This window comes from Paenibacillus contaminans, assembly GCF_003285015.1.
GTDB classification, from domain to species: Bacteria; Bacillota; Bacilli; order Paenibacillales; family NBRC-103111; genus Paenibacillus_V; species Paenibacillus_V contaminans.
Genome location: NZ_QMFB01000010.1, coordinates 57,672 through 173,014, shown reverse-complemented (window position 1 = coordinate 173,014; position 115,343 = coordinate 57,672). Strand labels below are relative to the sequence as shown.

Here is a 115,343-nt window from a genome sequence, read left to right as displayed (position 1 = left end):
GCAGGTGCTTCGTCCGGACAAGGCTTTCCGCTTCATGCTTCGCTACGGCGCGAACTTCGTCAGTCGTCGATTTGCCGTAAACATGACCGGGGTGCGTCATCAAACCGACGACCTTCACGCCGGGCAGCGCGTTGATTTCCTTAACGAGCTCTACGGTTGCTTCTCCGGGCTCGCGGCCGCAGCGGTTCAACCCGGTATTCACGTCGACATAAAGCCGAATTTGCGTCCCCATCGACTCGGCCAGCTCGGACAAGCCTTTGGCTACCGCAACGTCATCGACGCTCAGCGTAACGCGAGCCTTCGACATCAAGGCGCGCAGCCGTTCCAGTTTGTGGCGGCCTACGATCGGATATGCCAGCAAAATGTCGGTAATGCCGGCATCCGCCATCACTTCCGCTTCGCCAAGCTTTGCCGCCGTAATGCCGCATGCGCCGTATTTCATCTGCTCGCCGGCGATCCATGTGCTTTTGTGCGTTTTAATATGAGGCCTCAGCTTGACGCCGGCCGCTTTGGCCAATTCCGCCGTTTTGCGCAGATTGGCGTCAAGCACATCGAGGTCGACCAGAACGGCCGGCGTATCCAACTCGCTGTACAATTGTGCGCTCATGTCCGCATTCCTCCTGTTTCTGTAAAAAAACTCATTGGTTTCATTGAATAAAACCATAGTTTTATTTTTATGATACGCTTGCGCCGAGTTTTTGTAAAGACCGAAATTACGCGAAACGTCTGCCTTTCGATTGATGCGCGCCAAGCTCAGCTCCCGGCAAGATTTGCGAAGTTGAATCCACAGCGCGAGGAATTCCTTAAGGAGCCGCAAACTGCGTCATACAGCAAAAAAAGCAACCGAACGACACGTAAACGTATCTTCGCTTGCTTTATTTGCCGCGCTTCAATCGGCGCGCTTTACATAACCGAGCTTTCTCGATGCGTTCGCCGCCGCCTGCTTCACTTCGCTTGATATGCCGGCAATCTTCTCGTCCGGAAAGCGATGAAGAGCGCCCGAAATGCTTAGCGCGCCCGCAACATGACCGAACATATCGAAGATAGGGGCCGCGATGCACCGCGCTCCCTCCACGATTTCCTGATCGTCCAGCGCATAGCCCTTCGCCCTCACTTCTTCGATTCGCTTCATCAGCTTCTCTTTGTTCCCCGCGGTATGCTCCGTAAAGGAAGGGTACGAAATCGTCTCAAGCAGACGCTCGCACTTATCGGGCTTCATAAACGCAAGCAGCGTCTTCCCGATCGCCGTTGCGTTAAGAGGCGCCTTTGAGCCCACCCTGTCGGTCATCCTCAGCGCATGCGTACCCTCGATGATTTCCACATATAACGCGCTCTCGTCTGACAAAACGCCCAGATTGACCGTATCCCCGAACATTTCGACAAGCTTGTTCATTTCCGGAATGGCCGCTGCGCGCAAAGAGTTTTTCTCGAGCAGATTTTTGGTGATGACAAGCTGTTTGAAGCCGAGACAATATTTTCCGTCCTGATCGCTGCGTGCGATAAACCCTCTATTTTCCAACGTTAAAATGATCCGGTACAAAGACGACTTCGGCTGACCCAGCCTTTCGGCCAATTCGATCAGGCTCGCGGACTCTAGCTCCGCCAGCTGCTCGATCACGTCCAGCGCTTTGTCAACGGATTGAATGGCATATCGGTCTTGCTTGGCCGATTCCTCCGCCATGTCGTTCACCTGCCTGCAGCTTTTATTTTAGGTTTCACTAAGTAAAACTTTAGTTTCATTATTCTCAATCATACCTTCGACCACCCGGTTTGTAAAGACGCCCCGGCTTTCGTTTGACATTCGCTCACGACAAAATTACGATAAGTAGGAAACCATTTCACACGGAGGTATTCCATGCAACCGATCGGCACCATTACGCCGGCCGAATTGAAGGCCAGGCTGCAAAAAGGCGAGACGCCTACCATGATCGACGTACGTGAGGACGAAGAAGTAGCGGCAGGAATGATTCCCGGTGCCAAGCATATTCCGCTAGGCCAGCTGCCGCTTCGCCATAGCGAAATTCCGCAAACTGAGGAAATCATCATGATCTGCCGCAGCGGAAACCGCAGCGGCAAAGCATGCGACTTTCTTCAGCAGCAGGGATACGGCGGCTTGAAAAACATGGTAGGCGGCATGCTGGACTGGGAGTAACCGGAAACCGGCATCCAGCCAAGCAAGATTTACGAATACGCAGCCTTAAAGCTTTTGATTGTAACGCTTCGGAAGCAGGACGGCGCATGTACCGAAAATTCGAACGCCGAGACAGTAAAAAACCGGCAGAAAGCCTAATTACGGCTTCTGCCGGTTTTTGCTTGTATGATGGAATTGTGCTTCCGTGTAGCGAAATGAAGCCCTATTTATCGCTGGAACGTTTTCATTTGCTGAACGATCAACCCGGCGATCTCCTGCGCCGTCAGCAAATCCGTATCGATCTCCACGTCGGCGAAATCGTACGCCCCTTTGCGTTTCTCGAGCAAGATCGGGACGAATTCAGCCGGATTCCCTTGAAGCAGCGGCCGGTTCGTATCGCCGCTTACCCTAGCAACGATCGTTTCCGCGGACGCTTTAAGCGCAACGACCAAGCCGTTCCGGCTCATGGACTCGCGGTTGCGTTCCGCAAGCACCGCTCCGCCGCCCGTTGCGACGATTTGTTCCGAACGCGCCATAATCGTTTCAAGCACCTCGCTTTCGATCGCCCGAAACGCCGCTTCACCTCGCGTGCTGAAAATATCGGGAATACTCAAACCTTCCCGTTCCACGATCGCTTGATCGACATCGATCAGCTTCCACTTAAGCGCCTCTTCCAAGGTGAGACCGACCGTCGATTTCCCCGTCCCCATAAAACCTACCAAAACAATATTTTGCCAAGACATGCTATCACCTGCTCTACTAGTTTCAAAGCTCTTGAACACCAGCCTCTATCATAGCACAGCCGACGGATTCGCAACATTGGACCTCGCCAAAAAATCGGTAATAACAAGTGCTTTGTGACTAACTCCCCGTTCCCCGGCAAGTCCGAAAAAAGAAAAACCGCAGTACCGCTTGGAGCATAAACGCTCGGCGGCTGCGGCAATAAGGTCTTCATGCAAGCAGTTGTTACTCTTTGGCCGGAAGCTGAAGAATGTAGCTGTCCGACATATGAAGCAGCTTCAGCGCCCTTTCGTACTCCTCTTCCGTCGCCTCCGCTCCGTCTCCGATATTTCCGGCGACCGGATAATTGGTTCCGTCCTCGAAGCCTCTCCCCGGCAGGAAGAGCGCTTTGTCGCTCATAAACGACCCCGTCGGCAAATAATACCGCTGAGGCAAAAGATTATACGTCTGATTCAGTAAATCTTGACCGAAGTGCAGCTGGTTATTCATCGATACGCCCAGCAAATTCGCAACCGTCGGCAAAATATCAACCTGGCCGCCGATCTGATCGAACGTTTGCGGTTGGGTTAAACCAGGCGATACCATGATCAACGGAATATTGATCATATCCGAGTATCCGTATTCCCGTCCGTAAATTTCTTCCATCAAGTCCTTATCGTCGCGGTCCAGCGAATAGATCGGAAGACCGAGATGGTCGCCGTACAGCACGATCAGGCTGTTATCCCAAATTCCTTTTTGCTTGAGGCTGTCGATAAACTGGCCTAACGCGTAATCCGCGTAATTTTGCGCCCGAATATAGTCCCCGACAAACGTGCCTTCGTAACGCTTAGGAAGCGTCATATGGTACTTTTTATCAGGTATCGTGAACGGATGATGGGCGGTCATGGAAATAATTTGCGTATAAAACGGCTGACCGGACTTGCTCATTTTCTCGATTTCATCCGCCGTTTTGGCATACAGCATTTCATCGGATGGTCCGAAAAATACGGTGTCCTCCTGGCCGAAAAACGACTGATCGTAATAATGATCGAAGCCTAACGCCTTGTAAAGCTCTCCCCGGTTCCAAAATTCCACGACGTTCGTATGGAAAGTGGCCGAGTTATATCCGTTCTGCTTCAGAAGCTTCGGCATGCTGACAAGCGATCTGTCCGCGTACGTTTGCGTTGCGGCGCCGATCGGCGGAATATAAAAGGACGTGTTCACGACGAACTCGGCGTCCGACGTATTACCTTGCCCGACCTGCTGATAAAAATTCGGGAAATAAAAGTTTTCCTTGGCAAGCCGGTTCATATTCGGCGTAATTTCTTGTCCGTCGATCTTCAGCCCGATCAAGAAATTTTGGAACGACTCAAGCTGAATGACGATAATATTTTTCCCTTCGGCAGCTTTCCAATACGAAGGATCCGTCTGTTTCCGGATTCCCTTCAGCTCGTCGACCGACTCTTGGGTGATTTCTTTCGAATCTACCAATTCCTGTTTCTTGCTAGAAAAAATCGTGTACGCCTCATAATTCAAAATGCCCATTTCCCCGGCCTTTACGATCTCGTTCATGCTCGCCCGGTTAGGCAGAACATTCATGAGACAAAGGACGAGGGAAACGACGAACATCGCGCTGACCAAGCCTTTTTTTTGCGTTCTTGTCGCGACGGTGCTTTTCCAGGTTGTCGCTTTCTTCTTGCGCAGCAGCACATAGCCGAAAACGAGAATATCGATAAAAATGAACAAAAAGTAAGGATCCATCAGCGAAAATACGCTGTTGCTTACCGCCGTTACCTGATTGACCTGCTGTAATGCATGGTAGGTTACGATGACGCCGTAATATTTATAGTACATGATGACTGCGAAAAACACGGCTGTCAGCAGCAAATTAACGGATAAATAATAGCCAAGCTTCCGTTTGGACGCAAACCATTCGATGAGGCTGAATAGCAGCCAAGCGAACGGAATTTCCGTCAACAGCGGCATGAACGACACTTTGCTGTCGAATACCACGAGCCATGCCAAATAGCTTTTAAGCAGCAAAATGAGCGAGAACAAAACGAAAGGCTTTTTGCCGAACGTTCGAAGCTTTTCTATCAAATTCATAGTGATCGCCTTCCTTCCTTACAAAAACATATTCAATATATATATTGTAAATATTGTCAGTGCCGCTTACAATACTTTAACATTCTTCATTATGCAGCGGCAAATGCAAGATGTCAAAGGTAACTGCTGCTTTGGCTGAAGGTCCAATTTTTCGTAAAATCCTTGACGAATCTGACGAGCATCGCTTATAATCACCTTAGTTGAATAACCTCCAAAGGGGAGTAGCTGTACAGTAATGTCGTCAGTTCGGGATCGCATTCGCGTCCCCGGCATTATTGGCAACGTAAACGTTGTTAGCAAGACCTTTGCCAAGAGCGGTGAAGGTTTGCTATTTTTCGGAAGACCTTCACCGATTTCGGTGAGGGTCTTTTTGTTCATACTAACATCACATTATTATGGAGGAGTGGTTCGAATGGAATGGTTTTCAGCGGAATTTTGGGTCGCGCTGCTAAGTATCATCATGATCGACCTGGTGCTGGCCGGCGACAACGCGATCGTAATCGGCATGGCCGCACGGAATGTGCCGAAGGAACAGCAAAAGAAAGTTATTATATGGGGGACCGTCGGCGCTATCGTTATAAGGGTAGTCGCAACGTTAGCAGTCGCTTGGCTGCTCAAGATCCCCGGCCTTTTGCTCGTCGGCGGTTTCCTTCTGCTTTGGATCGCTTACAAGCTGCTGGTCGACAAGAAGGACCACGAGCTTGAAGCCAAACCGAGCTTCGGCGCCGCAATCCGTACGATTATTATCGCCGATGCGGCAATGGGTATGGACAACGTGCTGGCAGTCGCCGGCGCAGCGAAGGACAGCTTCGCGCTCGTCATTATCGGTCTTCTTATCAGCATGCCGATCGTCGTTTGGGGAAGCACGCTGTTCGTCAAGCTAGTCACCCGCTTCACATGGATCATCTATGCCGGGTCCGGCGTACTTGCCTTCACAGCTTCTAAAATGATTTTGGACGAACCGTTCCTGAAGCCTTTCGTCGAATCGCTCTCGTTCGGCAAATGGATCGTCGTCGCCGTAGTCGTCATTGCTATACTTGTCATCGGCAAACGCAAAAACAGCGTCGCCAATCAGCCGGCTACTTCCTAATCGAAGCCGGCTCACAAATAATCAACACGAAATTAACAAAAAACGCGAATATTTGGAACAGTTTTCAGTAAGGATGATAGTAGCATGTTTATAAAGCTCTTCGGACTTTATCAAACAGGCCGCACGACGAGGCAATCATATCTTGTAACCGCAAAGGAGAGAACCGTTATGCAGCCATCTGCCGCATCGACGAATCCGCTGCACAACAAGCTCGCGAAGATCATCCAACCCGGCCACCCGCTCTGCAAGGAGGATGTCATCTGGGTGCTGGACTATATCAAGAAGCAGGTAGCCGAGGAAGACCCGCAGCTTATGCATTTGCCTCAAGCCAGACTGCTGAAAAACTTTCACGCGTTTACCGAAGTAGCCATGCTGCTCATCCACCGCCGCCCGTCCGGCGATCATGAAATCGACCGGCTGAAGCGGTGGCTGGCTGAAGCGGCTCACGGACTCGACAAAGAAGGCAAGCATCCTTGAACAAGGTGCTTGCCTTCTTTCGTTATCCGTATGCAAAAGGGATTATCCCATCCAGTTATGGTGGAACGTGCCTTCTTTATCCGTACGCTGGAACGTATGCGCACCGAAATAGTCGCGCTGCGCCTGAAGCAGATTAGCAGGCAGGCGCTCCGTCCGGTAGCTGTCGTAGTATGCAAGCGCGGAGGAGAAGCATGGCACCGGAATGCCGTTGCTGACGGCTACGGATACCACTTTGCGCCAGGCGTCCTGATACTTGTCGACGACACCTTGGAAATACTCGTCAAGCAGCAGGTTTTTGAGCCCCGGATCGCGATCGTAAGCATCCTTGATGTTCTGCAGGAAGCGGGCGCGGATAATGCAGCCGCCGCGGAAAATCATCGCAATGCTGCCGTATTTCAAATCCCAGTTATACTCCTCGGAAGCGGCGCGCATTTGCGCAAAGCCCTGTGCGTAGGAGCAAATTTTGCTTGCATACAGCGCTTGTCGCACCGCTTCGATAAATTCCGCGCGATCGCCGTCGAATGGCTTGGCAGCAGGTCCGCTCAGCACTTTGCTGGCCGCAATGCGCTCTTCTTTGATCGCGGAAATAAATCTTGCGAACACCGATTCCGTAATAATCGACAGCGGTACGCCTAGATCGAGCGCGCTTTGGCTCGTCCATTTGCCCGTTCCCTTCTGTCCTGCGGCATCCAGAATGACGTCGACCATCGGTTTGCCCGTTTCCGGATCGTACTTCGAGAAGATGTCCGTCGTAATCTCGATCAGGTAGCTGTCGAGCTCGCCTTTGTTCCAATCGGCGAAAATCTCGTGAAGCTCCGAAGTCGATACGCCGAGAACGTCTTTCAGAAGCTGGTACGCTTCGCAAATCAGCTGCATGTCGCCGTATTCGATGCCGTTATGCACCATTTTGACATAGTGTCCTGCGCCGCCGGGTCCTATATACGTACAGCAAGGATCGCCGCCGACCTTTGCGGAAATCGCGGTTAAAATCGGCTCAACCAGCTTATACGCGCTTTCTTGCCCGCCTGGCATGATGGCCGGTCCTTTAAGCGCTCCTTCCTCGCCGCCGGATACGCCTGTGCCGATAAACCGGAAGCCCTTAGCTTCAAGCTCCTTGCTGCGGCGCTGCGTGTCGGGGAAGAAGGCGTTGCCGCCGTCGATCAAGATATCGCCTTCGCTTAAGTAAGGGACAAGCGAATCGATTGTAGCGTCCGTAGCGTCGCCCGCTTTGACCATAATCAAAATTTTGCGCGGAACCTCCAGCGAATTGACGAACTCTTCAACGCTAAACGTGCCGATCAAATTTTTGCCCGGGTTTTCCTGAAGAATCTCGTTCGTTTTCTCGCTCGAACGGTTGAATACGGAAACCGCGAACCCTCTGCTTTCAATGTTGAGGGCAAGATTTTTGCCCATGACGGCGAGGCCGACGACCCCGATTTGTCCTTTTGCCATTGGTGGAACAGTCCTTTCCTTGCTGAAATGTTAAATCGTCATCGAACCGAAGCCGCCGTCTACGCGGATCAGCGCGCCGGTTACAAAGCTGGACGCCTTGTCCGAGGCAAGGAACACGGCTGCCCCTTGAAGCTCGTCCGCTTCCCCGAAACGGTTCATCGGCGTGTGGCGCATGATCGACTCGATGCGTTCAGGAGACAATATTTTGCGGTTTTGCTCGGCCGGGAAAAAGCCTGGAATAATCGCGTTGACGCGAACGCGCGCAGGCGCAAATTCGCGTGCGAGGAACATCGTAACGTTGTTTACAGCAGCTTTGGAAGCGGAATATGTAAACACGCGCGAAAGCGGCGGATCCGACGATACGGACGAAATGTTGATGATGCTTCCGCCTTCCCCTTTGTCCACCATATGTTTCCCGAAAATCTGACAAGCAAGCACGACGCCCTTCAAATTTACTTCCATGATCGAATCCCATTCTTCCATGGTAAGCTCGAAAAACGGCGTCGGGCTGTTTTTGCCCGGACAATTCATGAGCACGTCCACGCGGCCGGTCCATGCCAGCACTTCGTCGAGCACTCTCCGCAGATCGTCCTCACTGGTTGCGTCGGCAGCAAAACTTTTCGCTTTGCCCCCCGCTTCTTCGATTCGTTTGCACACTTCTTCGCACTTTTCCTGATTGCGACCGACGATCGCCACATCGGCGCCATGGCCCCCGAGCGCAACGGCCATCGTTCCGCCCAATGTGCTGTTGCCCCCGATAATTACCGCCGTTTTGCCTGTCAGATCAAACAAATTCATGTCGTTAACCTCCAAGTATATAAGGTATGAATAAGACGGCTTCCGCTACCCGCGTTCCTTAAAGCACGTAATCTGCGTACAGAGGTTCCTGCAATATGGGCCGAAACATCCCGGCATAACGCGTAAAATAGGGAGTTTGAATCCTTCTCCACATTACTTTTCTTTGTGAAGCTTGCTCTGAAATGCGGCGATCGCGTCGAACTCGTGCTTTAACTGATGATACACGCGCGAATAAATAGGTGTCAATTCCCGATATGTCGCATAGTTCGCCCGATCCGTTATATGACGGTGCGACGAGCGCACCCATTCGTGAATACCGGAGAAATCTTTGGCCTCTCCCATCGCAACCAGACCGATCTGGGCCGCGCCTAGTCCCGAGCTTTCGATCGAGTCGGGAACCGTTACGTCCGTTCCGAGCACGTCCGCCATCATCTGCCGCCAGAACGGCGACCGTGCGAAGCCCCCCGAAGCGCGGATCTCCTTCGTCGGACCGCCTAGCTCCTCCAGCGCCGTACCGACGGAATGAATCCGGTAGATGACGCCTTCCAGAACGGCGCGGATCATATGCTTCTTCTGGTGATAAAGCGACAATCCGAAAAAAACGCCGCGCGCATTCGCGTTCCAATGCGGCGCCCGTTCCCCTGCCAGCAGCGGCAAAAACAACAGGCCGTCTGAGCCCGCAGCCACTTCTGCGGCAAGCTCGGTCAAGTAATCGTACGGATCCATGCCGCGCCTGCGCCCCTCTTCCGCTTCCAGGGTTGCAAGCTCGTCGCGCACCCAGCGGAACATAATTCCGCCATTGTTGATCGGCCCGCCGACCACCCACAAGTCGTCATGAAGCGAATAACAGAACAACCGGCCCTTCGGATCGGTAAGCGGCTTGCGGACGATGCCGCGCACTGCCCCGCTCGTCCCGATCGTTACCGCATACACGCCTTCTTCGAAAGCGCCGACTCCGAGATTGGCGAGCACGCCGTCGGAGGCTCCGGCAATGAACGGCGTCCCTGCTTCGAGTCCCATCTCAGCCGCATAACCGGCATCCATGCCCTCAAGCCGGTAAGTCGCCGGCACCGGCTCGGACAGCCGGTCCGCCGTAATCCCCGCGGTCGCTAGGGAGTATTCGTCCCATGCCAAATCGGCCAGATTGAACAGTCCTGTCGCGCTCGCCAGCGAATAATCGATCACATACCGTCCGAACAGCTTCGCAAAAACAAATTCCTTGATTCCGATAAACTTATAAGCCTTCTCGAAAATATCCGGCGTTTGCTCCCGCATCCACATCAGCTTGCTGAGCGGCGACATCGGGTGGATCGGTGTGCCGGTAGCCAAGTATATCCGCTGACCCTCAGGCGTGCCGCGCAGCTTGTCCGCATAACCGACGCTGCGGTTATCCGCCCAAGTGATGCACGCCGTCAGCGGCTCGTTGCTGCGGTCTACGGCAATCAGGCTGTGCATCGCGGAGCTGAACGAGACGCACAACACCTCGCGTGCGGCAATACCCGATTTGGCGATCACATCGCGGATGCCCCGAACGACCGCTTGAAACAGCTCGAGCGGGTTTTGCTCCGCAAAATCCGGTCTCGGTGTATGCAGCGGGTATTCGATCGAGTTCGAGGCGATAACGGCGCCTCCGCGGTCGATGACGAGCGTTTTCGTGCTTGTCGTGCCGATATCGGCGGCTATGATATATGGTTTAGTCGCGGCGCTGCTGCTCAAAACAAGTTCCCCTCGCTGTCGAAAATCAAATCATACGGCTCCGTCAATATTTCAATATCCGGATGCTGCCGAGCTTCTTCAAGCAAATTAACCGAAATTTCGATCTCGCCGAGATGCAGCGTATCTTGGATGCGCACCATCTTGCAGGTCGTATAATCCAAAATATTGCACGTTTTCACCGCGGCTTTGATCGCATACTGCTGATTTTCCAGCGTCGTGGCGATTTTGGTCGGCGCGCACACCGTAGACGTCAAGCCGTTAGCGTATGTCGCGTCGAGATTCGTTTGATCCACCAGCCGCTGCGTCGTAAAATCGGCCGTTCCGACGCCGTTGGCATTGCCTTTCGTTTCCGGCGTCAGGTCGAGCACGACCATCTTGGACACATCGGGACCGCCATGCGCATACGGCGTAGGGTAACGTCCGGTTACGTTCGGATCCATCCCGTCCCCGCTAATGTTTTTGCCGATGTAGTCGATGACGAGCACATCGATCTGGTCGAACAAAATTTTCGGCAGGCGGGATTTCGCCTCCTCCAGCAGCGCCGGCTCGCGTTCCTCGATCTCGCCCGCGGGCAGCACCTCGACGCGGCATGTTTCATCGTACGCGTTCTCGACGAGAGCGACGCCGAATTTGATCGGAAGCTTATCGATCATCAGCTTCGCCATGGCCGGCACATTTTCCGCCATATACTTGAAGCCGAGCTGATGGCACGCTTCCGCGCCTTTCTGCTTGCCGAGACCGATGGCAATCATCTTCATGATGCCGCTCTCGATCGTGCCGCGGAAGGCCGTATGCGGCTTCACGCGATTGATGACGACGATCGCGTCGGCTTCAGAAGCGATCCGGTCGACGTAAACAGGAAGGCCGTTCGGAAGCTGATCGATCTGAACGACATCCATCGAGGAACGGATCGGGCACCCCATCGTCTCTTCGCTGACTCCAAGATGATGAAGCACCTCCGTCTGCCCTTCCGCCGTCGCGCCGCCGTGGCTGCCCATGCACGGAACGATGAACGGATGCGCGCCCGCCTCCTTGACGGCATCGATCAGCGCTTTCGTCAGCGCGGCGATATTCGCTACGCCGCGGCTGCCGACGGCGACCGCAACCTGCTGGCCCGGCTTAAGCGAATCGACGGCGCCCGGCTTGCGAAGCTCCGCCTCCAGCACGGCGACCGGATCCTCGATAACGGTCGCGTCGAATTTTTGGCGGATCCGGATCATTTGCGGTATCGGAATATCATCAAGCAGCTTGCGAAGAATACTCATGGTTTATCCCCTTCCTGTTCCTCTGTTCGAATGTTGGCAGCGCTGTCCGCTATGCGGAGGCGTTACCTCGGCCGGTCTACCGATTCGCGGAGAACGAGCTCCGTATGCAAATAAATCGTTTCCGGGTTTAGTGTTTCCTTTTTTTCGATCATCTCAAGCAGCGTTTCCGCCCCTTTGCGGCTGATTTGCTCGATCGGCCGCTTGACCGTAGTCAGCGCGGGCGAAACGAAGCCCGAAAACATGTTATCGTCGAAGCCGACGATCGAGATGTCCTGCGGAACGCGTAACCCCCGCTCCGCGATCGCTTTCATCGCGCCGACCGCCATGTCGTCGTTGAAGCAAAATACGGCCGTAGGCAGCTCCCGGTTGCCGAGCAGCTTGCGCATCGCGGCGTAACCGCTCTCCACGTCGTAGCTTCCCTGCTCCCTCAGCTGCGGCAGCAGCTCCACGCCGTGCTTCCCGAGCGCCCGCAGGCAGCCTTCCATCCGCTGCTGCGTGGATTTGAACCCTTCTCTGCCCTCGATCGTCGCGATCCGCTTGTGGCCTTGTGCGACCAAATACTCGACCAGCCTGTACGCGCCTTGCTGGTCGTCCGACAAAATATTCATGACGGCGGCGTTCCCGGTATGCCTGTTCAACACGACGTGCGGAATGCGCTTGTCGAGCAAATAAGCGATGAACGCATCGTCCCGTTCGCTTTGGCTCATGACGATAATGCCGTCGAATCTTTTATTCGTGATCCTGTCGTACCGCTCGTAATCGTCGATCCCGCGGACGATCAAGTTGTATTTATCCTTGATCGTATTGTTGACGCCGCGAACCGTTTCGTAGAAAAAGTTCGGCGATGTCCCCTTGTCCAAGGTCGAGAAGAAGAGACCCAAATTGTAGGAACGGTCGAGCACCAGGCTTTTGGCGCTGAAGTTCGGCGTGTAATTCATTTGATCGGCAATCTCTTTAATGCGCTCTTTCGTCTCCGGGTTGATTAACGGACTGTCGTTGAGCGCCCTGGAAACGGTCGTATGCGATACGCCGGCTTTTTTGGCGATATCTTTGATCGTTACGTTCATAAAAGGCCACCTCTGGCCTTTATCATACCTTATTTCGCACACGTTAACAATATGGATGATAGCTTCTTTTTCCCCATAGAACGAGTCGCGTTTCCGGGAAACGGAGCGAACGGCGAATGTACGCCGGGGACGCAAAAGAGCCCCGTCCGCTTGCCTGCGAAGGAGCTCTAACCTATCCCCATTTTCATCTTGCGCCTTATACCTCCATGGTGAGCATTTCTTGGCGAAGCTCGGAAAGCTTGTTTTTGCAGCGCTCGATTTGATCGCGATCGCCGTTCTGAATCGCATCGTACAGCGAGGCGAGTTCATAATCAAGCTCCAAACGCAGCACAGGAATTCGCTCTTCGATTCGCTTCGATTTCATCGCCTGGATCATTTCCTCTGTGGTCACCACCGGTTCCCTTTGGAATATGATTTTGTGTTCGACCCCTGATATTTCGACCAGCCTCGTGATTTCCCCGAACATGATGTTCTCGATGACGATTTGCCTGTCGCGAAAACGTTTGACGACTGCGTGGCCCCTTGTGTCATTGATCATTTTCTCCATCAATTCCGTGAGCTTTTCGTCTCTGAATGAATAGTTTCCGACGATTTTGTAACGGTCGCCGATCCGCTGAAAACGGAGCTTCACAAGCTTCCGACCCGTCCGAACGGAGATGATGAAATGCTGCTCGCTTTCATTCCAGTAGAGCGAAAAGCCTTCTTGAATAAGTGTTTTGATAAATTGACGGATAAGCCGACGATCGAACCGTAACTCCAAGTTGCAATATTCCACCTCATGGCTTTTGCTCACGGCCATCCCCTCCTTACTGTTGCTAGACACTCCGGCTTTTGACTGAATGTTCAGACAACTTAGCGGCTTACTAATATCTTATTATGATTTATATGTTTTAGCAACTTGGATTATTGACTATTTAGAGGGTAAGGACTGACTCATTTTTTTGTCGGCAAGTTTTGACAAGCCGTCTCGCCCGCTATTTCGCGCTAAGCGCCTTTACGGGCTGCGAAACGAAAGAACCGAATGCCAGCATCACGGCCCCGAATAAGACAAGAATCGTCAGATTCGGCATTACGTCGCTTAGCTGCGCTCCCGCATACAGCTGCTTGACCGCGTCAATCGCCCATTTTTGCGGAACGAAGTTAGCGAGCTTCTGCATCCATTCCGGCATGAACGCAACCGGCCAAAAACAGCCGCCCAGCATGCAGGTCGGGATAATGGCCAGCGCATTGATTCCCTGCCTGGTACCAGTATCGCCAAAAGCGGCGGCAAGCACACCCGAAAATCCGATCGATGCCAGCAAAAAACATTCGAATACGAGCAGCAGCTGCAAAAAGCCCGTGTCAAAAGCGAAACCCGGCAGCATGTAGGAAACGGCCAGCAAAACGATCAGCAAAATCGATCCGTACATCAAACTGCCGAGGAATTGTCCGGCGATGATTTCACGGGATTTTACGGGAGCGGCAAAAATACGTTCGAACGTCCCGTTTCTGCGGTCCTCCGTCATAATCGAAATCGGCCCGTTATTCATCATCATCAGAAACATGATCAAAAAGCCTGCCGTCATCTCGATTTTAAAGTGCGGCTGCATCCCGGAGCCGTTCACCTTAACATAGTTGGAGGCCTGTACGGAACGAAGCGCCTCGTCCGCTTTCGCCGAAAGCTGCGTTTCGTCCGCCCCGCCTTGTCGCGCCGCCTCCAAAGCCATTCGCATTTTTTCCAGCGTTTGCTCGGTTTTGTAACGAAATGCATTCGTATAACCGCTCTCGTTCGCCGTAAAAAAAACAAGCCCCGCTTGGCCGCCGCTTACTAACGACTCGCTGAAACGCTCCGGTACAATCATTCCGGCGGTATAGTCCCCGCGAAGCACAGATGCTTCAAGCGACTGCCGGTCTGCCGCCACTTCGAAGGAATAAACCGGCTGATCGTTCAGCTCGGCAAGCAGCCGTTCGCCCAGCTCTCCGCCGTCCGCATTGACGATGCCGATGACCGCCCGCTGCTCGATTGAATCGGTGAAGGAAATGACCCCTGACATGACGAGCAGAGGCAGCACCAGGGAATAAAGCCAAGCCCGCCTTCTGCCGATCGTCCTTTTCAACAAATTTTGCGCAATCAAGAGGCTATTCATAGAAACCCGCCTTCCGGTATATCGTAAACGCCGACAGACCGAGCGTAATCGCAATCGCGCCAAGCACTGTCATATGCTCAGCCATCAAATACAGCTCTCCGTCCGACATCATGTGCAAAATGGGCTGGAACGCCCAATAGTTCAGCGTCCACGGTCCGATCTTCTCGCCCAGCGCACCCATTATCGGACTATAACCGCCGCTTACGAACATCATCGTAACGATCAGCGCTTGAAAAAAAACGATGACGTGCGACGTTTTTTTGGCCAGAAGCCCTACGACCACGCCCAAGCTGATGGAGCTGACAATCGTTAACGCACAAATGATCGTCAGAACGAGCGGACTATCCCCCCAGTCGACGCCGTACAACAAGCTCGTGCCGGTGATAAGAAAAACCGCTTGTATGACGGCTGTCAGCGTATTCCCGATAAAATAGCCTAAGACGATCCGGCTGTTCGGAATCGGCATCGAAACGAGCCTGGAAAGAAGCCGGCTTTGCCTGCTTTTCACCATGCCGATCGAGGTGGACATGCCGGTGTAAAGAAGCGTCATAATAAGCATCGAAGCGGAATAGTATTCCAGCGCGGAATAGGAGCTGCCTTTGTCAAGTTTAACCGTCTCGATTTGTTCCGCTTCGCGTACAGGGGCGGAGCGGGCTCCCTCGCCCAGCTTCATCGCACCCAATTGAGCCGCGAATCCGCGAATCCAAGACTCGACCGCCGCGTTCGAATCCAAGCTGCGCCCGGGCACGATTTCCCACAGGATTTCCTTCGCCTCGCCTCGGTCTGATGCGATCAGCCCTACTGCATCTGCATCGCTCTTCACATTCTGAAACAATTCCTCCCGCGAATGAACGCTTTCCAGCCGGATCCCCGTTTGCCGCTCGATTTCGTTCGAAAAAGGCGGATTCCGTTCCGCTCTTTCGTCGAGAACGAAGGTTTTTATCGCTTTAAGTTCCGCATTACCGCCGGAAACGAATGCGCTCGACAGCGCGTTTCCGAGAATCAGAATAAACACCATCGGCATGAGAAACATGATCACAATAAAATAGCGCAGCCTGAAGCTATTGATAATTTCATAATAAGCAATGACGAAAGCTTGCATCGCTACTCCTCCAAAATCGAACCGGTGGTGTACCCGGCGCCGGTTTACCGGCAGCGCTGCCGGATGGCGACCGGCCCCATGCACTCGTTAAATAGGTCTCTATAAAACCTTGCGGGCGCAAAGCGCAATCGTGCGCCGCAGAGCCTCCCGCTAGTCGTCCCTCAGCTTACGACCCGTCAGCGACAGAAACAGCGTTTCCAAATCCGGCTCGACCCGGGTTAACGCTTGTATCGCGATTTCGTGCTTGGCGAAGACGAATAATATATCCTGCAAAGCCGCTTTGCCGGATTGGGTGACGATGCCGATGCGCCTGCCGTCGACTTCGACGGAATCGATATACGGATGAAGCTTGAGCTCTTCGACGGCCGCCTGCCGTACGTCGGATGCCGCCTGGATGTCCAGCTTCTCCTCCCCGCTTACCTGGTTACGCAGCTCGCTTTTAGTCCCGCAGGCGATCAGCCGCCCTTGGTCGAGAATGCCGACCCGCGTACCGATTGCCTCGACCTCCTCCATGTAGTGCGTCGAATAAATCACGGTCGACCCCATTTGATTCAAAAACTTTACCGATTGCAAAATATGATTCCGCGACTGCGGATCGATGCCTACCGTCGGCTCGTCCATGATAATCAGCTTCGGCCTGTGCGCGATTGCGCATGCGATGTTCAGCCTGCGCTTCATCCCGCCTGACAAAGCTTCCGGCCGGTCCCGCTCATGCCCGCTCAATCCGACGAAAGCAAGCGCTTCTGCAATGCGTTCGTCCAGCAGCCTGCCGCGCAGACCGTACAGCCTTGCGAAAAACGCCACGTTTTCGCGCGCGGTCAGCCCTTCGAACAACGCCAGCTCCTGCGGGATGAGTCCGATTCTTTTTTTGACCTCGAGCGGATTGTCGACGACGGAAATGCCGTCGACGATAATATCGCCTTGATCGACTGCTAGAAGGCCGGCGATCATGCCGATTGTCGTGCTTTTGCCTGCACCGTTCGGACCGAGCAGACCGAATATTTCCCCTTGATCGATCGACAAGCTTAGATGGTCGACCGTCAGTTTCACGCCATATCGTTTAACCGCATGCTTGATTTGTACGAATGCCACCGTTCATCTCTCCGATCCGCTTTCCTCTGCTTTTATTGTACACAAATCCGCCGATTGCCACGATAAGAAATAGTCATGCATGACAGGTGACGAAAGTCATATTCCCGTCCGGCCCGCATCTGGCCAATCTATGCTATAATCGACTGAAACGGCTGTTTCTCAAGCTTAAACTTCATTTGCCGTAAGCCGCGATCGATAAAGGACTGAACCGAAGTGTTGCATACACTCGCTTGGATACGGTATGCGCTCGTTGTATTTGCAGGCATAGCGACGATGTACGTGGCGACGATCGACCCGATCGCGCCCTATACGATCGGCTTGCTCGCTTTTCTATTGCTTGTTCGCGTTCGCGAACGGCTGGCGGACGGCCGCATTGCCCGGCTTCTCCTGCTGCCGGAAGCGGTCATGTGCTTTGCGCTGAGTCATTCATACGGAGGCGTGCTCTTTCTTTTGTCCGCCTCGCTGCTTGTCCCGATATCGCAATGGAGCGGCCGTACCGCCCGCACAACGGGTTTGATCGCCGTCCTGGTTGGCATGAACGCCGCAATGCCCGGCCAAGAGCCTGTTTTGTACTTGTTTGCCAATACGGTATATGCGGCCTTCGCTTTCCTGCTTCTTCATTTCCGCCACATGACCGTTCACCGGAGCGAGCTTCAGCATTTGTACGACGAGCTTAGACGCAAGCATTACGAACTGGAGGAAGCGCGCAAAAGAATCGTCGAATACGCGCAGAAAGTCGAAAACAGCGCGCAGATCGAAGAACGCAACCGGATCTCGCGCGAGCTGCACGACGATCTCGGCCATAAGCTGATCCGTTTGAAGATGATGCTGGAGGCGGGTATTCAAATTTTCCCTACTCAGCCGGATAAAGCGATGCAGATGATCAATTTGGTCCGCGACCAGATGACGGACAGCATGGAGACGCTTCGCGCCACGGTTCGCAATATGAAGCCTGCGGATGCGGACAGCCGCACCTATTCGCTCGACAAGCTGATCGACGATCTCGGGCAGGACAGCGGCATCCGCGTGCGGTACACGTATGATGGCATGCCCTTCGCGCTATATCCGAGCTGCGAGGTGACTTTATACCGCAACGCCCAGGAAGCGATAACGAACGCGGTGCGGCACGGCGGAGCGACCGAGGTGACGATCCACGTGCGCTTCGAGCCCAAGCGGATTACGATGTCCGTTACGAATAACGGCACCGTTCCGCAATCGATCGGCGAAATCGGCCTCGGCGTGAGCGGGATGCAGGAAAGGGCTCGTTTGCTGGGCGGAGAACTCAAGCTGCAGTTGGGCGACCGCTTTACGGCAACGACGGTCATCCCGATCGTCGAACAGCGATAATCGTTTAAGATGCCGTCATCATTGGGGGGACGCCACGTGATTCATGTTTTGATCGTCGACGACGATCCGTTTATAAGGGAAAGCCTCAAGCTGATACTCGATCTTGACGCTTCCCTGTCGGTTGTAGGGACTTGCACGAACGGGGACGAAGCGTTCCGTTTCGTAGAGCGGGGCGAGGATGTGAACGTCGTCCTGATGGACATTCGGATGCCGGAATGCGACGGCGTCGAAGGGACTAGGCGAATCAAGCAGTATAATCCGGATATCGCCATTTTGATACTGACAACATTCGATGATGACGAATATATCGCGCAAGCGCTGCAGTACGGGGCGAACGGCTATTTGCTCAAAAACATCGCGCCCGACCGTATCATCGACGGCATTCGCACCGTTCATCAAGGCAACCTGCTTATTCATCCGAACATCGCGAAAAAGCTTGCCACGATGATCAAACCGGCCGATGCCGAGCCAGACAAGCAAACCAAGACGGATTGGGAGCAATTCGGCTTGACACCGGCTGAAATGCTTGTCGTGCATCAAATCGCAGAAGGAAAATCGAATAAAGAAATTGCCGCAGAGCTTTTTTTGAGCGAAGGAACGGTCAAAAACTACATAACGGAAATACTCAGCAAGCTCGGGCTCCGCGACAGGACGCAAATCGCCATATTTTACTTGAAAAATCACCCTTGAAAGGAACGACACCAAGATGGCTTTTACCGGATTTAACGAATCGGATTTCGCCGCTTTTCAAATCGACGGGCTCGAAGCCCGGATGGAAGCGATTCAAACGAGAATTCAACCGAAGTTCAAGGCGCTCGGCGACTCGCTCTGCGAAGACATCGCCTTGGCGGCGGGAAGCGAAATGCATGTGCATATCGCAAGACATGCGCGCCGCAAAGTCAATCCGCCCAAAGATACGTGGATGGCTTTCTGCCATAATAAGCGCGGCTATAAGCAGCACCCGCATTTTCAAATCGGCCTTTTCGACGATCACGCCTTCATGTGGTTTGCGCTTATTTACGAACTGCCGGAGAAGCGGAAAATCGCCTCGGACTATTTGCGCAAAATCGATACGGTCCGGCGGACGATTCCCAAAGATTACGTCCTCTCGTTCGATCATATGCAGAAAGATGCCGTCCAGGCCGGCAGTCTCACCAAAGCAGCCCTTCAGAAAGAGCTTGAGCGTTTTCGCGACGTCCAGAAGGTCGAACTGCTCGTAGGACGCCATATTCAGGCGGACGATCCTGCGGTAAAGGATGGAGAAACCTTTGTCCGTATGGCCAAAGAAACCTTTACGGCGCTGATGCCGTTATATCGGCTTGCAATAAGCTGATCGTCCGAAACTTTATCCCTTCTCCTACGTATTAACAGGCAAGGATACACGTTTTTGCCGGCAGCCGCGTTTACCGGGAATCGGATAAACGCCTGTCGGCGTCTGTTGACGCCATCCGTTTACATTTTTAAGAAAACGCATCCATACGCGCCGCAAGCGGAATATTTATATTATATTAATCTTACGTTCAGCTTGGGCTTGTATACTGGAAGCGTCACGGCGCAATCGAACAAGGTATGGAATGCGCTGTTCTTACGAGGAGGTTTATACCGACATGCATGTTATTACAACCAAAAACATGATGATCAGCGCACTCGCGCTTACCCTTATTTTAAGCAGCTGTCTGGGCACCGCGCCGAAGCGCGCGTCCGCCGAAGGCAAATCTTCGATTCGTTCGGATTCCAGCCTGGCCATGCAGCGAATTTTCAAGCAAAGAGACAACGTCCAGCAGAGGACGCGAGCAAAGCGATTGCCGATCGTCGGAGAAACGGCCGCCCTGCTTAACTTGGAGGAAGCTCAGCTTAAGCAGCAGCTTGCGCTGGATAAGTCGCTATCCGACATCTCCTTGCAGCAAGGAATGTCCGCAGGAGAGCTTGCGGGCAAGCTGCTCGAGCTGCGTTCCGGCAATATCGAGCGTGCGGTGGAAAGCGGCCGCTTGAACAGCGTTACCGCAGACGCGATTAGAACGCGTATGACTCGCCATATCGACTTTATGCTGAGGCAGAAAGGCAGCTCGCTGCTGGAAGACGAAAAGACGGAAGCTGCCGATCATCCGCTGCAAGCTTTCGATCCGGATAAGATGGCCGCAATAATCGGCACGACGCCCGAGGCGCTCTCCGGCGAACTGCAGGCAGGACGAACGTTAACGGAAATTGCCGAAGCGAACGGCGTGACGAAGCCGCAGCTTCTGCATAAAATCAAAACGGCGCTTGCGACGTCTTAATACGGCGGTTCATGTTCCGTTTACCACAGCGACAAACGACTTGAAAGAAAGCGACTTCGTATGCATAAGCTAAGGACAGACGCGTTTACCGTGATTTAGAGCCACTCTCGCGTTATACTATCCGATAAACGATCAAACGACCACGGCTGTCCTCCCGGACAGCTTCTTTTATTCCCGATTCGGTCGCTTCGCCTAATCCGCCACGGAAAGGAAACGAATGGAATGATGTACCGCATATTGATTATTGAAGACGAGAAGCCGCTCGCCCGCTTTCTTCAGCTGGAGCTTGGACACGAAGGTTATCTCGTAACGCTTGCTCATGACGGCCCGGGAGGGCTCTCCCTTGCGCTTGAGCATGAGTTTGATATGATATTGATCGATTGGATGCTGCCCGGAATGGAAGGCATCGAGGTTTGCAAGAAGCTTCGGGAATCGAAGCAAATCCCCATTTTGATGCTGACCGCTCGCGGAATGATCAGCGAACGGGTAAACGGCCTGGATGCCGGCGCGGACGATTATGTCGTCAAGCCGTTCGCCATCGAAGAGCTGATTGCCCGTATTCGCGCCATTCAGCGCCGGCAAGCGGACAGAAGCAGCGACACGTACAAGCTCCAGGATCTTGTGCTCGATCCGGTCGCCCATCGGGTCGAGCGGGAAGGCCAGCAAATCGATCTCTCCGTCAGAGAGTATGATTTGCTTAAATATTTTTTGGAAAACAAAGGTGTCGTTCAAACGCGCGAAAGCCTGCTTCGCCATGTGTGGGGCTTCTCGTTCGCCGGAGAGACGAATGTCGTAGACGTCTATATCCGCTATCTGCGGGCCAAAATCGACGATTCCTTCGAAACGAAATTGATTCATACGGTACGCGGCGTCGGTTACGTGCTGCGAGGGAGCGAATAAACCGGTGTCATTCAAATGGAAAACAAGCTTGACCATTACCTGCATCATTTTGGTTATTTTGATCATTACCCATTCCTTCGTGTTCGTCACCTTCTCCAAGATGGCGATCGCTTATCAGGAGGATCTTCTTGTAGTGCGCATCGATCAATTGATCGACGACATCCGCAAAAACCCGAAGATGACGATCCAGACGTGGCAAAGCGAGCTCGAACGCAATCAGTACATCCGCATTATCGACCGAAACGGCCGCATCATTTTCGAGAAGGGAGTGCGCTTCCCTAAAGAATGGGTAAAGCCCGAGCTGGCCCAGACGGGGGACGAGCCGCTGTCGTACGGCAAATTCGACTATAAAGTTCCCGGAGCCCATATCATCTTCGCCCGCAAAACGATTCCCGGACAAGTGTTCGGCGAACAAATGCTGACCTTCGAGTTGTACGAAAACGCCGACAGCGTCGATAAATTGATAAGCTTTATCCGCAACTTGCTGCTCATCGGTTCGTTAGGCGGCATCGTCATCGCGGCTTTCGCCTCTTATTTAACGGCAAAAATAACGATTCGTCCGATCGGCGCGATAACCTGGAAGGTAAAGCGGCTCGATGTGGAAAACCTGCATGAGCGCATCGCCCTCCCTCCTTCTAAGGATGAGCTGCGCGAGATGGCGGTTACGCTGAACGGTCTTCTCGAGCGTCTGGAAGCGGGCTTCGATAAGCAAAAGCAATTTATCGCCGACGCTTCGCATGAGCTTCGCACGCCGCTTGCGATCATTGAAGGACATGCCAACTTGCTGCGCCGTTGGGGCAAGCATAAGCCGGATGTTTTGGACGAATCGCTCGATTATATGCTTAAGGAAACGGAACGGCTTCGTCTCTTGACCGACCAGCTCCTCCAAACCATTACGCTTGAAAGCGCCCATGCGGGCTCCGAAAACGGCGAGACCGAGCCGGCGCCGCTTGGAGAAACGCTCGAAGCGATATGCAGCCAGGCGGTATTCCTGAACGAAAGCGTCAAGCTCGACCTTCGGCTGCCTCCTTCCGAATTGTTTGCCGCGATTCCGCAAACCGAGCTCCGGCATGTGCTGCTCAATATTATTTCGAATGCGATGAAATATACGCAGGACGGCGGGAAGGTATCGGTCCAAGCCGTTCAGCAGGGCACGTACGCCGAAATCGTCGTCGAAGATAACGGAATCGGCATCGCGGAAGCCGATATGCCGTACTTGTTCGAACGCTTTTACCGCGCCGATAAATCGCGGAACCGGGAAAGAGGCGGTTCGGGTCTCGGCCTGCCGATCGCCAAGAAGATTATCGACCTCTTCAAAGGCCATATACGAATCGAAAGCAAGCTCGGACACGGAACGCGCGTGACAATTTTGCTGCCGCTCGCACTCCGTTCTTAGACGAACGTTATGCCGGCAAAACGCTATCGCACCGGCCGCCTTGCGCAAACGCGATTAATCGGTGTATGGTGGAGACGAATCCCCTCAAAACTGCGTAGTTCGCATCTTAGGAGCGAGAGGTGTCCGTATGAACGACCCTATTGATAAATGGCTCGCCGACTTCATGAATTTGGACGGCGACAACGTGAAAATGACGGATAAGCAGCTTCGCATCGTGCAAGCGGCCGTCGAGATTTTTTCCGAGAAAGGCTACGCCGCAACATCTACGAGCGAAATCGCGCAAAAAGCGGGCGTGGCGGAAGGAACGATCTTTCGCCATTACAGAACCAAGAAGGAGCTGCTGCTTTCCATTGTCGCCCCGATGATGTCCAAGCTCGTCCTTCCTTTCGTCCTGCGCGATTTCGGAAATGTTTTCGATTTGCCCTACGAGCGTTTCGAGGATTTTCTGCGCGCTATGGTGCGAAACCGGCTGGAGTTCGCCCGTAAGCACTTGCCGGTCATAAAGGTTATGCTGCAGGAAATCCCTTTTCATCCGGAGCTCAAGAAGCAATTTCTCGAACATGTCGGCGCGCGTATCCTGGAGCGATTCCATCGCGTCGTCGAGCATTTTCAAGAGCAGGGCACAATCGTACAGATGCCGACCGGAGCGGTCGTTCGCATGACGGCCTCCGTACTGATCGGTTACATGTTGACACGCTTTTTGCTTCTGCCCGAGCAAGACTGGGACGACGAAGCCGAAATTCAGCTGTCCGTCGATTTCATCATGTACGGCTTGTCGGCGCGCGAACCGAAATCGCCGTAGCTGCCCCACCCGATAATATCTGCTGCTGATCATAGGAAGTTTGGGGAAAACTACCCTACGAAATGAAGCAGCCGGCAAATTGAGCGGTATGCCTTTATGCAGGCAGCTTATCTCGGGACATAACAGGAGGGTTTAGCGATGACGGTTTTGCAAAAGGAACGCAACGATATCCGGCCTTCGGAGCGATTAAAGGATATGGTCGCCGTCGTAACCGGCGCAGGCTCGGGAATCGGCCGTGCGGCAGCGCTTCGGCTGGCCGGGGAAGGCGCCAAAGTTTGCTTGGTCGATTTGAAGGATACGCGGACGAAGCAGGTTAAACAGGAAATCGAAAGCCTCGGAGGACAAGCGGTTACGGCCGACACCGACGTATCGGACCCCCAGCGGGTCGAACAGGCCGTTAAGCTGGCAGTCGGCCAATGGGGCCGGCTAGATATTGTGTTTGCCAATGCCGGCATAAACGGAACGCTGGCGCCGATCGAGGAGATGAGCACGGAGGAATGGGACCATACGCTCTCGACGAACCTCAAAGGAACGTTCCTTGCCGTCAAATACGCCATACCGCATATGAAGGAACGCGGCGGAAGCATCATCGTAACCAGCTCCGTCAACGGGAACCGCGTATTTTCGGGCTTCGGCATGTCCGCTTACAGCACATCCAAAGCCGGGCAGGTCGCCTTCGTCAAAATGGCGGCATTGGAGCTTGCGCGCTACAAAATCCGGGTGAATGCCATATGCCCCGGAGCGATCCAAACCAATATAAGCGAAAGCACGCACCCGACGCCCGGCTTGAAAAGCATCGAAATCCCTGTCAACTATCCGGAGGGGAATATGCCGCTAGAGCACGGACCGGGACAACCGGAGCAGGTCGCCGATCTGGTCCTGTTCCTCGCCTCGCCTCGCCGGACTCGTCCCATATATCGGGTACGGAAATCTTTATCGACGGCGTAGAATCGTTATTGTAGCGTCAACGCCTCATGGCATTCAGGCCGGTTTTCCGCTTGAATGCCTTTTTGCCGTGCCGGCGAAGCCGTATCCTGCCGTTTTGTTAAAGCAAAAAAAGGACAAACAGCACGTATGCCGCTCATCCCTGCTTACCCTATCTGACTTTTCTATTGGATAGCCGCTTCGTTTTTGCTTGCCGCTCCCTTGGGATCGAGCGCTCTGAAGCGCTGCACAAGCACAATGGCGGCGATGCAAAGCACGCCTCCGACGATAAACGGCAGCTGGATCTGCCAGCCGTAAAGCAGCATGGCGAAAAGCGGCCCCGCAATGCGGCCCAAGCTGTCCATGGACGAGTTCAAGCCCGTCGCGACACCTTGTCCGACCGTCGTTTTCTTCGTAATAAGCGAAATGACGCATGGACGGATGAACGCATTCCCCGCTCCGAATATGGACATGTAAATCGCTGCTGTTATAACGTTGCTTGAAAAAAGAATAAGGATAAATCCGACAGCCGACAATACGAGACCGATTAAAATCCATTGCGGCTCCGCCCCGTTTTTTATCCGCTTACGAACGACCCCGCCTTGAATCAACGCACCGACGATGCCGCTAACGAAAAACATGATGCCGACATGAAAGGGCTCCGCCCCGATTTTCTGCATTTGGAACAATTGAAACGTCGTTTCCAGTCCTGCGAGCGTAAAAGAAACGAAAAATGACAATACGTACAAATATTTAAGCGGTCCGGCAAAAGCAGTCCATCTGGACGTCTTCGGTCCGCTCGGAGCCTGCCGGCGCTCGGGCGTGAGCGACTCCGGCACCATGAAAAACACGAACACGAACATGATCAGCGAGAGAATCGACGAAGCGTAAAACGGCGCTCCATTGGAAACGAGGCTTAATAACCCGCCTACCCCCGGCCCTATTACAAAGCCGAGTCCGATCGCCATGCCGACAAGCCCCATGCCCTTCGTTCTCGTTTCTTCCGTCGTAATATCGGCCACATACGCAACAGCGCAGGCTGTAACCGCACCGGAGAACAGTCCGCCGATAATACGCGACGCATACATGAGAGCCAAGCTTCCGTCAGCCATACCGAAAACAAAGAAGCTTATGCAAAAACCGATCAAGCCTATAAGCAAAATGGGACGGCGCCCGTACTTGTCGGATAAGCTGCCCCATATCGGAGACATGAGGAACGAAGCCGCGGAATAAAGCGACAGCATCCATGCGAGATGGAATTCCCCCCTCCCCGTACCGGCCACAATATCCGGCATAACGGGTATAATAATGCCAAATCCGATAAAAACCGTCATCAATACAATCACGATGACTCCTAGCTGCTTCTTCATACTCTCTCTGCTCCTCCCGTCCATGTTGACACTTCCTTATCGTAACAAAACTTTGCGCTCTTGTGAAATCGCTATATGGACTATCCATAACAGGAACAGGACGATTCCGCTGGCGACGAACGGACCGTGCGGCCGAAACATATCCCACAGCTTCCCGGAAACGATCGGACCGATCGTAGTGCCAAGTCCTTCGATGGTCAGAAAAAATCCCCATACGGCGCCGCGCTTGGCCGGCGGTATCGCTGCCGCTATAAGCGCGTTCCATGACGGAATGATTAACGCATAACCGATTCCGAGAAGCGCCACCAATACGAATAAGCTGGAAAGCTCATGCACGTAGGTGAACGCCGTCAGTACGATCGCGCTAAGCAGGAAGCCGACATGCAGGAACCACTTCGTTCCCCATCGGTCAACCAGCTTGCCGACCGGAATGAGAAACAATACGGTTACCGCGCCGCCTGCCAGCAAAAAGAAACGGAACTGGCTGTTTGTCAATTGAAGCTCGTTTAACGCATACAGCGTCAGCACCGGCGTTAGCAATCCGAGCGCAAATGTTTGGGCGAACATGGCGGGAAACATGAGCGGGCTCAGCGTCATCGAGCTGCGCGCTTCCGCCAAATACCGGCGAATTCGCTCCATTCGCGGTAATTGCTTGTGCGATGCTTTGGATGGCTCCTCCTCCTTAGATCGTTCTGCGCCATGGACGCCTTTGCGATGACCGGGCAAAAACAAGCCCACAAGCAGGACCGCAACCATCATCGCGATCAGCAGACGAAACGCCGTGCCGTACGTGCCGCTCATAAAGTATGTAATGACGAACGGACCGAGCCCGACGCCCCCGAGCCAAGCCATGTATACGACGCTCATGATCGTCCCGCGCGATTCTTCGCCGGCGATTTCAGTCGTTCCGGTAATGACGCAGGGCCATAACGGAGCCGTGCCGATGCCGAGCAGCGCGCACGCCGCGATAATCCAATAGTAGTTCGATGTCGAAGCGATGATGCCCACGGATCCGAAGGTCGAAAGAAGACCGGCAAGCATAACGACCCGGTATCCGATTTTGTCGATGAACCAGCCGATCGGCGTGCGCAGCAGGTTGTCTCCGATATACTGCACAGCCAGCGTCCAGCCGATGACCAGACCGGTTGCGCCGAGCACCGTTTCCATATAAACCGGCAGGAACGTGATGATCAACGCCCCTTTTACAAACTCGACAAAAAACATGATGAACAACAGCTGCATGACAAACGGCGACCGCAGCACCTTTTTGTCTATTTTTTTCTTGATGGTCGCTTCCATCCTCCACCGCCTGTACAAGATATTGGCTCGCAATAACGCTCTCTATTCATTATTTGCCCCGTTGCCGCAAAACTAACCGCAAGCTTGGAAAGCGCAGCTTCACAAAACGTTATAAAAATGGACTTGCATCCTCGCCCTGTTCTGATATACTCATTTTGTTTGTTACTTTACTACTTGCGATGCCATTTTAATGATGAAAGGAAGAGAGGTCCGATGGATCATCAGCGTACCCCTTTGTTCTCTGCTTTATGCGAGCATGCAGAACGCAACCCAATCCAGTTTCACATCCCAGGCCATAAAAAAGGTTCCGGCATGGATCCGGAATTCCGCTCGTTTATCGGAGACAACGTGTTGTCCATCGACCTTATAAATATTGCGCCGCTTGACGACCTGCATCAACCGACGGGCGCTATTGAAGAAGCTCAATTATTGGCAGCCGACGCATTCAATGCCGATTATACCTTTTTTTCCGTCCAGGGGACAAGCACCGCGATTATGACGATGATCATGTCCGTATGCGGAGAAGGCGATAAAATCATCGTTCCGCGCAACGTTCACAAATCGATCTTGGCGGCGATCATTTTCTCGGGGGCGAAACCGGTATTCGTGTCGCCTGTCCGGGACGCCAATTTGGGCATCGACCACGGCATCACGACCAAGTCCGTCCGCAAAGCGTTAAACAGACATCCGGACGCCAAAGCGGTTCTCGTCATTAACCCGACATATTACGGCGTGTGCACGAATCTGAAAGAAATCGTAGAGCTGGCTCACAGCTATCATATTCCCGTTCTCGTCGATGAAGCGCACGGCGCCTTGATCCAATTCCATAACGAGCTGCCGGTATCGGCTATGGAGGCCGGCGCGGACATGGCGGCGACAAGCGTGCATAAGCTTGGCGGCTCGATGACGCAAAGCTCGATTCTGAACGTCAAAGGCGGCCGCATCAACCTGAAGCGCGTCCAAACGATCATGAGCATGCTGACGACGACATCAACCTCGTATCCGCTGCTCGCATCGCTTGACACGGCTCGCCGCAATCTCGCGTTGAACGGCCATGACATGGCGGAAAAAGCCATTCGGCTCGCTCATTATGCGAGGGCGCAAATCAATGAAATGCCGGGCTTAGGATGCTTCGGCGAAGAAATATTGGGAACGGAAGCGACATACAGCTACGATCCGACGAAGGTTTGCGTACACGTACGCCATCTCGGCTTGACCGGATACGATGTGGAGAACTGGCTGCGCGACGAGTACAATATCGAAGTCGAGCTAAGCGACATGTACAACATCCTGTGTCTCATTACGCCCGGGGATGAAAAGGAACAGGTCGACATTCTGCTCGATGCGCTGCGCCGTTTGTCCTCCCTGCATCAGAACGCAAGTGAAATCAAAGAGCTTAACATCATCATCCCTGAAATTCCGCATCTCTCTTTATCGCCCCGCGATGCTTTCTACGGCGATACGGAAACGATACCGTTTCAGGAATCGGCAGGCCGCATAATGGCGGAATTTATTTACGTATATCCTCCCGGCATTCCTATTCTGCTTCCCGGAGAGGTTATTTCGCAAGATAATATCGACTACATTACGGAGCACGTCAAAGTAGGACTTCCCGTTAAAGGTCCGGAAGACCGCTCCGTAAAGCAGATCAAAGTTATCGTGGAAACGACGGCGATTTCGGATTGAGGATCAAGGTGGATTGTTGTTTCTTCCGTCCCGTCTATAAGTAACGGCAGAAGGCCGGGTAACCCTTTGCGGGGCTGCCCGGCCTTTCGATTCGGCATCTTATGGGATTGGGAGGCTAATATTGCTCCTGCGTGGAAATCTGCGGCAGCCACTGCTGCAGACAAGCGCGAAACGACTCGGCTTGCTCCCTGCATTTGATCGAGAACGACTTCATCAGCTGTTCAACATGGTCAAGATCATCAGCGGATAATACGGCTGATTTGCCCGTTTGCATACAAATGACGAGCGGCTTCCCGAAGAAATTGTCCGTATACATAATGGCTAGATCGAAGCGCTCTTTCTCAGATGCATAACCGATGAAGTTTACCTGCGCCTGCTCCGTCACATCGTACAATCGTTCCAAGGTCATGTCGTTCAGCCTCCTGTCCCAAGTTTTCAGAATATTTATACTATTTATAGTAGCACAGCTTTTCTGAATGCACCACATTTTTTTGACGCTTATCGACCTGAGCTTGTGCTTTTTTTGTTGCTTGTACCCGATTTTAAACGCATTGCCATTCATTTTGGTAAATGCTATGATGGTCATGAACGAATACATAGGCGGGTGTTTATTGCTATGAGTCAAAGCGCTTACATTCAGTTTGTGGAAGGCTCGTCCGTCGCTTCGCTGACGCTCGACGAGTTGAAGGACTACTTATTGCAATACAAGGAACAACTCGCTTTAACGGGCAAACAGCTGGGCTGGGAATACGAAGATGCCGGTTTTCCGTACTCGATCGAGACAAAGCCCGAAGGCGAAGGTAAATGGTTTTATCTCAAAGGAAACAGCTTGCGTTACAAATATATCGTCATGGGCGTCGGCAGCAAGACCGAGAACGAAACCGCTAAGCATTTTGTTCAAATCGTGCTCCCAGACGATGCTACGCACGGCGACAAGGCCAAGGGCAACGAATTCGGCAAGCACCTCGCCAAGCAGCTGAAAGCGGAGCTGCGGCTCTTCAACGGGCGGACGATGTATTTTAACCCGAGAAAATGAGCAGATTTCCTCCAAGATAAACGTCCGTCGGCGCGATGTATGAGGCTGTTTATAGTGAATCGGAACAATCGTCGTAGTGTTTGCGTGCTCACAAAATGAATAATACCCCCTATCCAGAGCGGCATGCTGCCGACTGGAATAGGGGGTATTTGGCTTAGGCAATTATTGCTGCGCCTCTTCTTCCGCAATCCGGTTGTATATTTCGACGACGCGCTCCCATTCCTGCTCATCTTCGATGTTCGTCAGGTAAGCTTCTCCGTCCTCTTCGTCAACACGGAAAATGACGCCGTCCGCTTCCGGCGCGTTGCGGTCCAGAAGAACCGCATAAGCTTTGCTTTCGCTTTCGAACGTATAAACGATAACCATCTCGCGCTCGACGCCGTCCGCATCCGTCACGAGAAATACGTCATCCTCATGCTCATGATCGTGTCCGCAGCCGCAGTCGTCGTCATGTTTATGTTCGCTCATGTATACCCCTCTTTTCGCTGGTTTCAATAACTTCTGTATCGTATCACGCTGTTAGGCCCAGGTCAATGAAAGACGCTCTGCATGCGTTTCGTACAAAAGGGGCTACGGGCCATGCGTAATGATGAGACTCACGACCTTCTGCAGCCGTATGTATTCCGTCTTTTTCAGATCCGCCCGGAAATAGGCGTACAGATAGGCCGCTTCAATGAAAGAAAGTCCGGGGTAACATACGATTCCGTCGTTCGTAAACGGATTATCCATGACGACCTGCCATTCCCCTTCGCGGTTTACTTGCGGGATCCGGTTCAAGACGTATTCCTTCAGCTCGATTTGGCGTTCGATGCGGCTCCATGCTCCGTCCCAAGCCGGGCTGATCGATTCGGGCCGGGGCACGATGCGCTTGCCCTTCGTTATCCATCGCTTCAATTCTTCCATTTGCGATTCATCGCAAACGGTCAGTTTGCTCTTCAACTCGTTCAGAAGCTCGCTGAACAAAGAGTATCCGCCTTGCTCGAAAACGCTGCGCAGCGCTTCCTCCTCGGCCATCGATTCCGCCTTGATCAGCCGCTCCAAAGCATTCGCATGCCCAAGCTTCATTTCGATTCTCCCTCATGGCGAAAGACGCGCTCTTATTCCGATAAAATATTTTTCTTGGAAACGATCGTCTCGATATTGTCGCCGTCGATTATCGCGAAATTCACGGTATAATTGCCTTTCTCGGCAAATTTCAATTTGTAATGCGCCGTGTACCAGAACGACTCGCTCGAATCCGAGAGCGTATCTTCGACGCTGCCGACCGTTTCCCCGGTAGGGCTTACGATCGTAATTTTCACGCTGCTTACGTTCGTCTTTAAATTGTCGATCTGCGCAAACACGTCGAAGGAGCGCGTTATGCCGTAATCGACGATGCTGAACGGATTTTTCAAGGAATAGTTTTTACCTACTTCCTCGGCAATAAACATATGGACATCGGGCTTATAAAGACTGGCAGTTTTCTTGTCATTGTCCCATTTGACGACGGCGTTGAGAGAATTGGCGACCTGCCTGAGCGGCAGCAGCGTGCTTCCGTTCATGATTATGGCCGGAACGCCGTTTTCCTGAAGCTCCGAGCCATTGACGAACACCTTCGCCTTGTCGTACCCGTTATAGGACCCCCACATGGAATCGGCAACGACGGTAGCGGTGCAAAGCAGCATGAAGACTGCGCATAACATGATTAATCGTTTGGCTTGCATCGTTCACTAACCTCCGGAATGATGGATTTGACGTCCCGCCGCCCTTCTGCACGGACATCCCTGCTCGTATTGCGCACCCCTCGTTCATAGGAGGACGCTGCGCAATGATCTGCAAGTTTATACTCCGGTTATAGCAATTAGTTGCGATGACCGCTTTCATTTTTGCAAAAACGCCACTACTCTCTCTTCATATTCTTTCCCGTAAATTTTATAGGAACCGATGTGCAGCGCGCCTGACGTTTTCCAAAACTCGAACGAAGCTTTATGCTTTTCCCACATCATTTCGCTGTTCGTATACGGAATTTTATTATCGTCCGAGCTGTGAATGAACAAAACGCGTCTCGGCGCGATCGAATCCACTGCCGCCAATGCGTCGACCTCTTCGGGATGGATGCCTGTGACGGGCGGTATCATCGCCATAATAAGCGGCGTAAAAGGAAAATCCGGTAAATGCGACCATACCGGCAGGTTATCCCGCAAATAATTTTTCAGATTGTTAAACGGGCTGTCTGCGATGACATGAGATACGGCGGGTTCTTCGGCCGCAGCCAGAAGCGCCGTCGTAGCCCCCATCGAAAATCCGAGGAGATGAATGTCGCCCGGAGCGTTCGCCTTGACCCAATCGATCGCACCCAGCAGATCGTATTTCTCGTATTCGCCTACGGAGGTCAAATTGCCGCCCGATTCGCCCGAATTCCGAAAATCGAACATGACGACCCGGTAACCGGACAACACGACCGTTTTGGCAAGCGGCAATGCGGGGACGTCTTCCTGCAGACGGTTTTTCGTATAACCGTGGGCGAAAATGACGGTCCCTTTGGACTCGCTCTCCGGGTTCAACACCCAGCCTTTTAAAACGATACCGTCTTTCCTGCTGGGAAACTCGATCGTTTTAAACGGAATCCCCACGCTATCCGGCGTCGCAGTCAGCGCTTTCTTCGCCGGATGCGTCAAACTCCAGCCCACGTAGCCGGAAACGCCCAGCGACACAAGAATAAGGGCCATAAGCGCGATGAGTACCGTTCGTACCGTCCTTTTTCGCATTGGAGAAGCCCGTCTAGTTTCCAGCTTGGTGACAACCATTCGATCACGAACCTTTCCAACGGATAATTTTGACGAATACGATTATATCATACAATATGAACGTACGTTACGCCCGTATACCCGATGCAAACGATCCTTTATTTCGATAAAACCATTCAAGTCCGGTCATTCGATTCATAATACCGGTAGCCGTTTTTGCCCTGCTCCTTAACCGAAAACATCGCCATATCGGCTTTGCTCATGAGCGAATCCGCGTCGGTTCCGTCATCCGGAAACAAGCTGATGCCTATGCTAGCCGATACAGATAATTGATAGCCTTCAACCGAGAACGGCGTCAAAAAGCCGCGCAGGAGCTTATCCGCCACGAAAGCCGCTACATGTCTATCCTTAATTCCGGGAAGAATGACGCTGAATTCGTCGCCGTCGATCCGCGCCACCGTATCGGTTTCGCGCAAGCATTCGGTCAGCCGTTCGGCTACTTGCCGAAGCAGAAGGTCGCCTATCCGGTGACCGCTGGATTCGTTTATTTTTTTGAATCCGTCGAGATCGATCAGCATAAGCCCAAGCATGACGTCTTGCTTCTTCGCCCGGGCTATCGCATCGCCCAGCCTTTCATGAAACAGAAACCGGTTCGGCGCTCCGGTAAGCGCATCGTAGTAGGCGCGGCGCTGGAGATGATCCTCGATCGCTTCCTGCTGCCTCATAATATCGCTGTATGCGTCGGCCATTCGGTTATAAGCGTTCTCGACCTCTTTCAGCTCATCTTCCGTACCAAGCCGGATTCTGCCGCTCATATGACCCGAAGCAACCTCCAAGGACGTTTGCCGCAAAGCGAATACCGCATGGACGACCGAGACGTAAAAACCGACGAACATTAACCCCAGCACGGCAAATCCGGCCCCGGTTACAAGAAGCGCCAAAATCTTTTTCAAGCCCTCATTATGGACTTGCTTGGTAAGCCTCGCTTCAAGCGCCGCGTAAACGGATTCGTAGAGCGAGTTGCCGGAAGCGATCGACAGGCCGCTTCGTTCTTCGATTTCTTCCGCCGACGGCGACGCCGTCTTCATGCCGGATTCCAACAGCCCGATAAATGCATCGGTATCCTTGAAATACCGGTCGGCATCGGCTTGGAACTTGTCCCAAAAGCTATCCGAAGAAGCTTCTGCATCGGCTACCCATTGCCGGAATAATTCCTGGGATGTACGTATCGATTCGACTTGGACGGAAATGATGCCGCGAAGCTCGGAAGCCGAGACGCTTGAGGCCGGATTCGCCGCAAGTCTTGCGCTATCCGCCGCTTCATCGATTTTGCCCTGAATCGGGACGAGACGCTCGGTCAGCAACTGCGCCATCATTCTCGTCGTTCTGCTCATGTCCGATCGGGTACCGGAATGATCCGCAATCGCGAGCATCAGTTTATGGATTTCGATCAGCATTTCATTATGCCGCTCGATCCGTTCTTCCGGAGCCGCATCGGGCCGAATCTGCCGAATTTCCAGCCATTTGCCGGAAAGCGACTCAAACGAGGAGTCCGCAAAGAACGGATTTCCCAGCCTGCCGTTTTCATCGATAAGCGATTGAATCCGTTCATTTATTGCTTCTTGTTCCGCCGTACTCGCAGGATCGGCCTTCCGATCGACACCCGCGGATTTCTCCGGCCGGAAGCTGCGAATATCGGACGCGAGCCGGTTCAGCTCGTAATGAAGCCGCATACCGGCGCGTTCCTTGTTGGCTATATTGATTTTGTCTTCATAGTGACCGGCGATCAAGTACATGCTCAGCACAAACGGAAGCAGCAGCAAGGCGCCGATCAAAGCAAATTTGTAGGGGTACTTTAGGCGATTCATCAATTTGACAAAAGGCGTTATTAGAAAGGCCACGCTCTCTAACCCTCCCCGGAAGATCCGACAGTTTCTACACTTCAGTATCTTAATTCGACTGAAATTGTTGGAATTCCTGCCTAAATCGTTCCGAAAAGCTTTTAATTTCTTTATTTGTAAGCTTTACCCTTGGTCAATACGCAGGGCACGCCGTTCCCGATCGCTCCCGGCATCCGCATCCGTTCCATATAGCGTATTCCTCTGGAGCAGCGCTGCTTGCACGCTTCGCACGTATCCGAAGTTACAATCTTCATATTGAATTTATTACGGTCAATCGACGAAATTTCTTTCTTCTTGCCTGCTTTCGATTTGCTCATGACCATGCTCCGCCTTTCCGCGAATACGTCTTCGTACCAATACGATATGTAAAGAAAGCCCAAAAGGTACGTAACTGCAGAAAGACGATAGGTTTGTCAAGCGCCTATTTTCACAACATTTCCTTTCGTTTTGCGATAGATAATGATAAATTAGTAGAGAGTTGCCAATTTTCCTGTTCATAAATGCGGGAGGAACTACATGGACATATCGCTCGTCATGTTGGGCACAGGCAGCGCCTTTGCCAAAACGTATTATAACAATAACGCCTTAGTGACCTGCAACGGCTTCAATTTGATGCTGGATTGCGGGCATACGGCTCCAAAAGCGCTGCATCAGCTGAATATCGATCTGGAATCGGTCGACGGCATATTCATTTCCCATCTTCATGCAGACCATATCGGCGGACTGGAGGAAATTGCATTCCGTTCGATGTACAATGCCAAGAAGAAGCTGTCGCTCTTTTTGCCCGAATCGCTAATCGATACGATCTGGGAAAACTCGCTGAAGGGAACGCTCGAGAATAAAAACGACAATATTATGGCGTTAAGCGACTATTTTAACGTCGTTCCCGTCTACGAGCGAAGTCCCGTCCAAATTTGCGACGGTTTCGTCCTGGAGCTCGTCCCGACCGTCCATATACCGGGAAAGCCCAGCTACGGCGTATTTATGAACGGGTATCTTTATTACAGCTCCGACAGCATCCTTGACATAGGTACGCTTGAGCGGCTGCGCGACCGCGGATGCCGTCATATTATGCATGAATGCCAGCTGCATCCGCCCGGCTTCGTGCATGCGACCCTGGAAAGCTTGCTGACGCTTCCCGAGGATCTTCAGCGGATGACTTACCTCATGCATTATGACGATGATATGGAATCGTTCATCGGGCGTACAGGCAGCATGACGTTTATCCGGCAGCATGAAACTTACCGGTTTTCAAGGGGATAACCGAATTCTCGTATCGTTTCGGCCCGATCACGTCGAAGAACCCCCGCTTTGCATAGGCGCAAAGACCGGGGGTTCTTTCTGGCGAAGCCTGTTCAGAACGTAGGAAGATTGTCCAAGTTGTTGCTGGGGTCGCCGTCCGCATCGCCGCGGATATACGTTTCCCCGTCTCTGCCTTTGAAGGCATTGACGCCCTGGATGGCGCCTCCCTGCACTTCCTGAAGCGCCTCTTCATAATTGAGGGTGCGTCCCGAAGAGGTCTGGAAGGCGGTGATGTCCCCGTCGCCGTTTTTCTGGACGGCAACGAAGGATTCTCTCGTTTGATTCGGTTCCATCATGATCACGCTCCTTTCGGTTAGCGTATCCATTTCAGGCGAAATCATGCATCCGGCATCGCTAAAGCGGCTTTTTCATCCGGACATGCCAAATCCCCGCATCGAGGAACGGCTTCTCGGACACGGTTTCGTATCCGAGCTTGCGGTAGAAGGCTTCAGCCTGACACTGCGCGTCCAGAACGGCGTACTCCATACCTGCCGCCTTCGCATCGTTTTCGAGGGCATCGATAACCGCTTTGCCGAAACCGCCGCCTCTATAAGCGGACAGCACGGCGATGCGCTGCAGCTTGGCCGCCTTGTCCTCATACTTGCGCCATCTGCCGGTCGCAACCGCCGTTCCGCCGTTTCGTAGTAAGATATGACGGCAAGCGTCATAAGACGCGTCGAAAGAATCGATTTCTTCATCCGCGGGAACATGCTGTTCCCTTACGAATACCTCTAATCGTATTCGGAGGCATTCGTCAAGCTCGCTTGGGTTCGATACGGTAATGATCTCCATGGACTGTCCCTGCCTTTTCGGTTACACTTGCATTTTGCCGTATTCCGTTTCCTTATAAGCCTAGAAGCATCCTTTAACAATATCGCGACAAAGGAGTTCGTGCAACATGAACATCGCTTTTTTCCTGTTTCCGAAGCAAGAGGTCATCTGTTTGACCCCGCAATCCACGCTCCGTCAGGCGCTTGAACGCATGGAATATCACCGTTATACCGCGGTTCCGATCTTGAATCAGGACGGCTCGTATTTCGGGACGGTAACCGAAGGAGACCTCCTTTGGTTTCTCAAAAACAACAATGAAGAAATTGGCTTCGAAAACGCGCATCGCCACAGCCTGGAGGAGATTCCCCTTCGCATGAAAAACAAGCCGGTGAGGATCGACGCCAAAATGGAAGACCTCATCAGCCTGGTTAAAGCGCAAAACTTCGTGCCCGTCATCGACGATTCGAACAATTTTATTGGCATCGTTCGCCGGAGCGATATTATCGAATACTGCGCCGGACAACTGCTGAAGGAAGCTTAACGACCGGCTCAGCCGAATCGTTTGGCAAGCAGTCTCACGAGCAGTATTTTGCCGAAAAGAAACCGGAGCAAAACTACGGCAGCATGGGCGGTTCCCAGCATCAGGAAAGGCAGCATGCCGTATGCGTACCTGTCGACCGGGATGAACAGCAGATGAACGCCGCATACGATCGCGAACGATACGGCAAGAAACGCGTACTCGCGGCTTCGCGTTCCCATAACCGCCAGAAGCGTCAATCCTGTATACACAATGAAAAAATGCAGCTTGTTCAGCACGTAATAGTACCAGTCGGGTACATAAAACGGATATGGACCGACCCAGAGCGTGCGGAAAAAATACGTAAACTTGCCGATTGTCATCCATTTCATCCACAGCAGGGGCTGCTCGATCAGTCCCTGCTTGATTCGGCGCATTCCTTCAGCCAATTGATCGCTTTCGTCGATTTGCGACCAGTCGATCGTCCCCCGAAAGTACGGATCCGTCCCACCCAGGAAAGGATTTCCCGCTTCTCCCTTGGCGATAAATATAAAGCTGTGAAACGTCATCCAATTGCGCACCCACCACGGAAGCAAAACAAACGCGAACATGGCCGCCGCCTGAAGCACGAAAACGAACATTCGCCTTCGATTGCCGGAAAACCACAGAAACAAATAAGGGACTACGGCTAACGGCAGCACATTCGGCCTGATCAGCACCGTTATGCCGAGCAGCAGACCGAACCATAGATGATCCCTCCTCCGGTTGTCCTGAATGATCCTCACCTGCATATAAACAAGCGCCGTCAAACAGCTCAAGAAAGGGACCTCCGTCAAGATGAGCGCCGTCGACCATACATAAGACGGGTATACGGCTGCAAAACATGCGGCCAGCAAGCCGACGGCCGGTTGAAACAGCCTTGCGCCGGTCAAATAAATAAACAGGATCGCCGGCAAGCAAATAAAGCATTGCAGCACCCTGATCACGGTCAGAGCCGGCTCAATCGGATCATAGCCGACGATGCCGTATACAGCTGTCAGCAGCATCGGCAGCCCGGGCGTAACAAGCGTATTCGGCTCCGTATCGCGATAGGCGTATATGCCTTTCTCCAAAAGCTGTATAGCCAATTTCGTATATTCAAGCTGGTCCCAAACAAGCGGTTCGTGATAAGCGTTGAGCACGTAATGAAGCCTTAACAGGCAAGCGAACGCCAAAATGATTCCGATCGCGAAACGATCGTGAAAGGAATGTTTCATTGATTTCCTCCAAAGTCAAGGATAAACCGCCTCGCCGTCCTAAACGCTTTCTAAGAGAGCGACTTCGTAAGTTTAAGCTAAAGAAAGGCGCGTTTCCCTTCCAAAAATAAACGCCTGATAGACGAAGCATTGATATTCTAGTATTTCAAGAATTACGATCGGAACGGCCGTCCCGGTCGTCCCCCAGTGCGGCTTTTAATAGAGCCAGCTCCTGAATAAGCCGGGTTACCTTGCGGTGGAGCCTGGAAATGACCATTGTCACATGCATGATCAGCAGCAGCGCAAATGCTGAACCGATCAAAAAAAGCAGCGAAGGCGCATAAAAAATGCCAAGCAGCTCGGCGACGGTCTGCAGCAGCTTGGGAAACAGACTGAGCAGCACCATAACGAGTCCGAGGCTCAGCCACAGCAGCGCATATCGCTCCGCAATTTTTTGCCGGCGAATGAGCTCTACGGTGATGAAAACGAATGCCAAACAAAATACGATCGATACCGAGTATATATTCATCGTAAATCTCCCGAACCTCGCAGCCTCGTCATGATAACGGCCAGCGACACTTTAAGCATGTAATAGAGCGACTTCCACGGCGTGATGGACGAACGCCCGGCTGTACGGCGATGCATCAGCACGGACATTTCGGCGATAGCCAGCCTTCTGCGCGCCAGCATAACGACCGCTTCGACTTCGGGATAGTCATCCGGATATTCCTCCGCAAAAATGCCGATAACGGTCCGGTTTACCGCCCGGAAGCCGGAGGTCGGATCGGTTACCCTTATTCCGGTCATCCACTGCACCATCCAGGAAAAGAAAAAAATGCCGAAGCGCCTGGATAAGCTGCTCTTGTATGCCGTTTTGCGTAAAAACCGCGAACCGATGCAGCAATCGCATCTGCCGGCCATTACCTCTTGCACGATCTCGTTTAACTCTCCGGGATCATGCTGGCCGTCGCCGTCGATTTGCACCGCGATGTCATAACCGTTACGGTAAGCGTACCTATATCCGGTTTGCATGGCGCCGCCGATGCCGAGATTAATCGGCAGCTCGATAACGGTCGCGAGACCGGTCCGCTTGGCATGCTCGGCTGTCGAATCGGTCGAACCGTCGTTGACGACAACGATATCGATATGAGGATGCGCCGTTTTCACGCCGTAAATGACTTGCTCTATGCTGTTCTGTTCGTTATAGGCGGGGATAATGACAAGCGTTCTCAAGCCAAGCACCTCATTTCACCAGGAGTGATTCAAACTCTTATCTGTATGCCCGTTCCGGCATAGGGATAAACGTCACGGTTTCGACGGCATATTTCGACATATATATCCAACTTTCGCATTACAAGCGCCGGGATGCATGATATTATAGAAGGAAAAATGTACCGAATCGCGCCTATAGGGGGACAGTCATGAACCGCTCCGACATTATGTTCAAACGCAACAAATTGCTTGTCAATATCGTATGGGCATTGCTAGTACTAGGTCTTGTAGTCGACATCATAACCGCCGTTCCGATTGAAGCCATTATCGTGCTTATCGTTGCCGGAACTGCGACTTGCGTGCTTATGACGGTTCTGACGTACCGCAGACTTTTTGAAAACCGTATCATGTATTTGATCTCGCTCTCTTTATCCTTGCTCACCTTCCTTCTCGTCGATTCAAGTCCGGCAATGACGACCTATTTTCTCGTTTATCTCAATATGGCGATCTCGATGCTGTATATGAACTATCGCGCCGTTCTGTTTTCCGGCTTTTCGGCAATCGCGCTGACGAACGTTTTCTTTTTTGTGCCGAAATATTATGACGCCATGTTTGCGCCTCTCGATGAGGTGAGCTTCTTCACTCCGAATTTGTATGTGGTCATGACGATGGCTGCGCTCGTTGCGGCAGGCCGGTTCAGCGAGAAGCTGCAGCTGGAGGTGCTCGAGAAGCAGGAGGCCGCTTGGCTGGCCAAGCAGCGTGCGGAGGAGATGCTCTCGCATGTAAAACATGCTGTCGATCAGCTTAATGATTTCAGCGCCAAGCTGAAGGGCAATGTGACGACGGCAGGCTCCATTTCCCGGGAGGTAACCAAAACGTTCGCAGAAATCGCATCAAGCGTCGAAACCCAGACGCGCAGCATCGGCGAGATCAGCGAATCGATACAAGCCGTCGATCAGGTCGTCGGAACGGTTGTCGGCGGCTCGACGCAAATGAGCGCCGTCGCTGTGGAAACCTCGCTGCACGCGAGCTCAGGCAGCGAACAAGTAGATAAATTATCCGCTCAGGTCGAGCAGCTTCACTCGATCATTTACACATCGGTAGAGCTGGTAGGCGAGCTGAATGACCAAAACCGGCAAATCGGCGAAATCGTGCAAACGATACACGGGATATCCGCGCAAACGAACTTGCTGGCCCTGAATGCCGCTATCGAAGCGGCCCGGGCAGGCGAACACGGCAAAGGCTTTGCCGTCGTTTCCGGAGAAGTCCGCAAGCTTGCCGAAGGCGCGCGTCAGTCCACCGAGCAGATTACCGCGATATTGGAAAGCATTCGGTTGAAAACAACCGAAGTTTCGGAGCAGGTGCTCCTTGGCCGTGACGCCGTAAACCGAAGCCGCGAGGCAGCCGTTCAAGTCGGCTCGATGATTCGGGAGGTTACCGGCAATGCCTCGCTTACCGAACGGCAGTCAGCGCTGCTCCACAGCTCTTCCAAGCAGATGGATCATGCCTATAGAACGATAACCGATGAAATGATGACGATAGCCGGCATTACCGAGGAAAACATGGCCTCCGTACAGGAAATTACAGCAAGCATGGAAACGCAGGACAGCAAAATCAACGACATCGTTGAAAGCTATCTCCAACTCGAGCAGCTGATCAACAGCTTGCAAGCCTTGGCCGATCGTGACAATACAGGCAAGACCGGCGTGCCGCTCTATAATAGCAGCAGATAAGCTTGCCGGCATATAAAAAGACCCCCATACCCTTTTCAGGGCGTCGGAGGTCTTTCTTTTGAATAGCTCATATCGTACGAAAGGGGTGCATCGGCGAAACGGCGACGTCGGATGCCATGTCACGCTTATTGTAAAGCTCGCTTGGAACGCCCCTCTTTCTTCAAAGCGTAAACGTATAATCCTGCGAATAACAAGAGCTGGGCAAGAAATGCCGCTCCGTCCCAAAAAATGACGCTCCCCGCCGGCTCCGTCAAATGGCGAAGTGCATTCGAGGTTGCCGTATAGAGCTGCGGAAGCAAATAAAAGGCGGCAATGATTCCGCTGACGAAGAGACCGGCTACATAAAATAACGCGTACAATCGTACTGCCTTAAGCTCGCCGGGGAATAACTCAGGAGCCTTTTGGGCCTTTATGAACGGAACGAAGCGGGTTAACCAGGCGCGGCTGTTTTCGAGCAAATTATTTTTGCCTGTCAGCTGTTCGGCGACGTAATACAAATCGGTCTTCATGAAAAACAAACCTTGGTAGAGCATGTTTAGTATAAGCGTATAAATGACGATCGCTAGCAAACCCGATGCGGTTCCCGGCAAATCCGGAAAGAGAAGCTTAATGACAAGTGCCGCGAATAGGACGGCATTATCGAAGCATAAGCCGGCGAGCAGCGGCATATATCGTCTCTTTTTGGGCAGACTCCATATTCCCGTCATTTCCGTTTCCATCACGATCAGAATCAATCGGTACCCGATTCCGACTCTCGCATTCAGCCCTTCCGCTCTAACGGCAAGCAAATGGCCGAGCTCATGATGAAGCAGCAGAACTAAGGAAACCGCCATCCAAAGCGCCATATTAGCCGTAACGGACGAGAAAACGAACCAGTCGGTATAATGCGGCACCAGCTTCGGAAAAGCAGCCAGCAGTAAGACGTTACCCAGAAACATAAGGAGAAACAAAATACGCGTCATACGATTAAAAAATAGTTTGGCAAAGGGTACCGGGATCCATGCGAAGCCGCTCCGATCAGCTTGAAGTCCGGTTCGCTTGATTTCGATCCCGTTCATTTCTTTAACCAAGCCGTATTCGAGCAGTTGCTCGAGAAACAGATGCATGTCGACTTCTTCATCGGGGTACCGATTCCGCAAAACCGCTTCTATTTCTTCTTGAGCGACGCCTTCCTCAATCATTCGGATCGCATCGATACAGATGCGCGGCATCTCGAAAAAACTGCCCGTATCGCGGTCTTCCACGATGAAAACATTTCCATCTTCGCGGATTTGCATAGGATAAAGCTTGATGGACGATTGCGCCGCTTGAACCAAGTGATCTCTCCGTTCCGTAACTGATCATTTATGTAAACATAGCGATTATCGTACATAAATAGAAAAAGGATGCCTGAGCCGGCACCCTTCTTCCCATGACTTCTTACTTGCCCCACCAGCACCACCAGCAAGTTGTTTTGATTTGTTGAAGTTTGCGGATTTTCATTCCTATCACCTCCTATATATAGTCAAAACTTGAGAACGAGATTTTGGGCGATGTCGCTTCTTTCAAATTCTTCTATACATTCCAGCCACGTAGGGTAAACCTCTTTAAACACGTTAACCAGATGCGGGTCGAATTGATTGCCGCTCCCATCGCAAATTCTTTGGAATGCTTCTTCGGGAGTCAGCGCTTTCCGATAGGAACGATGCGTCGTCATGGCGTCGAATGCGTCGGCAATCGATGTGATCCGCGCCAAAAGCGGAATTTGGCTTCCTTTCAATTGCTCCGGATATCCGGTACCGTCCCATCTTTCGTGATGGTACATGATAACGTCCGAGCTCCACTGCAGTCCGTCGATTTCCTTGATCGCGTCTGCGCCTACCTTCGGATGCGTCTTGATAATCTCGTATTCGGCTTCCGTCAGTCTTGTAGGCTTGGTCAAAATATGATCGGGAATATTGACCTTCCCGACGTCATGCAGCAGACAGGAATAATGAAAGGCGTTTAATTCGTCTTCGTTGAACAGACCCAGCTTCCTTGCGAGGAGGAGCGAATATCTGCCCACTCTTTCGCTATGACCGCGCGTATAAGGGTCCTTCAGCTCTAGGATGGCGACGATGCCCTTAACGATGCTCTCAAGCTGTTTCTGGTACGAAGTCGTTATCGTGTTGACATACCCCTGAAAAACGTTCAGCAAAATATATGCGGCAAACGAGAAAACGATGATCAGGATAATCGGCACGACGACGTTCGGATACTGAATGATAATTCCGATAAGCGTATATTTAAGAATCGTGCCGCAAGAGACGGTCCAAAAATACTTCTTATTCACAAAAATCGGCGAGAACAACACCAATATGATCTCGACGATATTGCCTCCGTGATAATCATCCGGATGTCCGTAAAAAAGAATGATCTCCGTAGTAATGTTCAACGTCGTATAGACATAGAAGTATAAATATTTGACCGAAGAGGACCGGTCATTCTTCATTAAATAAATGGCGATCGGAAGCAACCCAAGTTGGATTGCATTCATAAAGTAGCCGTTATAGCTGCCTACAATTCCGAGCTTCGGGATAGCGCCTGTCATAAGCGGGATCAATATGTTGTATACGATATCGTAGCCGAAGCTAATTATGTAGAATAAATATAGGAATAATCGCGTGGCTCGCCGCTCTTCTCCGATCAATGCGGTACTTAAGAACCCTTTTTGCATGAAAGCCTCCGGTCGATGTAAGGTAATGGTCATATTGTCTCGGCTTAAGCGGACCTTCTTACCAGAAGAGATTCGACGAAAACGCTACCAATTCCTTCTCGTGCTGTAATTTTGGCTTCTGTAGATATAGACAGCGGCAAGTAATCGATAGTTACACGTCGTCGACAATATTCGTAAAAAAAAATGCCGCGAGTAAAGCGGCTCAGCCATTTTCATTCCGTTTACTCGCGGAAGCTATTGCTCGGCCTGCCCCGACGCCTTGCGCAGCTCATTGGCCAGCCGATGAATTTCATCCTTATCCTGCTGCGATAGAGAGAAAAACCAAAGCGGCGACAAAAACGTATCGATAAGTTTATTGGCATCCTCCGGTTTAAGCATAGGCTCCTCCACTCCCGTCATCAGATCGTAATGCCGCTGTACGATATCGACGACATCCCGCCAAGACGCTCCCCACGAGGATAAATAGGCGATCGGATCGGTATGCGTCGTACCGCCGAGCCACCTCGTAACATCCGCATGCGCCCATAACGTGCCTGATCCGTCGCTTGCTGCAGGAAGTACGGGCAAATTGCGTTTGCTCAGAAAATAGGCAGTTCGCTGGCACCACATATCGAACGACTTGTCAAAATCGCGCTGCGATTTGGCGACGCAAAGCTCAAGGTGAATAAAGCGCTGGTTGGCCGGAGATCCTGCGCCATACCCTAAATAATCGGGATTCGCAACCTGCAGAATCACATTCGGGTCGATAAACTCGTGAACGAACGCGTTCCTATAATTCGTGGCCATATATGCGCGCTCGTTCCAGGCCGTACTGTTCGCATTATCCGTATAATGCATGACGATCCCTTCCCACCTGCCGACGCCCAATCGGTATGCGAGCTCGGGCAAGCCGGGAACCCAAACCGTATTGACTGGATATAGCTCCATCGCGTCCCCTTCCCCTCTGCATAATCAGAGCACCCTTGCGTGCTTGATCATTACAGAATATTCCTTACGGACAGGACTGCGTAGGGCTAATACATTGGTTCCATGGAAATGGGGCTTATGTCCGGATCGGAAGCCACTCCAGCACCCTTTGAATTTTCATATCCCAATAGCCCCATTCGTGCGTTCCGGGCTCTTCTTCGTACGTAATCGGAAGAGACAAGCTTTGCGCATGGTCGCGAAAACGGATGTTTTCCTTATACAGAAAATCCTCCGTACCGCAGCATTGATAAAGAAGCGGGGACGCGGCCACCTCGTTGCTTGCCGCTTTTTCCGCAAGTGCCGCTAAATCGTTCTCGCTGCCGGCAAACCGTTCCTTGGACCCGAAAATAAGCGCCGCTTCCTGAGGCCGCGCATCGAACATCCAGTCCGTTAGGAGCGCCCCGGACAAGCTTGCAGCAGCCGCATAACGTTCCGGAAAGCTAAGCGCCAATTTAAATGCGCCGTATCCGCCCATAGACAAACCGGCAACAAAATTATCCTCGCGCTTGTCCGACAGCGGGAAGAACGATCTTGCCAGCTTCGGCAGCTCCTCGCTTATGAACGTCCAGTACTGCGGTCCGGAAACCATATTCGCGTAATAGCTGCGGTTTACGGCCGGCATAACGACAGCCAAGCCTAGCTTGGATACATAACGTTCGATTGACGTTCTGCGCATCCATATCGAATGGTCGTCCGACAACCCATGAAGCAAATACAATGTCGGGTGCTTGCCTTCCGATGCCGCCCCCTCCATCCCGATCTGCTGCGTGGTGTTTTGCGGTAAAATGACGTTCATCGAAACGGCAAGCCCCAGCGTTTCGGAAGAAAAATCACATTGAATAAAAGCCACGAACTATTGCTCCTTTCGTACGAAAAACCGGTTGATTGTTTTTCTAGCATTATAGCAGAATAAACAAGCTGTCCTCCAGATGATCTGAAAACATATCCTAACAGATGCATTCCTTTCGTTTCCACAATATTCGACATATTCCGCCGTTACACCTGCTAATTTCTTAATCCTGCCGAAAAGAAAATGGACTTGTTTAATCGTTGGAATTTTCCGATAATTCAACCGATTCCACAGGTTTTTATGATATAATAAACTTGTATTTAAAATCTTTCCTGAAGAGGTGACGGCAATGTTATTTTCTAAAATTATTGTCGCCTATGACGGTTCGGCACTTTCCAAAAAAGCATTAAAGAAAGCGCTTCATTTCATGGAAGAAAGCGCGGCCGGCATGAGGCCGGTCAAGCTGGAAATCATCCACGTCCCCTTCGCTCCTTCCTTCATTTTCGGCGAAACGCTGGTTGCCACTACCGGAGCCGCCACCAGAAACATGCTTGATCACGCGCAAACGATACTTGACGAGGCCAGACAGTTCGTTCCTCCGCATGCCAATGTCAAATACGTCCTGCGGCAAGGCCCTCCGGCCAAAACCATTCTGGAGCATGCCGAAGAGTGCGAAGCCGACTTAATCGTCATGGGTTCCAGAGGCCTCGGCGGCATTCGCGAGTTCATTCTCGGAAGCGTCAGCCATAACGTCGTCCAGCAAGCCAAAATACCTGTCCTAATCGTGAAGTAACTCCCCCGCCGCTCCTTCGCTCAAGCGTCGCAGATGCGGCAGAGGAAAGCTGCCTTTAACCGCCGACGTGTGACCAAGCACTACGTGCCGCGACGGCACCGCGCGCCGGGAGCGCGGCGGTGCGGAACGTCGGCGTTTTTGACTCAGGCTTATAAAACGGATTTTAAATCGTTTTTTTCTTTTCCGATAGAACAAACATGCCGTCCGCGTATTCGCGAACGGCATGTTCTTATTTCAATACGTATTATAAATATTGTCGCATTCGCCGGCTCTCGGCTCGTTGAAGCAATGCAGCTTGAATCTTCCGACAAGAGGCTGAAAGAAGTTCTATCATTCCGTCAACCTGCGCTTATCCTTCCAAATATTTTTTGGATACGTAGTTAGCCTTTGCATGCAATTCCTCGTACGGGCTCTTTGCTTTCTGAACGCCGTCGTAGCTCTTGTTCCATCCCAGCGTATAAATCGTGCGTTGAGTTCCTTCTCCCTGATCTTCGCCGTCTTCAAGCCGAATGTCAACCAGCGACCATCCACTGTTCAAATAATCATAAACTCTTTCCGGATTGTTCATTTCTTGATGCACTTTTTTGAAATGATCTAAATTACGCTGATTCAATCTCATGATAATCACTCCCGAAGATATAGTAATTTCATGCACAAATCTTAGCTTCCGACATAGAGACTACCTTGCATATGTGGCTGGTACGGTGACGTTAAGTAATGAATACATCATTGTTGTTTCATCCCTTGCCGCTCCAACATTGTGCACCTGGAAAAAAATAGAGGTCTCAGCCAGCCACATCAAGTCTGCTTGCTACATACGGCCGTCGCTTTATATGGCCTTAAACCGCTTACAAACGACCCTGTCGGCCAATCAACGGAATGAAACGAAGGGGGCGGCTTACGAATCTACGGAGGGCAAGTAGGAGACCTTACTCTATATCATAAAGAAAAACCCCTTATATTTCAAGAGGTTTTAGCGTTTAAATTATGGTGACCTGGGCCGGGTTCGAACCGACGACCCCTACCCTGTCAAGATAGTGCTCTCCCAGCTGAGCTACCAGGTCATGTTTTGCAGCAGCGAAACCAATCTTACCAAGTTCTTCTTCTCTTGTCAACACTTTTTTCATTTTTTATTTCCGGGATGAAAGCAGTGGTGCCGTCGAGAGGACTTGAACCCCCAACCTACTGATTACGATTCAGTTGCTCTACCAAATTGAGCTACGGCGGCAAGAGAACATTTGTTTCATGTCGTACTGGCGTCGACAGTTACTTACTTTATCAGGCTTGCCCTACTTTGTCAACATCATTTTTCAAAAAAAGTGTAATACCTTGCGATTGCATGGTGGAAAGCGATTAATACCCCCGGTCGGCGCGCCCTTTTGAATTGCTCCTCAAGCTAGACTATAGTAGGATATTGCTAGCAACCTACATGGTACCCTCTACTGTATATCCCTCTTTATAAACAAGCATGCAACTCTATTGTCATAACGGAGGATCGATATGGATACGGCGATAAGACGTCATGTCTACTTTCCGACATTGTCGGAGCCAACGCTTTTTTGCTTCCCGGAATCGGTCGGCAGGTACAGCAGCTTTCCCGAACATGAAGTATTCCGTCATCCGGGGGCGCTGAACAGCTTTAGCATTCATGTCGTGGTGGAAGGCTCCGGCTACGTGGAATCTGCAGGAACGGTGCATTCGTTGACGGCAGGCGACGCATTTCTATACTTTCCTGATGACGAACAGCGATATTACAGCAGCAGAGAGGAACCGTGGGATGTGCGATGGATTCATTTCTACGGCTCCAAGCTGCGGGAGCTTCTTATCGAAGGCGGTTTTCACCGCTCCACGATCTGGACGCTCAAAAGACGAGCGGAATGGGAGCAATGGCATCAGACGCTGCTTGAGGAAGCGGAGCTGCATAAGCTTCTGCACGCCACGCGATTGTCTACGATGACATACGGTATTATTGCGGAGTTTATGAGTCAAGCTATCCCGCTGACGGCGAATAAAGGCACGGAGGTGACCGACCGGATCGCCCAGCTGCTCCCGTTTATCCAGCAGCAAGCTCATCTGCCTTTCGACTTGCCGGAATGGGCGTCGAAGTCCGGGGTCAGCGTTTACTATTTTTGCCGGCTGTTCCGAAAGCTGACTCAAATGACGCCGATGGAATTCGTTACGCTGTGCAGACTTCAGAACGCCAAGCAGCTGCTTTTGGAAAAGGTCGATTGGCCTGTCAAAAAAATATCCGCCATGTCCGGCTATACGAATGCCAGCTATTTTAATAAACGTTTTTTCGAGCAGGAAGGCATGACGCCGACCGAATACAGAGCCGCCCGCCTTGGAAAAATAAGCGATAAATAAAGCAACATTCCGAACCGAATCACCGTCATTAAGGACGGAGGTGTTCATACGATGAGCAAATTTCGCAAATTGAACAAGTTATTGTTTCCCCTGCTTTTGATAGCGCTTGTTTTCGCATCGGCGGGCTCCGCCCTCGCCTTTGACGATTTGGCCGGCAATCCCGCAAAGGAGGCCATTGAGCAATTAAAGCAGGAAGGGGTCGTAAGCGGCATCGACGCTCGTTCCTTCAAGCCGAACGACGCTATGACGAACGCCCAGGCCGTACATCTAATCGTTAAAGGAATGAATTTGAATCTTCATGCCATCAAATTTGTTAAGCAGCCGCTGGCAAGCGATTACTTCACGAACGTTCCGAACGACGCTTGGTATGCGGAATCGTTTATCGTAGCGCAGCTTAACAGCTTGCCGTTACCGGAGGATATCGATCCGAACAAGCCGATTTCACGCGAGCTTTTTGCCGGCCTGCTGTACCATGCTCTGCTCAAAACCGGCGATTACGCATTCATCGAATTGTTCGTCAACGTGAAGGACGGCGACGAAGTATCGGAAGGACATATGGAGAGCATCCAGAAGCTGCTTATCGCCAAGATCGCAAAGCTCGATGAGAACGGAATATTTTACCCGCAGAAAGCGATAACACGCGGCGACGCCGCCGCAATGCTGCATGCCGCGATGCTGTTCGTAAACGAGCACTCCGTCAAACAGCCGAATGACGAGACTGTAACGGTAACCGACGAGAAGGTGAACGAAGAGGTTACTAAATACACGCTTTCTTGGGGAATAAAGCCGAATCCCGGATACCGGCTTACGATCGACGGCATCCAGTTTATCGGAGACGAGGCTGTAATCAGCTACAGCCTGCATTTGCCCGAAGAAGGCCACTCGTATATTCAAGTGCTGACAGAGGCGAAAGCGTCGACCTATGTTTCCTCCGCCTATCACGTAACGATCAAGAAATCGAACTAGCTTTATGCATCAAAGCTGCTCTAAGGCGCTCATCCGCTATCGCGATTGCGATATCTCTTGAGCGCCTTCATTCCGTCTTCGGGGACTTTAACCGGGGGGCGAACATCGTGTACATAGTTTTTCTTGTGCAGCAAAAACTGTATATATTGCCTTCGCGAAAGGCCGAAGGGCCTGACACCAAACATACGTTCGTCATCGAGACATTGGAGGAATATATGCACAAGAAACGGCATCTCAGGTTAAAAGGCCGCCTGCCCTACATAAGCGCGCTTATCTTGCTTTCCCTTGCGATCATCTGGCCCCATGCTGCCGCACACGCGCAAACAAACGCCGCAAAATCGTTGAGCGTAATCGTCAAAGCCTCTCCGGCTTCCGAATTCCAGACGCGGCTGGATATTTATTCGCACAAAATACTCAAATCCATCAGCGCGTTGGAACCGATCGACCAAGTCCGGCAAGAGGACAGCGACGTCGAAATTGTCGTGCATGATGCGTCCGGCAGCGATAGAACATACGTTCTCTCCGGCGACGGCAGCCTGATCGAAAAGTCTGCAGGGAAGGTGCTGCTCCCACCTCCCCAGCTACGGGAGCAGTTGAAGCAAACTGCGGACCGTGTACGCGACATTCATTACGGCAAGCTTACTCCATGGGAACAAGCGAAGCAGATCGTCAGCAAAAAAGATATCGTTACCGTCATCGACCTCGAGACCGGTCTTCGATTCCGCGCTCAGCGAAGAGCCGGCAGCAGCCACGCCGACGTTCAACCCGTAACCAAAGAAGATACGCGGATCATGAAGCAAATCTACGGGGGCAAATGGAGCTGGAAGCGCAGAGCCATTCTCGTTATCAAAGGACGGGAGCGTATCGCCGGCTCCATGCATGGAATGCCGCATGGCGGGGATGGAATACCCGACAACGACTTTAAGGGCCATTTTTGTATTCATTTCCAAAACAGCGTGACTCACGGCACAGGCAATCTCGATATGGCTCATCAGCTGATGGTGATGAAAGCAGCCGGCAAGCTGAGAACGTATTTGGCGGAGAGAAATCCTTATGAGCTCGTCGAGCTGTTTATGAGCGCCTTGAATCAGCACGACCGCTACACGGCGTCTCTGATGCTGTCGCAAGAGGCGAAGCGGCAGTTTGCCGAAGAGGGAGAAGACGATCCGTCCGTCGAATCCATTCAGCGTTTGTCGCCGCCGAACCGCGATTCGGATAGCTCCGGGCTTGTCGCTCTGGAAGTGCCGGTCGATACCGTCATTACTATGCAAAACCATCTCAAGGAAAGACGCAAGCTGCATTTCGTCCTGAAACGAGCCTCCGTTAAAGAGCCTTGGAAGATAGAACGGATTGACAATATACCTGATTGATGTACGATGGAAGTAGCCATATCCGGTTTATGGGAATCGCAAAAGAGGAGATCAACCACGAAGGAGGCGGTTCGATTTGGAATTCAACGAAATGCGCTATGCCAACATGCCGTATCGGCAGTGCGGTAAATGGGGCTTGAAGCTGCCCGTCATCTCGCTTGGCGGCTGGCAAACGGTCGGCGGCTACGAAGCGGAAAAAGAAGCCAAACGCTGCTTTTACGCGGCGTTTAACGCAGGGATCACTCATTTTGACTTCGCCAATAATTACGGCACGCCGCCTGGAAACGGGGAAATCATCGGCGGTAAAATTCTAAAGCATTTGCCGCGTGACGAAATCATCATCTCCAGCAAAGCCAGTTATTTAATGTGGCCGGGTCCTTACGGGGAATGGGGCAGCCGCAAATCGATCATCGCTTCCTGCGATCAGAGCCTTAAACGAATGGGTGTCGATTATTTCGATATTTTCTATATCCACCGTTTCGATCCGAATACGCCGCTGGAAGAAACGCACGGCGCCTTGGAAACGCTCATTAAACAAGGGAAGGCGCTGTACGGAGGTGTCTCCAATTATTCCCCCGAAGCTACGGAAGCAAGCATTAAGCTGAGGGATAAGAAAAATTGGTTTCCGCTTACGATTCATCAGCCCGTCTACAATTTGCTTCGCCGCGATATCGAAAACGGGCTCATCAAAAGCGCGTCCAAACACGGCTACGGCCTGATTGCATTTAGTCCTCTTGCGCAAGGTCTCTTAACCGACAAATACTTGGAGGGCATTCCGAAGGAATCCCGTTTCGGCAAGCAAGGCAAGGATCAGATCGACGAGCTCCAGCTGCGTAAAATAAACGCGTTCCACGAGCTGGCGGCACAGCGCGAGCAGTCGCTTGCCCAGATGTCGCTCGCCTGGATTTTGCGCCACAAAGAGGTTACTTCCGTTCTAACAGCGGTATCTAAGCTCAGCCAGCTGGAGGACAGTCTCAAAACGCTCCAAAACTTGAATTTTTCGGAGGACGAGCTGGCCCGTATCGATGAAATCAGCAGCTGGGAGGCTTGATTCCCCCTTCCCTACCGACCTTTCTCCGTCACCCGACGGCGGAAGGTTTTTTTCCTTTCATGAAATTGTCCGGTTAATGGAAACAATCCTGCAAAAATGGTTATCCTAATAGACGAACAATTCATGGAGGTGCAACGATCGATGGCGATGTTGAACTGGGTATACTGGTCCAAGCTGTATGAAAGCAAATTCCAAGCAGGCTGCCTGGCCAAGCGAATGGAAGAAGACTGGTGGATTTACGGTTACGAATGCCCGCAATCGGTTGAAGTTTACAAGTCGCGCAAAGGCCGCTTCGGTGTCAGATATTTGCTATAACGCTTTTCTTCATTTTATTCTTGACTTTCTCTTATTGGATGTTGTATAGTTATTTTTGCCGCTAATAATTGAATAGACGGTAAACAATGACGCGGGGTGGAGCAGCCCGGTAGCTCGTCGGGCTCATAACCCGAAGGCCGCAGGTTCAAATCCTGCCCCCGCAACCAATTTTTACATAAGGGCCCTTAGCTCAGTTGGTTAGAGCGGTCGGCTCATAACCGATTGGTCGGGGGTTCGAGTCCCTCAGGGCCCACCAATAGCGTGGACATGCCTTTACAAGCTAAACGCCTTAATCGCTAGATTGCGAGAAAGGCGTTTTTTGATGTTTCCGGATGACCGAAAAAAGAAAGCGGCTCCTCCCAATGAAGGGCCGCTTTCTTATATTTCACCGATATCAACCTGCGCTTGCTTCATTAGCGGGATCTGCCAGCGCCGCTTCCCTCTCGTCGATATCCCTCTGCTTATGCGCAATCCGGCTGGATGCGGATGCTGCGATGCTGGCGACCAAATCGTCCAAAAACGTATGAACGCCATTGCCGTGCTTCGTATCCAGTTTCTGTATGATACCGATTTTATGCTTATCCAGGTGCCCGAAAGTCGTTACCGCGATGCTGCCGTACCCGAGAACGGAACCTAGCGCAAGCGTCTCGTCGCAGCCGAATAAGCCTTCATCACACTCTACGAGCGATTGCAGCGGCTCCGAGAGCAAGTTTTTCTCAGCCAGCATATCCAGCTCGATACCGACCAGAAGAGCGTGCTGCAGCTCTCTTTTTTCAAGGACGGCGTTAACGCTGTCAATACAAGACTCCAGCTTCAGATGGGGATTGTATGGGGATTGCATTTGATAAACGATTTGGGCAATGTCCTCGATTGCTACCCCGCGTTCGCCCAATTTCTGAAGGACAGCCGTTCGCACTTCTTTGCTGTGCACTTTACGTTTCATCCCAATCTCCCCTTTCAAAGACGTACCACTATCATATCACAATTCCAAACGAATGGAGTCAAAATAGTACTCGAGCGCTTTCTCGAAATCGCCCTTTCTCTCCGCTTCCAAGCCTTCATCGACTAGCGCTTGGTCAAGCGAAGGAGCCAGCTTCATCGCTTGCTTCATATAGGCCATTGCGGCGGGAACATTCGCTTTATGAAGCGTGAACCATCCCAGCTGCTGATACGTTCGGGAGAGCGTCTCCGGTTCCGCACGGTCGTGCTGCTGCTTGCGCAATACTTCCTCTGCGCGATCGATCGCATCTTGAATAAAACCTTGTCCGAAACGGCATTCCGCAATCAGCAGCGAAACGTCCGTCTTCGTGAAATCGGGCCGATCCGCCGCACCTTCATGGCTGCGCGCCTTCCATAACAAGTCTTCCGCTTCGTCATACTTAAGCTGCTCCATCCGCAAATAAGCCAATTCGATCATCGCCCGGAATACGGATTCTTCCTGACCGGGCCGGCAGCCGTCTCCGATAGCTGCGATACTTTCCAGCAGCATTTCCGCTTCCTTCTCTTGCCCGGATTCGAGCAAAGCGGCGGCAATCGCAAGCCGGGCATCCGGCTGGTGCTTAGCCAAGTCAATCAATAAGGCATCCTCCTGGGAAAACCATGGCCTAATCGTATGCAGCAGCTCGACGATCCGAGCGTCAACCGTTTCGTTCATTTTAATCCCCGCTTTCTCTCGATCGCTCCGCCGCCTGTTGACCGGCAACATTGTTCGATTGCATGTTCTTGAGCTATACTACTGATAATAACATAAAATATTCCCACTGAACGTATCAGGACTCGGCAGAAAACGCTAAATCTCGAGGCGGGAGGTTATGATATGAAATTCGGAATCGCTTGTTTTCCATCCAAAGAAGTGCAGGATTTCGCCAACAGCTATAGAAAACGATACGATCCGCATTATTCGTTGATACAGCCTCATCTGACTATACGCGAAGCGGAGGAATGGAGCAGCGGCCGGCTGAAAGAGGCGGTCGCCCATCTGGAGCTTGCCGTAAAGACGCTTTCGCCTTTTACCGTTCGCTTTAACCGTTTTTCGTCCCTGTTGCCCGGCTCCGCCGTTATTTATTTGGCCCTGGAAGATCCGGAGCCGTTCATCCGCTGTCACGAAGCCTTATGCGCCGGTCCGTTAACGGAAGCATCCAAATCGTACCGGTTTCACCCGCATTTGACGATCGGACAACAGCTAGGCCATGATGAAGCGAACGATATTTTGGCCAGTTTGCGCAAAATTCCCGTCAGCCTGTCTGCAACGATTGATCGCATTCACATGCTTTATCAAACCGAAAATGATGCCTGGACGGTTCATCAAACGTTTCTGTTCGGCCGGACGTAAACCCGTTGACAAAACGGCTTCGCCGTCCCAAACGCTTTCGAAGAAAGCGAATTCGAAAGCATATGCTTAGGGACAAGCGCGTTTACCGAGATTTAGAGCCGCTTCCACAGTATACTTATTGATTCATTCAAATAAACGCCTCCGGCTCCGATCTTCAAGATCGAGGCTGGAGGCGTTTATGCTGCGAATAAGCCTTGAATCCCGGACTCGCCGGCATTACCGCCGGATGCCGCAGGAATTTACTTATTCAAATTGTCGTACCAGCCGTAGCTCGTCGAGGCAAGCAGCTTGCGATGCCCGTCGAATTCGGCATAAACGTTGACTTTATAGCTTTGCGATTCGTTCATGCGGATCGCGATATAGTCGGTAGACGTCCCTTCGAATGTCGCCGTATCCGTTCCGAGCTTCCAGGAGGAAGTCTCTCCATCCACGCCCAAATCGTAGGCTTGCTCGTATTTTTGCTTGGAATCGACAACTTCCATAACGAGCTTGTGGCGCTTGTCCGTCAGCTCAGGCAGCAAGCCTTCCGATTTGCCAAGCTTGTAGTTGAACGAAAGCGAGAGCTTTTTGCCGTCAAAATTGTTTAATTTAAAATCGGCCAACGATACCGTATATCCGCCGACATTCAGTCCGTCCAGGTTCGACTTGACTGTCGTGCTCGCCTCATCAGGAAGCTGCATGGCGAATGCGCGAACATAAGCTTCGGTAGTCTCCGTCCCTTTCCCCTCAGCGCCTGTCGAAGCGCCCATAGCCTCACCCAATACAAGGCTCATATCCGCCATCGTATAACCTTTAGGAACCTTGCTCCAAATGGCGACGATCGCTTTGCCGTTCGGCGCTATTTTTTGCGTTACACCGCTGAAGTACGCCGGGTAATACATGTCGTCCTTCGTTTTCCAATAACCTGCCAGCTTGCCGGCGGCTGCCGCGCGCTTCTCGGTATTTTTCACTTCCAGCTCGGCGTAGAACAAATCCGTATTCGAGTTGGAATATGTCAATACCTGATTGATCTTCAGCTCGGCCGATTTACCCGTATCCGCCAGCTTATGGACCTGATCCTTCGCGACTTGCGGAATTCTCAAAAGATCGGAATTGTGTTTGAATTCCGCGACGGTATTCGTCGTTTTGTCGTCGACCTTGTCTTGAACGATCAGCTTAAGATCGGAGAACATGGAGCTATATGGAATTTTTGCGTACAGAATATATTTGACGCCCGAACGCCCCGGTACCGAAATGACGTTGTCGAGCTTGGACAGTTTAGCTTCAACCTTTACGCCGCCGTCAAGCAGAAAATATCCTTGAAGCGCAGGAAGCGCAAGCGAAGAGCTTCCTTTGTTGCCGATCGTAACCTCGGCCGAAATAATGTCCTCATCCTCCCAAGGCAGCCGCTGTACCGAATTCAGCTTCGCTGTATAGGAGCCGTCTTTACCCTCATACGGATATTCGATTCCAAGCGAGACGTCGTTCGTCGTAGCTTTCGGCACCTTATAAGAAGCTATAGGATAATTGGAGCCACCGCTTGCCGATTTAAGATTCAGCTTCAAATCCTCGAGACTTACGGAAGCAGGAACGTTGACAGACAGCTGCACTTCCTTGCTCGCTTTCGGATTGAGCATAAATTCCGGCGTATCGAGTGTCAGCGGATACGTTAAACCGTCCTTCGTAAGCAGCTCGAACTGATAACCTTTGATCGATACGGCCTTGCTTCCGTTATTTTCAAAATTGAAAAATAAGTTCACGAGATAATCCTTATCGTTCTTGCTCAGCGAGACACGGGAAATACCGGTATCCACACTCATTCCGTTCACATCGATCGGCTGTTTCTCGTTAACCGGAGACGTCGTCGGATCGGACGACGTTGAAGCAGGCAGCATAAAATAGGCTAACGGTATGTATCCGACCTTATCGTCGATTTTATTCGTAACGACGAGCTTCCAGCCTTCCGGATCGACGGAGTTAGGGATGGATGCCGTTAACTGAACTTCTTTCTTCACTCGGGGCGCGAGCGTTGCGGATGGAGCGGGTTTATCCGGTCCCTCTGCCGCAGCGCCGGTTTCCGTAAGCTGATATACGAGTCCCTCCGAAGTCATAATCGCATAGGACAAGCCGGGAAGCGTTACGCTCTTCATGCCCGCATTTTCCATGTTGAGCGAGACGCTCGTCAGGAAAGAGTCCTCGTTCTTGCCTATCGTAACTTTCTTCACGTTCGTTTTCAGCGAGGAGCCGGCGATCGATATCAAGCGGCTTTGGCCGATCGGCGTATCGAGCGAATAATCTTCCGGAACGGTAATGGTGCCGAGCGCACGTTCATAATTCGCCGCAGAGAAATCCCATTTGATCATTTTGAAGTTCAAATCGCTCAAATCGGTGGACGCATTAACCTTGGCATAAAAGTTCACTTCCATGGTGCTGTGCGCCGGAATGATGTTTTTTTCTTTGTCCTGCGGAAGCAAGCTAACCGTAAATGCGGTTCCCGACTTATTGTTAAGCCTCACCCAATAATCGATAAAGCGCATCTCGGTGTCGCTGCCGTTCGTGTACGAAACGGTAAATACGACGGTATTGCCGTCGTCCCCCGGCATAACGGCCGCTTGCTTCAATTCGATGTAGCTGCTCGAATTGAGCCAAACGGAGCCGATCGACTGCACCGGCGCTATCGTATCGCTTTGGGACACGGCCGCCCCATTGTCGGCCAATACAGGCAGGACCGTTCCGGTCGATAAAGCGAATGCGAGTGTCGCTACGGCGATACGATTCTTATAATGTCTCTTCATGTTGTCGTTTCCCCTTCCCTGTTATGGTTGGCGCGCTTCTTCTATAAACAGCCGGTACGGCTGAAGGATAAACGCCTGCCGGCGCTTTGACGCCGGCATTACATGCCGCTTCTACGATATACTCGGAAGGAAGCGCGCCGCTGCTTGAATAATGTTGATCAAAAATGTCGGCAGGTTGTTATTAGCCCGCAGGCACCGCGACCGCATTACCGCGGAACATGCCCATGTCGATCGGGCCGTTCGGATTTTCCCTCATTTGCTGAAGCATCATGTCGCCGTTCGTTTGCCACGATTTAAGCGCGTCGCGAACCGACTTCGTTCCTTGAACCGCAGCCTGGAACTCGTTGCGGGCAAGATCCTGAACAGCCCAAATGTTCGGTATCGTGCGATAAAACTTGTTGAACTCGTTCTGTACGACTGACGGCTTCACATTGTAAAACGCTTCGATATGATACTCCATACCGGCTTTCGGCTTAATATGGTCTTTGCGGGAAACCATTTGGCCGGAGCTGTTGGCGCGGAGCTTCGCCCAATCTTCGCCGTTGATGAATTTGATCAGCTTCCAGGCGTCATCCACGTTTCCGGCTTTCGTATTGATCCCAAGCACGCCGCTCATATTGATGTTCGCTACGACGCCCGGCGCATCCGCATGGCTCGGTACGGTGGCGATGTCCCACTCGATCGGCGTAAAGCCCTTGATATTGGTCGCATTTTTGTTGGCATTGTTGATGCGTGTCAAGTCGTAATAGTTGATGATCGTCATCGCTACACGGCCCGAGAGAAAATCGTCATAGGCGAACGGGTTATATTCGTTCGGGTCTTCGCGAAGATTTTGGTTCCTCTGGTCGGGAGGTCCGGGCAATATATTTTGCTTCTGCAGATCGATCAGCCGCGTCCACGCTTGTTCCCACTGATCGTTGTCTACAGCCAGCTTCTCGGCCTTCTCGTCAAACATCTTAAGACCGAGCGGATTCGTATAAATGCTCATTGAATTGAATACGTCTCCGTAAGACTGCGAGCTGAACGAGAAGCCGTATTTACGGTCCGCCCCTTCGCCTTGAGTCAACCGTTGGGCAAGATCGAAAATTTGATCCCAGGTCATATTGTCCGTAGGCACGTCGACTCCGGCGTCCGCGAACATCTTTTTGTTGTATATGAGCGCCGGCGACGAGAACGTCGGCGTCAGCCCGTACAGTTTGCCGTCGGTGCTGAGGCCTTTGATGCCGTCCAGAACGAGCGGCACGATTCCTGTCGTATCGAACTTATCCTTAGTCATAAGCGGGTCCAGCGGAGCAAGCAAATTGCTTTCAATCAGGTCGGGCAGCTGCTCGAAATTCGTAATGACGATATCGGGAGGGTTGTCGCCCTGCATGACTTCCTTAAGCTTTTCCATCGGATCTTCCATCTTTTCGTCCGGTCCCGGCGCTTTGTACATAAAGCGGTCGTCGTTCGTCGCAATAAATTCGATCTTGATATTCGGATTGGCAAATTCGAACAACTCGGTATATTCCCTCCGGATGTATTCATTCTCGTCGCCATAGCCGAAGCTTGTCGCGATGCGCAGCACGCGCTCCTTTTTGTCATCTCCGCTCGATTTGGTGCAAGCGGCGAGCGAAGAAACGCTCAATACCGTTACTAATGCGGCAGCTGTCCATTTTTTAATCACTGCAGATTCCTCCCCTTCTCCTAAAAAACACTATTGATTCACATGTATCTTTGGTGCGCGAATCGTAATTTTCTCGCCGTCGAACTCCATCGTCGCTTTGCCGTCAATCTTCAGCGCCTCCAAATATTCTTTCGGAACTTGAAGGCGTCCCGCGCGATCGAGCACGACGAACGCTTCATGGCCTTCGCCGATCGCCGTTTTTTCATGCTTCTCGCCGTTCTCTTCCTGATCGGCGCTTCTCTTGACGAATTCGGTGCTCGTCATGCCGTCGCGGATGGCGACGACGCGGTCGACCTTGCCGGCCAAAGACAGATCGTGGGTCACGATGACTATCGTGATCCCGAGCTCTTTATTCAGCCTGCGAAAAATATCCATGATCATATCTGATGTTTGCGTGTCGACCGAGCCTGTCGGTTCGTCCGCCAGCAGCAGTCCGGGACGATTGCACAGCGAGATGGCGATCGCCACCCGCTGCTGCTCGCCGCCGGATAATTGATGCAGCTTGTTGTACATCCGCTCCTTGAGTCCGACCCATTCCAATAGCTGCTTGGCGTAAGCGCGGTCGACCTTGCCGCCGAGCATCATCGGCATTTCCACATTTTCCAGCGCCGTCAAATAAGGAAGCAGGTTGCGGGCATTGTTCTGCCATATAAACCCGACCGTCCGACGTTTGTAATCCACCAGCTGGTCGTCCGTTATTTTCAGCAAATCCCATTCGCCCACACGCACCGTTCCGGCCGAAGGGCGATCGAGCCCGCCAAGTATATTCAGCAGGGTCGACTTCCCGCTTCCGCTGTTGCCGATAATCGCCATTATTTCACCAGGCGCGACTGCGATGTTGAGACCGTGGAGGGCGACGACCTCGAGATCGTCGGTTTTGTATATTTTGACAAGTCCTTCGCAAACAATCATCGGGTTTACCGCTCCTCTCCCAGCTTGACGGCTTGATGCACGCGCAGCCTTCTGATATTCATGAACAGAAGCCCGGCGCCCGCCGCCATCATTACTGCAACCACGATGTAAAGCTGAAGCGTATCCTTTGAATCGAAGATGACGCGGAATGGCGGAACCTGCGATTGGACGTCATCCGCGGTTTGCAGGAAGGGCAGGTACAAGCGGCTTGCCAGCTTCCCGATTACGATTCCGAGTCCGATCGAGAGTCCTGCAGTGAACAACTGCTCCATGAGCAGCATGAAGGTCAACTGCCGCTTCTTCAGCCCCATCGCCCGAAGAACCCCGAACTGTACGACCCTGCTCGATAAATTGAAGAACCAATACAGCACGTAGCCGATAAACGAGACAAGGACGGATACGAGGAAGCCGAGACTCAGGATGCCGAAGACGCCGCCTCGCGACGGATGCTTCTTCTGTCTGGCAAGCTCGGTACGCACGTCTTTGACTTCGGCGCTCAGCTCGACCTTCTTCGCTTTCAGCGCCTCGATCAGCGGAGCGACCTTCGCCCCATCCTCCATCTTCAACCAGACCTCGTACGGGATTTTCGGAACCTGGTCGTAGATGTAATCGAGATTCGTAATGAAGAACGGCGACTGATCCGGATACTGGCTAGGCCAGTATGGCAGAACCCCTACGATAACGAACTCGACCGCCTGTTGGGATATCGCAAGCGTAATCAGATTGCCCGGCTGAAGATTGTATTTGTCGGCAAACGATTTCGGAATGATGACGGACTCCGCGTATGAGCTCATTAGACCCAAGTATTGGAAAGGATGCGCCGGGAATAAATCACGGCGGAACCAAGCCACATTGGCGAATTTGTCATTGTCGATCCCCATCACGATTCCGGTACCGACGGAGCGTCCGGCAACGATCACATTACCTTTCGCTTGCAGCACCCTTGCCGCCGCCTTGACACCGTCCAGTTCCTCGAACACTTGGAACGGCGGTTCTACGTAACGGATTCGCGACGGGACGTTTTCTCCGCCGCCATTACCACCGCTACCGCTACCGCTACCGCTACCGCTACCGCCACCGCTACCGCCACCGCCACCGCCAGGTCCGCCGCCGTTGCCGCCGCCCGATCCTGATCCGCCTTGGCCCCCTTGACCGCCCTGACCTCCTGAACCTTGCCCGCCGCCTTGCGGCTGCTGGTTCGTCGGCAAATCGTCGGTAAAGCCTTCCCAGGCAGGCTGCATGATGACATCCGTCCCATATTGATACAGCACGCGTTCCGTCGAGTTCAGATCGATCGTCCGTGCGGCCGAAGCGTTATAAACGCCTAGCCCGAGCGTCATAATCATCAGCAGCATGAGCGGATAATACGACTTGGCGGATCTTGTCAGCTGCATAAGCGTCAGGTAAACCGGAACCGGCATGAATCTGCGCCCGAGCCACCCGAAAAATCGCAGCAGCCACGGAAAAATACGCAGGAAGAAAAGGCCGAGAGCAAATATCGACAACGCCGGAACGAAGAACAGAAGCGGCTGCACTTGCAGCTGATCGCTCGACAAGCCGGTTTGCTGCGATAAAAACTGGCGTTCCTGGAACATATACCAGCCGTAGCCCGACAAGGCCAGCAGCACGACGTCGATGTAGAAACGCATCCAGAACGGTTTTTTGTCCGCCCTCGCAAGCTGCTGCTTGTAGCCTACGATCGACGCCCTCGCATACATGACCGCCGGAATGACGCTGGCCACAATAGCGAGGAGCACGGCGCCGCTGCCGTACAGAAGCGCCTCGGTGCTGAAGCCGACCGGAATCGCCTTGCGGTCGACGAACGTCAGAAATCCGCTGGACGATCCGATGCTTTTGGCCATAAACCATCCGAGCAGCGGTCCGATAATCATCGAGATGACGCCCAGAATGAAACCTTCCAGCACATACATCCAAATAATTTGCGCCGTACTGCCTCCGCGCGATCGGATGACGGCGATGTCGCTGCGTTGTCTGTCAAGCGACTGTCTTGCATTCATTACGATATAGTAGAAAACCATCGCGATCATCGGCGCCGCCAGGGTAAACAGCAGAAGCTGCAGCTGCAGGCTTTGCTGCCGGAATTCGCCCAGCATCGTCAGGAAGGAATAGTCTACCTTCGTGTCCTTCAGCTTCTCGTACAACGTTTGCTCAAGCTTGCCGAGCTTCCGCTCCAGAGGAGACAGCTGGCTAGTTTTAATTTCGCGAAGATCGAATGCATAATACCAGTTCGCCATATTGAGCGGGATCTTCTTGGTGCCGAGAAGCTCGTTGCGAAATGTATTGACGTCCACCATCAGCGTGTTCAGCAAGCCTTCGAAGCCTTGAAACCAATAAGGATCGGTATCCGACTTCGGCTTTACCGCGCCGACGATTTTCACCTTCAGCGGCGAGCCGCTGACGCCTGCAGGCAGCGGATACGTATATACGTCGCCGACGTGCATGTCGTTCCGGAACAATGCTTCCTCCAGCATGACGGCTTCAATGACGCCGTTAGCCGCTTTCTCGGAAAACATGGCGCCGCTTGCCAGCTCCGTATGCTCGGCAAGACCGTACATCGTCATCAGCGTCATTTGGCGACGTTTCCCCGCCGCGGCCTTATTCGGATCGTCCGGCGTTATTTGCCCGCCCCGAATCGATAGAATGCCTGCGAACGCCGCTTGAGGAAAATCGATATCCTTAGGAATTTGTTCGCGTATATAAGTATTGACGTCGTCGAAGGCGGCAAGATCCGGCCGGTTGTTGCCGGTAGCCTGATACCGCATAAGCAGCGAGCCGGCAGGCAATCCGTCGCTTTTCTCCTCGAGCGATTTGGCAACCACCCGCTTCAGTGCGCCGTCCGCATACATCGGAATGCTGGTCGTGAAAGCGACGGCGACTATCAAGCCGATTAGCGAGCTTATCGTCAGCCAGCGGGTGTTCCACATTTTACGGGCTAAAAAACGGAGCATCGGCATCGCCTTATTGACCTACGACTTTCTGGCCAGGCGTCAACCCTTTGATAATCTCCACTTGTGTCGACGTCTTTTGCCCGATTTCGACGTCGACCTCCCGTTTGTTGCCTTTGTCGTCGACGACCTGTACATAGTTGCGTCCCGTTATGGAGCGCAGTGCGGCAAGCGGAATCACGATCGCGTTTTCTTTGCGTTCGGTAATGACCGCTACGCTCAGCTGCGTTCCGCGGGTTACCGCTTCCGGCATTTCATCCAATTGCACGACCAAGTAATTGTCGATGGAGTCCCGCGGCTTCGGTTGCCCGTTGTCGCCCGGATAATAACCGCCGTTATTGTTGTTGTTTTGTTCCTTGGCGCTTGGCAGCTGCTTTACTTTGCCTTTATGCTGGCCCGCCGCATTGATATCGACCGTAACATCCATGCCGACCGCCACTTTCTTCAAATCCTCGGCGGAAACATTGGCCGTGACGACCAGCTCCGACAGATCGGCTATAACCGCGACGGATTCGTATGACTTCGACATGTCACCCTTTTTCATGGAAACGGACACGATCGTACCCGAGAAAGGCACCGATATTTTGCTCTTGGCGATGTCTTCCTCCAGCTTTACGAGCTCCTGTCTTTTCAATTCAAAGTCGAGACGGTCCTGCTCAAGCTCTTCCGCGGTTTTCTCGGTCGAGCCGCGAAGCTTCTCGATCATCGCGATTTCTTCTTTCTGAATCTGCAATCGCTTCTGACGCAGCTCCCGCTCCATGTCCGAGACATCGAGCTCCGCGACAGGCTGACCGATCTCCACCTTGTCTCCGCTCTTCACGAAAATATCTTTAATCCGCTTGCCGTCCTGCGTAAAGAAAATATCTTCTTCGTTAACGGCCATCATCTTGCCGACTCCGCGCACTTTCGTCTCGAGCGTGTCGGTCTTGACGTCATAGGTCGGCTTCTGTGACAGCTTCGGAGGATTAATCGTCGGAAGCGCCTCTTCCTCCGCTTCCTTCGGCAGCAGCGAACAGCCTGTCGATGCGAGCAAAGCCGCGCATACGATGCCGACCAGCATCCGTTTCTTCATAAACTTAGTATTGTTTGAACTTTCCGTCCACCATCTCGAAAACATGGTCGGCAACCTCCAGAATCGTAGGATCATGTGTCGTCATGCAAATCGTAACTTTCTCTTCCTCAATAATGTTCTGAAAAACATTCATAACCTGCGCGCCCATTTGCGAATCGAGCTCGGCCGTCGGTTCGTCCGCCAAAAGCAGCGAAGGACGATGCGCGATCGACTTGGCTATCGCGACGCGCTGCTGCTCGCCGCCGGAAAGCTCGAACGGACGATGGTGCATCCGTTTGCCGAGGCCGACAAGCTCCAAGCAATGCTGTACGCGCGCCTTCCACTCCGCCCGCGGCGTCTGGGCCATTCGAAGCGACAATTCCACATTCTCATATGCAGACAATAGCGGCATCAACGCATAAGATTGAAAAATAAAGCCGATTTCGCTCCGCCGCACCACGGTTCTCTGCTCATCGTTCCACGTATGAAACGGATGTCCCTTGAAGACGATTTCTCCGCTGTTCGGCTGATCGAGACCGCCGATCAGGTTCATTAGCGTCGTCTTGCCGGAGCCCGAACGCCCCCTAAGCATGACGAGCTGCTTCGGATACAGCTCCATGCTTATTCCTTTGAGCACGTGAAGCTTCTGTCCGCCGACCTGAAAAGACCGCTGTACGTCTTTCACAATGAGAAGCGGTTCGTTTAAAGCCGCAAGCTCCTTAGCTCGCTGAGCTTTATCGCGCGAAACGACCGCATTCGGCGCGCCGTTCCCCGCATCGGACTCTTCCGGAAGCATGATTTCGTGCTGCTCCGGTATATCCGGTTTGTCCTGCGGGCGCTGCTGAATCGGTTCTTCCCCTTTGTCCTGCAAGGATTGTTTCTTTCTGGCAAACCAACCCAAAGAGCTCCACCCTCCCGTTATTTCACGTCCATTTTGAAGGGAATTGTCCCAAACGGCATTGTTTCCCATAAGTATAGACGAACGAACGAAGGAAAAAGTTACAAAAAAAGAACATCATTTCTTAAGAAACTATTAATTCAGAACGATAGAGATGATAGCGGGCAAAATTGTATTCGAAAAACTGCTCCGGTATAACGATTCGCGAGCTGCGCGAGGATGAATTCGAATTGTACGGAGAGCTGCACTGCGTGGGAAGAGGTATGTCCGCCGAAGGCAAATCGTACGTGGCAGCCAATAATAAAGTGCTTTACTATTACGACGGCGTATAAGAGAAGCGGCGCTTCATGACTGCGTGCTTATCGTCAGCCAAGCGGCGTATGCGTCGTCGAGCCAGAACAATATGGAGCGCGCCGGCATGCGAATCACTTATACCAGTTCGACTTGGAGCGAGCTGAAGCGTTAGGAGGAAACCTTGACTTCCCGAGTATAGCTGTAACCAAAAGGGACCGCCGGCCGTAAAAGCCAAGCAGTCCCTTTTTCAAAAAATCAGAATTTTATCCTCGTTACACTCAAGCCTTCCATTTGAAAAAACGGCTCCCGATCGCGAAAGCGACCGCTCCCCACGCCGCCATAACGCCGATATTCAACCAGAAGCTGCCGCCGGTAGGCGCCAAACCGTATACCATACTGTCGCGAATGCCTTCCGCAAAATAGGTAAGAGGAAGAACGACCGATACCGGTTTAATGAAGGCCGGGAGCATCGACATTTCGAAAAAAATCCCGCTCAAGAACATCATGACGAAGCTGAGCAAATTGGCGATGCCGAAATAGCTTTCCATCGTTTTGCTCAGAGCCGCAATAAGAAATCCGATCGCCGAGAACGAAACGATGCCGATTGCAAGCACGATAATTAACGAGGCAAAGTTGATGTCGAGAGACGCGCCGAATGCGAACACGCCGATCATCGTAAGCAAGACGAGCTGGATAACGGCAAGCACCGCACGGACGAGCATATCCGCCAAGCCGAACGCCTTCGTGCTCATCGGCGAAAGGAGCAGTCTTTTCAGCAGCCCGTTTCTGCGCATTTCCACCATGCCGACCATGCCGAACAAGCCGCCTTGCGAAATCGACATCGCCATCAAACCGGTCAACAGAAAATCGATATATTTCAGCTTGTCGCTGCCTGAAGATACATAAATCGGCTGAAACGTCAGCTGCGGCTTTACGCCTGCTATATTGTAGTTCGCCTGCTGCAGCACGCCTCCCATGATTCCGCTCAGCGCTTGGGACATCGTCGAATTTTCTTTTTCCTTATTGAGTACAAGCTCGATCGGCTTATCCGGTTCGTCAGGAATGACGATTAAAGCGTCTACGTCTTTTTTCTTCACCCAATCCTCGGCTTCATCCCGGGTTGCCGGCCGCTCCTCCTTCCATTCAAGCACCGGTATTTGTTTCAAAGCCGTAAGCAAGGATTCGGAAAGCGCGCTTTCCTTCCCGACTACAGCCGTTACCTTCGCCTCGAAATTGCTGTCGCCTTTACCGAGACCGCCGAAAATCATCAGAAACACGACAAGCAGCAAGACCGGATAAAATATCGACCAAAACCATACCTGCTTCTCGCGGAACGTGCTTTTGAAGTTCGCCTCGAACAATTTGCGCAGCTGCTTCACGGTCAGTCCCTCCATTCTTTGCCCGTATAGGCGATAAAGACGTCTTCCAAGCTCATATCCTTGATTGATATTTGCTCGATTCGATCCTCCCGTTCAGAAATCCAGCGCAGCAAATGAAATAACGATTCCTCCGGATTCACGGTCCAAAAACGAAGTCTTTCGCCGTCCGCATGCGTCTTCGTTACGGATGGCATCGAATCGAGCGCAGTCAGCACCGTGCCGGCGGATTTTTCGCTGTCCGCAAACGCCAAAACCACTTCCCGCTCCTTCGTCAGCCCTTCGATCAAGTTTTTCGGGGTATCCAGCGCGATGACCATTCCTTGGTCGACGATGCAAACGCGATCGCTCAGCTTCTCGGCTTCCTCCATATAGTGCGTGGTCATCACCGTGGTTTTACCCATTTGCTTCAATGCCAGAACGATATCCCATATGTTTCGGCGAGCTTGCGGATCGAGTCCCGTTGTCGGTTCGTCGAGAAATAATATGTCCGGATCGTTGATCATCGCCAGACCGATAGCGAGCCTTTGCTTTTGTCCGCCCGAAAGCGATTTCACTTTTTTATTTCGATGATCCTGCAGGTTGATAAGCTCGATAATGTCGTCAGCCGGCCGAGATTTGTCGTAGAACGCCGCGAAAACATCCAAATTTTCGTATACCGTCAACAAATCGAACAATGCGCTCGATTGCGGCTGCACGCCGATCAGCTGCTTGATTCTAGGTCCGTCCTTTTCCCAGCCGAGTCCCGCTATACGGATTTCTCCCCTGTCCGGCTTCTGCAAGCCTTCCACCATCTCGAGCGTAGTCGTTTTGCCGGCCCCATTCGGTCCGATGATCGTAAACACTTCGCCCTCTCCCACCGTAAAGCTGATGTCATCGACGGCTGTCACCGCTCCGAACGTTTTGCGCAATTGTTTGACTTCCAGCATGTTTTTCCTTACCTCCTCCATATTTTGATCGGTAGCTTGCATGTCGCCCACTCCTGTTGCCTTCTTCATTATTGTAGCGAACGGCGGCGGCAGTCAGAACGACCTGCAGGATGTAAAAAGGCTCCGCCTCCAGACGGATATAAAAATACGTCCGAAGGAAGAGAGCCCTATCAACGGCTGGAAATGGAACCGGCAGTTTAAAATTTACTTTTGGCAGACATTTTGAGAAAACAAAAAAAACAATCCCTATCTTTTTGATAGGAATTGAAGTATAATGAATGCAATTATTCCAAACGTGTTCGTACAGAGGTGATGAGAATGAAAAAGCTGTTGTTCGCAGCCCTGATTGTCGGGACCGCTTCAATCGCTACCGCTTTTGCCGTAAACGGAAGCGCCGATAAATCCGAGGTGCCGACGCCTTTGATCAAGTTTGACGGTAACCAGGTCGTTTATGCCGAAAATTTCCCCGATTGCCATTGATTATTCAAAGTCATAGATGAACATGAACGCAAAAAAGCGAAGCGCCCTGTTTGCCACGGCGCTTCGCTTTTTTACATGCAAGCTTTATCTTTTATTTCCCGTACTCCTGCGGATTTTCCCGCCAGGTTTGCAGGAGCGCTACTTGTCCTGCGTCAATTTTTCCGATATCGGCTGCCACTTCAAGAAGCGCCGAGTAGTTGGAAAGCGTATCGAGCGGGATGTTCTCGGCCGCGAACGCATCCGCCGCCTGCTTGAACTGGTAAGTGAAAATAGCCAATACGCGCTGAACGTCTCCGCCCGCTTCGCGTACCGCAAGCGCAGCCTTAAGCGAGCTGCCGCCTGTCGAAATGAGATCCTCAATCAAGACAACCTTTTGTCCCGGCTTCAGTACGCCTTCGATTTGATTTTGCTTCCCGTGTCCCTTCGCTTTGTCGCGAACGTAAACCATCGGCAGGTTCAGCTTCTGCGCGACAAACGCGCCGTGCGGAATGCCTCCGGTAGCGATCCCAGCGATTACTTCCGCGTCCGGCGCTTGCTCGCGAATCATCGCGGCGAAGCCTTCGGCAATGAGATCGCGGATTTCCGGATACGAAATCGTAAGCCGGTTGTCGCAGTAAATCGGCGATTTGATGCCGGACGTCCAAGTAAACGGTTCATTCGGGCTTAACGCCACCGCTTCGATTTTAAGCAGCGCTTCGGCAATTTTTTGGGGTAATTGCTGTACCGGTATCGTCATGATTAAACCAGCTCCTCTAATATGGATTCAAGCGCTTCGCGCGGACTTGCAGCAGCGGTAATCGGGCGGCCGATTACGATGTAATCGGTCCCTTGCTTTAATGCTTCCTTCGGCGTCATGACGCGCGACTGGTCGCCGATCGCAGCCGAAGCCGGCCGTATGCCGGGCGTTACGGTTACGAAGCCAGGGCCAACCTCGCGTTTAAGGCGCACGACCTCAAGCGGCGAGGCAACGACGCCGTCCAAGCCCGCATCCCGTGAAAGCTTAGCATAACGGAGCACCGCATCCTCCACGGAGCCGGCGATTCCGATTTCCGCATTCAGCATGTGCTGGCTCGTGCTGGTCAGCTGCGTAACGCCGATGACGATCGGGCGTTTGGAGCTGGATGCGAGACCTTTGTCCACGCCCTCCAATGCGGCTTCCATCATTTGTTTGCCGCCGGCTGCATGGACGTTGAACATGTCGACGCCGAGACGCGTTATGCTTTCCGCCCCGCCTTTGACAGTGTTCGGAATGTCGTGCATCTTCAAATCGAGGAATACGCTGTAGCCTTCCTCTTTAAGACGCGCGACAAACTTAGGCCCTTCCGCATAAAAAAGCTGCATGCCTACCTTCACGTAGCAGGGAATGCCCCGCAAGGAAGCAAGCAGCGCTTCCGCTTCGTTGGCCGAAGAATAGTCAAGCGCAACCATAATGCGTGCTGCCATGCTTTTATTAGTCGTATCCGTACTCAAACGGCTCGCCTCCATATACGCCCCGAAATGCCAAGTAAAACCGATAAGCATTCCCGCATTATTTTCGATAGGACTCAAGTTTGATTCGTAACCTTATTCAGAGCGGAAGCTTAATTCCGGGTGGAATTAAGCTTCCTTGTGTTCCATTATTAAGCTTTGACCGAAGCATCGGCCGGCATCGGACGCGAGGAGAAATTGATCGATTCCAGCACGTGCAGCAGTGCGCGGACCGTATCAAGCGAAGTCATACAGACGACGCCGTTCTCCACCGCTTCGCGGCGGATCCGGAACCCGTCCCGCTCCGGCATTTTGCCCTTCGTCAGCGTGTTGACGACAAAGTGAGCGTCGCCATTGCGGATCAGATCCAAGATGTTCGGCGAGCCTTCGCTCAGCTTGTTCACCTTCATTACGTGAATGCCTGCGTCCTGGAGCGCCTTCGCCGTACCGCCCGTAGCGACGATTTTGTAGCCGATCGCAGCATAACCGCGCAAAATTTCGATCGCTTCTTCTTTATCCTTGTCGGCAACCGTTGCGATAATCGCGCCTGTCGGGGGAATTTTCATACCCGAGCCGATCAAGCCTTTATATAATGCTTTCGCATAATTCGTGTCGCGGCCCATAACCTCGCCCGTCGATTTCATTTCCGGTCCGAGCGTCGTGTCGACGCGGCGCAGCTTCGCAAAGGAGAAGACAGGCACTTTAACCGAAACGTAGTTGTCTTCCGGCCACAGGCCTTGCTCGTAGCCCATATCCTTCAGTTTCTCGCCCATAATGACGCGGGTCGCTACGTTCGCCATCGGAATTTTCGTCACTTTGCTCAGGAACGGTACCGTACGCGAGGAACGCGGGTTCACTTCGATGACGTACACTTGATCTTGGAAAATGACGAACTGGATGTTCACCAAACCGACTACGTTCAAGCCTTTGGCGATTTTGATCGTGATGTCGACCATCTGCTGCTTGATTTCGTCCGACAGCGATTGCGGCGGATAAACCGCGATCGAGTCGCCGGAGTGAACGCCTGCGCGCTCGACATGCTCCATGATGCCCGGAACGAGCACCGTTTCGCCGTCGCAAATCGCGTCGACTTCCGCTTCCTTGCCGAGCATGTAGCGGTCGATCAGAACCGGATGCTCCGGATTGATTTTAACCGCGTATTCCATGTAGCTGAGCAGCTCGGCGTCGGAGTATACGATCTCCATCGCGCGTCCGCCAAGGACATACGAAGGACGAACGAGTACCGGGTAGCCGAATTGCGATGCCACGCCCACCGCGTCGTTCACGGACGTAACCGTGCCGCCTGGAGGCTGAGCGATGTCGAGGCTGCGAAGCAGCGCTTCAAACCGCTTGCGGTCTTCCGCCGTATCGATGCTTTCCAGATCGGAGCCGAGAATGCGGACACCCGCTTTCGAAAGCGGAGCGGCAAGGTTGATCGCCGTTTGGCCGCCGAATTGGACGATAACGCCGATCGGATTCTCGCGTTCGATAATATTCATGACATCCTCGAAGAACAGCGGCTCGAAATAAAGCCTGTCGGACGTGTTGAAGTCCGTCGATACCGTTTCGGGGTTGTTGTTGATGATGACGGCTTCGTAGCCGGCGTTTTGAATCGCCCAAACCGCATGCACCGTCGAGTAGTCGAACTCGATCCCTTGGCCGATCCGGATCGGACCCGATCCAAGTACGAGCACTTTTTGCTTCGTCGTTTCCTGCACTTCGTCTTCGGTTTCGTAAGTCGAGTAGTAATAAGGCGTCGTCGCTTCAAATTCAGCGGCGCAAGTATCTACCATTTTGTAAACCGGCTTCAAATTCAGCTCCTTGCGGAACGCGCGAACGTCCGCTTCCAGTGTAAATTTGAGATCCGGATTAGCCAGGCGGCGCAGCTCGGCGATCGCGCGGTCAGTGAATCCTTTGCGCTTCGCTTCGTATAGAAGCTCAGGCGTCAATTCCGTTTGCTGCAGCTCGTTTTCGAAGCGGATCATGCCTTCCAGCTTGTTCAGGAACCACCAGTCGATTTTGGTCAAATCCTGAAGTTGTTCGAGACTGTATCCGCGGCGGAATGCTTCCCCGATCAGGAAGATGCGCTCGTCGTCCGGCTTTTGCAAGCGAAGCTCCAGCGTATCCTTATCGAGCGATTCCGCTTCTTTCAGGTAGAGGCGGTGTACGCCGATTTCAAGCGAACGGATCGCTTTATGAATCGACTCTTCGAACGTACGGCCGATCGCCATAACTTCTCCGGTCGCTTTCATTTGCGTGCCGAGCTTGCGGTTCGCCGCCGTAAATTTGTCGAACGGCCAGCGTGGAATTTTCGAAACGATATAGTCGAGCGTCGGCTCGAAGCAAGCGTACGTTTGACCCGTAACCGGGTTTTTCAGCTCGTCGAGCGTGTAGCCGATCGCGATTTTCGCCGCCATCTTGGCAATCGGGTAACCGGTAGCCTTGGACGCAAGCGCGGAGGAACGGCTGACGCGCGGGTTTACTTCGATAACGTAATATTGGAAGCTGTGCGGATCGAGCGCGAACTGGACGTTACAGCCGCCTTCGATATTCAGCGCTTGAATGATTTTGATCGACGCCGAGCGCAGCATTTGATATTCGCGATCCGAAAGCGTCTGGCTAGGCGCTACGACGATGCTGTCGCCCGTATGAACGCCGACCGGATCGAAGTTTTCCATGTTACAGACGACGATACAGTTATCATTCGCATCGCGCATGACTTCATATTCGACTTCTTTCATGCCTGCTATGCTTTTCTCGACCAGACATTGGCCGATCGGGCTGTAGCGAATCCCCGAAGAAACGGTTTCGATCAGCTCTTCCTCGGACAATGCGATGCCGCCGCCAGTACCGCCAAGCGTGTATGCCGGACGAACGATGATCGGATAGCCGATTTCGTTCGCGAAATCCACCGCTTCCTTAACGGTCGTAACGATTACGCTGTCCGGCACCGGCTGCTCCAGCTCGCGCATAAGCTCGCGGAACAGATCGCGGTCTTCGGCCTTCTCGATCGCTGTGAGCTGCGTACCGAGCAGCTTCACGTTCTCGCGCTCCAGAACGCCGTGACGGGCGAGTTCGACCGCCATGTTAAGTCCGGTTTGTCCGCCCAGCGTAGGCAGAAGGCCGTCCGGACGCTCTTGACGAATGATTTGCGTAACGAATTCCAGCGTGATCGGCTCGATATAAACTTTGTCAGCCATATTCGTGTCGGTCATGATGGTAGCCGGGTTGCTGTTGATGAGGACTACTTCGTAGCCCTCTTCTTTAAGGGCCTGGCAAGCTTGCGTTCCTGCGTAGTCAAACTCCGCCGCTTGTCCGATAACGATCGGGCCGGACCCGATCACGAGAATTTTTTTGAGGGAATTATTTTTGGGCATAAGTCAGTTCTCCTTTCGGGGCGGCATTTTTTGCTGCTTGAGCTTCCGCGCGCATGATCGCTTGCTGCGGAGGCTGCGGGTTTTGCTGTTTATGCTGACGGATCATGTCGATGAAATCGTCGAACAGGTAGCTGGAATCGAACGGTCCCGGCGATGCTTCCGGATGGTATTGCACCGAGAAAGCCGGATATTTCTTATGGCGCAATCCTTCGATCGTGCCGTCATTGTTGTTGATGTGCGTAACCTCAAGCTCCGTGCCTTTGATCGATTCGTCCAGGACGGTATAGCCATGGTTTTGCGATGTGATGTAGCAGCGGCCGGTGACAAGATCCTTAACCGGGTGGTTTCCGCCGCGGTGGCCGAACTTCAATTTGGTCGTGTCCGCTCCGCCTGCGAGTGCGAACAACTGATGACCGAGGCAAATTCCGAAAATCGGCAGCTCGCCAAGCAGCTCTTTGATCATGTTGGCAGCGTGCGGAACATCCTTCGGATCCCCAGGGCCATTGGACAAAAGCACGCCGTCCGGCTTCAAGCGCCGAATTTGATCCGCCGTCGAATCTTGCGGGACGACGACGACGTCGCAGCCGCGTTTGGTCAGATCGCGGACGATTCCGCTTTTTGCGCCGAAATCGACCAGAACGACACGTTCTTTCGTACCCGGACAGCCGAATACGCTTTTCGTCGAGACGCGGGCTACTTGATCGGTCATCAAGCTCGAAGCGCCCAGCTGCTCTTTCAATTCGTCGATCGACTTGTTCGAGGTCGTCAGAATGCCTTTCATCGTGCCGTAATGGCGAAGAATCCGCGTGAGCATACGCGTATCGATTTCGCTAATGCCTACGATCCCGTATTCTTTAAGAAGGTGATCGAGCGTAAATTGGGCGCGCCAGTTGCTCGGCACCGTTTCGTATTGGCGGACGACGAAGCCGTGGATGAACGGACGAACCGATTCGAAGTCGTCGCGCGCGATTCCGTAGTTGCCGATCAGCGGATACGTCATCGTGACGATTTGACCGCAGTACGACGGATCGGAAAGCACCTCTTGATAGCCTGTAACCCCTGTGTTAAATACGACCTCGCCCGTAGACTCGCCTTCGCTTCCAAACGCCTTGCCCGTAAACAGCGTGCCGTCTTCCAGCAACAATCTTGCCTGCATATATCTCGCTCCTTCATGGTTATTCATATCAAGATTTAAAATCAAATGTCCACCGGTGCATACTCCGTTGCGGATTTGAAGATTGCCCGGAAGCTCAAACATCCAGCTATCCCCCACAAAGTGAAGATTCGCTTCGAAGCTTATTCCGATTACTTTGCGGGGACCCCGAAGTGCGTTCATTCGATTAGACTTTATGGATAAAACGCAAAGCCAAAACTCGCCCTCGGTCAACCTTCAATCCTCCACTCCGTCTGCAGTGACATTTTTAAATCATACAAGATAAACCTTTCTTTCGCTCGCTTAAACCGACCACACGATGCGTCCGTTTACCATCGTCATCGTCGGCCAGCCTTGCAGCTTCCAGCCGGTGAAAGGCGTGTTGCGGCCCTTCGAAGCGAATTTGTCCGGGTCGACCGCTTGCTCGCCGTCGAGATCGATAATCGTCAAGTCCGCGATCGCGCCGACTTCAAGCTTGCCATACGGCAAGCCGAATACTTGAGCCGGCACGACCGTCATTTTGGCGAGCAGAAACTCCAGCGTCCAGCGTCCGCTTTTTACGAATTTCGTGTACAGCAGCGGGAACGCGGTTTCGAAACCGACGATGCCGAAAGGCGCAAGCTGCATGCCTTTATTTTTCTCTTCCTGGCTGTGCGGCGCATGGTCAGTGACGATAATATCGATCGTGCCGTCCTCCAGCCCCTCCAGCACCGCTTCCACGTCGCGCGGCGTGCGCAGCGGCGGGTTCATTTTCCAATTTGCGTCCATGCTGTCCGGAATATCCTCGTCCGACAGCAGCAGATGATGCGGACAAACCTCGGCGGTTACTTTCACCCCGTATCGTTTGCCGTCGCGGATGAGCCTAACCGACTGCTCCGTGCTTACATGGCATACATGGTAATGAACTCCCGTTGCTTCCGCAAGCAAAATGTCGCGCCCGACATGAATCGCTTCGGACTCGTTCGGAATCCCTTTCAGACCGTGCTTGCGGCTGAACGCGCCTTCGCTGACCGCTCTGCCTTCAACCAGCGTATTGTCTTCGCAGTGCGCGATAACCGGCATGCCGATCGAGGCGGCCTTCGCCATCGCGTCTTTCATCATCTGCGCACTTTGCACGCCGACGCCGTCATCGGTAAAGCCGACGATGCCCGCTTGCTTCAAGGCGTCGAAATCGGTCAACTCGCGGCCGAGCTGATTTTTGGTAATACAGCCGTATGGCAGCACCCTGACGATGCCTTCCGTCTGGGCCTTGTCCAGGACGTAGTTAACCGTGTCGACCGTGTCGATGACCGGACGCGTATTCGGCATGCAGGCGATTGTCGTAAATCCGCCGCAAGCGGCCGAGCGCGTGCCTGTCGCAATCGTTTCTTTATGCTCGAATCCCGGTTCGCGAAGATGCACGTGCATATCGATAAGTCCTGCAGAAACGAGCTTCCCTTGCACATCGACGACTTCGTGCCCCGACGTATCGGGAGCCGATGAACCCTCGATCATTTTCGTTATTTTTCCGTCTTCGATCAGCAGGTGATTATCCTTCGTTTCGTTGCCTGCGATGACTGTCTTCGCATTGATGATCCAAATTCCCATCCCGTCTCCGCCTTTCCGTTTTTGCCGGCCTAATGCTTCATTCCCGGCTCGTATATCAGCTATTACGAAAGCGCACGCTCGATGACTGCCATTCGAATCGGTACGCCGTTGCTCATTTGGGTGAAAATTTTCGATCTGTCGTGCTCGACCAGTTCGTCGTCGATCTCGACATTCCGGTTAACCGGTGCCGGGTGCATGATGATCGCATGCGGAGGCATCTGCCCCAGACGCTCCACGGTTAAGCCGTATTGCGCCCGATATTCGTCGGCGGAAGTGAACAGCGCGTTGTCGTGCCTTTCCAGCTGCACCCTCAGCATCATGACGACGTCGGCCTTCAGCGCTTCATCCATTGTAACATATGGCGCGTGCGCTTCGAGCTCCGGCGCCTTCATCATGTCGGGTGCGCAAAAGCTTACTTTGGCGCCGACCGCCTGCAGCGCCCATAAATTGGAGCGCGCAACTCTGCTGTGCTGGATGTCGCCGATAATCGCCACATGAAGTCCCTTCAGCTCGCCGAAATGCTTGCGCATCGTATACAGGTCGAGCAGCGCTTGCGTCGGATGTTCGTTATTGCCGTCCCCCGCATTGATAAGCGGAACTTGAATCCGCTCCGCAAGCTCTTGCAGCACGCCGTTCGGCTTCAGGCGGATAACGCCGGCATCGATGCCCATCGATTCGAGCGTCCGCACCGTATCGTAGATCGACTCGCCCTTTTGCACGCTGGATGCGGCTGCCGCGAAATTAAGCACCTGCACGCCCAGCCTTTTCTCCGCTACCTCGAAGGAGAACCGCGTTCTCGTGCTGTTCTCGAAAAACATATTGGCCACGAACTTTCCGCCGAGGACGTTCGTTACCTTCGTCGGATGCTGCTCCCAATACGCAGCGCGGTCCAGAATATCGGAGATTTCCTTCCCGTCCATGCCCTTCAAGCCGAGCAAATGTTTATGCGTAGTCGTATTCATTGCTGTCATGACTGCGGCCTCCTTTGTTGTAAGATGATGACATTATCGATTCCGTCGACTTCGGAGATTTGAACCTCGATCGCTTCCAATTTGGAGGTAGGCACGTTTTTCCCTACGAAGTCCGGTCGGATCGGAAGCTCGCGATGCCCCCTGTCGACAAGCACGGCCAGCTGGATCGATTGAGGCCTGCCTTGATCCATGAGCGCATCCATCGCCGCCCGGACGGTTCTTCCGGTATACAGCACGTCGTCGAACAAGATCAATTTCTTGTCTTGAACAGGCAGCATGACGCCGGTAGAGGTTCTCGCGCCTTCGCGCTTGCCGCCCCGGTCGTCACGATAAGCCGTGACGTCGATTTCGGCGACAGGCACCGGAATGCCCTCGATTTCTTGAATCCGATCGGCGATCCGCTGGGCGAGGTAAATGCCTCGCGTGCGAATGCCGACAAGCATGCAGTTTTCGACGCCCTTATTTTTTTCCAAAATTTCATGGGCAATCCGCGTCAACGCACGCCGCATCGCCGTTTCGTCCATGATGGCATGCTCTTCGTGAGACATCGCTATCTCTCCTATCGACCCCCGGACGATGTAGGCGGCCTTTGCCGCAAGCGGGAATCGGGAAATGTGGTGCACCTGTGAGGCGATTCGCTCGACCTTGACTAAACGACTGCCGGCGTCTTTGCAGCTCGCGCTTGCCATGCGGCTTCCAAGATACGCTTGCCGACATGCAAAAAAACCTTTGCCGTCAGGCAAAGGTTACGTCGCGAGAAGAGTCGGCTTCAGCGGAAATCGAACAAACGCAGAACTGCGTTAGCCGATCTTCACGAAACCGTCTTCTAAGTCGTTCACCTTGCCAGCCTCACGGGACTGAATCTTAAAGGTGCTATGTGATTAAAGGAATTATCCCACTTTCGACAAAAGAAGTCAATATGCATTTTCATGAATTATTTTCACGCGCAATCCGCTTCAAATTCGAGAAAAGCCGGCGCCTGCATAAGCAGACCCGGCTTTTACTTCTTTTTGGATTATGACGGCCGCATTCCCATACATGCTGCGAAGGATCATGCCGGCGCCCGTTCTGCCCGAAGCGCGCTGCCAGACTGTACGCAGCGGCTTTAAACCGCGCCCGGCTCCTTCTTACAATGAAATTTTCGTCAGCCGTTCAACGGCTGTTTCGGTGTTTTCGCGGCTGCCGAATGCGGTGAGCCGCAAGTAACCCTCGCCGCTTTGACCGAAGCCGACGCCCGGCGTACCGACAATATTCGCTTCGCTCAGCAGCTTGTCGAAAAATTGCCACGACCCGAGTCCGTTCGGCGTTTTCAGCCAAATGTACGGAGCGTTTACCCCGCCGTATACTTCAAATCCGAGGCTCTTGACGCCTTCGCGAATGATTTTCGCATTCGTCATGTAATAATCGACGAGGCTGCGGATCTGTTCCTTGCCGGCTTCGGTATATATCGCTGCGGCGCCTTTTTGCGTGATGTACGAGCAGCCGTTGAACTTCGTCGTCTGACGGCGGTTCCACAGGTCGCGCACCGTTACCGAATTACCGTCTTCATCGTATGCTTTGACGCCCTTCGGCACGACCGTATATGCGCAGCGAACGCCGGTAAAACCTGCCGTTTTGGAATAACTGCGGAATTCGATCGCAACATCCTTCGCGCCTTCGATTTCATATATACTGCGCGGCACATCGTCTTCTTGAATGTAAGCCTCATATGCCGAATCGTACAAGATGATGCATTTGTTCGCTTTCGCGAAATCGACCCATTTCTTCAACTCTTCCTTCGAAAGCGTCATCCCTGTCGGATTGTTCGGGTAGCACAAATAGATGAGATCGACTTTTTTATCGGGCAGACTCGGTATGAAATTGTTCTCCGCATTGCACGGAAGGTAAACGATATTTTCGTATCGGTTAGCCGTTTTGTCGTAAGCGCCGGAACGTCCGGCCATCACATTGCTGTCGACATAAACGGGATATACCGGGTCGGTCACCGCGATGACCGTGTCCAAGCTGAAAATTTCCTGTATATTCGCCACGTCGCATTTGGAGCCGTCGCTGACGAACACTTCGTCCGTTTCCAGGCTGATGCCGCGTGTATTGTAGTCGTTCCCGATAATTTGCGCAATCAGAAATTCATAGCCTTGCTCGGGGCCGTAGCCTTTGAACGACACGGAATCGGCCAATTCGTCGACAGCCGCATGCATGCCCGACAGTACGGCTTCCGGCAGCGGCCGAGTCACATCCCCGATTCCCAAGCTGATGATGCTTGCGTTCGGATTTTCGCTGATGAATTTATTGCGGCGGCGGGCAACTTCGGAGAACAAATAGCTGCCTTGCAGCTGCATGTAGTTTTGGTTGATCTTTGCCATAGCTCGACCTCTTTCTGCCTCATTTACAGCCTTCCCAGGAAGGCTCCTTTGCTTATAATGATGGCATAATTTCGGCTTTCGACGGAATGACCTTTTCGCCCAAAAACATGTACTTTACAGCCAAACAACGCATCTTCCCTATGAAACGGCGAAGTTTCCCGGTGCGCGAATCACATATAAGTTATACCTTGCGCAGCCTCGTCAGCATGAGCTGCATATCGTCCGGAAGCGGCGCCTCAAACTCCAGGTATTCGCCCGAACGCGGATGAACGAAGCCGAGCGTTGCGGCGTGAAGCGCCTGGCCTTCCATGCCGAGCGACCCTTTGCTCTTGCTGTAAAACGTATCGCCGACAAGCGGATGACCGATAAATTTCATATGAACGCGAATCTGATGCGTACGTCCCGTCTCCAGCTTAAGCTCGAGAAGCGTATATTTGTCAAACCGCTCCGTAACGAGAAAATGCGTAACGGCATGCTTGCTGTTTTTGTCGGTCACCGTAAAAAGCTTGCGGTCTTGGGAATCCCGTCCGATCGGCGCATCAATCGTACCGTGGTCATGCGATACTTTGCCGTGTGCCAAAGCCAAATATTTGCGCGTAACCGTATGCTCCTTAAGCTGGGCCGCAAGTCCGTTATGGGCCAAATCGTTTTTGGCCGCCATAATCAGGCCCGACGTATCTTTATCGATCCTGTGAACGATACCCGGGCGAAGTTCTCCGTTAATTCCCGACAAGTCCTTGCAGTGATGCAAAAGCGCGTTGACCAGCGTTCCGGAATAGTGGCCAGGCGCCGGATGGACGACAAGTCCGCGGGGTTTGTTGACGACAATGACGTCGCTATCTTCATAAACAACTTCAAGCGGAATCGCTTCCGGTTCGATTGCCGCATCTGCCGGCTCCGGTATGCGGACGACGACTTCATCGCCGTTCTGTACTTTGTAATTCGGCTTTACCGGGCTGCCGCCGACCGTCACATAACCGCCTTTGATCCATAGCTGTACTTGCGATCGCGAAAAGCTGTCGTCAACCGACTCCGCCACGTATTTATCGATTCGTTCCCCGCTTTGGTTTTGTTCTACGAAAAGCTCGACCAATTCGGCCGTTTCAAGCTCAAGATCCGTGCGATTCATTAGCGTTGCCTCTTCTTTCTTGCAGCCAGCTGCGGATAGCGTCTAAGAAAATGAGCGAGACGCCGATTACGATCGCCGAATCCGCCAAATTAAAAATGGCAAACGTGTAATCGATCGCCTTGCCGAATAGGGAAAATTGAAAACGGAACTGCAGGAAGTCGACGACTTCCCCCGTAAGGGCACGATCGAGAAAATTGCCGACCGCTCCGCCTAACAGAAGACTAAGCGCCCATGACAGCAGCTTGCGTTTGTCTTTGATCATCTTCAGCAAATACCAGATGATTCCGGTAACGACAACCACGGTAATGCAGAGAAAGAACCAGCGCTGCCCTTCCAAAATACTGAATGCCGCTCCCGTGTTGCGGTGCGAGGTAATCTGGAAAAATTCGCCGATCACCGGACGCGATTCGTACAAGCTCATTTTGTTCACGATCAGCCATTTGCTTCCTTGGTCAAGCAGAAATACGATCAACGCGATAACGAAATAAAACAATTACAGCCCTCCTTAAAAGGTTCCCCGCAGTGCGGCGATATGCTCTGAAGCTTATTCCGGGTACTTTGCGGAGCGTCTCGATACAAATTAGCGAAGCGAAGTCACTCTGCGAGATTTTACGAATCATATCTTCGGCGGTTTCAAAAACCGAATTGCCGGCTCGCGAAATCGGATTCGATTAGAGGTTAATCGAGCTTGATGTCGGTTTATCGAATTGTTCGTTTTCCGCTTCGTTTACCTAGTAAGCTCTGCCTTCGAGCTGCGCCTTTACATATTTCACCACTTCGGCAATATAATCGCCGACAATCGGCAAATTGAGCGCTCCAAGCGCCTGTAAAATATACAAAATCGTTGACGCGAAAAATGTAAAGCCGATCGCGATCCCGACGCCCCGCGAGATGCCGGCAACGATGTTCGTAAAAATAATTTTGCGGGGGCTGTTCAAAAGCTGCACATAATCGGCAATCTGCACGCGTTCCATTTGATTGGCCATCTCGGTTATACGCCTATGCATGTCGTCAAGCAGCTTTTTCTCATTCCCGTTTTCGTCCTGTCCGTCTTTCTTTATCGTCATGGTCGTCCCTTTATCAACCTTCTCCATCTTATCGTTCTTCGTGCTCATACGCTCCCCTTCCGGGGTTGGGTGAACCCCTCACAAAGAAGTAAGCCCGCCTTGACCCGTAATAAAGAAAGCCGGTCTTTCGGCTTTCTGCGGTTTGCTGCAGGCTCCAATAAATAGCAGTCAGTTTCAGGAGGACCGATTATCGGACAGACCGTTCGATCCGCCCTACATCAGGTCCGATCATGCCCGGCCATTTTTAATCTAGACTCGCCGGAGCATACCATGGGTTTGCTTCGGCTTTACGCTTCCGGCAGCGACGATACCGCATCCGAGCAGCGTTTGCACAAGGTAGGGTGAACGTCGCTCGAGCCGACCTCAGGCGTAACGATCCAGCAGCGCTCGCATTTTTCCCCTTCAGCCACCGATACGGCAACCGACAAGCCTTTCAGCTGCATCGCTTCCTCCGGAGCGGCCGTTCCTGCAGGATGCGCTTGTACCGCCGAAACGATAAACAATTGATCCAGCGCCTCGAAGCGGGCAAGAAGCCCGGCCGTTTCTTCATTCGGGTACAAATCGAGTTTAGCTCCCAGCGCATTGCCGATAACTTTGCGGTTTCTCGCATCTTCAAGCGCTTTGTTCACTTCATTTTTCACTTCAAGGAACTGATTCCATTTGCGCTCAAGCAACTCGTCGTATATTGACGTGTCCGCATCCGGCATATCCGCAAGCTGCACGCTTGCCTCGGTTACGCCGGGAATATGCTTCCAAACTTCGTCCGCCGTATGCGGCAAAATCGGTGCGATCAGCTTAGTTATAACCGTAAGCGCCTCGTACAATACGGTTTGTGCCGCCTTACGGCCAATATCGCCTGGCGTGCTGGCGTAGATGCGGTCCTTGATGATTTCCAAGTAAAATGCGCTCAATTCAACCGAACAGAAATGATGAATCGATTGATAAACGACGTGAAACTCGTATTCATCGTAAGCTTTCACTACTTTTTCATTCAAACGGTTCAGCCCGATCAACGCGTAACGGTCCAATTCGTTCATTCGGGATGGATGCACGCGGTCGGCAGCCGGATCGAAGCCCGCCAGGTTACCCAGGAAGTAGCGCAGCGTATTACGGATTTTCCGGTAGATTTCGGACGTTTGGGCCAAAATGCCGTCGGAAATCCGTTGATCCTCCTGGTAATCGACGGATGACACCCACAAGCGTAAAATGTCGGCGCCGAGCTTATCGCAGACTTGGTTCGGATCGATCGTGTTGCCAAGCGATTTGGACATTTTGCGTCCTTCGCCGTCAAGCGTAAAGCCGTGGCTCAAAATCCCTTTATACGGCGATTGTCCGTATACGGCCGTTCCTGTAATAAGCGACGAGTTGTACCAGCCGCGGTATTGGTCGGAGCCTTCCAGGTACAGGTCGGCCGGCCATTGCAGATCTTCGCGCGTTTCGAGTACGCCTGCATGGCTTGAGCCGGAATCGAACCAGACATCCATAATATCCGTTTCTTTACGGAAATGATCATGACCGCATTTGGGACAAGCCGTGTTTTGCGGCAGCAGCTCCCGCTCATCCTTGATGAACCAGGCGTTCGAGCCTTCCTTTTCAAAGATGGAAGCAACATGCTCGATTGTCCGCTCATTGACGACCGGCTCGTTGCAAGCGCGGCAGTAAAAAATCGGTATCGGCACGCCCCACGCACGTTGGCGGGAAATACACCAGTCCCCGCGGTCCGCGATCATGTTATGGAGGCGGATTTCGCCCCAGTGCGGCGTCCATTTTACGTTTTTGATTTGCTCCAGCATTTCGGCTCTAAACTTGTCGATCGAAGCGAACCACTGCTCCGTCGCCCGATAGATGACAGGCTTCTTCGTACGCCAGTCATGCGCGTATTGGTGATTGACCGTTCCTTGCTTCAACAAAAGTCCGGAGTTCTCAAGCGATTCCAGGATCGGAGCGTTCGCTTTTTCATAAAAGATCCCTTCGAAGCCCGGCGCTTCCGCCGTCATCTTGCCTTGGTCGTCGACAGGGCAAAGTACGCCGATATTGTATCGCTGGCCGATTGCAAAGTCGTCCTCCCCGTGTCCGGGAGCCGTGTGCACGCAGCCCGTACCGGCTTCCAGCGTTACATGCTCGCCTGTCATAACGAGCGATTCGCGATCGTAGAACGGATGCTTACACGTAATGAACTCCAGCTCCGCGCCTTTTACGGTAGAGGTTACGTGATAGGAAGACCAGCCGATTTCTTTGGCGGCCGCTTCGAGCAAGCCTTGTGCCAGCACAAACTTACGCCCGTCCGCTTCGACAACCGCATAATCGAATTCCGGATGTACGCTAATGCCGAGATTGGCCGGCAGCGTCCAAGGAGTTGTCGTCCAGATGACGACGGCGGCATCCTGAGGAAGCTTTCCTTTGCCGTCCTTGACGGGGAACGCGACGTAGATGGACGGCGACGTTTTTTCTTTATATTCGATTTCCGCTTCGGCAAGCGCGCTTTCGGAAGAAGGCGACCAGTAGACCGGCTTTAAGCCTTTATAGATATATCCCTTCTCGACCATCTTGCCGAAAACGCGAATTTGCTGTGCCTCATACTCCGGATTCAGCGTCACATAAGGACGCTTCCAATCGCCGCGGACAGCGAGCCGCTTGAATTGCTTCTTCTGCTTCTCGACCCAAGTGAGCGCGTATTCTTTGCAATATTCGCGGAATTCGGGCACGCTCATTTTTTTGCGGTCGACTTTCCCGCCGTTGGCAATCGCCTGCTCGATCGGCAAACCGTGCGTATCCCATCCCGGGACGTAAGGCGCATCGAAGCCGCGCATCGATTTATAGCGGACGATCATATCCTTCAAAATTTTATTCAACGCATGTCCGATATGGATGTCGCCGTTCGCGTACGGAGGCCCGTCATGAAGAATGAATTTCGGTTTTCCTTTTGCTTTGGCCTGCACTTGTTCATAAATGTCAATTTCATCCCACCATGCCTGCACCTTCGGCTCGGCCTGCGGCAGGTTGCCCCGCATCGGAAAATCCGTCTGCGGCAAATTCAGCGTTTTCCCATAATCCATTTGATCCACTCTCCTTCTTGATACCCCACAAAGTGAAGTTGATGCTGCGACGATTATTCCAATTTAAGTTGAACCAAAAAGGAGTCCATTGCACTCCGAAAGGGATTGCCTTGCCGCTTCAAACATCTTGTTTTGCGTTTCCCACATTGAATGGGCCTTCGGAAGGGTGAAACGCAAAGCCAAAACTCGCTGCAAGACAATTCCCTTTCTCCATTCCATTTTGTCTCCCCATCGTTCTTTCGTTCAACTTGTAATAGTTCTTTACAGGGGCGCCTTGCAGTCCCCACAAAGGGTTACGTCATCGCAGCGTATTCCCCAAAAATAAAAAGCTTCCCATCCCCAAAGGGACGAGAAGCATATCTCGCGGTACCACCCTCATAAGATGCGGTCATAAACAGACGCCGATAACGTCTGAATCCAAGCGCAGTCCCACTCGACGATCGTTAACGGAATCACCCGATTCTCTTTACTTCTCCCGCCCGAAGGCACGGTCAACTTTTTTCAAGAGATACTCATGGGAGATTTTCAAGCAATTGCGGACATTAGGCTCGCACCAATCCCTAATTCGCTGACGCCGCTCCTTGCCTTACTCGGCCCATTCATCGCTTTCCTGCTATATGCTTACTAGGCTGTAACGTTACACGCAGTATATCGTAAAAAAGACTGCAGCGTCAACGTCGGCCGCATCGCACGCTTGCAACGTACAGCGGCTAATTTATGTATAAATTATAAATAGGAATCCGGCTATGGACATAGCTTTATTCTTTCCGCGCAGCCGGCTTTCTAAAACACGTTCAAGCCCGGATTTTCTAACGCTCCGAGTATGCTTGCGCCGACGATCCCTGAATAACATCCCAATCATCGGATTTCAGAAGCTCAAGCTGAGCCTCCAGGAGCGTACGGAAGCGGGTGCGGTATATGGCCGCCTGCTTCTTCAGTTCCTCGATTTCAAGTGAAATTTTCCCGGATTTAACGAGCGCTTCGTTAACGATCCGGTCGGCGTTTTTCTCCGCTTCGCGAATGATCAGCTGCGCTTCCTTCTTCGAGTTCGATTTGACCTCATCAGCCGCCTCTTGAGCGACGATAATCGTTTTGCTGAGCGTTTCCTCGATGTTGGCAAAACGATCAAGCCGTTCCTGAAGAGTCGCCATCTGATTTTGCTGCTCTTTATTTTCCCGAATAAGCGCTTCGTAATCTTTAATGATAAGATCTAGAAATTCGTTTACTTCATCTTCATCGTAACCGCGAAACCCGCGTTTGAACTCTTTATTATGAATATCCAGTGGCGTTAACGGCATTCTGCACCTCCAAAAAAATATCGTGCCCTGTTCGTATTTATTCGACAACAGCCGCGATACTCCTGCATTTTCCTGCACAAATATCGAACATTTTCGCTTGCTCGCGCCGAAAAACGGATCGGAGCTGCGAAATGCCCGTTTATTTTATCGGTACCTGCCGATTTTAACGCGAATTCGTCCTTTCTTCGTTACGCCCTCCACTTCCGTTACCCGAAACCTTCCGAAGCCTTGAAGCGAAACGACGTCGCCTTCCTTCAGCGGCTTGCTCGGATCTTCCTCCACTTTCCAATTAACGCGGCATCGCCCCGCTTTGATAGGCAGCAATATTTTGGCCCGGCTTAGGCGGAACGCATCGCTGGCTATGCCGTCGAGCCGCATGGATGCGACCGATAAGTTCATTTCTTCGAACGTAACGCTCGCTCCCTCGAATCGATCGATAGGCAGCAGCTCGGTACGGACGTGGACACGGTGCACTTGCTGCAATTGCAGCCTGAGGTAATCGCCGATTTCTTCAGCGACCAGACAGTGGCAGCCGCCGCCCTCCAAGACGACGATATCGCCGATTTTCTCGCGTTTGATGCCAAGCGAAAGAATCGCTCCCATATAATCGCCGTGATCCAGCGACTTCAGCTTGCTGTCTTCCGAGGCAACAGAAAGGACGAGGATTCCGGGATCCTCGTCTTCCACGTTCCGGTATTCAGGTGCGATGATCGCCCGTTTGCGCTCGGCGGCGGCGTACCCGCCATCAAGACGGAATACGACGTCCCCGGAGCGGTTCGCAAGCATCGTTACGATTTGACACTGTCTCGGATCCAGAAAGTCGGTCCTTTTCATCGCGTGCTGCACGGCCGCCTTCTCCACCCATTCCGAAGCCTTGTCCACAAAATGCTGCTCACTGGGATGAAAATGCTCGTAAATATGCTTGTTCATCGCCGTTAAAACATGCCCGCAATATAACGGATAACTTCTTTAATGCCAAGCACGACGAATTGCAGCGCGAACAACGCGATAATCGGCGATATGTCGAGCATGCCGCCGATCGGCGGGATGATTTTGCGGAAAGGCGTCAAATACGGCTCCACCAGCTTGCCCAGTAGTTGGCCGACGAAGCTTTCCCTTACGTTCGGCAGCCACGAAAGCAGCACGTAGCCGATAATCATGCAGTAGTAAATGTAAGTCAATGTGTCTATCAAACCGTAAACCTGTTGCAAAGATCGTCACCTCATTTTGTTGGTTTCCGCCTCGTCGTCAAGCAATTCCGAAATAACGCCATGAATTTCAACCGTATCCGGCGTACATAGAAAGATGTTCGGCCCGATTTTGGCCATCTGCCCGTTTAATGCATAGACGGTTCCGCCCAGAAAATCGACGATCCTCATCCCAATTTCGGGAGAAACGCGATGCAGATTGACGACGACCGAACGGCGCGATCTCAGCTGATCGGCAAGCTCCTGCGCATCTTCATAAGCCCGGGGCTCGCTGAGCGTAACGCGCGTATTTTTTTGCGAATGAATGCTGACGACGTTCCCTTTATGCTTACGCTGTTCGAACGGATTGGTTTCAGTTTCTTCCGGCTCTTCGACAACGCGTTCGCGCTGGACGACTTCCTCTTCCTCCTGCAAGCCCAAAAAGTTCATGACTCTGTTCATAACTCCCATTTGCGGCTCCTCCTAAAACGTTTCGTTTTAATTGACCGTGAAATGTCTTCGGCTCCAAGCGAATGCGCGCCGAGACTCCAAGAAAAGCAGCTTTGTGGCCGGTCGCCTGCTTTGTTCCTAAAACTTATTATTTGCCGACCAGGACGGTTCCAAGCCGAATCCAAGTCGCCCCTTCTTCGATAGCGACTTCGAAATCATTCGACATGCCCATGGAAAGATGGGACACTTCATAAGGCAAAATCGAGCGGCTGTTCAGCTCGTCCCTTAGCTCCCGCAAGCCTCTGAATACAGGCCGCGTAGCTTCCGGCTCCGCTTCGAGCGGCGCCATCGTCATCAAACCTACGACGCGTATATTGCCGTAACTTTTCAAGCTTTCAGCGAATGAAAACAAGGATTCCGGCGCCAGTCCGTATTTGCTCTCTTCTCCCGACACATTTACTTGAATGAAACATTTGGCCTCGATGCCCAGCGCGGCTGCTTTCTTATCGATTTCCGCAGCCAATGACGGGCGGTCCAAGGAATGGATGTATTCAAATTTTCCGATAACATCCTTCACTTTATTCGTTTGCAAATGTCCGATAAAATGCCAGCTCGCTTCGTCTCCGATCGCTTCGCGCTTCGGCGCCGCATCCTGGAGCCTGTTCTCGCCGATTTCCCGGATGCCGTGCTTGACGACTTCCGCCGTCGCCTCTACCGAAACGTATTTCGTTACGGCAATTATATGTATATCGTTCGTGCTGCGGCCAGCTTTACGGCATGCTTCTTCCACACGCTTGTCCACTTCGGCGATTCGTTCCTTCAACCCCATACCATCCACCTCGTTCAAGCCGGTCACGCTAGTTACGCAAGCCGATCCATGCGATCATGCGCCCCGTTGCGCCCTGTTCCTTCCGGTGCGAAAAAAACTTGTCGACCCGGCAACTGGTGCACAAACGAGTTAATTCGATACGTGACGGCAATATTCCTGCTTTTATCATAATTTGTCGATTGATTTCTTGCAAGTTAAGCATCCATTTGCCGTTCGGCGACGGCTCGTAAACGACGTTTCCCTCCGCCGGTTGCGACTCGCCAAGCTCTTGCAGAAGCGGCCTTACTTGATTCATCACCGTATCGTCCACTTCGTAGCAGCATATGCCGATCGAGGGACCGATCGCCGCCGCGATCCGCTCCGGCGAGCTTCCGAATCGTTCTTCCATCGCCCGGACGGTTTGCCCGGCGATTTGCAAGACGGTACCTTTCCAGCCGGCATGCGCCAAAGCTACGACCCGTTGCTCCGGATCGTAAAAATATAACGGGACGCAATCGGCGAACATGGCCGCGAGGCATATGCCCGTCTCGTTCGTGATGAACGCATCCTTGGCCTGAAGCGCATCGATGCGGGCCGCAGTCCCCTTCCCCTTGTCCGCACCCGTTACGAAAGCCACATCGCTGCCATGAACTTGCTCGCCGTAAACCCATCCGGATAACGGCATGCCGATAGCCTCGGCTACCCGCGTCCGGTTGGCTACGACGCTTTCGTCCGAATCGGCGACATGCAGCCCGCAGTTTAACGTGCCGAACGGCTTTTCGCTGACGCCGCCGATCCGGGTCGTGAAGCCGGAGGTCAGCTCGGGATAACGGGCGGACCAATTTTTTATTTGAAGAAGCTCGGGTTCCCCCGCTTCCGTCATTACAACGAACGGTTCCATAGTGTTGTCCTCCCTCCGGGTCAAAGGTAAGGCCCGCAGACAAACGCACGGGCCTTTCTTTAAATGACAGTCTCCCAGCAATATCTACCAGTGTATCATAAAGCATCGTTATGTTCACTATTGCGCCGATGGCAGTTTAACGCTGCTCGCGATAGGACCGGTTATATTCGACCTCGCCCTCTTCCGGAGCCCGATACGGTCTCGCATCGTCCAGCTTGACGAGAACGACGTCCTCGCCGATCTTTACAATGTTTCGCCACGGGATAACGACATCGGCCCCGCCGCCGAACAACCCGAAGAAACGGCTGAAATTCGGCACGACGATCGATTCGATCCGCCCCTGGCGCAAATCCAGCTCCAAATCACTGACTTGGCCGAGCTTTTTGCCGTCAACGATATTTATGACGTCCTTGGACTGGAAATCGGAAATTTTCATGCCGCACTCACCACGTATTCGCTAGGTATTTGTCTGACTTAATACTAATATATGTCGGGCCGTTTCAAAATGTCCTGCACAGCAAACAATTCTTTGGGCAAGGCGTGTTTGACCGTTCAAGCAAAAAACGCAGCTCGTCCGGCCGATAACCGGAACGGAAGCTGCGTCTTTACTTGCTCTACGACTTCACATGCTTTTGCATCTGCGAAATGGCCGACTTCTCGAGACGGGATACCTGCGCTTGCGAAATGCCGATCTCGTCCGCTACCTCCATCTGGGTTTTTCCTTCGAAAAAACGCATCGATAAAATCATTTTTTCCCGGTCGTTCAGCTTTCTCATGCCCTCCCGGAGCGCAATTCCCTCGATCCACGATATATCCTTGTTTCGGTCGTCGCTGATCTGATCCATAACGTAGATCGGGTCGCCGCCGTCATGATAAATCGGTTCGAAAAGCGAGACGGGATCCTGAATCGCATCGAGGGCGAATACGACATCCTCCTTCGGTACGTTCAGCGCTTCGGAAATTTCGTAAATCGTCGGCTCTCTTGAGTTTTTATTGGTCAAATTGTCTCTTACCTGCAGCGCTTTATAGGCGATGTCCCGAAGCGAACGGGAAACCCTGATCGGGTTGTTATCGCGCAAATACCGGCGTATTTCGCCGATAATCATCGGTACCGCATAGGTCGAAAACTTGACGTTCTGGCTCAGATCGAAATTGTCGATCGCCTTCATCAATCCGATGCAGCCGACCTGGAACAAATCGTCGACGAATTCCCCGCGGTTGTTGAAACGTTGGATGACGCTGAGCACGAGCCTCAAGTTGCCGTTGACCAATTTCTCTCTTGCCGCCCGGTCTTTGTGCGTTTGCAGCTGCACGAACAATTCGCGCATTTCCGCGTTCGTCAGCACGGGCAGTTTTGCGGTATCAACTCCACAAATCTCGACTTTATTTCGGGTCACCGTGATTACCTCCCAAGGAGAAACATTATTGTACATTATCTCCTTGGTAACTTTTTTTATGCGCTTCTGCGGATACGCCGCATTGCCGCCTCCGCCCCTTATCCGGCAGAAAATCGCGTCCCGACTGGCAAAATCCGTCCGAATCGGCTTGCGTATTTTTTTAACTTTGCCTCGTGGACTTACGGAAAAAACAAAAAGCCGGCAATCCGCGAATGCGGGAATGCCGGCTCGTTTCATCATACCATTTTATTGAATTCCTTGCGCAGACGCTTAATGATACGTTTCTCCAAACGGGATATGTACGACTGCGAAATGCCGAGCATATCCGCGACATCCTTCTGCGTCTTCTCTTCGCCGTCGACAAGGCCGAAGCGCAGCTCCATGATCATACGCTCCCGCTCGGAAAGCTTATCCAGCGCTTTATGCAGCAGTTTGCGGTCGACCTGCTCTTCGATATTACGGTATATCGTATCGTTCTCGGTACCGAGCACATCCGACAAAAGCAGCTCGTTGCCGTCCCAATCGATGTTCAGCGGCTCGTCGAAGGACACCTCGGTGCGGATTTTGCTGTTGCGCCGCAGGTACATCAAAATCTCGTTCTCGATGCAGCGCGAGGCGTAAGTGGCCAGCTTGATCTTTTTGTCCGGATCGAAGGTGTTGACCGCTTTGATAAGACCGATCGCTCCAATCGACACCAGATCTTCGATATGTATGCCGGTATTTTCGAACTTCCGCGCGATATAAACGACAAGACGCAAATTGCGCTCAATGAGCATCGCCCGGATCGCCGCATCGCCCGAAGACAGCTTTTGCAGCAAAAACTCTTCTTCCTCGCGGGTTAGCGGCGGCGGGAGCGCCTCGCTGCCTCCGATGTAGTAAATTTCATTGCTTTTCAGTCCAAACAGCAGCAGCAGCCGGTAATAGTACAGCTGCATCGTCAATTTCCATTTTACCAACATGCAGGTTCCTCCCTTGGGCCATCCGCCCGTCTCGTTTGTATAGGCAAAAAGGCTCAAGTCCTGCCTGCCTTATCATCCTAGAATCCGGCGTTATTCACTAGGGACGAAGCACCCTTTTGCGTACCGGTTTTCTTTCGTTTATCAGACGGTATATCGTGGAAACAGCTTTAAACCTGCGGCAAAGGCCGGCGTCAAAAACCCGATAGGCGTTTATCCTTGCGAATGTCGGATAGCAATCCTCCGCCGTTCGTTCATTTCCTGGTAAACGCGACTCCTCCTCTAAGAAAGGCGAAGCCGTATATCCTTGGTTTTCGCATTAGCCCCCCTTTCGCGGGAGCGACTATTTATGTCTGCAGCAGCATAGGATGGATTATGGCATGATACGAATCGTCCGAACACAGCTTGCCGGCGTCGAAGCCTACCAACACTTTATGCGTGTCGATTTTCCGATCGTTATAGATCACCGTGACTCGATCCGGTTTAATCGCAAGCATAAACTGGGTTCCCCGGTTTACGCCGCGGTACGGCACGAGCCGAAGCCGGTCCTGCCAGCAAAACTCGTCGCTTCCGATCGTCGAAACGATTTGATCGACTTCAGCCTTCCGTATTCGTTCGACCCATTTCTCAGGCAGCACATCCTTCCACATCGCGGTTTCCACAACCATGACCGGCGTTTTCGTAAGGGGATCGTATAGCTGGTTTCCCGTATCGACGAGGCCTTTGCAGCGCATCACGAAGTCTTCGACGGCCACCTCAACCTCCGCCATATAAGTGACCAGCCGCTCCTTTTGCTTGGCACCGCGAAATACGCGCAAATAAATCCACATGACGATTACAAACGCGGCAAGCACAAACCAGATGCCCGTATTCATTTCAAACAGCATCCCGCCGGAATGCGCAAAAAAGATGCCGTTCCAAACATCGCCGGACGCCATAAAAAAATAATGAAAGCCGAATATGCCGCCGGCCGCAGCAAAGCTGACCACATAAAATGCGGTTACATTGCGCAGGAAAGGCGCCATGCCGCCAAAGCCGAAAGCCGTAACAATCATTAGAGCGGAAAACAAAAGCTTAACCATGAACGTGAACATAAAGGAAAGCTCGGGGACAAGCATCATCACGACATATGCGCCGCCGATCACGGACGCTGCTGCAATTCGCCACAGTCGGACCGCCGCATTACGTGTCCAAGCGGTTACGACAAGCAATGCCCCGTCTATCGCCGCATTCAGCAAAAAGATCAGATCGACATATACGATCACCATTCCAGCCCCTTGCCGGCTCATTCCCCACACCATAGCAAATCGCGATCCACAGCCGATTCTGCTCGAGTCCTCAATCAGCAGCGTTCCGAACGCCGTGAGATCAGTATAAAAGAAACGATGCTCAATGTCTGTCTAATCGTGAAGGGGACTAGCATGTTTTTTTGTCGAAGTATGAGGAGAAATGTGGCGGGCTGTGCCGCGAAGAGGGATGGAAATCTGATAAATAAAAAACAACGCCTCATCCGGCTTACCCGGTTGAGGCGTTGAGGCGTTGAGGCGTTAGTCATTCAAATTGTTCTTGCCGCGGTTGCGCAGGAACGTCGGAATATCCAAGTGACTTGGATCCTGTTGCTGGGGCGTATACGCCGGCCTGTTGTTCGGAACTCTCGATGGTTCCGAAGGGGCCGTCTCTTGCGGACGACGCATCGGTTGAGCAGGAATCATCGGTGCAGGTTTATGCTCGAAGCCCGTAGCAATTACCGTTACTTTAATTTCGTCCTTCATCGCTTCATCGATGATCGCGCCGAAGATCACGTTAACTTCCGGATCGGAAGCCGCCATAACGATTTCGGCCGCTTCGTTTACTTCATATAGGCTTAGGTTAATGCCGCCGGTAATGTTCATGATGACGCCGCGTGCGCCGTCGATAGACGTTTCGAGCAGCGGGCTTTGAATCGCCTTTTTGGCGGCTTCGGCTGCGCGGTTCTCGCCGGCCGCAGTTCCGATCCCCATCAAGGCGGAGCCGCGCTCCGACATGATCGTTTTGACGTCGGCGAAGTCAAGATTGATCAGTCCCGGTACCATAATCAAGTCCGAGATGCCTCGTACGCCTTGATTCAGAACGTTATCCGCTTCGCGGAACGCTTCCAGCATCGGCGTTTTCTTGTCGACGATTTCCAGCAAGCGGTCGTTCGGTATTACGATCAGCGTATCGACCTTCTCTTTAAGAGCCGCTATGCCGGTCTCGGCCTGCAGCGAACGCTTGCGTCCTTCGAATGTAAAGGGCCGTGTGACGACACCAACTGTCAACGCGCCTACTTCCTTGGCGATTTCAGCAATAACCGGCGCGGCGCCGGTACCTGTTCCTCCGCCCATGCCCGCCGTAACGAACACGAGGTCGGAGCCTTTAAGCGCCTGTACGATCGCTTCGCGCGATTCTTCGGCAGCCTTCTTGCCCACATCCGGATTGGCGCCCGCTCCCAATCCGCGGGTCAGCTTCTCACCGATTTTGAGCTTTATTTCGGACTTGGCCAGGTTAAGCGCCTGCGCATCCGTATTAACTGTAATAAATTCTACGCCCTGAATGCCATGGTCGATCATTCGGTTGACCGCGTTGCTTCCGCCGCCGCCAACACCGATCACCTTAATCGTAGCTTGTGATTCGATATCCAAGTCAAATTGCAACATAGACAATTGATTGCTCCCCCTTACTTGCGCCTAGGATAAACGATTATGACGCCCTATGCGATTTCGAAGCATTCGGTACCGAACGCTTCCGCTTAGGACATCGATTTGCGGATGATGGATCGGGAAAGACGAGTTCGAGGTTATTAAATAAACTCACTCAGCCAATTTTTCATTCGCTCAAACATCCCTACTTTTTCTTCCGTCGTTTTCTTAACGGCCGATCGTTTCGGGGTTGCGTTTCCGCGGCTGCGGAACGACTTCGTTACATGATGGATAATGCCGACGCCGGCTGTATAGGACGGATCGCGTACACCGATAAAATCGGGGGTACCAACTCTAACTGAGGTAGCCAGTTCCGCTTGCGCGACAGCAAGTACGCCGGGCATCGATATGGTCCCGCCTGTAAGCACGTAGCCTCCGGGCGCATTGCCATATCCTAAACGGAACGCTTCAGCTTTGATAAGCTGGAAAATTTCCTGCACCCTTGGCTCGATAATCGTGGCCAATTCGACTTGCGTAAACTGCTTTTCCATATTGCTTCCGATACGCGGCACTTTGAATACCTGGTCTTCGGCGGCATCATCCATATTGGCGCATCCGAATTTCAGCTTCACCCGCTCGGCATGCTCGATTTGCGTGTGCAAACCGATCGAAATATCGCTTGTAATAAATTCGCCGCCGATAGGAAGCGTGGAAGTCGCTACGATCGTCCCGTTCTCAAAAACGGCGACCGTCGTCGATCCCGCTCCGATATCGACAAGCACCGTGCCGATCGATTTCTCGTCCTTCGACAAAGTCAAATTTCCGGATGCCAGCGACATTAAAGCCAGCTCGCTAATATGCAGCCCGGCTTTCTCTACGACGCGGCGCAAATTATGTATGCCAGTTTTGGCGCCGGTAATGATGGTCGCTTCGACTTCAAGCCTGACTCCGATCATGCCGCGCGGATCCTGGATACCCTCAAGCCCGTCCACTACATACTGCTTTGGAACGACACCGATGATCTCGCGTTCCGGAGGAAGCGCGATAACCCGGGCAGCTTGGAGCACCCGTTCGATATCTTCATCGCCGATCTCCCGGTCGACGTTGGAAACTGCAACGACGCCATGGCTCGTCTGAAGAGCGATATGGCTGCCGGAAATCCCTACGTAAACATCCGATATTTGAATGCCGACCATACGCTCGGCATGATCTATCGCACTACGGATCGATTGGACTGTCTGATCGATATCGACGATGGCGCCTTTGCGGATTCCTTCCGAGTCGGCTGAGCCTACTCCGATAATATTCAGTGAACTTCCGGATACTTCGCCGATAATGGCACGCACCTTGGATGTACCGATGTCTAAGCTAACAATGACGTCTTCGTTGCTCAACCGTTGGCACCTCCCGTAGGTTGATAGATTTAGTCGCATTAAAATTGCCTGACTTCTGTAACTTATTCAACATAGCTATTGTTTTCCCTCTTTTTTTCAGCAAGTTTTTTGGATAGTAATAAATTCCACATTATGCCGAGAATCGCCGTAAACGCGCGAAAGGGCAGTAGAAACCCATAATGATAATTTTAACAGTTTTCAAGAACGATTAGTAGTCTCATTTGCAGAAAAGGTTATGGGCAAAAAGTCCTTATTTCAGGGCTAAAGGGTGAGTTTTCAATTTCCCTTTACATCCCTCTGCGTCGGTGTCGGCTTCGGCTTCGGCGTCGCAGACTTGGTTGGAGTCGGAGTAGGCTTCGGCGTCGTTTTCGGCGTCGGCTCTTTTTTGTTGTCGTTTTTCTTGGTGTCGCCGGCCTTCTTCGTATCCTTCGCACCGGTATCCAGCGGTATCGCTTCGCCTCTGACCTGTTCGAACATCGAAATGACGCCGGAAGTTTTATTCTGGTCTTTGAGCGAATTGATCATATACCCCAAATACGGCAGTTTTTCCGGCAAATATCCGATCGTCGTCGACACTTCGAATTGCGAGCGGGTGTACATTTTGATTTTGTCCGCATAGGCATCGCTGGGATCGGGTTTGATTTCGGAGACGTCGGACAATATCGCAGGCGGTATGTCCGCCAGCGTTTGGAGCAGCTTCAATTTCAACGGATCGTCATCGCTCCATCCGCTCAAGATCGGCTTGTCGAACGGAATGCCGGAAACCGGTACCGCCGTCGAGCTGCCGTCTACAAGAAGCACCTGCACGCTGCCGTCACTCGTAAACTGAAACGCTACGCGCGGGTATTCCTTCACGACGATCGACATATGTCCCGGGAACGATTTCGTTACCTCGACCGACTCGATCATCGGCAGCTTTTTGATTCGCTTCTCCACTTCACCGGAACTGAATGCAAAAAATTGATCGCCGACCGCAACCGCGGAGGCTTGTCCGATCGTTTCGCTAGAGACGAGCTCGTTGCCCGATATTTCAATCTCCGATAGTTTGCTGACAGGCGATTGAAAGAATAGAATAATCAGAACCGTAACAAAAAAAAGGACCAACAATATCAAGAGCGCCCTGCTGCCGCGCCTTTTCTTGCTTTCAGGCTTCATGGCAGGCACTTTCGGTTCCGCAGCAGACAACCTAACACCTTCCCCCGCCATTCCCCTTCTAGACATGCTTCGGCGAAAAACGCAGCTCGGCAAAAACGGTTTACGGATCATTCCTAAGCACACTCCGGCTTTGACGCAAAAGACGGCTTCGGAAGCTTCCCGTTATGTAATGAGCGGCGTTAGCCATGAATTCGAACAAGCATCGAAGCACATGCTTCCCGGCGTTCGAAGAAGCTATGGAGAATGGAAAAATCTTATAACGCCCTTCATCCCCTCCTGCTTACAGGAAGGGATAATCGAGCGATTTTTTGCATAGTAGTGAAGTATAAGTTACAAATGCATGGGCTCCGTCCCGGTTTGGGCGATCTCCGCCCTCGAAATCGCCTGCGAAGGTCTGTCGGCAGGCGCGTGATAGCGGGTAATGCCGGCTCCGAGACGGCTAAGCATATGTTCGATCCGGTCGTAACCCCGGTCTATATGATGAACCTGCTCCACGACAGTCGTGCCGTGCGCAGCGAGACCGGCGATTACAAGCGCGGCTCCAGCGCGCAAATCGGTAGCCTCGACAGTGGCCCCATACAACCTCGGCACGCCTCTCACGTAGGCGGCGTTCATGTCGACGGTAATGTCCGCTCCCATGCGGCCAAGCTCGTCGACGTGTTTGAATCTGCCTTCGAAAACCGTTTCCTTCACGACGCTCATTCCGTCCGCCAAAGACAGCAGCACCATAATTTGCGATTGAAGGTCGGTCGGAAAAGCGGGATGGGGCGACGTAATGATTCGCTCCAGCGCTTTCGGACGAGTTCCGCACGATATGTTCATTATATCACCTTCGAAGGCGATTTGAACACCGGCGCGCCGCAGAACGTGAATGGCCGACGTGAGGTGGGCTGGGCATACGTTTTCAAGCGTCACGTTGCCGCGCGTAGCTGCAGCCGCGATCATGAAGGTTCCGGTAACGATCCGGTCCGGAATGACGCGATATATGCACGGCGTCAGCCTGTCGACGCCTTCGATCGTTATCGTATCGGTACCCGCGCCGACTATTTTGGCTCCCATCGTGACGAGGAAGTTTTGCAAGTCTTGAATTTCCGGCTCCCGGGCGGCATTATGAATGGTCGTGATGCCCTCCGCTTTCACGGCGGCCATCATAATATTTTCGGTAGCGCCTACGCTGGGATAATCGAGAACGATGTCCGCACCTTTAAGCTTGTCGGCCTTGCACACGATCGTGCTGCCCGATTCTTCTATTTTGGCGCCTAGCGCCGTCAAGCCTTGCAGGTGCAAATTGATTTTGCGTTCGCCGATAGCGCAGCCTCCCGGCTGGTATACGTGAACGACTCCAAAACGGGCTAACAGCGGCCCCATCAAAAATATGGAGGAACGCATTTGTTTCATCAAATCTTCCGGGATGTGGGAAGAATGCAAGGTCGACGTATGAATCGTCACGGTTTCACCTTGATGCTTCACCCGGCAACCTAGCGCACGCAGTATACTGATCATGACATCGATATCGAGTAAGTCGGGTACATTTTCGATCGCATGTGTTCCGTCCGCCAGCAAGCTGGCTGCTAAAATCGGTAGTGCGGCATTTTTTGCGCCATGAATCCGTATGGTTCCCGAGAGAGGTCTCCCACCTTCGATCACCAACTTCTCCAATGTTTCACCTCCAGGTCGATTCGGAAGCAAACGAAACGTAGTCAACGGAGGCTTTCCGCCTTTTTTAAAATTCGCCCACCTTGAGCACTTCCGGTACGAGCTGCACGCCAAACTTCTCGAACACGCGCTCCTGCACGTGCTTCATCAGCGCCAGAATGTCGTTTGCCGTCGCTTGACCGGTGTTAATCATAAAATTGGCGTGCAGCGTAGACACTTCCGCTCCCCCGATTCGCGTTCCTTTCAGGCCGGCCTCTTCGATCAGCTTCGCGGCATGATGATTTTCCGGATTCCGGAATACGCTGCCGGCGCAAGGCAGGCTGAGAGGCTGCGTCCGCATTCGGCGGTCCTTATACGCCGCAAGCGTTCCGGCAATCTCGGTCCTGTCTCCGTAAGCGAGCTCGAAGACCGCTTCCGTGACGATGCCCGGCAGCCGGTGCAGAACGGAATGGCGGTAAGCGTACTGCAGGTCGTCTTTCGTCATGATGACGAGTTCTCCCGTATCCAACATCACTTCCGCTTGTTTGAGTATGCGTGACACATCAGACCCGTGCGCCCCCGCGTTCATGTAAACGGCGCCTCCGACGCTGCCTGGAATGCCCCCTGCGAATTCCAAGCCGGTTAACCCCTGTTTGCTGGCCTTCACCGTCAGGACGATGAACGAATGCGCACCTCCGGCATGGACGAGGTTGCCGTCGAATCGCGCATAATCGAGTGCCGGACCGAGTTTAATGACGACGCCGCGAATGCCTTTGTCCGCAACGAGCAAGTTGGAGCCGCGTCCAAGAACGAACCATGGCGTTTGATGCCGGTACAGCAATTTGACCGCACCGACCAGCTGTTCTTTCGTTTGCGGAACGAGCAGCACGTCGGCAGGTCCTCCGATTTCCCAGGTCGTGTACGGCGCCATCGGCGCGCCGAGCTTAATATCGCCGACGCCGGCCTCCTGCAATTCCGCTATTACCTGTTGCATGGGATCAACCTCCTTTACAGAACAACGTGGGCGGTTTCGCATGCATCCCAGATGTCTGTCACGGTTATAGTGTAGTTTATGTAAAAGCGGCGAGAGTGTGACAATCGCCTATATAACGCAATCTCCGCCTAGCGGGAGATGACTTGCAACGCAAGCGGAATACGCTCCGAATTCCCTCCGGAACGCTGCCTATCGGCGGGACGGAAGCGACTCGGTCTCGATCAGCTCGACGATTGCGCCGACGCCGTCCTTCACCTGCGAACGCGCCATTCGTTCCGTGTAATCCTTGCGGTGCTCGTATACTTCCGTCACCAGCGCATGCAGGGTATCTGCGGTCGCTTGTTCCTCGGGCAGGACGCGCCCGTAGCCGGACTTCTCGAACGATGCCGCATTTACGATCTGGTCCCCTCTGCTCGCTTGCCGCGTCAGCGGAATAAGCACCATCGGCTTTTGCAGCGCCAAAAATTCGCAGATCGACGTCGCGCCCGCACGGGATATGACAATATCGGTCATCGCCAGCAAATCAGGCAGCTCTTTGTTCACATATTCGAATTGGCGGTATCCGCGCAACCCTTCGAGAGACGCATCGAGGTTGCCCTTGCCGCAAATATGTACGATCTGAAAACGCTGCAGCAAGCTTTGCAGCTTCGCGCGGACCGCCTCGTTAATCGCCTTGGCTCCGAGGCTGCCGCCCATTACGAGCAGCACGGGCTTCGATCGCGTAAAATCGCATAAGCTGCGCCCCCGCTCCGCGGATCCCGCCTGCAGCTCGCTGCGGATGGGCAGGCCGGTCAAGACGGCTTTGCCGCCTTCGTCAGAAGCCTGACTGCCGCTGCCGCCTGCGGCCGAGCTTTTCTTGGCTGCCAGAGACAACGTTTCGGGAAACGTTACGCACACCTTGCGGGCGAACGGCACGGACAGCTTGTTGGCCAGCCCCGGCGTCATGTCCGATTCATGAATGATTACGGGAATGCCGCGCATCCAGCCCGCAACGACTACGGGGACGGAAACGAAGCCCCCTTTGGAAAATACGATGCTCGGCTTCAGCTTTTTTAATAGCTTATAGGAATCCCAGACGCCCTTCAACACTTTGAAAGGGTCTTTCATATTTTTCAAGTCGAAATAACGCCGCAGCTTGCCGGATGAAATGTGGTGAAACGGAATGCCCGCTTCATCGATAATCTGCTTTTCTATGCCGTCGGCGGAGCCTATGTATGACGCTTCCCAGCCCTTTTGCCGCAGGGCGGAAATAAGCGCAAGGTTCGGCGTCACATGACCCGCCGAACCTCCTCCGGTGAAGACGATTTTTTTCAAGCCACCGTCACCTCGCGTATCGAGAAATGTTAAGTAATATGCCGAGTGAAGTCAGCATGAGCGTTAAAGAAGAACCTCCGTAGCTAATTAGCGGCAGCGTAATGCCGGTAACCGGAAACATCCCGATGACGACGCCGATGTTAATGATCACCTGTACGGCGACCATCCCGGTAATGCCGACCGCCAGCAGGCTGCCGAACGTGTCGGGAGCCGTTATGGCCGTCCGAAGTCCGCGCCATACGAGCAGCGTAAACAAGGCCAAAAGAAGCGTTCCTCCGATAAAGCCGAGCTCCTCGCCGATAATCGAAAAAATAAAATCCGTTTGCGGCTCCGGCAGATAGCTGTATTTTTGCCTGCTCATGCCGAGTCCCAATCCTACCAAACCGCCCGGACCTACCGCATACAGCGATTGGATCGCTTGATAGCCGACGCCGAGCGGATCCTGCCACGGATCGAGAAAGCCGGTAATGCGTTTCATCCGGTAAGGCTCCGCCAGCACGAGCCCGATGAGGCCTACCACGCCGATCATCGCGAGACCGACCAAGTGAGCGATCCGTGCGCCGGCCGTATAAATGATCAGCAGCGAGGCACCCACCAGAACGGCACCCGTGCCAAGGTCCGGCTGAAGCATGATGAGCCCGAACGTTACGCCGACGATCGCGAGCGGCGGCATAAGGCCGCGGGTAAAGTTCGTAATCTGAACGTTATCCTCGGACAACAGCTTCGCAAGAAACAAGATGACGCACATCTTCATAAACTCGGACGGCTGAATGCCGAACGACGCGATGCCGAGCCAGCTTCTCGCGCCGCCGCGAACGACGCCTATGCCCGGAACCAGCACGATAAGCAGCATCACGAAGCCGATGATCAGCGCAAGCTTGGCGTATTTTCGCCAAACCCAATAGTCTACGTTCATCATGACGACCATCGCAACGCCGCCGAGCGCGGCAAACAACAGCTGACGCTTCAAGTAATAATAAGCATCTCCGAACTCCCGGAAAGACAGCACCGCGCTGGCGCTGTAAACCATAATGATGCCTATCGCCAGAAGCAGAACGGTAGACAATAGCATAATAGGATCCGGAAGAGAACGCGATTTGCCCATAGCCAGGCACCCCTTGCAACAAAAGTGGGGACAAGCTCCCCCTTGTTACAGGTTATGCACGGACTGCTTAAAAATGCGTCCCCTTTCCTCATAAGAAGCAAACATGTCCCAACTTGCACACGCCGGAGACAGCAGTACGACATCACCAGACTCCGCCAAGCCGCTCGCAATGCGTACGGCTTCATTCAGAGCGTCGGCGGGAGTGTTAGCATTATCGACGCTTTTCACCGCCTGTAGTCCTGCCAGCGCCGCGACGCGGTTTATTTTTTCGCGGGTTTCGCCGATCGTTACGACCGCCTTGATCCGGTTCTCGAAATACGGAAGCAGCTCCATATAGTCCATTCCGCGGTCCAGTCCGCCGGCGATCAGGACGATCGGCTGCGCGAACGCTTCGATGTCCATAATGGTCGCGGCCGGATTCGTCGCCTTCGATCCGTTTATATAGGTAACGCCGTCTCTTCCTGCCACGAATTCAAGCCGATGTTCGACGCCGCGGAAAGCGCGCAGCACCTTCGCGATCGTTTCGAATGGGACGCCCGCCGCGTAAGCGACCGCAGTGGCCGCAAGCGCATTTTGCACGTTATGCCTGCCTGGAATGCCCAGCTCGCCCGCCGGAAGCACGGGAACCTTTTCCCCTTCAAACGTACGGCAGACGATCGTATTCTCCTGCAAATAAACGCCGCATTCGAGCTCCTCCGACATGGAGATAGGAAGCAGCCTTGCCTTCAAGTCTGGTATCAGACGACGGCATACGTCATTGTCCGCATTAACGACCGCAACATCCTCAGCCGTTTGATTCGCAAACAGCTTGATCTTGGAATCGATGTAATCTTCCATCCCGCCGTGATAGTCGAGATGGGTCTGGTACACGTTAAGCAGGCACGCGATATGCGGCCGGAATGCGGATGTCCCTTTCAGCTGAAAACTGGACAGCTCGACAACCATCCGGTTGTCCGAGGTCGCCTCTGCCGCAGCGTCGCACAGTGACCGGCCGATGTTTCCGGCTACGATCGGGGCGAGGCCCGCCGCTTCCAGCATGTTACCGATCAACGTCGTCGTTGTCGTTTTGCCGTTCGAGCCGGTAATCCCGATAATCGGCGCTTCGCAAATGTGATAAGCGACCTCCACCTCGGTCACGATTTCGATACCGAGCGCCGTTGCCCGCGCCACCGGCTCCGCCGTGTAGGGGATGCCCGGGTTTTTGACGACGAGCGAAACGCCCTCGTGGATGAGCGTCAGCGGATGACCGCCGCAAACAACAGAAATACCCAGAGCCTCTAACTCGGCGGCTTCAGGGCATGCGTCGCGCTCTTTTTTATCATTAACGGTTACCGCCGCGCCTTGCTCGTGAAACAGCTTGGCTACGGCGACTCCGCTTTTGGCAAGCCCAAGTACGACAACTTGCTTGTCTCGGTAATGCATCGGATGCATCATGCGTTAGAACACCTCGTTTACGTAAAGTCCGATTCCCGCAAGTACTAACCCCGTCAGCCAGAACGTGATGACGACCCGCCACTCCGACCATCCCGACAGCTCGAAATGGTGGTGAATCGGGCTCATTTTGAATACGCGTTTGCCCCTTGTCTTGAAGGACGTGACTTGAATGATGACGGACAAAACTTCAATTGCAAAAACGCCGCCGATAACGGCGAGAAGCATTTCCTGCTTCGTCAAAATGGCCGCGGCCGCGAGTCCTCCGCCAAGCCCCAGCGAACCCGTGTCGCCCATAAATACCTTGGCCGGATGAGCGTTAAAAACGAGGAAGCCAAGCACAGCGCCGACCGTGGCTGCAGAGAAAATCGCCGTCTCCGGGCTGTGACTCTGAACCGCGATTATGACATAAGCGCCGAAAGCGATTGCGCTCGTACCTGCAAGAAGTCCATCCAAGCCGTCTGTAAAATTGACGCCGTTGCTTGTCGCCAGCATCAGGAAAGCGACGAACGGATAGTACAGCCAGCCGAACTTGATGTCGACGTTAGCGATCGGGATATGAACGTCCGTCGAGTGGCCCATCCGAATGAGAAAGTAACACACGATAGCGGAGACGATCAGTTGACCGATCAGCTTCTGCCTGGCGGTCAAGCCGAGCGAGCGCTTGAACAATATTTTGATGTAATCGTCTAAAAATCCGATTAGTCCGTAGCCCAGCGAGGCGACGAGAAGTACGACAAGCTCGCTGTCTTTATCGGCAAAACGGAGCGCGGCTACCGCCAGCGCCATCATGATGATGATGCCGCCCATCGTCGGCGTCCCTTTTTTCTTCAAATGGCCCTGCGGGCCGTCCGTGCGGATTTGTTGGCCGAACTTCAGCCTCCGCAAGAGCGGTATGAGCAGCGGCCCCGCCAGCAGCGCCAAGACGAAGGCGGTTGCCAGCGGAAACAGGATCTCTTTACTATCAATCATGAGGGCACCCCTTGCAAATTTCTCGCATTGTTTAGCATATATTTATTCGAGCTGCTGTCCGTGCTTGCCGCAGCAGCCCACTAGCTTTCCAAGGATAAACGGCTGCGTCGACCTAAACGCTTTCGTAGAAAGCGACTTCGTAAGCATACGCTTAAGGACAGACGCGTTTACCGAGGTTTAGAGCCGCTTCCACGATATACTTTCCGATAAACCAAGTCAAACCGCTTCATCCTCCGACTTCAGCGCGGCAACGACTTCCTCCAGACGCATGCCCCGCGAGCCTTTCACGAAAACGGCGTCGCCTTCCTTAAGCAGTCCCCGCAGCTTGCGGATCAATTCCGCCTTGTCGTCAAACGCTTGAACCTTGTCTTCGCCGAGCCGCTTAGCCGCTTCTTCCGCAACGTACCGGGCGAGCCGCCCGTAAGTAAAGACGCCGTCAACGGTTTCCGGCTCGAGCGCCCTGCCGATTTCGCGGTGAAATTCCTCTTCGCGCGAACCAAGCTCCAGCATATCGCCAAGTATCGCGAATTTACGTGAATACCCTTTTAAATCCGTCAGAAGGGCAAGCCCCGCCTGCATCGAAGTCGGACTGGCATTGTAGGCGTCATTGAGCACCAAAACCCCGCTTTTCAGCTTGACAGGCTCGATCCTCATACTTGTGAGCTCGACGACTTTGAGCCCTTGCTCGATTTCGTCGTCGCTGACGCCCATAAACTTCGCAACCGCGATCGCGGCAAGCGCGTTGACGACATTATGAAGCCCGAGCAGCGGCACAAACAAGCTGCGCGCTCCCGGCAAATTCGTTTGAAAATGCGTGCCATCTCCGTCCTGCATAACGCCGACCGGATAAATATCGTTGCTGTCGGATGCTCCGAACCTGTACCTAAGCATCGAGGAAGGCTGCGGCATTTCGGGCATCAAGCGCTCGATCAGCGGCTCGTCGCCGTTATACACGAAGAAGCCGTCCGGCTTCAGCCCGCTCAAAATTTCCGTTTTAGCCCTCGCGATTTCTTCCCTCGAGCCGAGCTGGAGCAGATGCGACTCCCCGATATTCGTAACGATTGCAGCTTCGGGCTCGGCAATTCTCGAAAGCAGCTCGATTTCGCCCCGGCCGCTCATGCCCATTTCCAGAACGGCCATTTCCGTCCGCTCATCCATTTCCAGCAGCGTCATCGGAAGACCGATATGATTGTTCAAATTGCCTGCCGTTTTATGAACGTTATACGTCGTTCCTAGCAGCGATGCGAGCAAATCCTTCGTCGTCGTTTTGCCATTGCTTCCCGTGATTCCGACTATGCGAACGGGAAGCTCGCTCCGGTACGCATGAGCGAGCTTCTGCAGCGCTTCAAGCGTATCCTCCACCTCGATAAGCGGCAAGCCTTCCTCCGGCTTGGGCCGGCCGATTTGCCACAGTGCCGCGGCCGCGCCTTGAGCAAGCGCCTCCAGCACGTAATCGTGGCCGTCCCGCTGGCCGATGAGCGGCACGAATAAATTGCCGGGCTGAATTTTCCGCGTATCGAAGCAGACGCCTTTCACGACGGTTTCCGTAAAGTCTTCGCCGGACGGATTTCCGGCATCCGTCAAACCGGCTCCGACCATTTGCGCGATTTGTCCGCAAGTGCGTATTATCATTCGTTCCGTCCCCTTATCGCTTCCCTGGCTTCCTCGCGGTCGTCGAAATGATGCGAGACGCCGCCGATGATTTGGTAGGTTTCATGACCTTTTCCCGCAATCAATACTACATCGCCGGGGCTTGCCATTTCAATAGCCTTTTTAATCGCTTCGCGCCTATCCGCCAAAAGCTCGTACCGGTCCGCCGGGTAATCCGTTTCCTGCAGCCCTTTCTCGATATCGAGCAAAATCGCCTCCGGGTCTTCGGTGCGCGGATTGTCGGAAGTAACGAACACGTAGTCGCTGTACCGCGCGGCGATGCTTCCCATGATCGGCCGTTTGGTCTTGTCGCGGTCGCCGCCGCAGCCGAAAACGGTTATGATGCGCGCTTCGGCGAATGCCTTGATCGTCGAAAGGGCATTTTCCACGCCGTCAGGCGTATGCGCGTAATCGACGGCCACAAGAAACGGCTGGCCTTCGTCGATCGTTTCCATCCTGCCGTCCACCACCGGCATGGTCTCCAGGCTCCGACGAATATGTTCGAGCGGAATCCCTTCGACGAGAGCCGCCGCAATTGCGGCAAGCGCATTGTAGACGTTGAAATTGCCGACTAGCTTAAGCGACATGTCCGCGACGCCGGCAAAGCTGCTCACGCGGAACGTCATGCCCCGCGCCGACATGCGAATGTTGTCCGCGCGAACGTCGGCATCGCCGGCAATGCCGTAAGTGATCACCTGAGCGGGCGTCACGGACGCAAAATAAACGGAGGCCGGATCGTCCGCATTCAGTACCGCATATTTGCGTTCCTTCGGATCCGGCGAAAATTCATTGCCCAGCCTCGAGAAGAACAAGCCTTTCGCTTCGCGGTAACCGTCCATCGTAACATGAAAATCGAGATGATCCTGCGTCAAATTCGTAAATACGGCCGTGCGGAAACGCGTGCCGAGCACGCGGCCAAGCTGCAAGCCGTGCGAAGATACTTCCATGACGCAATAATCGGTTTTGGCATCAATCATCCGCCGGAAATTCCGCTGCAGCTCCGGACTCTCCGGGGTATTGCCTTCGTATTCGGACGTTTCGCCGCCGATTTTCAGCCCCAGACTGCCCATTAAGCCCGTACGGAAGCCTTGCTCTCTGACGATATGCTCAATCAGATGAGCCGTCGTCGTCTTGCCGTTCGTGCCCGTCACGCCTATTACTTGCAGCTCCCGGCTAGGGTAGCCGTACAGTTGATTCGCAATGACCGCCATGGCGTACCGGACATCCGGCACGATCAGCATGGGAACGTTCAAATCCAGCTCGCGCTCGCAGAGCAGCGCGGCAGCGCCGTTCGCCACGGCGTCGCCGGCGAATTGATGGCGGTCTTTGAACTTTAAATTCGGAGGAGTCGGCGCGCACAAGTAAAGATCGCCCGCTTGAACCAAGTGCGAGTCGATCTTCAGTCCCGTAATTTCAATCGTTCCATCCCCAATCAGTCTCTTTACAGGCAAAAGCGCCGCCGCTTCGTTCAGCTTCACGGGTCATTCCCCCTCTCTTCCGTCTGCCGCGCGGCTCCGCTTTTTCATTGCGGCCGTTCCTGCGGCAGACGATACCCCTGCTATTATCTTTATTGCCTTAATAAGCGATTCATTGACATGAATATCGAAAAAATATCCGCGATATGCTCTAATCGAAATATTTTACTTGCGCTCCATGCGAAGCTGCCGCGATTTATTTGCCTTCCGACATAAAAATGCGTATCGTGGAGCCCTGATCGAGTCTGGTTCCGGCAGCCGGCTGCTGCTTGACGACCGTGTTGCCTTCACCGGATTTGCTGAGCTGAAAATCCATATTCAAGTCTTCGTATATTTCCTGCACCGTCATCCCTACAAGATTCGGCACTTCGAGTATTTTTGTGTCTCCGTAAACGTACTCGCGTTCGATTTGCTCTTTGCTCGGCTCCACATTCATATAGCGAAGCGCGTCGCCCATAATGTTGCGGACGACAGGTGCGGCCACGAGCCCGCCGAACTGGATGCCCTGCGGATTGTCGATCGCGACGTAGACGACGACTCTCGGTTTGTCAGCCGGCGCGAAGCCGATGAATGAAACGATATGCTCGTTCGGCGAATAGCGGCCATTCACGACCTTTTGCGCCGTACCGGTTTTGCCCCCGACGCGATAGCCGTCCAGAAACGCATTTTTACCGGTTCCTTTCGCCACTACGCTTTCAAGCGCATCCCTCACCTGCTTGGACGTCTCCTCCGAGATGACCGTCCGCACCAGCTCCGGCTCCATCACGTCGATAACCTCGCCCGTGTCCGGGTTAACCCAAGCTTTGGCGACGCGGGGCTTGAACAGCTTGCCTCCGTTGATCGCCGCGGAAACCGCAGCCACCTGCTGAATCGGCGTAACCGAAACCCCTTGGCCGAAGGAGGTCGTCGCAAGCTCGACAGGGCCTACTCTCGACATTTTGAACATGATGCCGTTCTCTTCGCCTCCGAGGTCGATCCCCGTCTTCTTGCCGAAGCCGAACCGGTTTATGTAATCGAAAAGGGTTTCTTTGCCGAGCCTTTGGCCCATCACGACAAAGCCCGGGTTGCAGGAATTTTCGACGACCTCCAAGAACGTTTCGCTGCCGTGGCCACCCCGCTTCCAGCAGCGCAATCTCGCGCCGGCAACCTCGATATAGCCCGGATCGTGAAACCGCTCGTTGAAGTTCACTTTCTTTTCTTGAAGCGCCGCCGCAAGCGTAATGATTTTGAACGTGGATCCGGGCTCGTACGTCATCCAGATCGGCAGATTCCGGTTAATGACCTCGGACGGGGAGTTCTTGTAGTTGCCGGGCTCGTACGACGGCTTGCCTGCCATCGCCAGCACTTCGCCGTTCATCGGATCCATCATGATCGCGATCGCATTATTCGCTTGATACTTAAGCATCGCTTGGTCTAGCTCGCGCTCGAGGACCGACTGCAAATAGCTGTCGATCGTCAGCTGCAGGTTCAGCCCGTCCATCGGCTTCGTATAACGGTCCGACGAATTCGGCATCTTCTTCCCCGAAGCGTCCGATAAGAACGATATGCTGCCTCTGATGCCCGTCAGCTGTTTATCGTATTTCGCTTCCACTCCGGTCAAGCCCTGATTGTCGATGCCCGTAAAACCGAGAATGTGTGCCGCCAGCTCTCCGAACGGGTAATACCGCTTATTATCCTCTGCGACGACGATGCCGGGCAAATTCATGGAACGGATCTGCTCCGCCTTCTCATCGGATATTTTGCGGCCGCCGGGTTGTATTTTGACAATGAGCTCGCGTTTCGTTATTTGATTGTATATCGTTTGCTCCGACGACTGCAATGCCGCCGCCAGCTTCGCCGCCGTATCTTTCGGATCCTTCACCTGCGCGGGTATCGCCATCACGGACGGCGAGCTTATGTTATACGTCAGCTTGATGCCGTTGCGGTCCCATACTTCTCCCCGTTTGGCGGCAAAAGGGATGTTCCTTCGCCATGATTCCTCGGCCTTAAGCGCAATTTCGGAACCGATCCAAAGCTGGACGTAGCCGAGCCGAACGACAAGCGCCATAAAAACGAATATCCCGGCAATCAGCGCAAACCACAAACGTTTGCGAATCGTTACGTTGGAAACTTTCATGATACGCCCCTCCCGAGCCTGAGAAAATGATTCGACAGCCGCCGGAAACCGTCAAGCGGACAAGATCGTTTCATATCCAGATTATTCGGGACAAACAGGGGTTAGAACAAGCTTATCCGGCATGGCCGAATAAGCTTGCCGATCATCTTTTGGCTTCCGTTCCGCCTTCGGACGAACCGGATTTTTGGCTGTCTTCGGCAGAGGAGTTCTCATTATTTCCGTCTTCGCCTTTATCCGACTCGGCTGCTTTCTTCCCGTCGGACGCTTTCTTGCCGTCAGACTCTTTCTTCTCGTCGGCCTCATTCTTCGGCTCTGCTAGAGGCTTCAGCTCGAAGGTTACGACTTTGCCGCCGTTCGCTTCGCCTTCGGCTTGCGACACGACATACCCTTCTCCGTTCGCTTTGCACTGAATCTCCAGCTGCCCGCAAATCTCCATCGCTTCCCGGAGCGAAACGCCGGTCAAATCCGGGATTTGCATCCCTTGCGCTTCCTGCGTCACGAGGACGATGCGCTGCGACATGGCGACTTCCGTTCCGGGGGCCGGCGATTGCTTGAGCACCTTGCCGCCCTCCCCCAGAACCTCGGGTTTGAGCCCGGTCTGCTTTAGCTTTTTGGTCGCCTCGGCGATCGTTTGGCCCGTAACGTCCGGGACGGTTGCAATCGACTCGACGTTAGTTTCCGTCTTCGTCGCGGTGTTGCCGGAGCTGCTGCGTACGTTCATATACCGCAAGCTTTGCTGTACGATATCCTTGAACACGGGGGCGGCAACTTCGCCGCCGTAATGGTAGTTGCCCTTCAAGTCCGGCTGATCTGCGAGAACCGCGACCAGCAGCCGCGGGTTTTCCACCGGGGCAAAGCCGACGAACGTGATGACCCACGTGTTCGGCGAATATCCTTTGCCGGGAATAACGATGTTCGCGGTTCCCGTCTTGCCCGCCACCCGATAATCGTTTATGTACGCCCGGCGCCCCGTACCGATGTCCTGATTCGCGACGACCTGCTCCAAATAAAGCGCGGTTTGCTGCGCCGTCTCCGGAGACACGACCTCTCGGACGACTTTCGGGTCGAACGTTTGAATCACTTCGCCGGTTTGCGAGTCGACAATGTCTTTGACGATGTGCGGCTCCAGCAGCTTGCCGCCGTTCGCGATCGCGGCGTAAGCGGCGGTTTGCTGCAGCAGCGTCGTAAGCACTTGGCCTTGCCCGTATGTAGCGGTTCCGTACTCCGAGTCGTATTTCATGTTGACGATACCTTTGGTCTCGTTGGGCAGGGCGATACCCGTCTTTTTGCCGAAGCCGAAATTCATGATGTAGTCGGTCAGCAGCTTCGGTCCGAGCTTCTCGAAGCCGAGCTTGACGAAAGCCACGTTACTGGAACGCAGAAGGCCTTCCATGTAGGTGATCGTCCCCCAGCCCCTTGTTTCATGGTCATGAAGCTCACGGCCGCCAACGTAAATTTTGCCGGACGGGAACTTGTCGTTCGGATTGAACAAGCCTTCCTGAACGGCGCCGGCAAGCGTGACGACCTTAAACGTCGAGCCGGGCTCGTACTGTGAAGCCACCGCATGATTGATAAAATCGCTTTGGCTGCCGAACTCCCAATATTTATTCGGATTAAAGTCCGGAGCGTTCGCCATCGCCAAAATTTCCATCGTTTGCGGATCGACGGCGATCGCCGTCATGCTTTTAGGCTTCCATTTGTCATAAGACGTTTTAAGTGCGGTTTCCACATAATATTGGATGTTCTGGTCGATCGTCAAGCGGACGGTTTTTCCATTTTCCGCAGGGTTTACCGTAACTTTCGAATTCGGCAGCTCGACTCCCCTGGCGTCTCTTTCGTGTTCTAGCGTCCCGTTCTTGCCGCGCAGCATTTCGTCGAACGTCGATTCGATCCCCCCGACGGCCTTTCCTTCCTTGTCGAGGTAACCCAAAATATGAGAGGCAAGCCGATTGGACGGATAATAGCGCTTCTGCGTTTCCTTCGTATTAATGCCAAGATTGCCCTTCGAATCCGTTTTTAGCTGAAGCTCGGTAATAAAAGCATCGATCTTCTTTTTCGTTTCCCCGTCAATTTTCCACCCTTCGGGTTTGATCTCCACATCGACCAAATAACCGCTGCCGTCGGATTTCTTCTTTGTCGCAAGGCCGTATATTTTTTTCTCCAGCTCCGCTATCTCCGCGGGGTCCGAACTCATCGTCAGGATAGCCGCCAGTCCGCGAGCGATATCCCAATCGAGCTGCTCCGAATTTTTCGATTTCGAGCTCGTTTTTTTGGCATTTATCAATTCCGGGTTAACCGAAACCGTATAAGCGACCGCTTCCTCGGCGAGCGTCCTGCCGTTTCTGTCTACGATCTCGCCGCGCTTGGCCGCGAGCACCTCGGACTTGCTCCAAACTTCTCCCGCCTTCTCGCGGAGCCACGACGCTTCCACTACCTGCACCCAATACATGCGGCTGACCAAACCGAGAAACAATAGCGTAAAAAAGGCGCCCAGCAGAAGCGAGCGCAATTTCGTTTTCTTCTCCATGTTATCCCTCCGTTACGGCTTTGCGGCGGCGTCAGGCGCTTGGGCAGCCGGATTCGCCGGAACATGCACGACCTGCGTTTCATCGATCGCCTTCAAGCCTTTTTTCTCAACCTCTTGCTTGAGCCGGTTCGGGTCCATCAATTTATTGACTTCTTGTTTCAAAGTGCTGTTTTCCGCTTCGAGCTTCTTTAGCTCTACTTGGATGTTCTGGATGTTGCGGTTCATTTCATAGATTTGCGCGTAACGCCAAATAATGACGCCGGCGACCACTACGCATACGAAAACAGTAAACAAATAGATCAGCTTTTCCTGCACCGGAATCGTCCTCGCTTTATATACGACCTTGCGCGTTTCGCGTATGCGGACGCGGCCGGGTTCTTTTTGCTGTTCCTTCGGTTTCGTCGCCAAATTGCCCTGCGTGTATGCCATCCGGAGTCACTCCTCTCGTTTTTCAGTTTTGGTTTGTCTTTATATGTTTTCAATCATGTTTAACATTTGCTATACTCGCTCGGCCACTCTTAGCTTTGCGGAACGTGCGCGGGGGTTTGCCGCAAGCTCCTCCTCGGACGGATCCAGCGGCTTGCGGTTGACGAGCTTCAGCAGCGACTTTTTATGACAAACGCACACGGGAAAACCCGGCGGACACGTGCATTTTTCTACATATTTCGCAAAAATTTGCTTGCATATTCTGTCTTCCAGCGAGTGGAAGGTGATGACGGATATGCGCCCTCCCGGGGATAAGCAGCGTATCGACTGCTCCAGCGCCTCTTCCATAGCGCCCAGTTCGTCATTAACTGCGATGCGGATCGCTTGAAAGCTGCGTTTGGCCGGATGCGGTCCCGTTCTGCGCGCAGCCGCAGGTATGCCTTCCTTAATAATGTCCGCGAGTCTGCCCGTCGATTCGATCGGCGATTTCTCGCGCTCCGCTATGATCCGCGCCGCGATGCGCCGCGAAAATTTTTCTTCGCCGTATTCATACAAAATTCGCGCAATTTCGCTTTCCGGCCATTCATTAATGATCTCCCGCGCGGTTAAACTCTCCGTCCTATCCATCCGCATATCGAGCTCGGCATCATGGTTATAGCTGAACCCTCTCTCCGCTTCATCGAGCTGCGGCGACGACACGCCCAGATCGAATAAAATGCCGTCCACCTGCGGATTTCCGTCCTTTACCGGCACGGGAAGCCCCAACAATACGTCGCGAATATCGCGAAAATTCGTTCTGACAAGCGTTACCCGATCGGCAAAAGGCTTCAGCCTCGTTTCCGCGTTGGCAAGCGCAGCGTCGTCCTGATCGAATGCGATCAGTCTGCCCTGCGGCCCCAGCTTCGAGGCGATCAATTCGCTATGACCCGCGCCTCCGAGCGTACAATCGACGTAAATGCCGTCCGGCTTTATATGCAACCCTTCGACCGCTTCTTCTTTTAATACCGTGATGTGATGAAACACTTGCAGTCCTCCTTGATGCCGAGCGGACGTTTGCAGCCTCACTGCAGCAGGTTCGCCGGTTGGTCGTTCCGTATGAAAAGCGGCAAGCAGCCGTAACGGCTGTTTCCTTATAGATCGAAATTAAAATCGACGAGCTTCTCGGCAATTTCGTTGAACGATTGCTCGGATTCGGCGAAATAGCTGCCCCATTGTTCCTTGGCCCATATTTCAACCCGGTTCGAGACGCCCAGCACGACGCAGTCTTTGGCCAGCTTGGCATGTTCCACCAAATTTCCGGGTATATTTACCCTTCCCTGCTTATCGAGCTCGCATTCCGTCGCCCCCGAGAAAAAAAAGCGGGTGAACGCGCGCGCGTCCGACTTCATAAGCGGCAGCGCCTTGAGCTTCTGCTCGAGCACTTTCCATTCTTCCATCGGGTACACGAACAAGCATTGATCCAATCCGCGGGTAATGACGAAGGTCGTGCCGAGGGCTTCACGAAACTTGGCCGGAATGATCATTCGGCCTTTTTCGTCGATGCTATGCTGGTGTTCCCCCATAAACATCGGTACCCTCTCCCCTTTCCCCCACTTTACCCCACTTTTCACCACTGAATATGAATTATTCGCCACCAAAACGAAAAGTCCTGCTCCAAGAGCAGGACTTTTCGCAATCCGTCTATGTTTTTTACATGAAAACGCAATCATCATTTACGTCATTAAGCATCGTCCTCTTTGTCATCGGGAGCTTTGTCCGTTGCGCCCGGCCCCCGATGGCTAGGTTCGATTTTTTCGCCATATGCGCTTTTCCGCCGCTGCGGGTTGTTTTTCTGCGTTTTCATATAGCCGTAAATCGCGGGAACGCCGACTATGGCGAGCACGAGCAGGATCGGTAAAGCGCCGGCAAGAAATACGAATAATCCTTCGAATAAATCGCCGATAAAACGGGCGCTCCCTTTTAACGCATTTCCGGCTCTCGTGAAAGCCGATTCGGGCGACTCATTTTCGCTTTTTACCGTTGCCCCGTTCATTTTTTCGTACAAGCGGAGCTCGATCGTCGATAACGACACGTTTTGATCGATAAACCGCATCCGGCCCTTTATTTTCTCGATTTCCTCCTGCACCTTGCCGAGCTGGTTCGAGAACGTGACGAGATCGTCGGCCTGCATCGCTTTTTCCATAAAAGCGAGCAGACGCGCCTCTTCGACTTCCTTGCCTTTCAACCGGGAGGAAAGATCGACGTATTCCTCCGTCACATCCTGACCTTGCACGCTTCGCTGAAGCTTCAGATGTCCGATTTTCGCAAGATCGGCAAGGAAGGTTGAAAACCCGTTAGCCGGTACTTTGATCGTGAAATTCCCGCTTTTCTCGTTTTGCGTTTGATTTTCCGAAAAAACCAACATGTATCCGCCGTTTAAAGTAATCAAATTTTGAATTTCCGTTTGCGCATCGTCATAGCTCTTTACTTCCATCGCGATATTCGCTTTGTAAATCAGCTTGCGGCTGATCGCATCGGATGCGTCGCCCATTCCCGATCCCGTCGACCCTGCCGTTCTCGGCTGTGCCGACGCTGCGGCAGGGCTGGCCTGGTTTTTGTCGGCCGCCGCCGTCCCTTGGCCTTCTGCCGGAGCCTTCGCCGAATCGTCCGCTTTTTCCTTGCTCCCGGCAGCGTTATCGGCCATGCCTTGCGGAGCGGCCAATTCGTTAGCGGCATTGGAGGACTGGCCGCTCTCGCCGCTGCATCCCGCCAACAAGGCCGCG

General features: G+C 52.9%; 105 protein-coding genes, 4 tRNA genes, 1 pseudogene and 1 other annotated feature (2 of these 111 cut by a window edge). Of the genes and pseudogenes, 27 read left to right on the top strand and 83 right to left on the bottom strand.

Annotated features, from left to right (window positions below; genetic code table 11):
* Together DQG23_RS18355 and DQG23_RS18350 are read right to left on the bottom strand one after the other, a co-directional pair.
* A protein-coding gene (locus DQG23_RS18355; RefSeq protein ID WP_158560583.1) for an alanine racemase crosses the window boundary here: on the bottom strand, positions 1 to 607 show its 5' portion. Its footprint begins 494 nt before the window's first position; 607 of the gene's 1,101 nt are visible here — the first part of the coding sequence; its start codon is at positions 605 to 607; its stop codon lies off the left edge, out of view.
* A gap of 282 nt (positions 608 to 889) precedes the next feature.
* Complete coding sequence (locus tag DQG23_RS18350; RefSeq protein WP_113032318.1) at positions 890 to 1,681, bottom strand: IclR family transcriptional regulator; 792 nt, start codon at positions 1,679 to 1,681, stop codon at positions 890 to 892.
* A 174-nt stretch (positions 1,682 to 1,855) separates the two neighbouring features.
* On the opposite strand from DQG23_RS18350, the gene DQG23_RS18345 reads away from it, so the two are divergent.
* Positions 1,856 to 2,152 carry a rhodanese-like domain-containing protein gene (locus tag DQG23_RS18345; protein WP_113032317.1) on the top strand — a complete coding sequence of 99 codons (297 nt, stop codon included), beginning with the start codon at positions 1,856 to 1,858 and terminating at the stop codon, positions 2,150 to 2,152.
* Positions 2,153 to 2,358: 206 nt separating this feature from the next.
* On the opposite strand, the gene DQG23_RS18340 is transcribed toward DQG23_RS18345, so the two are convergent.
* Positions 2,359 to 2,874: a shikimate kinase gene (locus tag DQG23_RS18340; RefSeq protein ID WP_113032316.1), complete on the bottom strand. Its 516-nt coding sequence runs from the start codon at positions 2,872 to 2,874 to the stop codon at positions 2,359 to 2,361.
* Positions 2,875 to 3,097: 223 nt separating this feature from the next.
* Entirely contained in the window at positions 3,098 to 4,957 is a 1,860-nt protein-coding gene (locus DQG23_RS18335) for an LTA synthase family protein (protein ID WP_113032315.1), read from the bottom strand.
* A gap of 412 nt (positions 4,958 to 5,369) precedes the next feature.
* Here DQG23_RS18335 and DQG23_RS18330 point away from each other — a divergent pair, with 412 nt between their 5' ends.
* Both DQG23_RS18330 and DQG23_RS18325 read left to right on the top strand, forming a co-directional pair.
* A complete protein-coding gene (locus tag DQG23_RS18330; RefSeq protein ID WP_113032314.1) occupies positions 5,370 to 6,047 on the top strand; it encodes a TerC family protein in 678 nt (225 codons plus the stop codon).
* A gap of 168 nt (positions 6,048 to 6,215) precedes the next feature.
* A complete protein-coding gene (locus DQG23_RS18325) occupies positions 6,216 to 6,524 on the top strand; it encodes a hypothetical protein (RefSeq protein WP_113032448.1) in 309 nt (102 codons plus the stop codon).
* Positions 6,525 to 6,566: 42 nt separating this feature from the next.
* Here the strand turns inward: DQG23_RS18325 and gndA are convergent, their stop codons facing one another.
* The 9 genes from gndA to DQG23_RS18280 all read right to left on the bottom strand — a co-directional run bounded on the left by gndA (position 6,567) and on the right by DQG23_RS18280 (position 17,142).
* Positions 6,567 to 7,976, bottom strand: a complete 1,410-nt coding sequence (gene gndA / locus DQG23_RS18320; protein ID WP_113032313.1) for an NADP-dependent phosphogluconate dehydrogenase — start codon at positions 7,974 to 7,976, stop codon at positions 6,567 to 6,569.
* 30 nt (positions 7,977 to 8,006) lie between these two features.
* Positions 8,007 to 8,774, bottom strand: a complete 768-nt coding sequence (locus tag DQG23_RS18315) for an SDR family oxidoreductase (protein ID WP_113032312.1) — start codon at positions 8,772 to 8,774, stop codon at positions 8,007 to 8,009.
* 153 nt (positions 8,775 to 8,927) lie between these two features.
* A complete protein-coding gene (gene gntK / locus DQG23_RS18310; protein WP_113032311.1) occupies positions 8,928 to 10,490 on the bottom strand; it encodes a gluconokinase in 1,563 nt (520 codons plus the stop codon).
* Complete coding sequence (locus DQG23_RS18305) at positions 10,487 to 11,755, bottom strand: nickel pincer cofactor-dependent isomerase, group 22 (protein ID WP_113032310.1); 1,269 nt, start codon at positions 11,753 to 11,755, stop codon at positions 10,487 to 10,489. Before DQG23_RS18305 ends, gntK begins: the two co-directional genes overlap by 4 nt.
* A 62-nt stretch (positions 11,756 to 11,817) precedes the next feature.
* Complete coding sequence (locus tag DQG23_RS18300; protein ID WP_113032309.1) at positions 11,818 to 12,822, bottom strand: LacI family DNA-binding transcriptional regulator; 1,005 nt, start codon at positions 12,820 to 12,822, stop codon at positions 11,818 to 11,820.
* Between the two features lie 196 nt (positions 12,823 to 13,018).
* Positions 13,019 to 13,615: a hypothetical protein gene (locus DQG23_RS18295; RefSeq protein WP_113032308.1), complete on the bottom strand. Its 597-nt coding sequence runs from the start codon at positions 13,613 to 13,615 to the stop codon at positions 13,019 to 13,021.
* 181 nt (positions 13,616 to 13,796) lie between these two features.
* On the bottom strand, positions 13,797 to 14,948 hold the full coding sequence (locus DQG23_RS18290) for an ABC transporter permease (protein WP_113032307.1): 1,152 nt from the start codon (positions 14,946 to 14,948) through the stop codon (positions 13,797 to 13,799).
* Positions 14,941 to 16,050, bottom strand: a complete 1,110-nt coding sequence (locus DQG23_RS18285; protein ID WP_113032306.1) for an ABC transporter permease — start codon at positions 16,048 to 16,050, stop codon at positions 14,941 to 14,943. Before DQG23_RS18285 ends, DQG23_RS18290 begins: the two co-directional genes overlap by 8 nt.
* A 150-nt stretch (positions 16,051 to 16,200) precedes the next feature.
* On the bottom strand, positions 16,201 to 17,142 hold the full coding sequence (locus tag DQG23_RS18280; protein ID WP_113032305.1) for an ABC transporter ATP-binding protein: 942 nt from the start codon (positions 17,140 to 17,142) through the stop codon (positions 16,201 to 16,203).
* Between the two features lie 213 nt (positions 17,143 to 17,355).
* Here DQG23_RS18280 and DQG23_RS18275 point away from each other — a divergent pair, with 213 nt between their 5' ends.
* The 8 genes and pseudogenes from DQG23_RS18275 to DQG23_RS18240 all read left to right on the top strand — a co-directional run bounded on the left by DQG23_RS18275 (position 17,356) and on the right by DQG23_RS18240 (position 24,825).
* Positions 17,356 to 18,489, top strand: coding sequence for a sensor histidine kinase (locus tag DQG23_RS18275; protein WP_113032304.1), 1,134 nt, complete (start codon positions 17,356 to 17,358; stop codon positions 18,487 to 18,489).
* 36 nt (positions 18,490 to 18,525) lie between these two features.
* The gene (locus DQG23_RS18270; RefSeq protein WP_113032303.1) at positions 18,526 to 19,179 is read left to right on the top strand and encodes a response regulator transcription factor; all 654 of its coding nucleotides are present in this window, start codon (positions 18,526 to 18,528) and stop codon (positions 19,177 to 19,179) included.
* Positions 19,180 to 19,195: 16 nt separating this feature from the next.
* Positions 19,196 to 19,822, top strand: coding sequence for a YktB family protein (locus DQG23_RS18265; protein ID WP_113032302.1), 627 nt, complete (start codon positions 19,196 to 19,198; stop codon positions 19,820 to 19,822).
* A gap of 274 nt (positions 19,823 to 20,096) precedes the next feature.
* The gene (locus DQG23_RS18260; protein WP_113032301.1) at positions 20,097 to 20,765 is read left to right on the top strand and encodes a hypothetical protein; all 669 of its coding nucleotides are present in this window, start codon (positions 20,097 to 20,099) and stop codon (positions 20,763 to 20,765) included.
* Between the two features lie 222 nt (positions 20,766 to 20,987).
* Positions 20,988 to 21,665 carry a response regulator transcription factor gene (locus DQG23_RS18255; RefSeq protein ID WP_113032300.1) on the top strand — a complete coding sequence of 226 codons (678 nt, stop codon included), beginning with the start codon at positions 20,988 to 20,990 and terminating at the stop codon, positions 21,663 to 21,665.
* 4 nt (positions 21,666 to 21,669) lie between these two features.
* Entirely contained in the window at positions 21,670 to 23,061 is a 1,392-nt protein-coding gene (locus DQG23_RS18250) for a sensor histidine kinase (RefSeq protein WP_113032299.1), read from the top strand.
* 127 nt (positions 23,062 to 23,188) lie between these two features.
* On the top strand, positions 23,189 to 23,863 hold the full coding sequence (locus DQG23_RS18245; RefSeq protein ID WP_113032298.1) for a TetR/AcrR family transcriptional regulator: 675 nt from the start codon (positions 23,189 to 23,191) through the stop codon (positions 23,861 to 23,863).
* 138 nt (positions 23,864 to 24,001) lie between these two features.
* Positions 24,002 to 24,825: pseudogene (locus DQG23_RS18240) on the top strand (SDR family oxidoreductase).
* A 147-nt stretch (positions 24,826 to 24,972) separates the two neighbouring features.
* Here the strand turns inward: DQG23_RS18240 and DQG23_RS18235 are convergent.
* Positions 24,973 to 26,157, bottom strand: a complete 1,185-nt coding sequence (locus tag DQG23_RS18235) for an MFS transporter (protein WP_113032297.1) — start codon at positions 26,155 to 26,157, stop codon at positions 24,973 to 24,975.
* A gap of 36 nt (positions 26,158 to 26,193) precedes the next feature.
* Complete coding sequence (locus DQG23_RS18230; RefSeq protein WP_113032296.1) at positions 26,194 to 27,456, bottom strand: MFS transporter; 1,263 nt, start codon at positions 27,454 to 27,456, stop codon at positions 26,194 to 26,196.
* Positions 27,457 to 27,669: 213 nt separating this feature from the next.
* On the opposite strand from DQG23_RS18230, the gene DQG23_RS18225 reads away from it, so the two are divergent.
* The gene (locus DQG23_RS18225) at positions 27,670 to 29,142 is read left to right on the top strand and encodes an aminotransferase class I/II-fold pyridoxal phosphate-dependent enzyme (protein WP_113032295.1); all 1,473 of its coding nucleotides are present in this window, start codon (positions 27,670 to 27,672) and stop codon (positions 29,140 to 29,142) included.
* 115 nt (positions 29,143 to 29,257) lie between these two features.
* Here DQG23_RS18225 and DQG23_RS18220 read toward each other — a convergent pair whose 3' ends face one another.
* On the bottom strand, positions 29,258 to 29,551 hold the full coding sequence (locus DQG23_RS18220; RefSeq protein WP_113032294.1) for a DUF3055 domain-containing protein: 294 nt from the start codon (positions 29,549 to 29,551) through the stop codon (positions 29,258 to 29,260).
* 207 nt (positions 29,552 to 29,758) lie between these two features.
* Here DQG23_RS18220 and DQG23_RS18215 point away from each other — a divergent pair, with 207 nt between their 5' ends.
* The gene (locus DQG23_RS18215) at positions 29,759 to 30,178 is read left to right on the top strand and encodes a DUF1885 family protein (RefSeq protein ID WP_113032293.1); all 420 of its coding nucleotides are present in this window, start codon (positions 29,759 to 29,761) and stop codon (positions 30,176 to 30,178) included.
* A gap of 162 nt (positions 30,179 to 30,340) precedes the next feature.
* Here the strand turns inward: DQG23_RS18215 and DQG23_RS18210 are convergent, their stop codons facing one another.
* From DQG23_RS18210 to DQG23_RS18185, 6 genes are all read right to left on the bottom strand, one after another.
* On the bottom strand, positions 30,341 to 30,646 hold the full coding sequence (locus DQG23_RS18210; RefSeq protein ID WP_113032292.1) for a DUF1292 domain-containing protein: 306 nt from the start codon (positions 30,644 to 30,646) through the stop codon (positions 30,341 to 30,343).
* Positions 30,647 to 30,748: 102 nt separating this feature from the next.
* Complete coding sequence (locus tag DQG23_RS18205; protein WP_113032291.1) at positions 30,749 to 31,243, bottom strand: hypothetical protein; 495 nt, start codon at positions 31,241 to 31,243, stop codon at positions 30,749 to 30,751.
* Positions 31,244 to 31,275: 32 nt separating this feature from the next.
* Positions 31,276 to 31,881, bottom strand: a complete 606-nt coding sequence (locus DQG23_RS18200) for a stalk domain-containing protein (RefSeq protein WP_113032290.1) — start codon at positions 31,879 to 31,881, stop codon at positions 31,276 to 31,278.
* 156 nt (positions 31,882 to 32,037) lie between these two features.
* Complete coding sequence (locus DQG23_RS18195) at positions 32,038 to 32,925, bottom strand: alpha/beta hydrolase (RefSeq protein WP_113032289.1); 888 nt, start codon at positions 32,923 to 32,925, stop codon at positions 32,038 to 32,040.
* A gap of 155 nt (positions 32,926 to 33,080) precedes the next feature.
* A complete protein-coding gene (locus tag DQG23_RS18190) occupies positions 33,081 to 34,805 on the bottom strand; it encodes a GGDEF domain-containing protein (protein WP_113032288.1) in 1,725 nt (574 codons plus the stop codon).
* Between the two features lie 110 nt (positions 34,806 to 34,915).
* On the bottom strand, positions 34,916 to 35,122 hold the full coding sequence (locus DQG23_RS18185) for a hypothetical protein (RefSeq protein WP_113032287.1): 207 nt from the start codon (positions 35,120 to 35,122) through the stop codon (positions 34,916 to 34,918).
* Between the two features lie 199 nt (positions 35,123 to 35,321).
* Between DQG23_RS18185 and DQG23_RS18180 the strand changes: the two genes are divergently transcribed.
* Complete coding sequence (locus DQG23_RS18180) at positions 35,322 to 36,068, top strand: MBL fold metallo-hydrolase (protein ID WP_113032286.1); 747 nt, start codon at positions 35,322 to 35,324, stop codon at positions 36,066 to 36,068.
* Positions 36,069 to 36,160: 92 nt separating this feature from the next.
* On the opposite strand, the gene DQG23_RS18175 is transcribed toward DQG23_RS18180, so the two are convergent.
* Entirely contained in the window at positions 36,161 to 36,400 is a 240-nt protein-coding gene (locus DQG23_RS18175) for a DUF3892 domain-containing protein (protein WP_113032447.1), read from the bottom strand.
* Positions 36,401 to 36,461: 61 nt separating this feature from the next.
* Positions 36,462 to 36,899 carry a GNAT family N-acetyltransferase gene (locus tag DQG23_RS18170; protein ID WP_113032285.1) on the bottom strand — a complete coding sequence of 146 codons (438 nt, stop codon included), beginning with the start codon at positions 36,897 to 36,899 and terminating at the stop codon, positions 36,462 to 36,464.
* 106 nt (positions 36,900 to 37,005) lie between these two features.
* Here DQG23_RS18170 and DQG23_RS18165 point away from each other — a divergent pair, with 106 nt between their 5' ends.
* Positions 37,006 to 37,419, top strand: a complete 414-nt coding sequence (locus DQG23_RS18165; RefSeq protein WP_113032284.1) for a CBS domain-containing protein — start codon at positions 37,006 to 37,008, stop codon at positions 37,417 to 37,419.
* 8 nt (positions 37,420 to 37,427) lie between these two features.
* Here the strand turns inward: DQG23_RS18165 and DQG23_RS18160 are convergent, their stop codons facing one another.
* From DQG23_RS18160 to DQG23_RS18150, 3 genes are all read right to left on the bottom strand, one after another.
* Positions 37,428 to 38,651, bottom strand: coding sequence for an ArnT family glycosyltransferase (locus DQG23_RS18160; protein WP_113032283.1), 1,224 nt, complete (start codon positions 38,649 to 38,651; stop codon positions 37,428 to 37,430).
* Positions 38,652 to 38,796: 145 nt separating this feature from the next.
* Positions 38,797 to 39,159: a DUF2304 domain-containing protein gene (locus tag DQG23_RS18155; protein ID WP_113032282.1), complete on the bottom strand. Its 363-nt coding sequence runs from the start codon at positions 39,157 to 39,159 to the stop codon at positions 38,797 to 38,799.
* On the bottom strand, positions 39,156 to 39,863 hold the full coding sequence (locus DQG23_RS18150) for a glycosyltransferase family 2 protein (protein WP_113032281.1): 708 nt from the start codon (positions 39,861 to 39,863) through the stop codon (positions 39,156 to 39,158). Before DQG23_RS18150 ends, DQG23_RS18155 begins: the two co-directional genes overlap by 4 nt.
* A gap of 188 nt (positions 39,864 to 40,051) precedes the next feature.
* Here DQG23_RS18150 and DQG23_RS18145 point away from each other — a divergent pair, with 188 nt between their 5' ends.
* Positions 40,052 to 41,575 (top strand): methyl-accepting chemotaxis protein, encoded by a 1,524-nt coding sequence (locus DQG23_RS18145; RefSeq protein WP_113032280.1) that lies wholly within the window; start codon positions 40,052 to 40,054, stop codon positions 41,573 to 41,575.
* A 125-nt stretch (positions 41,576 to 41,700) separates the two neighbouring features.
* On the opposite strand, the gene DQG23_RS18140 is transcribed toward DQG23_RS18145, so the two are convergent.
* From DQG23_RS18140 to DQG23_RS18125, 4 genes are all read right to left on the bottom strand, one after another.
* Positions 41,701 to 42,891 carry a hypothetical protein gene (locus DQG23_RS18140; RefSeq protein ID WP_113032279.1) on the bottom strand — a complete coding sequence of 397 codons (1,191 nt, stop codon included), beginning with the start codon at positions 42,889 to 42,891 and terminating at the stop codon, positions 41,701 to 41,703.
* A gap of 188 nt (positions 42,892 to 43,079) precedes the next feature.
* Positions 43,080 to 44,270, bottom strand: coding sequence for an HD-GYP domain-containing protein (locus tag DQG23_RS18135; RefSeq protein ID WP_113032278.1), 1,191 nt, complete (start codon positions 44,268 to 44,270; stop codon positions 43,080 to 43,082).
* A gap of 234 nt (positions 44,271 to 44,504) precedes the next feature.
* Entirely contained in the window at positions 44,505 to 45,197 is a 693-nt protein-coding gene (locus tag DQG23_RS18130; protein ID WP_113032277.1) for a peptidoglycan recognition protein family protein, read from the bottom strand.
* Between the two features lie 115 nt (positions 45,198 to 45,312).
* Positions 45,313 to 46,086: an alpha/beta hydrolase gene (locus tag DQG23_RS18125; RefSeq protein ID WP_113032276.1), complete on the bottom strand. Its 774-nt coding sequence runs from the start codon at positions 46,084 to 46,086 to the stop codon at positions 45,313 to 45,315.
* A 289-nt stretch (positions 46,087 to 46,375) separates the two neighbouring features.
* Here DQG23_RS18125 and DQG23_RS18120 point away from each other — a divergent pair, with 289 nt between their 5' ends.
* Positions 46,376 to 46,819: a universal stress protein gene (locus tag DQG23_RS18120; RefSeq protein WP_113032275.1), complete on the top strand. Its 444-nt coding sequence runs from the start codon at positions 46,376 to 46,378 to the stop codon at positions 46,817 to 46,819.
* A 349-nt stretch (positions 46,820 to 47,168) separates the two neighbouring features.
* On the opposite strand, the gene DQG23_RS18110 is transcribed toward DQG23_RS18120, so the two are convergent.
* From DQG23_RS18110 to DQG23_RS18100, 3 genes are all read right to left on the bottom strand, one after another.
* Positions 47,169 to 47,438, bottom strand: coding sequence for a hypothetical protein (locus DQG23_RS18110; protein ID WP_113032274.1), 270 nt, complete (start codon positions 47,436 to 47,438; stop codon positions 47,169 to 47,171).
* A 369-nt stretch (positions 47,439 to 47,807) separates the two neighbouring features.
* A tRNA-Val gene (locus DQG23_RS18105) sits at positions 47,808 to 47,883 on the bottom strand.
* Between the two features lie 87 nt (positions 47,884 to 47,970).
* A tRNA-Thr gene (locus DQG23_RS18100) sits at positions 47,971 to 48,047 on the bottom strand.
* Positions 48,048 to 48,319: 272 nt separating this feature from the next.
* Between DQG23_RS18100 and DQG23_RS18095 the strand changes: the two genes are divergently transcribed.
* The 7 genes from DQG23_RS18095 (at position 48,320) to DQG23_RS18070 (ending at position 53,141) form a co-directional block, all read left to right on the top strand.
* Positions 48,320 to 49,183 (top strand): helix-turn-helix domain-containing protein, encoded by an 864-nt coding sequence (locus DQG23_RS18095; protein ID WP_113032273.1) that lies wholly within the window; start codon positions 48,320 to 48,322, stop codon positions 49,181 to 49,183.
* A 51-nt stretch (positions 49,184 to 49,234) separates the two neighbouring features.
* Complete coding sequence (locus DQG23_RS18090) at positions 49,235 to 50,149, top strand: S-layer homology domain-containing protein (protein ID WP_113032272.1); 915 nt, start codon at positions 49,235 to 49,237, stop codon at positions 50,147 to 50,149.
* A gap of 107 nt (positions 50,150 to 50,256) precedes the next feature.
* Positions 50,257 to 51,519: a hypothetical protein gene (locus tag DQG23_RS18085; protein WP_113032271.1), complete on the top strand. Its 1,263-nt coding sequence runs from the start codon at positions 50,257 to 50,259 to the stop codon at positions 51,517 to 51,519.
* A 76-nt stretch (positions 51,520 to 51,595) separates the two neighbouring features.
* A complete protein-coding gene (locus tag DQG23_RS18080; protein WP_272949054.1) occupies positions 51,596 to 52,570 on the top strand; it encodes an aldo/keto reductase in 975 nt (324 codons plus the stop codon).
* 141 nt (positions 52,571 to 52,711) lie between these two features.
* Positions 52,712 to 52,885, top strand: coding sequence for a hypothetical protein (locus tag DQG23_RS42185; RefSeq protein WP_158560582.1), 174 nt, complete (start codon positions 52,712 to 52,714; stop codon positions 52,883 to 52,885).
* A 90-nt stretch (positions 52,886 to 52,975) separates the two neighbouring features.
* Positions 52,976 to 53,052, top strand: a tRNA-Met gene (locus DQG23_RS18075).
* A 12-nt stretch (positions 53,053 to 53,064) separates the two neighbouring features.
* Positions 53,065 to 53,141, top strand: a tRNA-Ile gene (locus DQG23_RS18070).
* A 138-nt stretch (positions 53,142 to 53,279) separates the two neighbouring features.
* On the opposite strand, the gene DQG23_RS18065 is transcribed toward DQG23_RS18070, so the two are convergent.
* Both DQG23_RS18065 and DQG23_RS18060 read right to left on the bottom strand, forming a co-directional pair.
* A complete protein-coding gene (locus DQG23_RS18065) occupies positions 53,280 to 53,828 on the bottom strand; it encodes a phosphatidylglycerophosphatase A family protein (RefSeq protein WP_113032270.1) in 549 nt (182 codons plus the stop codon).
* A gap of 36 nt (positions 53,829 to 53,864) precedes the next feature.
* Positions 53,865 to 54,539, bottom strand: a complete 675-nt coding sequence (locus DQG23_RS18060) for a hypothetical protein (RefSeq protein WP_113032269.1) — start codon at positions 54,537 to 54,539, stop codon at positions 53,865 to 53,867.
* 162 nt (positions 54,540 to 54,701) lie between these two features.
* Between DQG23_RS18060 and DQG23_RS18055 the strand changes: the two genes are divergently transcribed.
* Positions 54,702 to 55,217: a 2'-5' RNA ligase family protein gene (locus DQG23_RS18055; RefSeq protein WP_113032268.1), complete on the top strand. Its 516-nt coding sequence runs from the start codon at positions 54,702 to 54,704 to the stop codon at positions 55,215 to 55,217.
* Positions 55,218 to 55,456: 239 nt separating this feature from the next.
* Here the strand turns inward: DQG23_RS18055 and DQG23_RS18050 are convergent, their stop codons facing one another.
* From DQG23_RS18050 to DQG23_RS18025, 6 genes are all read right to left on the bottom strand, one after another.
* A complete protein-coding gene (locus DQG23_RS18050) occupies positions 55,457 to 57,991 on the bottom strand; it encodes a hypothetical protein (RefSeq protein ID WP_113032267.1) in 2,535 nt (844 codons plus the stop codon).
* 181 nt (positions 57,992 to 58,172) lie between these two features.
* Complete coding sequence (locus DQG23_RS18045; protein WP_113032266.1) at positions 58,173 to 59,657, bottom strand: ABC transporter substrate-binding protein; 1,485 nt, start codon at positions 59,655 to 59,657, stop codon at positions 58,173 to 58,175.
* A gap of 30 nt (positions 59,658 to 59,687) precedes the next feature.
* Positions 59,688 to 60,569, bottom strand: coding sequence for an ABC transporter ATP-binding protein (locus tag DQG23_RS18040; protein ID WP_113032265.1), 882 nt, complete (start codon positions 60,567 to 60,569; stop codon positions 59,688 to 59,690).
* A gap of 5 nt (positions 60,570 to 60,574) precedes the next feature.
* The gene (locus tag DQG23_RS18035; protein WP_113032264.1) at positions 60,575 to 63,544 is read right to left on the bottom strand and encodes an FtsX-like permease family protein; all 2,970 of its coding nucleotides are present in this window, start codon (positions 63,542 to 63,544) and stop codon (positions 60,575 to 60,577) included.
* A gap of 4 nt (positions 63,545 to 63,548) precedes the next feature.
* Complete coding sequence (locus DQG23_RS18030) at positions 63,549 to 64,652, bottom strand: efflux RND transporter periplasmic adaptor subunit (protein ID WP_113032263.1); 1,104 nt, start codon at positions 64,650 to 64,652, stop codon at positions 63,549 to 63,551.
* Positions 64,612 to 65,487: an ABC transporter ATP-binding protein gene (locus tag DQG23_RS18025; protein ID WP_238177930.1), complete on the bottom strand. Its 876-nt coding sequence runs from the start codon at positions 65,485 to 65,487 to the stop codon at positions 64,612 to 64,614. The genes DQG23_RS18030 and DQG23_RS18025 overlap by 41 nt, the downstream gene beginning before the upstream one ends.
* A 167-nt stretch (positions 65,488 to 65,654) precedes the next feature.
* Here DQG23_RS18025 and DQG23_RS42180 point away from each other — a divergent pair, with 167 nt between their 5' ends.
* Complete coding sequence (locus tag DQG23_RS42180; protein WP_158560581.1) at positions 65,655 to 65,816, top strand: hypothetical protein; 162 nt, start codon at positions 65,655 to 65,657, stop codon at positions 65,814 to 65,816.
* 240 nt (positions 65,817 to 66,056) lie between these two features.
* Here DQG23_RS42180 and DQG23_RS18020 read toward each other — a convergent pair whose 3' ends face one another.
* A complete protein-coding gene (locus DQG23_RS18020) occupies positions 66,057 to 67,157 on the bottom strand; it encodes an ABC transporter permease (RefSeq protein ID WP_158560580.1) in 1,101 nt (366 codons plus the stop codon).
* Between the two features lie 2 nt (positions 67,158 to 67,159).
* Positions 67,160 to 68,125 carry an ABC transporter ATP-binding protein gene (locus DQG23_RS18015; RefSeq protein WP_238177929.1) on the bottom strand — a complete coding sequence of 322 codons (966 nt, stop codon included), beginning with the start codon at positions 68,123 to 68,125 and terminating at the stop codon, positions 67,160 to 67,162.
* Between the two features lie 276 nt (positions 68,126 to 68,401).
* Between DQG23_RS18015 and DQG23_RS42175 the strand changes: the two genes are divergently transcribed.
* A complete protein-coding gene (locus DQG23_RS42175) occupies positions 68,402 to 68,563 on the top strand; it encodes a hypothetical protein (protein ID WP_158560579.1) in 162 nt (53 codons plus the stop codon).
* Positions 68,564 to 68,654: 91 nt separating this feature from the next.
* Here the strand turns inward: DQG23_RS42175 and pyrE are convergent, their stop codons facing one another.
* The 39 genes from pyrE to DQG23_RS17810 all read right to left on the bottom strand — a co-directional run.
* Positions 68,655 to 69,299, bottom strand: coding sequence for an orotate phosphoribosyltransferase (gene pyrE, locus DQG23_RS18005; RefSeq protein ID WP_113032260.1), 645 nt, complete (start codon positions 69,297 to 69,299; stop codon positions 68,655 to 68,657).
* A 2-nt stretch (positions 69,300 to 69,301) separates the two neighbouring features.
* Positions 69,302 to 70,006, bottom strand: coding sequence for an orotidine-5'-phosphate decarboxylase (pyrF, locus tag DQG23_RS18000; protein ID WP_146762333.1), 705 nt, complete (start codon positions 70,004 to 70,006; stop codon positions 69,302 to 69,304).
* A gap of 176 nt (positions 70,007 to 70,182) precedes the next feature.
* A complete protein-coding gene (gene carB, locus DQG23_RS17995; protein ID WP_113032259.1) occupies positions 70,183 to 73,407 on the bottom strand; it encodes a carbamoyl-phosphate synthase large subunit in 3,225 nt (1,074 codons plus the stop codon).
* Positions 73,394 to 74,563: a glutamine-hydrolyzing carbamoyl-phosphate synthase small subunit gene (carA, locus tag DQG23_RS17990; protein ID WP_113032442.1), complete on the bottom strand. Its 1,170-nt coding sequence runs from the start codon at positions 74,561 to 74,563 to the stop codon at positions 73,394 to 73,396. The genes carB and carA overlap by 14 nt, the downstream gene beginning before the upstream one ends.
* A gap of 300 nt (positions 74,564 to 74,863) precedes the next feature.
* Entirely contained in the window at positions 74,864 to 76,147 is a 1,284-nt protein-coding gene (locus DQG23_RS17985) for a dihydroorotase (RefSeq protein WP_113032258.1), read from the bottom strand.
* Between the two features lie 62 nt (positions 76,148 to 76,209).
* Positions 76,210 to 77,118, bottom strand: coding sequence for an aspartate carbamoyltransferase catalytic subunit (locus tag DQG23_RS17980; RefSeq protein ID WP_113032257.1), 909 nt, complete (start codon positions 77,116 to 77,118; stop codon positions 76,210 to 76,212).
* A complete protein-coding gene (gene pyrR, locus DQG23_RS17975; RefSeq protein ID WP_113032256.1) occupies positions 77,115 to 77,666 on the bottom strand; it encodes a bifunctional pyr operon transcriptional regulator/uracil phosphoribosyltransferase PyrR in 552 nt (183 codons plus the stop codon). The genes DQG23_RS17980 and pyrR overlap by 4 nt, the downstream gene beginning before the upstream one ends.
* A gap of 579 nt (positions 77,667 to 78,245) precedes the next feature.
* On the bottom strand, positions 78,246 to 79,481 hold the full coding sequence (locus DQG23_RS17965; protein ID WP_113032254.1) for an LL-diaminopimelate aminotransferase: 1,236 nt from the start codon (positions 79,479 to 79,481) through the stop codon (positions 78,246 to 78,248).
* Positions 79,482 to 79,662: 181 nt separating this feature from the next.
* Entirely contained in the window at positions 79,663 to 80,610 is a 948-nt protein-coding gene (locus DQG23_RS17960) for an RluA family pseudouridine synthase (RefSeq protein WP_113032253.1), read from the bottom strand.
* Positions 80,591 to 81,103 carry a signal peptidase II gene (gene lspA / locus DQG23_RS17955; protein ID WP_113032252.1) on the bottom strand — a complete coding sequence of 171 codons (513 nt, stop codon included), beginning with the start codon at positions 81,101 to 81,103 and terminating at the stop codon, positions 80,591 to 80,593. The genes DQG23_RS17960 and lspA overlap by 20 nt, the downstream gene beginning before the upstream one ends.
* 238 nt (positions 81,104 to 81,341) lie before the next feature.
* On the bottom strand, positions 81,342 to 81,725 hold the full coding sequence (locus DQG23_RS17950; protein ID WP_420330239.1) for a DUF5665 domain-containing protein: 384 nt from the start codon (positions 81,723 to 81,725) through the stop codon (positions 81,342 to 81,344).
* Positions 81,726 to 81,964: 239 nt separating this feature from the next.
* A complete protein-coding gene (gene ileS, locus DQG23_RS17945; protein ID WP_113032251.1) occupies positions 81,965 to 84,733 on the bottom strand; it encodes an isoleucine--tRNA ligase in 2,769 nt (922 codons plus the stop codon).
* Positions 84,734 to 85,073: 340 nt separating this feature from the next.
* Positions 85,074 to 85,345: a binding site (T-box leader), on the bottom strand.
* Positions 85,346 to 85,542: 197 nt separating this feature from the next.
* The gene (locus DQG23_RS17940; RefSeq protein ID WP_113032250.1) at positions 85,543 to 86,031 is read right to left on the bottom strand and encodes a DivIVA domain-containing protein; all 489 of its coding nucleotides are present in this window, start codon (positions 86,029 to 86,031) and stop codon (positions 85,543 to 85,545) included.
* Positions 86,032 to 86,175: 144 nt separating this feature from the next.
* On the bottom strand, positions 86,176 to 86,961 hold the full coding sequence (locus DQG23_RS17935; protein WP_113032249.1) for a YlmH family RNA-binding protein: 786 nt from the start codon (positions 86,959 to 86,961) through the stop codon (positions 86,176 to 86,178).
* A 5-nt stretch (positions 86,962 to 86,966) separates the two neighbouring features.
* Positions 86,967 to 87,242 (bottom strand): YggT family protein, encoded by a 276-nt coding sequence (locus tag DQG23_RS17930; RefSeq protein WP_272949053.1) that lies wholly within the window; start codon positions 87,240 to 87,242, stop codon positions 86,967 to 86,969.
* Positions 87,243 to 87,248: 6 nt separating this feature from the next.
* Entirely contained in the window at positions 87,249 to 87,689 is a 441-nt protein-coding gene (locus DQG23_RS17925; RefSeq protein WP_113032248.1) for a cell division protein SepF, read from the bottom strand.
* Positions 87,690 to 87,816: 127 nt separating this feature from the next.
* Positions 87,817 to 88,497 (bottom strand): YggS family pyridoxal phosphate-dependent enzyme, encoded by a 681-nt coding sequence (locus DQG23_RS17920; RefSeq protein WP_113032247.1) that lies wholly within the window; start codon positions 88,495 to 88,497, stop codon positions 87,817 to 87,819.
* A gap of 28 nt (positions 88,498 to 88,525) precedes the next feature.
* Positions 88,526 to 89,377 (bottom strand): peptidoglycan editing factor PgeF, encoded by an 852-nt coding sequence (gene pgeF, locus DQG23_RS17915; RefSeq protein ID WP_113032246.1) that lies wholly within the window; start codon positions 89,375 to 89,377, stop codon positions 88,526 to 88,528.
* Positions 89,378 to 89,513: 136 nt separating this feature from the next.
* Positions 89,514 to 89,813 (bottom strand): YlmC/YmxH family sporulation protein, encoded by a 300-nt coding sequence (locus DQG23_RS17910; RefSeq protein ID WP_113032245.1) that lies wholly within the window; start codon positions 89,811 to 89,813, stop codon positions 89,514 to 89,516.
* A gap of 178 nt (positions 89,814 to 89,991) precedes the next feature.
* A complete protein-coding gene (gene sigG, locus DQG23_RS17905; protein WP_113032439.1) occupies positions 89,992 to 90,774 on the bottom strand; it encodes an RNA polymerase sporulation sigma factor SigG in 783 nt (260 codons plus the stop codon).
* Between the two features lie 236 nt (positions 90,775 to 91,010).
* Entirely contained in the window at positions 91,011 to 91,733 is a 723-nt protein-coding gene (gene sigE / locus DQG23_RS17900) for an RNA polymerase sporulation sigma factor SigE (RefSeq protein ID WP_113032244.1), read from the bottom strand.
* A 344-nt stretch (positions 91,734 to 92,077) separates the two neighbouring features.
* On the bottom strand, positions 92,078 to 92,998 hold the full coding sequence (gene spoIIGA, locus DQG23_RS17895) for a sigma-E processing peptidase SpoIIGA (protein ID WP_238177928.1): 921 nt from the start codon (positions 92,996 to 92,998) through the stop codon (positions 92,078 to 92,080).
* 279 nt (positions 92,999 to 93,277) lie between these two features.
* Positions 93,278 to 94,405 carry a cell division protein FtsZ gene (gene ftsZ / locus DQG23_RS17890; RefSeq protein WP_113032243.1) on the bottom strand — a complete coding sequence of 376 codons (1,128 nt, stop codon included), beginning with the start codon at positions 94,403 to 94,405 and terminating at the stop codon, positions 93,278 to 93,280.
* Between the two features lie 143 nt (positions 94,406 to 94,548).
* A complete protein-coding gene (gene ftsA / locus DQG23_RS17885) occupies positions 94,549 to 95,781 on the bottom strand; it encodes a cell division protein FtsA (RefSeq protein ID WP_113032242.1) in 1,233 nt (410 codons plus the stop codon).
* A gap of 276 nt (positions 95,782 to 96,057) precedes the next feature.
* The gene (locus tag DQG23_RS17880; RefSeq protein WP_158560578.1) at positions 96,058 to 96,966 is read right to left on the bottom strand and encodes a cell division protein FtsQ/DivIB; all 909 of its coding nucleotides are present in this window, start codon (positions 96,964 to 96,966) and stop codon (positions 96,058 to 96,060) included.
* Between the two features lie 300 nt (positions 96,967 to 97,266).
* Positions 97,267 to 98,595, bottom strand: coding sequence for a UDP-N-acetylglucosamine 1-carboxyvinyltransferase (murA, locus tag DQG23_RS17875; protein ID WP_113032240.1), 1,329 nt, complete (start codon positions 98,593 to 98,595; stop codon positions 97,267 to 97,269).
* Positions 98,596 to 98,659: 64 nt separating this feature from the next.
* A complete protein-coding gene (gene murB / locus DQG23_RS17870) occupies positions 98,660 to 99,565 on the bottom strand; it encodes a UDP-N-acetylmuramate dehydrogenase (protein ID WP_113032239.1) in 906 nt (301 codons plus the stop codon).
* Between the two features lie 189 nt (positions 99,566 to 99,754).
* Positions 99,755 to 100,879 carry an undecaprenyldiphospho-muramoylpentapeptide beta-N-acetylglucosaminyltransferase gene (locus DQG23_RS17865; protein WP_113032238.1) on the bottom strand — a complete coding sequence of 375 codons (1,125 nt, stop codon included), beginning with the start codon at positions 100,877 to 100,879 and terminating at the stop codon, positions 99,755 to 99,757.
* A gap of 7 nt (positions 100,880 to 100,886) precedes the next feature.
* On the bottom strand, positions 100,887 to 101,984 hold the full coding sequence (gene spoVE / locus DQG23_RS17860; RefSeq protein WP_113032237.1) for a stage V sporulation protein E: 1,098 nt from the start codon (positions 101,982 to 101,984) through the stop codon (positions 100,887 to 100,889).
* Between the two features lie 45 nt (positions 101,985 to 102,029).
* Positions 102,030 to 103,418: a UDP-N-acetylmuramoyl-L-alanine--D-glutamate ligase gene (gene murD, locus DQG23_RS17855; RefSeq protein ID WP_113032236.1), complete on the bottom strand. Its 1,389-nt coding sequence runs from the start codon at positions 103,416 to 103,418 to the stop codon at positions 102,030 to 102,032.
* 3 nt (positions 103,419 to 103,421) lie between these two features.
* Positions 103,422 to 104,384, bottom strand: a complete 963-nt coding sequence (gene mraY, locus DQG23_RS17850; protein ID WP_113032437.1) for a phospho-N-acetylmuramoyl-pentapeptide-transferase — start codon at positions 104,382 to 104,384, stop codon at positions 103,422 to 103,424.
* A 219-nt stretch (positions 104,385 to 104,603) separates the two neighbouring features.
* Complete coding sequence (locus DQG23_RS17845) at positions 104,604 to 106,019, bottom strand: UDP-N-acetylmuramoyl-tripeptide--D-alanyl-D-alanine ligase (RefSeq protein ID WP_113032235.1); 1,416 nt, start codon at positions 106,017 to 106,019, stop codon at positions 104,604 to 104,606.
* Positions 106,016 to 107,515: a UDP-N-acetylmuramoyl-L-alanyl-D-glutamate--2,6-diaminopimelate ligase gene (locus DQG23_RS17840; protein WP_113032234.1), complete on the bottom strand. Its 1,500-nt coding sequence runs from the start codon at positions 107,513 to 107,515 to the stop codon at positions 106,016 to 106,018. Before DQG23_RS17840 ends, DQG23_RS17845 begins: the two co-directional genes overlap by 4 nt.
* A 193-nt stretch (positions 107,516 to 107,708) precedes the next feature.
* Complete coding sequence (locus DQG23_RS17835; protein ID WP_113032233.1) at positions 107,709 to 109,628, bottom strand: stage V sporulation protein D; 1,920 nt, start codon at positions 109,626 to 109,628, stop codon at positions 107,709 to 107,711.
* A 142-nt stretch (positions 109,629 to 109,770) separates the two neighbouring features.
* A complete protein-coding gene (locus DQG23_RS17830; protein ID WP_113032232.1) occupies positions 109,771 to 112,155 on the bottom strand; it encodes a penicillin-binding transpeptidase domain-containing protein in 2,385 nt (794 codons plus the stop codon).
* A 12-nt stretch (positions 112,156 to 112,167) separates the two neighbouring features.
* Positions 112,168 to 112,584 (bottom strand): cell division protein FtsL, encoded by a 417-nt coding sequence (ftsL, locus tag DQG23_RS17825; RefSeq protein WP_113032231.1) that lies wholly within the window; start codon positions 112,582 to 112,584, stop codon positions 112,168 to 112,170.
* 69 nt (positions 112,585 to 112,653) lie between these two features.
* Positions 112,654 to 113,604, bottom strand: a complete 951-nt coding sequence (gene rsmH, locus DQG23_RS17820; RefSeq protein ID WP_113032230.1) for a 16S rRNA (cytosine(1402)-N(4))-methyltransferase RsmH — start codon at positions 113,602 to 113,604, stop codon at positions 112,654 to 112,656.
* Positions 113,605 to 113,711: 107 nt separating this feature from the next.
* Positions 113,712 to 114,149, bottom strand: coding sequence for a division/cell wall cluster transcriptional repressor MraZ (gene mraZ / locus DQG23_RS17815; RefSeq protein WP_113032229.1), 438 nt, complete (start codon positions 114,147 to 114,149; stop codon positions 113,712 to 113,714).
* Between the two features lie 152 nt (positions 114,150 to 114,301).
* Positions 114,302 to 115,343, bottom strand: the 3' portion of a protein-coding gene (locus tag DQG23_RS17810) for a DUF4349 domain-containing protein (RefSeq protein ID WP_113032228.1). 296 nt of this gene lie beyond the right edge of the window; 1,042 of the gene's 1,338 nt are visible here — the last part of the coding sequence; its start codon lies off the right edge, out of view — the gene reads right to left on this strand; the stop codon is at positions 114,302 to 114,304.

Bases quoted from the DNA above. Each gene is read 5' to 3' on its own strand.
- DQG23_RS18350 (WP_113032318.1), bottom strand. From the start codon at position 1,681: ATGGCGGAGGAATCGGCCAAGCAAGACCGATATGCCATTCAATCCGTT.
- DQG23_RS18345 (WP_113032317.1), top strand. From the start codon at position 1,856: ATGCAACCGATCGGCACCATTACGCCGGCCGAATTGAAGGCCAGGCTG.
- DQG23_RS18340 (WP_113032316.1), bottom strand. From the start codon at position 2,874: ATGTCTTGGCAAAATATTGTTTTGGTAGGTTTTATGGGGACGGGGAAA.
- DQG23_RS18335 (WP_113032315.1), bottom strand. From the start codon at position 4,957: ATGAATTTGATAGAAAAGCTTCGAACGTTCGGCAAAAAGCCTTTCGTT.
- DQG23_RS18330 (WP_113032314.1), top strand. From the start codon at position 5,370: ATGGAATGGTTTTCAGCGGAATTTTGGGTCGCGCTGCTAAGTATCATC.
- DQG23_RS18325 (WP_113032448.1), top strand. From the start codon at position 6,216: ATGCAGCCATCTGCCGCATCGACGAATCCGCTGCACAACAAGCTCGCG.
- gndA (WP_113032313.1), bottom strand. From the start codon at position 7,976: ATGGCAAAAGGACAAATCGGGGTCGTCGGCCTCGCCGTCATGGGCAAA.
- DQG23_RS18315 (WP_113032312.1), bottom strand. From the start codon at position 8,774: ATGAATTTGTTTGATCTGACAGGCAAAACGGCGGTAATTATCGGGGGC.
- DQG23_RS18305 (WP_113032310.1), bottom strand. From the start codon at position 11,755: ATGAGTATTCTTCGCAAGCTGCTTGATGATATTCCGATACCGCAAATG.
- DQG23_RS18300 (WP_113032309.1), bottom strand. From the start codon at position 12,822: ATGAACGTAACGATCAAAGATATCGCCAAAAAAGCCGGCGTATCGCAT.
- DQG23_RS18290 (WP_113032307.1), bottom strand. From the start codon at position 14,948: ATGAATAGCCTCTTGATTGCGCAAAATTTGTTGAAAAGGACGATCGGC.
- DQG23_RS18285 (WP_113032306.1), bottom strand. From the start codon at position 16,050: ATGCAAGCTTTCGTCATTGCTTATTATGAAATTATCAATAGCTTCAGG.
- DQG23_RS18265 (WP_113032302.1), top strand. From the start codon at position 19,196: ATGGCTTTTACCGGATTTAACGAATCGGATTTCGCCGCTTTTCAAATC.
- DQG23_RS18260 (WP_113032301.1), top strand. From the start codon at position 20,097: ATGCATGTTATTACAACCAAAAACATGATGATCAGCGCACTCGCGCTT.
- DQG23_RS18255 (WP_113032300.1), top strand. From the start codon at position 20,988: ATGATGTACCGCATATTGATTATTGAAGACGAGAAGCCGCTCGCCCGC.
- DQG23_RS18245 (WP_113032298.1), top strand. From the start codon at position 23,189: ATGAACGACCCTATTGATAAATGGCTCGCCGACTTCATGAATTTGGAC.
- DQG23_RS18235 (WP_113032297.1), bottom strand. From the start codon at position 26,157: ATGAAGAAGCAGCTAGGAGTCATCGTGATTGTATTGATGACGGTTTTT.
- DQG23_RS18230 (WP_113032296.1), bottom strand. From the start codon at position 27,456: ATGGAAGCGACCATCAAGAAAAAAATAGACAAAAAGGTGCTGCGGTCG.
- DQG23_RS18225 (WP_113032295.1), top strand. From the start codon at position 27,670: ATGGATCATCAGCGTACCCCTTTGTTCTCTGCTTTATGCGAGCATGCA.
- DQG23_RS18220 (WP_113032294.1), bottom strand. From the start codon at position 29,551: ATGACCTTGGAACGATTGTACGATGTGACGGAGCAGGCGCAGGTAAAC.
- DQG23_RS18215 (WP_113032293.1), top strand. From the start codon at position 29,759: ATGAGTCAAAGCGCTTACATTCAGTTTGTGGAAGGCTCGTCCGTCGCT.
- DQG23_RS18210 (WP_113032292.1), bottom strand. From the start codon at position 30,646: ATGAGCGAACATAAACATGACGACGACTGCGGCTGCGGACACGATCAT.
- DQG23_RS18205 (WP_113032291.1), bottom strand. From the start codon at position 31,243: ATGAAGCTTGGGCATGCGAATGCTTTGGAGCGGCTGATCAAGGCGGAA.
- DQG23_RS18200 (WP_113032290.1), bottom strand. From the start codon at position 31,881: ATGCAAGCCAAACGATTAATCATGTTATGCGCAGTCTTCATGCTGCTT.
- DQG23_RS18195 (WP_113032289.1), bottom strand. From the start codon at position 32,925: ATGCGAAAAAGGACGGTACGAACGGTACTCATCGCGCTTATGGCCCTT.
- DQG23_RS18185 (WP_113032287.1), bottom strand. From the start codon at position 35,122: ATGAGCAAATCGAAAGCAGGCAAGAAGAAAGAAATTTCGTCGATTGAC.
- DQG23_RS18180 (WP_113032286.1), top strand. From the start codon at position 35,322: ATGGACATATCGCTCGTCATGTTGGGCACAGGCAGCGCCTTTGCCAAA.
- DQG23_RS18175 (WP_113032447.1), bottom strand. From the start codon at position 36,400: ATGGAACCGAATCAAACGAGAGAATCCTTCGTTGCCGTCCAGAAAAAC.
- DQG23_RS18170 (WP_113032285.1), bottom strand. From the start codon at position 36,899: ATGGAGATCATTACCGTATCGAACCCAAGCGAGCTTGACGAATGCCTC.
- DQG23_RS18165 (WP_113032284.1), top strand. From the start codon at position 37,006: ATGAACATCGCTTTTTTCCTGTTTCCGAAGCAAGAGGTCATCTGTTTG.
- DQG23_RS18160 (WP_113032283.1), bottom strand. From the start codon at position 38,651: ATGAAACATTCCTTTCACGATCGTTTCGCGATCGGAATCATTTTGGCG.
- DQG23_RS18155 (WP_113032282.1), bottom strand. From the start codon at position 39,159: ATGAATATATACTCGGTATCGATCGTATTTTGTTTGGCATTCGTTTTC.
- DQG23_RS18145 (WP_113032280.1), top strand. From the start codon at position 40,052: ATGAACCGCTCCGACATTATGTTCAAACGCAACAAATTGCTTGTCAAT.
- DQG23_RS18135 (WP_113032278.1), bottom strand. From the start codon at position 44,270: ATGCAAAAAGGGTTCTTAAGTACCGCATTGATCGGAGAAGAGCGGCGA.
- DQG23_RS18130 (WP_113032277.1), bottom strand. From the start codon at position 45,197: ATGGAGCTATATCCAGTCAATACGGTTTGGGTTCCCGGCTTGCCCGAG.
- DQG23_RS18120 (WP_113032275.1), top strand. From the start codon at position 46,376: ATGTTATTTTCTAAAATTATTGTCGCCTATGACGGTTCGGCACTTTCC.
- DQG23_RS18110 (WP_113032274.1), bottom strand. From the start codon at position 47,438: ATGAGATTGAATCAGCGTAATTTAGATCATTTCAAAAAAGTGCATCAA.
- DQG23_RS18095 (WP_113032273.1), top strand. From the start codon at position 48,320: ATGGATACGGCGATAAGACGTCATGTCTACTTTCCGACATTGTCGGAG.
- DQG23_RS18090 (WP_113032272.1), top strand. From the start codon at position 49,235: ATGAGCAAATTTCGCAAATTGAACAAGTTATTGTTTCCCCTGCTTTTG.
- DQG23_RS42185 (WP_158560582.1), top strand. From the start codon at position 52,712: ATGGCGATGTTGAACTGGGTATACTGGTCCAAGCTGTATGAAAGCAAA.
- DQG23_RS18065 (WP_113032270.1), bottom strand. From the start codon at position 53,828: ATGAAACGTAAAGTGCACAGCAAAGAAGTGCGAACGGCTGTCCTTCAG.
- DQG23_RS18060 (WP_113032269.1), bottom strand. From the start codon at position 54,539: ATGAACGAAACGGTTGACGCTCGGATCGTCGAGCTGCTGCATACGATT.
- DQG23_RS18055 (WP_113032268.1), top strand. From the start codon at position 54,702: ATGAAATTCGGAATCGCTTGTTTTCCATCCAAAGAAGTGCAGGATTTC.
- DQG23_RS18050 (WP_113032267.1), bottom strand. From the start codon at position 57,991: ATGAAGAGACATTATAAGAATCGTATCGCCGTAGCGACACTCGCATTC.
- DQG23_RS18040 (WP_113032265.1), bottom strand. From the start codon at position 60,569: ATGATTGTTTGCGAAGGACTTGTCAAAATATACAAAACCGACGATCTC.
- DQG23_RS18035 (WP_113032264.1), bottom strand. From the start codon at position 63,544: ATGCCGATGCTCCGTTTTTTAGCCCGTAAAATGTGGAACACCCGCTGG.
- DQG23_RS18030 (WP_113032263.1), bottom strand. From the start codon at position 64,652: ATGTTTTCGAGATGGTGGACGGAAAGTTCAAACAATACTAAGTTTATG.
- DQG23_RS18015 (WP_238177929.1), bottom strand. From the start codon at position 68,125: ATGCAAGCTACCGATCAAAATATGGAGGAGGTAAGGAAAAACATGCTG.
- DQG23_RS42175 (WP_158560579.1), top strand. From the start codon at position 68,402: ATGAAAAAGCTGTTGTTCGCAGCCCTGATTGTCGGGACCGCTTCAATC.
- pyrE (WP_113032260.1), bottom strand. From the start codon at position 69,299: ATGACGATACCGGTACAGCAATTACCCCAAAAAATTGCCGAAGCGCTG.
- pyrF (WP_146762333.1), bottom strand. From the start codon at position 70,006: ATGGCAGCACGCATTATGGTTGCGCTTGACTATTCTTCGGCCAACGAA.
- carB (WP_113032259.1), bottom strand. From the start codon at position 73,407: ATGCCCAAAAATAATTCCCTCAAAAAAATTCTCGTGATCGGGTCCGGC.
- carA (WP_113032442.1), bottom strand. From the start codon at position 74,563: ATGCAGGCAAGATTGTTGCTGGAAGACGGCACGCTGTTTACGGGCAAG.
- DQG23_RS17985 (WP_113032258.1), bottom strand. From the start codon at position 76,147: ATGGGAATTTGGATCATCAATGCGAAGACAGTCATCGCAGGCAACGAA.
- DQG23_RS17980 (WP_113032257.1), bottom strand. From the start codon at position 77,118: ATGACAGCAATGAATACGACTACGCATAAACATTTGCTCGGCTTGAAG.
- pyrR (WP_113032256.1), bottom strand. From the start codon at position 77,666: ATGTCTCACGAAGAGCATGCCATCATGGACGAAACGGCGATGCGGCGT.
- DQG23_RS17965 (WP_113032254.1), bottom strand. From the start codon at position 79,481: ATGGCAAAGATCAACCAAAACTACATGCAGCTGCAAGGCAGCTATTTG.
- DQG23_RS17960 (WP_113032253.1), bottom strand. From the start codon at position 80,610: ATGAATCGCACGGATCTTGAGCTTGAAACGGCCGAATTGGTCGAGCTT.
- DQG23_RS17950 (WP_420330239.1), bottom strand. From the start codon at position 81,725: ATGAGCACGAAGAACGATAAGATGGAGAAGGTTGATAAAGGGACGACC.
- ileS (WP_113032251.1), bottom strand. From the start codon at position 84,733: ATGGATTATGGGAAAACGCTGAATTTGCCGCAGACGGATTTTCCGATG.
- DQG23_RS17940 (WP_113032250.1), bottom strand. From the start codon at position 86,031: ATGCCGTTAACGCCACTGGATATTCATAATAAAGAGTTCAAACGCGGG.
- DQG23_RS17935 (WP_113032249.1), bottom strand. From the start codon at position 86,961: ATGAACAAGCATATTTACGAGCATTTTCATCCCAGTGAGCAGCATTTT.
- DQG23_RS17925 (WP_113032248.1), bottom strand. From the start codon at position 87,689: ATGGGAGTTATGAACAGAGTCATGAACTTTTTGGGCTTGCAGGAGGAA.
- DQG23_RS17920 (WP_113032247.1), bottom strand. From the start codon at position 88,497: ATGGGGTTGAAGGAACGAATCGCCGAAGTGGACAAGCGTGTGGAAGAA.
- pgeF (WP_113032246.1), bottom strand. From the start codon at position 89,377: ATGGAACCGTTCGTTGTAATGACGGAAGCGGGGGAACCCGAGCTTCTT.
- DQG23_RS17910 (WP_113032245.1), bottom strand. From the start codon at position 89,813: ATGAAAATTTCCGATTTCCAGTCCAAGGACGTCATAAATATCGTTGAC.
- sigE (WP_113032244.1), bottom strand. From the start codon at position 91,733: ATGTTGGTAAAATGGAAATTGACGATGCAGCTGTACTATTACCGGCTG.
- spoIIGA (WP_238177928.1), bottom strand. From the start codon at position 92,998: ATGGTGATCGTATATGTCGATCTGATCTTTTTGCTGAATGCGGCGATA.
- ftsZ (WP_113032243.1), bottom strand. From the start codon at position 94,405: ATGTTGCAATTTGACTTGGATATCGAATCACAAGCTACGATTAAGGTG.
- murB (WP_113032239.1), bottom strand. From the start codon at position 99,565: ATGCAACAGGTAATAGCGGAATTGCAGGAGGCCGGCGTCGGCGATATT.
- spoVE (WP_113032237.1), bottom strand. From the start codon at position 101,984: ATGGGCAAATCGCGTTCTCTTCCGGATCCTATTATGCTATTGTCTACC.
- murD (WP_113032236.1), bottom strand. From the start codon at position 103,418: ATGATGCATCCGATGCATTACCGAGACAAGCAAGTTGTCGTACTTGGG.
- DQG23_RS17845 (WP_113032235.1), bottom strand. From the start codon at position 106,019: ATGATAATACGCACTTGCGGACAAATCGCGCAAATGGTCGGAGCCGGT.
- DQG23_RS17835 (WP_113032233.1), bottom strand. From the start codon at position 109,628: ATGAAAGTTTCCAACGTAACGATTCGCAAACGTTTGTGGTTTGCGCTG.
- DQG23_RS17830 (WP_113032232.1), bottom strand. From the start codon at position 112,155: ATGGAGAAGAAAACGAAATTGCGCTCGCTTCTGCTGGGCGCCTTTTTT.
- ftsL (WP_113032231.1), bottom strand. From the start codon at position 112,584: ATGGCATACACGCAGGGCAATTTGGCGACGAAACCGAAGGAACAGCAA.
- mraZ (WP_113032229.1), bottom strand. From the start codon at position 114,149: ATGTTTATGGGGGAACACCAGCATAGCATCGACGAAAAAGGCCGAATG.